Genomic DNA, 110,901 nt, shown 5'->3' with positions numbered 1-110,901 from the left:
GCGCCTTCGCCAAACAGCGCCGCCATGTGTTCTTTTGATAAATGAATGTGGCGATTCGATACCCCTACTGGAACCATCAATGGTGATCTCTCCTTTTTTGCTGGCTATGGTATGTTCTTTATATAACGTATCCATTTCCGGCAAAATTAAAGAGGCCGACCTCGCGTCAGCCCCTTGTTTTTGCCCCATATCCTAATTTTTTCAGCAGCGCAATCGCCTGCTCTTTTTCTGCCGCCGTCAGCGCCGAAACCGTTTCGTGAATTTTTTCCGCATGCTCGGGAAATACGCGTTCAATAAACCGCCGCCCCTCTTCTGTAATGGACGCGTACGTGACGCGCCGGTCCTTTTCGCAGGCGCGGCGGACGATCAATCCTTTGTTTTCCAGTTTGTCAATGACGTAGGTGATGCTCCCGCTCGCCAGCAAAATTTTTTCGCCAATTTGCTGGAGCGGCTGATCCCCTTTATGGTATAACAATTCTAACACGGCAAATTCGGTCGGATTGACCCCGAATGAGTGGATTGATTTGTTCACTTGGTCGCTTACGGCGCGGTAAGCCCGCGACAATACGATAAACAACTTTAGCGATTGCTCGAGTTCTTGCTCTTTTTGTTCCATGCCATCCAACCCTTTGCATTTAACCATTTCTTACTTGCATTATACTTGAACAGCAAACAGGCAGGCAACCGTTTTTGCCAGGCGCTGGTCCATTTTTCTCGCCAGCGGCCGTTCCTTTCGCTATGATAATTTTGTGATAGGGCAGCGCTTGGGCGATTGTCACATTTGTGGAAACGGCGCATATGAAAAAATAAAGGCTGATGAAGGGGGAATTGGATGAACGGGGTATTGACCGGCAGTGTGCTGTCCGCCTTATCGACCGGACTTGGCGCTGTGCCGATTTTGTTTATGGCCAAATCGCTCACCCACCGCTGGCGCGATGTGCTCCTCGCGTTTTCAGCCGGCATTATGATGGCGGCCTCGATGACAAGTCTTATTCCCGAGGCCCTGCGGTCCGGCGGTTTTGAGGCGCTCGCCATCGGATTGGCGGCGGGGGTGCTCGTGTTAACGTTGCTTGAGATGACCGTCCCCCATATCGACTTGGAGCATACGAAAAGCGGCTTGCAATTCGACGAAAAGGCGATGCTCATCATCGCCGCCATTGCGATGCACAATCTCCCCGAAGGGCTGTCAGTCGGGGTGAGCTACGCCTCAGACGGCGCTTCGCAAATCGGCAATTTGATCGCATTGGCCATCGGCTTGCAAAACGCGCCGGAAGGATTTTTGGTCGCCTTGTTTTTAGTCAATCAGCAGATTGGCCGCTTTAAAGCGTTTGTCATTGCCACGTTAACCGGCGCGGTCGAAATTGTGACGTCTTTGCTCGGCTTTTATTTAACCTCTCTCTTCCGCGGCCTCGTTCCATACGGGTTGGCGTTTGCCGCCGGGGCGATGCTGTTTATCATTTACAAAGAACTCATTCCCGAAAGTCATGGCGACGGCAACGAACGGATCTCGACGTACGCGTTTATTATCGGCATTTTGTTTATGATTTTGTTAACCGAATCGTTTTAGCGATCCCCCCTTCCGTCATCGAGACAGGCGCTCCTCTCCATACAGAACGAAACACCCCGCTGCCTTGCCTGGCAGCGGGGTGTTCTCATTATTGGACGGCCTCTTCTTTTTCTTCATACGGATGGGCGACCCAGCCGGACGGGTCGATGAACAGACGGACGGCTACGACTTGGCGGTCGTCCATGAGCGTAAAGTAGTGCGGATTCCCTTCCGGCACAGAAATGACATCGCCGGCTTCCAGCTCGACGTCAAAATAACCGGTTTCTTTGTCGCCTTTGATGATGAAAATGCCATGGCCGGCTGTAATGGCGCGCACTTCGTCTTCCGTATGGATGTGCACTTGTTCAAATTTTTTCAGCAGTTCATCCAAGTTCGGCGTCGCATCGGACAGAGCGACGATATCCCATGTTTTGTAGCCGCGGCGCGCCGCCAAATCTTCAATTTCATCTTTGAACGTCGCCAAAATTTCATTTTTCTCTTCATCCGTGAGTACGTATTTGTCACGCAAATGCTCCGGCAGTTTCGTGATGTCCCAATGTTCATACAACACCCCTTGACTGTTCAAAAACGCGCGCACATTGTCTTCTCCTTCAATCACTTGGCCCGTTTTTCTCACTTTGATGACGGCCATGTCAAAATCCCCCTTCTAAAAGATGTATATTAACCAACCGGCAGGCCGGCCCGTTGCAAAAGCAGCCGCTTCACCTGCCAGCTGAACAAAAACTCCCACGCTTCCAAATGTTTTTTCGCTTCAAACGCCGTTCGTCCCCAGACGGTAATGCCGTGGTTGTGGATCAACACGGCGCCCGCATCGCCATGAATATATGACGAAAACTGTTGAGCCAACGTCGGGATGTCGGCGTCATTGCCAATGATCGGAATGCGCACTTCGGCATTTTCTTCCCAAATGCCGAACGCCTTAATGATTTCTTGCCCGGAAAAGACCGCCTCTCCGTTGGCTGCGTACACATCGGAAATGATATTATTGTCGACCGTGTGAACATGCAAAACGCAACCGGCGTTTGTGCGATTGTAAATTTCCACATGCAGCAGCGTCTCCGCTGATGGCTTTAAATGTGTTTTCTCCGCTGGTCGGCCGGCGGCGTCAACGAGCAAGAAGTCCTCATCCGTTTGCTTCCGCTTATCCTTGCCGCTCGCTGTCACCAAAAACGTCAACGGGTCGTCCGTCACTTTGATCGACAAATTGCCGCTTGTTGCGAAAAACCAATCGCGGGCGGCGAGCTCGGCTTTCACTTCCGCAAGCTCGTTCCACTTTTTCACGACGATGCTCATACGATCACCTCCATTCGCTGCAACGCATCCATCACGTCAAAAAACGTCGCAAATGGCGCGTGCGGCAGGTCAAGCTCTTGACATTTTTCAAGCAGAAAATCGCGCGCCAGCACATAATCGGCTTGTCTTGCCACCGCCAAGTCGGTGATCGAATCGCCGATGACGACGTGATACCCGTCGGGGCGGGCGAGCCTGCGCAATAGCGACGGCTTGCAGCAGCCGCAGCCGTTTTGGCACTGGCTGTCGCATGCATGCGGCCATGTGATGCGGATCGTCTCACCGCTGAAGTCAGAGCCGTTGCAAAAAATGCGCTCCGGCTCAATCAGCCCTTCAAGCAGTGGGTAGACGAAAAAGTCGATGCCGCCGCTCACGATATAGAGCGGGATGCTTTGCTCTTTCGTCCACGCGACAAACTCACGGAACCCTTCGCGCAAACGGGCGGTGCTAAGCAAAAAGTCAACAATCTCCTCTTTCAGCGCCGACGGAAGAAGTGAAAACATTTTTCCGACGCCTTCCTGAACGGAGATGCGCTGGGCGAGAATGTCGTCCTTTAACGCCTCCCACTCCGGCGGGGCGAACTGTTTCATAATGGCGATAATGTTGTCGTTTTCCGTAATGGTGCCGTCAAAATCACAAAAGAGAACGAGCTGTTTCGTCATGCTTCCACCTCAATGGCGCCCCAGCGGTCGATCGCCTTTTGCAGCGCCTCGTTGTCTTTCGCCGCTTCACGGAGCGGACGGCCGGCCAGCGCCGCGTCGATGGCAGCGCGAAACGCCTTTCCGCCGCCGATCGCCCCGTCCGGGTGGCCGTGAATGCCGCCGCCGGCGTTGACGATGCTGTCACGGCCGAAATCGCGGACAAGAAGCGGCACCAAGCCCGGATGGATGCCGGCCGAGGGCACTGGAAACGCTCGGGCAAACGGCTCTTGTTCATCGGTCAGCGCTTGGGCGATGCCAAGCGCCTGCCCGCGCTCCAAAGCGACGCTGCCATACGGAGACGGGAACAACACAAAATCGGCGCCGGCAAGACGCAAAAGTTTTCCAAGCAAGAGCGACGGGGCGACGCCGTAAAACTCCGACGGCGTGATGGCGCCGCTGAACGCCGGGTGGGCCATAATCGGGACGGAAATCTCTTCATCTTCCCGCAGCCCTTGCAGGACGTCCAATCCATAGGCGAACACGTTGAACAACAGCACATCAGCACCAAGCTCGGCGGCTCGTCTCGCCTTCTCTTTCAGCTCAAACGTTTTGCCGGTCAAGTTGACGGCGTACAGCGTCCGCTTGCCTGTTTGTTCGTACACCTCTTCGAGCGCCGCTTTGCCTTCTGTAATGCGCTTCGCAAATGGCAGACGATCGCTGTCAAACAAAATTTCGTCATCTTTGACCAAGTCAACGCCGCCAAGCGCTTGCTTTTTCAACTCTGATGTCAAATACGCCAAATCGCGGCCGACGATGCCTTTGAAAATGCTCATCAACAGCGGGCGGTCGTACACTCCGACCTTTTCGCGAATGCCGGCGATGCCAAAGCGCGGTCCCGGGAACTTCCGTTTCCACTCCTCTGGAAGTTCCAAATCAAGCAGCCGCACTTCCCCGTCCAGCGACAGCTTGCCGAACGTCGTCACCAACAATGCTGGCAAATCGGCGCTGAAGTTCACCGTCGGATAGGCGATTTTGACGATCGCCCGCTTCAGCCGCTTGCCGAAGTACGCATTCGTCCGGTCGCTTTCCTCAAGCTCCTCGACCGCAACGACTTCCCCTTTATGCTTGCGGAGCTGGTCTTGCTCCAGCTGCGGCAAGTCGGTCCATGTGCCGACCGTCAAGCCGAGCGCGATCCCTTCGGCCTTTTTGCGAATGTCTTTCTCGTCATGAAGCAAATACGTCGCAATGACTGCACTCATCGTCCATCCCTCTTTCAATATATGGCGAAATAAAAAAGCCCCTTCCTAAGAAGAGGCGTCATTCAGTCATGGCGCTCTTCTTATCTCTCAGCGTTTCCGCTGCAAGAATTAGCACCGTGCTTAGCGTGCGCCAAGCCGGTTGCCGGGCTTCATTGGGCTCGTCCCTCCGCCTGCTCTTGATAAGAAAGCCTGCTCGTTTATGCACTTGTCAAACGATTGGCAAATTTACTTTGAATTATGACAGCCTTTGCCGCCGTTGTCAATCATTTTTTTCAAAACAGTTGCCCCGTCACCAGACAGTAGTTCATTGCCGCTCTATTTTTCAAAACAATCCGAGCCGCCCGATCCGCTCCGCCGCTTCGCGAAGCCGCGCTTCATCGGTCAACAAACCGACGCGCACATACCCTTCGCCGTGCTCGCCGAACCCAATGCCTGGGGCAACGGCGACGTGCGCCCGCTCAAGCAGCATGTCGGCAAACTCAGCGGATGATATGCCTTTTGGCAGCGGAAGCCAGGCGAAAAACGACCCGGATGGCGCCTGCACCTCCCAGCCGGCCTCGCAGAGCGCAGCGATGAACGCATTGCGGCGCGCCTCATACAATGCGACCAGCTCCGTGACACAATCTTGCGGACCAAGGAGCGCCGCGGCGGCCGCTTCCTGGATGGCGCCGAACAAGCTGACATACAAATGATCCTGCAAAAGCTCAAGCGCCCGAATGATCCGCTCGTTGCCGACGGCAAACGCCACACGCCAGCCGGCCATATTGTATGTTTTCGAAAACGTATAAATTTCGACGCCGACGTCTTTCGCCCCATCGACTTCCAGGAAGCTGACCGGTTTCCGGCCGTCAAAGCCGATCGCCCCATAAGCGAAATCGTGCACGACGGCAATGCCGTGCTTGGCGGCAAACGCCACCGTCTCCGCGAAAAATTCCTTTGTCGCCGTTGCGCCGGTCGGATTGTTCGGATAGTTTAAAAACATGAGCTTCGCTCGGTCGGCCACTGCCGCCGGAATGGCTTCATAGTCCGGCAAAAAACCGTTTTCCGCAACAAGCGGCATCATTTCCATCCGCGCGCGGGCAAGCGCGATCCCCGACCAATAGTCCGGATAGCCCGGGTCCGGGGCCAGCACCACATCGCCCGGGTTGACGAGGCAAAGCGGCAGCTCGACAAGCCCGGCCTTGCCGCCGAACAAAATGGCGACTTCGCGGTCTGGATCGATGTTCACCCCGTATTCACGCGCGTAAAACGCGGCGATGGCTTCTTTCAAAAAGAAGTAGCCTTGAAACGGCGAATATTTATGGTATTTCGGATTAGCCGCCGCCCGCTGCATCGCCTCAACGATATGCTTTGGCGTCGGCTGATCCGGGTTGCCTTGCCCTAAATTGATCACGTCGCATCCGGCCTTGATTTTCTCCCCGACTTTTGCGACAAGCGAGGCGAAAAATTGCTTTGGCAGCTGCTCAAGCAACTCGGAAAAAGGAATTTCCATCGTCATCGCCCACACCTTCTTAAAAAATTCTTGAAATTCTAGTGCAACATCATATATCGTAAAAAGCAAAATGTAAAGCAAAATTTTTTCGAGGTGAAAACTCATGACGATCCGCATCGCCTGCCTCCAGCTTGATATTGCGTTTGGCGACCCGAACGAAAACGAACGGCGCGCGGAAAGCGCCATTGAATCGGCCGTCAAGGACGGCGCGAATATCATCGTGCTGCCGGAATTATGGACGACCGGCTACGATTTGACGCGCCTAGATGAGATTGCCGACGAAGGCGCCGAACGGGCCAAAGCGTTCGCCTCCCGCCTAGCGCAAGCACACAGCATCCATCTCGTCGCCGGCTCGGTCGCTAAAAAAACAACAACCGGCGTGACGAACACGATGATCGTGGCCGACCGGAACGGTCAAATCGTCAGCGAATATAGCAAACTCCATCTGTTCCAATTGATGGATGAACATTTGTATTTGCAGCCGGGAAGCAGCTTAGGCTTGTTTTCGCTCGACGGGCTTTCATGCGCCGGGGTCATTTGCTATGACATCCGCTTTCCGGAGTGGATTCGCGCCCATGCTTTGGCTGGGGCGGAAGTGCTGTTTGTCGTCGCCGAATGGCCGCTTCCCCGCCTGCACCATTGGCGGACGCTCTTGATGGCGCGGGCGATTGAAAACCAATGCTACGTCGTCGCCTGCAACCGGGCTGGCCGCGACCCGAACAACGTCTTTGCCGGCCATTCGCTCGTCATCGACCCATGGGGCGAAGTGATCGCCGAGGCGGACGAGAAGCCGGGCATTCTCTCGGCCGACATCGATCCCGCGCTCGTTGCGGACGTCCGCGCGCGCATCCCGGTGTTTGCCGACCGCCGGCCGCACGACTATGAAACGGCAAAAAATTTTTTCAAAACGTATTGACAATCGATTGGCCGACCATGTATCATTCGAATCAAGCAACCAAACAATTGAGAACATCGTGAAAATTCCCGAAACTGAATACAAGAAATCGGTACTCTTATCAAGAGTTGGCTGAGGGAATTGGCCCAATGAAGCCCAGCAACCGACCGTAATACTATCGTGAGATAGGGCGCACGCCAAGGGCGGCGCCGGAAGCGTCATGCTTCCGCAGGGCACGGTGCTAAGTCCAACAGAAAGACCGATGTCTTTCTGAAAGATAAGAGGCGCGAAGAACGAATGAATCTTCAAGCCTCTTTCCGTATGCGAAAGAGGCTTTTTCATTTGCCGGAAACGCCGAGTTTTAGCGCGCGTCAGAACCGGCATTTGAAAACGAGCGAAATGAAAAAAGGGGGAACAAGGCAATGACCACTGTTCAAACATCGGTTTACGAACCGCTGACCGAACCGAAGGCGGTATCTCTCGCTGTCCGCCTCGGCTTATTCCGCGACGGGGCGCCTCTTTTGTGCCGCGAGATCGGCGACGGCAACTTGAACTTAGTGTTTCATATCGTCGACCAAGAAACAAAGCAAGGCGTCATCATCAAACAAGCGTTGCCGTACGCCAAAGTGGTCGGCGAAAGCTGGCCGCTTACGTTAAAGCGCGCCGTCATCGAAAGCAACGCGCTGCGCACGTTTGCGAGCTATGTGCCGCAATACGTGCCGAAAGTCTACTATTCTGACGAATCGCTCGCCATTACGGTGATGGAAGACTTATCCCGTTTGCAAATCGCCCGCAAAGGGCTGATCGAAGGGAAAACGTATCCGCTTTTGTCCCAGCATATCGGCGAGTTTGTCGCCAAAACGGCATTTTATACGTCTGACTTCGGCATGAACCAGCAAGAGAAAAAGAAATTGGCGCAAAGCTTCGTCAATCCGGAACTGTGCAAAATTACCGAAGACCTCGTCTTCACCGACCCGTTTTTTGACCACGAAACGAACAACTTTGAAGACGAATTGCGCCCAGACGTTGAAGCGCTTTGGCGCGATGACCGACTCCACCTAGAAGCAGCAAAGCTGAAGCGCAAGTTTTTAACCGAAGCCGATGTGCTCTTGCATGGCGATTTGCATACCGGCAGCATTTTCGTAAGCGCCGACGAAACGAAAGTGATCGACCCAGAATTCGCCTTTTACGGTCCGATCGGGTTTGACCTTGGCCAATTTTTCGCCAATTTGCTGTTAAATGCGTTGTCCCGCTCTGAATTAGAGCGCCAACCGCTCTTTGACCACATCGACCGGACATGGGACGTCTTTGCGTCCGTGTTCTCAAACCTTTGGCGCACCGAGAGCGTGGAAACGTACGCCGCGACGCCGGGCTTGCTCGAGGACGTGCTCCGGCACGCGTTCATCGATGCTGTCGGCTTTGCCGGCTGCGAAGTCATCCGCCGGACGATCGGCCTCGCCCATGTGGCGGACCTTGACGGCATCGAGCACAAAGATGAACGGCTTGTTGCCAAACGGCATGCGCTCCGCCTCGGCCGCCGCTTGATCATTGAGCGGGCTGAGCTGACAGGAACGGATGGCTTCCGCCGGCTGCTCGCCGAAACCAAGCAGTAATGCCATTCGATCCGGCCCGCCGGCGACGGGCCGGACAAACGAACAACGCCAAAAGAAAGGAAGACAGCAATGAGCACATTTGCCATCCCGCGCTCAGTCGAATGGCGCGAGACGCATGTGACGATTTTAAACCAACAAAAACTTCCAACAGTCACGGAATATATCGACTTGCACACCATTGAAGACGTATATGACGCGATCGCCACGCTGAAAGTGCGCGGCGCGCCGGCGATCGGCATCACTGCCGCCTATGGCTTGGCGCTCGCCGCTTCGAGCTATGACACCGAGTCGGTCGATGAATTCCGCCGTCGCTTGAAACGAGATCGTGACTACCTAGCCAGTGCCCGGCCGACTGCCGTCAACTTGTTTTGGGCGCTCGATCGGCTCGTCACCGCTGCGGCCGACGCCCTTTCCGTCAACGAGGCCAAAACGACGCTCGTCCACGAAGCGATTCGCATTCAAGTGGAAGATGAGGATGTGTGCCGCCGCATCGGCGAATACGCGTTGTCGCTCTTTCGTCCGGGCGATCGGGTGATGACGATCTGCAACGCCGGCTCGATCGCCACCGCCCGCTACGGAACGGCGCTCGCCCCGTTTTATTTGGCGAAAGAAAAAGGAATTGAACTATCCGTTTACGCTCTCGAGACGCGGCCGGTGTTGCAAGGGGCGCGCCTGACCGCTTGGGAACTGATACAAGCGGGCGTTGATGTGACGCTCATCACCGACAACATGGCAGCGCAAGCGATCAAGGCGAAAGGCATTGGCGCCATCATCGTCGGCGCCGACCGGATCGCGCAAAACGGCGATACGGCGAACAAAATCGGCACGTTCGGCCTGGCCTTGCTCGCGAAGTCGTTTGACATTCCGTTTTACGTCGCTGCGCCGTTGTCCACGATCGATTTGACGACGAAAACAGGTGCGGACATCCCGATCGAAGAGCGCCATCCGGATGAAGTGACCCACATCGCCGGCGTACGCATCGCCCCGGAAGGCGTCAACGTATACAATCCGGCGTTTGACGTAACGCCAAACGAACTCATTACCGCGATCATTACCGAAAAAGGCATCATTCGCGGCAATTACAACGCAACGCTGCCATCATTATTCACAAAGGAGGAGCAACATGAAACGATTTAAGGCCTTATCTTCCCTTTTTCTTCTTTTCTTTGCCGTGTTCTCCATCTTGACTGGCTGCACACACGAGCAAGATGCCGTGAGCTCCAAGCCAGCCAACGGAGCCAAGACCACGAACAACAAAACGGAAACGACATCCAGCCACTCGACGGCAACAAGCGACGAGCAAGCGGCCATTCCTGAAAAGTTGAAAAAGCCGGTGAAAATCGCCGCCATTATGCAACTGTCCATCGGCACGTTCTCATCGCAATACATCGCCGGCGTCAAAGAACAAGTGCAAAAATTCGGCGGCGAGGTGCAAATTTACAACGCCGACAACGATTTAACCAAAATGGCATCGTACGTTGAGACGGCCATTACGCAAAATGTTGACGCCATTTTGCTTGACCACGGCCGCGCCGATGCGCTCGAAGGCCCGGTGAAAAAAGCCGTCGCCAAAGGCATTCCAGTTGTGGCATTTGACAACGATTTGAACATTCCCGGCGTCACCGTCATCGACCAAGACGACTACAGCCTCGCCTGGAAAACATTAAAAACGCTCGCAGAAGACTTAAACGGGGAAGGCAACATCGTCACGATTTGGGTCGGCGGCTTTACCCCGATGGAACGCCGCCATATCATTTATGACGCGTTCAAAAAACGCTATCCGAACATTAAAGAAATTGCCAAGTTTGGCACGGCGAGCGCCAACACAGCTTTGGACACACAAACGCAAATGGAAGCGATTTTGAAAAAATACCCGAACAAAGGCGACATTGACGCTGTCTTCGCAACTTGGGACGAGTTCGCCAAAGGGGCGACGCGCGCCATCGAGCAAGCTGGGCGCACGGAAATTAAAGTGTACGGCATCGATTTGAGCGATGAAGACTTGCAAATGATCCAAAAACCAAACAGCCCATGGGTGGCGACAACGGCGACCGACCCAGCCGAAGTCGGCCGCGTCCAAGTGCGGTTCGCGTATCAAAAAATCGCCGGAGAAAAAACGCCGAACATTTACTCGCTTGAGCCGCATTTAGTGAAACGGTCCGATCTTCCGGACAAACAAGTGTCGATGAATGAGCTTTCGCAATACATCCCGGGCTGGGGGCAATCCAATGTCGCCATCTCGCCGTGGATGAAAACGTTGGAAGCCCAGGTGAACAAAAAATGAACGGGTTGTCAATGCGGGGCATGGAAAAATCGTTTGGCGCCGTGCGCGTGCTTGACGGCGTGGACTTCGACGTTCGTCCTGGCGAAGTCCACGCCCTTTTGGGCATGAACGGCGCCGGCAAAAGCACGCTCATGAACATTTTGGCCGGCGCCATTCCTCCCGACGCCGGCACGATCACGATCGATGGCGTCAACTGCACCTTTTCGTCGCCGCTTGACGCGAAACGAGCCGGCATCGGCTTCGTCGTCCAAGAGGTCGACACGGCGCTTTTCCCAGGATTGCCCGTTTACGAAAACTTGGCGGCTGATGAGCTCGCTGATGTGAAGAAACAGCCGATCCGCTCGCTGCGCCGGGAAAAAGAACGGGCCGCTGCTCTGCTTCGCCGCGTCGGCCTTGCCATTTCGCCGGCAAAGCTCGTGCGCGACTGCTCGCTCCATGAAAAACAGCTGATCGTGCTCGCCAAAGTGTTGTCATCGAATGCGCGCTACATCATTTTGGACGAACCGACCGCCGCCTTGAGCGAAGCCGAAACGAAGCGGCTGTTTGCCATCATCACGGAACTGAAACAGCAAGGCGTCGGCTTTATTTACATCTCTCATAAACTGAAAGAAGTGCAGGAAATCGCCGACCGGCTGACGATTTTGCGCGACGGCCGCGTCGTCTACCATGGTTCCGCCCTCGGTTTGCCGCTTGAAGACATCGTCCTTCATATGACCGGAACAAGGCGAGCCGCCGCCATGAAACAAACGCGCGCGCATGGAAGCGACATCGCCTTTGCCGTCCGTGGGATCACGATCGAAAAAACCGGCACGACGGTCGATCTTTACGCCCATCGCGGCGAAATCGTCGGCATCGCCGGCTTGGTTGGCGCCGGCAAAACGGAGCTCGCTGAAAGCCTCATCGCCCACCGGAAGACGTCTGGCGAATGGCAACTTGACGGCCGGCGCTATACATTTTCATCGCCGCATGAAGCGATTGCCGCCGGCCTTTGTCTTATTCCGGAAGAACGGCGCAAACAAGGGCTGTTCTTGCCCGAGTCAGTGAAAACGAACTTGACCGTCCGCCTTCTTTCCCGCCTGTCGCGCTGGCAATGGATCAGCCGGGCGAAAGAAGCGGCTGAAGCCGACGGGCTCGTCCGCTCGCTAGGTGTTCATCCGCCGTCAAGCACCACCGTCGTTCGCCACTTGAGCGGCGGCAACCAGCAGAAAGTCGTCATCGGCAAATGGCTGAACACAAACGCGCGTGTTTTTCTATTCGACGAGCCCACGAAAGGAATCGATGTCCACGCCAAACAAGAGGTGTTTTCCATCATCCGTGCTCTCGCCGATGAAGGAAAAACAGTACTATATTTTTCGAGTGAATTTCACGAGCTTCTTGAGGTGTGCGACACCATCTACATCATGGCTGACGGCCGGCTACTCACCCGCCTGCCGGCCGCTGAACTGACGTATGAACAGCTTGTTTACTATTGCAGCGGAGGTGAGATCCATGAGCCAGCCAGCCGTTTCCGCGCCGCCGTCGAAAAAAGCGGCGCCGTTCATTCTTGAATTTTTGTATAAACATGGCACACTGCTTGCCATTTTGGCTGTAATCGCCTATTTTGGCCTGACACAAGACCGGTTTTTCACCTATGAAAACTTCAGCGACATTTTGCGTTCCATTTCCATCGTCACCTTGGTGGCCATTGGCATTACATTTTCGCTCATCGTCGACGGCTTCGATTTGTCGGTCGGTTCGACAGTGAGCTTGGCGACGATTGCCAGTGCGGCGGCGCTTGTCTTGCATCGCCAAGAAATTTTCGTCACCTTGCTCGTGCCGCTGTTGCTCGGCGTCGCCGTCGGGCTGCTTAATTCGTTGTTGATCGTCAAATTCAAACTGCCCGATTTGCTCGCAACATTGGCGACGATGTACGCCATTAACGGCGTGCAGCTCACCTATACGAAAGGGTTTTCGATCTACAACGACATGCCGCTGCCTGATGGCGGCACGGCGCCGGGCAAATTCATTCCTTCCTTTTTATTTATCGGCCAGGGAGAGCTGTTCGGCGTACCGTTTTCTGTCTTGCTTATGCTGTTTGTCGTCATGGCCGCTCATCTGTTTTTAACGTACACGAAACCCGGCCGCCTCTTTTATTTGACCGGGGAAAACCGCGAGGCGGCAAGGCTCTCAGGCATCCCAGTCAACCGCTATCGGACATATGCATACGTCATCAGCGGGTTTTTTGCGGCCTTAGGCGGCATCGTCCTTGCCTCGCGCATCGGCACCGGGCAAGTGTCGGCCGGCGCCTCTCTTTTAATGGACAGCGTCGCCGCCGCCTACATCGGCTTTTCCGTCTTTGGCGCCGGCAAGCCGAACGTCATCGGCACATTGTTCGGCTCGATTTTAATGGGCGTGTTGCTGAACGGCTTGACGATGATGAACGTCCCGTATTACGCCCAAGACATTATAAAAGGCGCCATTTTAGTCGGCGCCCTCGCCTTGTCGCATTGGCAAAAAAAATAACGCCCGATCTCTGCCCCCGTGGATGGCAATCCTCGGGGGCAGACGCGTTTTTCATATAGATGCAACGAAGAAGTTTACCATATCCTTGACGGAAAAGCGGTTTGTCCATTTTCGACTGTCGAAGGCAAGCAACAGGCTTGCCCCGTCACGCCTTGGCGTGACGGAAGACCGAACAACCACCTGCTTCACAGACCCATATATGGGTCTTTAAGCGGCGTTGTTCGGTCGCCCGACAGTCGATCAAATACTTGATAAAAGCTATAAATGGTAAAGCTTCAAATTGCATCTATATAGACAAGCCATCAGCTTCTTTTTCCGCCTGCTCCATTGCAGCATCCGCATACAACGCCTTCCAAACTCTTTGCCTGTTCCACGAACGCAAGAGCGTCATCTACGTAAGCGGCGCTCAAGCTCCAACAGCTTCGCCTTCACATCGGTGCGGCTTCCGGCATAGCCAATGAGAGCGCCGTTTTTGCCGACAACACGGTGGCACGGAACGAGAATCGACAGTTCATTCGCCCGGTTTGCCTGGCCGACGGCGCGCACCGCTTTCGGGCGGCCGATTTGCGCGGCGATGTCAGCGTATGTCGCCGTCTCGCCGTATGGGATGCGGCAAAGCGCCGCCCACACCTCTTCTTGGAAGGCTGTTCCCTTCCACTTCAGCGGCAAGTCAAATGCTTGGCGTCGACCGTGGAAATACTCATCCAGCTGCCTAAGCGCGCGTTCAAGAAGCGGCGACTGGCTTTTGACAGCCGGATGTTCGCCGGCGAACGCGCGCCATTCTTCTGGAAACAGCTCGACTTTGACAATCGCGTCGCCGTCGGAGGCGATGTAAATGTCGCCGAGCAGCTCTGAGCGGTATACTGCATATTCAATCGTCATCGTCGTCCTCTCTTTCCATTCGTTCGATCGGCAGCGTGATATGGAACGTCGTGCCGACGCCGACTTCGCTTTCCACTTCAATTTTCCCTTGGTGCTCTTCTATGATTTTATAGCTGACCATCAAGCCGAGGCCGGTGCCGCGTTCTTTCGTCGTATAAAACGGCTCGCCAAGCTTTTTGATTTTATCTTTTGGAATGCCGCATCCTTGGTCGGTGATGGAGATGCGCACATAGCACCCGGCGCGGGTGATGCGCACCGTAATGTCCCCGCCTTTTGGCATCACTTCGATGGCGTTTTTCAAAATATTGATGAACACTTGCTTCAACTGATTCGGCTCGCAATACACCGGCGGCAGCCCGCGCTCGAAGTCGGCGATGATTTGCACGTTGTGCATCATCGCTTGGGCGCTGATCAAATCGATCGTGTCTTGCATAATTTTGCAGATATCATTTTGTTTGTACTGCACCGCCTGGGGCTTCGCCAGGACAAGAAACTCGGTGATGATCGACTCAATCCGTTTCAATTCCGACATAATGACATTAAAATACATCGAATAGTCGCCGTCAATGCTTCCTTGCAACAGCTGAATGAAACCCTTTAGCGCCGTCATCGGATTGCGGATTTCATGGGCGATGCCGGCGGCCAATTCCCCGACGACGTTGAGCGTATCCGACTTGCGCAGCTGCAGCTCCATCTCCTTGCGCTCGGTCACATCGCGCAGCATCATCATCCCGACGCCGGGAATCACTTCCTTTTTCAGTGAAAACTCAATAATTCTCCCTTTTCCCTCGTCGAAAAATTCGACCTCGCCGCTCGCTTCGCCGGTGCGTTGGCATTGTTGAAGCAGCTTATTGAGCTGGCGGCGCGCCCGCTCCGGAACGAGCTCGACCACCATTCGGCCAAGCAGCGCCTCCTTTTCGACGGAAAAAATGCCGCAGACAACCGGATTGGCGTCGATGATCCGATGCTTGGCATCCCAAAGCAAAATACCATCCATCGCATGATCGAAAATGCTCCGGAACTTTTGCTCGCTTTCGCGCAGCTCGCGCTCGATTTTCCGCCGCTCGCTCACATTGCGGAAAATCGTCAAGTGGTACCCGTCGATCGCTCCTTTTTTCATGGTGAACTCGAGCTGCTTATCCTCACCGTTCGGCATATGAAACGTCAGCTCGTCACGGATTTCCCCTTTGCGCCGGAACTCGCTGAAAATGCGTTTCACCTTTTCGTCCCCATAGTCGACAAAATCAAACAAATTGCGGCGCACAAGCAAATTCAAGGGCAGCTCAAACGTCCGGCTCGCCGCCGGATTGGCGTTCAATATGTAGCCAAAATCGTCCCAAATGAGGATCGCCTCATGCGCTTGTTCGAAAATAGCCCGGAACCGTTCTTCGCTTTTTTGCAACTTGATTTCCATATTTTTTCTTTCTGTCACATCGCGCATAATGGCCATGTAAAACCCGCTATAGACGTTGGAAGTCGCCGTCAGCTCAAACATTTTCACCGTTCCGTCCGGGCGGACAAGCGACAACTCGCCTTTGGCCGTTCCCTTTTCTTTCACTTCCGCGAGCAGCCGAGCGAACTCATTGGCGCATTCGCGGGCGACGAACTGCTGAAACGACAAATTGAGCAGTTTTCCTTTTTCCAAGTTCAAGCTCATCGAAAACGCCGGATTGACATCGATAAACCGCCCAAATTCATCGAAAATGACGATGCCGTCAACGGCGCGGTTGAATACGTCGCGAAACAAAAACTCATGAATGATGCGTTCGCGCTCAAGCGCCTTATGGGCTGAGATGTCGCGCATCATGACAAGGTCAAATTCGTCGAACACATCCTTTTTCATCGAAAATTCCACATGCTTCACTTTGCCGTCCGGCAGTTTGATGAGCAGTTCATCGCTGAACGAACCGAACTTTTGCAACATCGAGCGCTGAAACAGCAAAATATCGGGCGGCACAAGTTCGAGGAACGAAGAAAACGAATGGCCGATCAACGAAAACTTATCCATCTCAAACAGCTTGCACGCCGCTTCGTTCACATCGACAAATTCACCGTTTTTATTTAAAATCACGATCGCATCGAGCGACCGCTCAAAAATGATCGAATAACTGTTCAACCGCTCTTTTAACCGCCGATTTTCCTCTTCAAGCGACCGCACATCCGTCGATGCATTTTGTTCTTCCCGAGGAGAAAGGCTTTGGGCCATATCCATCTCTCCTTGTCTATTCAAACCATTCAACGAAATATATATTCGATGTGGAAAAATTTACTCCTCCCTTGATTTACGAAGATTTTTTAAAATTCTTTTCCACAATGTTCGACAAGTTTTTCTGCTTTTTCATTTGGCTAAACTGCATGATAGTCAACTCTCCCCCCTCGCTTAAAGCCAAATGAAAGCTTCCAATTGCATCTATAAATTATAGACAAAGGAGTTTTGCTGCTATATTATAGACAAAGGGGTTTTGTTGCGATGAACATCGTCTGTGCGACATTGAATGCCAAATACATTCATATGAATTTAGCCATCCGCTATTTAAAAGCATACGCTCAGCCCGAATTTGACGTCAAGCTTGTTGAGTATACGATCAAAGACCCGGTGCTGAACATTGTGACTGATTTGTACCAACGCCGTCCGGATGTCATCGGCTTCAGCTGCTACATTTGGAACATTGAAGAAACGATCAAAGTCGTCAAGCTGTTGAAAAAAGCAGCGCCGAATATTGTCATCGTCGCCGGCGGACCGGAAGTGTCGTACGATGTGCGTGAATGGATGGAGCGGGTGCCGGAATTGGATTTTATCGTCATCGGTGAAGGGGAAGAAACGTTTAAACAGCTGCTCTTTGCCTTAGAAGGCCGCAAAGAAGTGGCAGATGTCGCAGGGCTGGCGTTTCGCGATGGAAAGCGCATCGTCGTCAATCCGCAGCGAAACAAAATCCGCCTTGCTGATATGCCGTCGCCGTTTCGCTTTCCGGAAGACATCCCACATCTTCCGAACCGGATCATCTATGTGGAGACAAGCCGCGGCTGCCCGTTCAGTTGCCAATTTTGCCTGTCCTCGATTGAAGTAGGTGTCCGCTATTTTGACCGTGAAAAAATCAAGGATGATTTACGCTATTTAATGAAGCACGGAGCGCGGACGATCAAGTTCGTCGACCGGACGTTCAACATCAGCCGCAGCTATGCAATGGACATGTTTCGCTTTTTAATTGACGAACATGTACCGGGCACGGTATTTCAGTTTGAAATTACCGCCGACATTATGCGCCCGGAGGTCATCGAGTTTTTAAACAAGGAGGCGCCGCCCGGGCTGTTCCGCTTTGAAATCGGCGTCCAGTCGACAAACGACGAAGTGAACCGTCTCATTATGCGCAAGCAAAACTTCGCAAAACTTTCGCGAACGGTGACGATGATTAAAGAAGGCGGGAAAATCGCCCAGCATTTGGATTTGATCGCCGGTCTGCCCGAAGAAGACTACAACTCGTTCCGAAAGACGTTTAACGACGTGTTCGCCCTTCGCCCGGAAGAACTGCAGCTTGGCTTTTTGAAACTGCTGCGCGGCACTGGGTTGCGCCTGCGCGCCGAGGAGTACGGCTATGTGTATATGGACCATGCGCCATACGAAGTGCTCGCCAACAACGTCTTGTCGTTTGATGACGTCATCCGCATCAAGCAAGTGGAAGACGTGCTCGAAAAGTATTGGAACGCCCATCGAATGGACGAAACGATCGAGTACTTGGTGACCGATGTGTTCCCATCGCCGTTTGACTTTTTCCAGCAGTTTGGCACGTATTGGGATGAGCGCGGCTGGGCGCGCATTGGCCATCAGCTTGAGGATTTATTCCGCCGCCTGCATGAGTTTTTACGTACGTGTGCGCCAGATGCCCTGCCTGTCGCCGAATCGCTCATGAAATACGACTACTTGCGCAACCAAAAATACAAACCGCGCAAGCCGTGGTGGGAAGAAAAAACGGAGAAAACGACGCGCACGACCGTCTACCGCGCGCTGCTTGAGCGCCCCGAGGTGCTTGGGGAGGACTTTGCCGCCCTCGGGCTCGGGGAAAAGGAATTGTTTAAACATACGGTCGTTGAAATCGTGCCGGTCGATGTCGGCCGCTATATCGCCGCGAAGCAGCTCTCGTTTGCGCCAACGGCCATCGTCGCCTATTTCGACCCGTCGGGCACAGGAGCTACGGTCTTTTCTGCACCGCTTTCCACCCTGTTTGCGTCATCCGCATCGGCTTGAACGCCCAAGCGAAAAAAGAGCGCTGTTTCCAGCGCTCTTCTTTGTCCACCCACCAATCCAATCCCATCAAAACGGCGGCCTCACCGCGGCGGCTCTTTTTGTTTTGTCTCCTTCTCCTTTGCTTGCTTTTGCTCCTCGATCAGCCAAAACGGCTGATCACGAGCGAAATCGCCCCATTCAAACGCCATTTCTTCATTCGTTCGAGCGGGCCGCTCCTTATGCTCTTTACCCATCGCCGCCTCCTTGTCGCCCTTTTTTCGAATTGCGGTTCGCGCCGCGGATCATGTCCTCCTCGCCGGCATATTGTGCCGCAAATTCGGTATCCGGCAAACTTTCCGTTGGCGTTTTATTGTTGTTTTTCGCTGCGTCAAATTTCACTTTTCGCTTCATCATCGTTTCGTCTCCTCCTCATCAACCGTTTTCCGCTCATAAGCGACAAGCACAATTTCTTCTCCTGTTTCTTCACGCAGCCGCTGTTCGAGTTGCTGGAGCTGGCGAAGCGTCCCGTCATGAAGACGAGCGACTGGAAATGCGACGTTGGCCACACCCATCCTCCTTTCGCATTTTTTCTTATCATGCCTCGTTCAGGTGCGTTTTATCATAGTTCCGAAAGAAGACTCCCACTTCAAGCAAAGCGAAGCGGGAGTAGTTTACGCGTCTCCATAGCCGGTACATCCCCCGTCTGTCATCATCTGATCCAGAGGCTTTCGTTCGGCAAGAAAGAGGGAAATTGAAAACGCCCCACTGTCCCATATTTCCCTTCATGACAGCTTTTCTCTTTGAGCATGTTCTGGATGAATGAGCCAAACAGCCATGCTACCGGCGATCAGTGCTAGTGCGCTGAGCACCAAAAGAAGCCAACTTGCACCATTTTTCATCAGCCATGCGGCAAAACGATCGGAAACGCCCCGGCCGCCCCGAGCCCTTGCAACATGCGCCCGGCGATCATCCAGCCGTACGGGTCGCTCACCCGCCAAGCAGCCCATCCCGCCAGCCCCCCTCCCACCGCCGCCAGCAACAGGCTTGGAACGATGACCATTTTTCTCCCGATGCGGTCGCTTATATATCCGGCCAGCGGAATGAACAAAATCGCCACAACGGAATACATCGTGATCAGCAGGCTCGACTGCAGCGGCGTGATGTCGAGATGCCGTTCCATCGCCGGCAGCACCGGGATGAGCATCGAATTGCCCAGCGTCATGACAAGCGGAATCGAGGCAAGCGCAGCGACCGCCCACCCCCGACCAGCCTGCCTCCCTGCCGGTTTTGACAGCTGCACCGTCCATTCCATCGCTTCGGTCCCTTTCTTATGAAGTCGATATTTCCACTTATATGATGTGCGTTTTTTTCATGGATATGCCGCGCGAAAAAAAAGCTGCCACCAAAGGAGGACAACCCTCCGTTTGGCGAACAGCCCCTTCTTGTCATGACCGGAAAACCGTTGTACAAAACGTCCGTTATTTTCCGCCCGTGAACGAAATTCCTTTGATGAAGTAGCGGTTGAAAAAGACGTAAATGACCAACACCGGCAGCGTAAACACCATGGATGCCGCCATAATGTAGTTCCAATAGCTGATGTACTGTCCTTTGAAGCTATTGAGGCCAAGCGGCAACGTAAACAGCTGTCGATCGGACAAAATAATGAGTGGGCGCATGAAATCGTTCCACGAACCCATGAAGACGAAAATGGCCTGAGCCGCCAGAGCTGGACGAGCGAGCGGCAATGTCATGCCCAACAATTGCACTTTGTCAACTACCCCCACTTAGCTAACGCTTGAAGTGGGGGCTTGCNNTTTGGTCGTTGAAGTGGGAGTCTCCTGCGCGAAATAGGATGAAAAATTCCTCCTGTAATTCCCAACCATATCTCTTTGTTCGGTCGTCCATACTAATCATACCTCATCAAAAAACCATCAAGGAGGAATTTCATATGGCTCGTTCAAGCAACAAACTGCTTGTGCCAGGCATTGAACAAGCGTTGGAACAAATCAAATACGAAATCGCCCAAGAGTTTGGCGTACAGCTCGGGGCTGGCACGGTTTCGCGCGCCAACGGCTCCGTCGGCGGGGAAATTACAAAACGGCTCGTCGCCCAGGCGCAAAGCGAACTGGCCGGCCGGAGAACAGAATAAAGCCGAGCGCCATCACTCGGCTTTTTTTGTTTTGGAATTCATTGCTTCCGAAGGACGGCCGGGATGGGCCGGATGGCGCCGCTCTTTTTGGTCGTTGCCATCCGGCCGGCCGCCTGCCGCTTTTTTCTCTACATAATGACCGCCCGGCCGCGATGGTCTGGCGTTTCCATGTTTTTTCCCTTTCGGAGACATTTCCTTGTTTGACGGAGAGCTTTCCTTATTTAAACCGGAGTTTTTCCGCTCGTGCGGCATCTGTTTTTCTTTTTTCTGCTGTTTCGTCTTCTGTTCCCTATGCTTCTGTTTCACTTGCGCCGGCTGTTCCAGTTTTCTCCCTTTTGATGGTGATGCTTTCTTTTCACTCTTTCCGACTTGTCCGTTCCCTTTGTCCGGCTTGGTGGATGTAGACGAGGCCGGTTTCACCTTTTTCTCGATTTGCAATAATTTTCCGGTTGTCATCCCCCGTTTGACAGCTTGGTTGCGCACGGCCATCGTACTATTGGCCGTGGTAATGACAATCCGGTCATCCGCCACTGACCGCTGGATATCGGCGAGCGCGGCAGACAGCTTCCGCGCCGAAGAGGCGTCGCGCTCCCTCTCCACCGTCGTAATCAGCACTTCCCCGCCTTTCTTTAAATACCCCTTTTGTTCGCTTAGCGCAATGATTTGTTTCGCTACCGAAGAAAACGGTTGACGTTTCCAGGAAGGAAGCGCCGTCAGCACCTTCTTTCCTTCCTCATTGTAAGCCTTCAGTGTCAACACGCGCAGCTCCGCATCGACTCCCGCTTCCATGCTTGGGTTGATGTCGATCGACATGTAGGCGTACACCGCATTAGAAGGCCATTGAATCCAAGTCGCCAGAAGCACCGCGGCCGCCGTCAGAACGCTTATGAGCGCATATCGAAACGAACGGCGGCAAAACGGAAAAGGACGGCCAACCGCATTCGCTTTGACCTCTTCTCCAATCTCCCATTCTTTTTCTTTTTTCAATCGAAGAAATTCCCCTTCCGGCGTCAATACCGTGACGAACTCTTCATCCAACTCCAGCACAATTCCCTTTTTCACGATGAAAGCACCCCTTTTATATAGTCCTTTAGGTAAATGTAATCGCCTGCCAAAATAACCGCGATCGCAATAATGTATTTTCTATTTCTCTCAATCGTTTTGCGGCTGACGGATGCCATCGCTTCCAACTGCTTGATCGGCAGCTGTTTTTTTTGAAACAGCAAGTGGACCAAGTGTTCGTTCTCGACAAGCAGCTGGGCGACGCGAATGGCGTTTAGGCGGGCGTCTTTATGTTTTGGCGATTGTTCGACTAAATCGTGAAAATGAATGCCGAATTGTTTCAGCACTTGCTGGTAATGAAGAATTTCTTCCCGACGCTGTTCTTGTTCGATTTGCCTATAAAACTCCTCAACCGATAATTTCGCATCTACGTACGTTTGCGCCGCCTGCTCGCCGTTTTCTCCATCTTCGACATGCCATATGGCCTCTCGCATTCTCACCTCTTTTCGAATGTAATCGATGAGGCGCCGCTTAATGAGCAGCTCCGCAAACGACAGAAAGGAACCTCCTTTGTGCAACGCATATTTTTCAATCGCTTCGTTAAAAGCGATCAGTCCAATGCTCGCCTCATCATCTTCCTCATGAATGAACCTCTTGCATACACTTGAGACTGTTTTAACGATAAACGGCTTATATTGCCGGATGAGCTCATTGCGCAACGCTTCATTTCCCCGCTGAATTTCCACAACCGTCCGTTCAAGCGTTCTCTCTCTTCTTTTCAATAATGTCCCAAACACCCTTTTCACCCCGCTTATACAAAGCCGGACTGACGCTCGTTCTTTATATTATTCGCACATCGCAACCCAAATATGGCCGTCGCTCAAAGGGGATTTTTTCAAGTCGCTCAAGTGAACACAAGTCCCCAAAAAGGCTCAACGCCGCCTGCGCCGAGCACACGCCCTCCATCAGCAAAAATCATGTATTTCTGTGCTTGACGGTTTCAAAACATCTCACGCTTTCTTCTGTAAGGGAAAATCAGTAAATCAACATTTTTCAGACATGGTGACGCGCGAAAAAGCCTCACTTGTCAAGTACACTTTGTGGAGATGAACACTTCTAAATGAAAAAAGAGTGAAACGCGGTGTTGCCGAAAAATTTGACATAATGGAAAAAGGGGCTGTTTCCCCATTTGGGTCAGCCCCTTTTTCATTGTTTGGCCGTTCATCCGGCCTTTTCTTCCGTCCGTGCCATTTCATTCAGCTCACTATGCTTGCGGCCGTAGATAAAGTAAATCACTAAACCGATCAGTAGCCACGAGACAAAACCGATCCATGTCGTCGCCGGAAGCTGAAGAACGAGGTAGCCGCAGAATAAGACAGCCAAAATCGGGATGACTGGGACAAACGGAACGCGGAATGCCCGCTTTAAGTCCGGCTGCGTTTTACGCAGCACCAACACGCCGATCGAGACGGTGATAAAGGCAAAGAGCGTGCCGATGTTCGTCAGTTCCGCCAATTTGTTGAGCGGAATGATGCCGGCAAATACCGCTACAGCCGCTCCCGTCAGCCACGTATTGACATACGGCACTTGGCGCGTCGGGCTGATGCGAGCAAACACTTTCGGCAGCAAACCGTCGCGGCTGATGGCGTAGAAGAGACGCGTCTGCCCATACATCATCACAAGGAGCACGGTCGTAATGCCGGCGATCGCCCCGAGCGAAATAAAGCCCGCCACCCAGTCTTGGTGGATATAGTTTAACGCAAACGCCACTGGGTTTTTCACGTTGAGCTGCTCGTACGGAACGATGCCTGTCAATACGAGCGAAACCGCAATATACAACAATGTGCACACAAGCAACGAGACGATAATGCCAATTGGCATATCGCGCTGCGGATTGCGCACTTCTTCCGCCGCCGTCGACACCGCATCAAAGCCGATGTAAGCGAAAAACACCGTCGCCGCGCCGGTCGCTACGCCAGAGAAGCCATACGGCATAAACGGCGTCCAGTTCTCCGGTTTGACGTACCAAACACCGACCGCCAAAAAGAGCAGCACGACCGCCACTTTAATGGCAACGATCACCGCGTTAAAACGCGCCGATTTTTTGGCGCCTAAGTTCAACAAAAACGTAATGAACAGAATAATTAAAATCGCTGGCAAATCGATGAACGTCCCTTTCCCCGGATCATACGCGCTCGTGAGCGCCTTCGGCAGCTCGATGCCAAAACCGGCAAGCAACCCTTGGAAATAACCGGACCAACCGACAGCGACCGCCGACGAAGCAATCCCATATTCCAAAATCAAATCCCAGCCTAAAATCCAAGCGAATAATTCACCGAATGTCGCATAGCTATATGTGTATGCGCTCCCTGACACCGGCACCGTCGAGGCGAACTCGGCGTAGCAAAGCGCCGCAAACACACACGCCAACCCAGACAAAACGAACGAAAGAACGAGAGCCGGACCAGCATGTTCCGCCGCCGCCACCCCGGTCAAGACGAAAATGCCTGTCCCGATAATGGCGCCGATGCCGAGCATCGTCAAGTCGAATGCACCTAACTCTTTTCGCAGCGAAGCTCCTTTCGTCCCCGACTCCTTAAGCAACGATTGAATCGGTTTTTTACGAAACAAATTCATAGATGTCTCTCCTTGTCGTTTTTTGTAGAAAATTGTTGAATTTTGTTGTCGAATACAGTTGACATTCTACATGATCCTTGTTTTTTTGTAAAGTGCGAAAATAAGAAAAACAGCAAAAAAATTTTCTCCGTTTTGTGCGGTAAAGCAAAAAATAGTTTTTAAAAATAACAAAAAACATCAATTTACAAATTTTTCAGATAAATGTATAATGAATGTGTGACAAATTTGTGTCAGAAAGGGGGGCACATCCACCGTTTGCGGCAGAACAGTTCATAGTCCTTTTTGAAAACGCTTTAATGACAAGGAGGGATTACAATGGCAGTGAAAAAACAATCAAGGGCCGACCAGGGCGGCATCAACTATGATGCCATCGCTCAATCCGCTTCGTTCCGCGGGCTCATTCAGGCGAAGAAGCGCTTCATCATCCCAGCCACCGTCTTTTTCTTCGTCTTTTACTTCGCCCTTCCGGTGTTGACGTCGTATTCGAAAGCGCTCAACGCACCAGCGATTGGGCCGGTCAGCTGGGCGTGGCTGTTTGCCTTTGCGCAGTTTATTATGACATGGGCCTTATGCATCCTTTATTCGAAACGCGCAGCACAATTTGATGCCATCGTCGAGCAAGTGAAGCAAGAAGCAGCGGAAGGAGGAAACACGTAATGCACGGGCTCGCCTTTTTCCTCTTCCTCATTATCGTCGCCTTGACGCTTGTCATTACGTACTACGCCTCGAAACGGACGAAAACGACAAGCGAATTTTACACCGCGGACAGCAGCCTCACTGGCTGGCAAAACGGGCTCGCCATCGCAGGCGATTATATGTCCGCCGCATCCTTCTTAGGAATCGCTGGCATGATCGCGCTGACGGGATTTGACGGCTTCTTTTACAGCATCGGCTTCCTTGTCGCTTATCTTGTCGTCTTGTATATCGTCGCCGAACCGCTTCGCAACCTCGGCAAATACACGATGGCCGATATGATCGCCGCCCGTTTTGATGATAAGAAAGTGCGCGGCGTCGCGGCGTTAAATACGATCGCCATCTCGATCTTCTATATGATCGCCCAGCTCGTCGGCGCCGGCGGCCTCATCAAGCTTCTGTTGGGTCTAGACTACGTTTATTCTGTCTTGATCGTCGGCGTTTTGATGACGGTGTACGTCGTCTTCGGCGGCATGACGGCAACGAGTTGGGTGCAAATCGTCAAAGCCGTCTTATTGATGGTCGGTACGTTTATCATTTCCATCATCGTCTTTGCTAAATTCGATTTCAGCATCGCCAAAATGTTCCATGAAGTCAAAACCGCGACACCGCTTGGCGAGGCGTTTTTAAACCCCGGCAACAAGTTTAAAGATCCGCTCGATACGATTTCGCTGAACTTGGCCCTCGTGTTGGGGACGGCCGGGCTGCCGCACATTTTGATCCGCTTCTTTACGGTCAAAGACGCGCCGACTGCGCGCAAATCGGTCGTGTATGCGACATGGATCATTGGGCTTTTCTACGTCATGACGATCTTTTTAGGCTTTGGCGCCGCCGCGTTTGTCGGCTATGACAAAATCGTCGCCGCCAACCCGGCCGGCAATATGGCCGCCCCGCTGTTGGCGGAAGCGCTTGGCGGAGATTTCTTGTTCGCTTTCGTCTCTGCCGTCGCCTTTGCGACGATTTTGGCCGTTGTCGCCGGACTTGTGTTGTCAGCCGCCTCGGCGTTTGCCCATGACTTTTACAGCCATATTTTGCGGCGCGGCCAGGCGACGGAAAAAGAACAAATGCTCGCCGCCCGCTGGGCATCCGTCGGCGTCTCGGTGTTGTCGATTTTGTTAGCGCTGTTTGCACAAAAAATGAACGTCGCGTTCCTCGTATCGCTCGCATTTGCGGTCGCCGCCAGCGCCAACTTGCCGACGATCGTATTCACCATTTTCTGGCGCCGCTTTAACACGACTGGAGCGATTACGGGGATGCTTGTCGGCCTGATCAGCGCCTTGGTGCTCGTCTTCTTCAGCCCGAACGTCTGGTCGCCGCAGCCGGGCGCCGCCATTTTCGTCGGCGAACCGCTCTTTAAGCTCGCCAACCCGGGCATCATCTCGATTCCGCTCGGCTTTATCGGTGCGATCGTTGGCACGCTCGTCTCGTCGAAAAAATCGGATGAAAAGAAATATACGGAAATTGTCGTCAAAGCGAACACCGGAATCGGACGGGTATAACGCCACGAACAAAGAGCTGGCCCAAAGCGCCAACGCGTTTTAGGCCAGCTCCAAATTGCTATTATAACAGTTTGTACTAAAACCAGATTCATCAATTTTTTTGTACAACTCCAAGAAATGTTCCGCATCGCGAACTTCAATCGGTCTGATCATCATTTTTTCTTTCTCCCTTTTATCATCCTTTATGCCGTCGCCGTACGATGAAACACCTTCGCAAACTGCGTATACCGCTCCACTTGGCGGCGGTCGACGTCATAGCCGATGCCGGGAGCGTCCGGCACGCGGATCAAGCCGCCTTGCACCTCGACTTCCGGTGTGATAATATCCCGCTCCCAATAATGCGACGACGCGGCGGTGTCGCCGGGAAGCGCGAAGTTTTCCAACGTCGTGATCGCGATGTTGTGGGCGCGCCCGACCCCTGCTTCCAGCATCCCCCCGCACCAGACCGGAACGCCGCGCTCAGCGCAAAGATCGTGGATGCGCTTCGCCTCCCAAAGCCCGCCGACGCGCCCGATTTTGATGTTGATGATGCGGCAGCTGCCAAGGTCAAGCGCCTTGCGCGCATCGTCATAGGAACGAATGCTTTCGTCAAGACAAATCGGAGTATGCAGAAGCGGCTGCAGCCGGGCGTGATCGAGGAGATCGTCAGCGGCGAGCGGCTGCTCGATCATCAGCAGCCCGAATTCATCGAGCGCTTTCAACCGATCTGCATCGGCAAGCGTATACGCTGAATTGGCATCGGCCATAAGCGGCACGTCGGGAAACGCGCGCCGCACGTCGCGAATGACATCAACATCCCATCCCGGTTTGATCTTCACTTTGATCCGCCGGTACCCTTGCGCCACATACCGCTCAATCACCTGGAGCAGATCGGCAACCGTCGGCTGGATGCCGATGCTGACGCCGACTTCAATGTCCTTTTTCGTTCCCCCGAGAGCTTGACAAAGCGGGACGCCGAGCCGCTTGGCGTACAAATCCCATACCGCCCCTTCAATCGCCGCTTTCGCCATGTTGTTTTGGCGGATGGCAGAAAAGCGCTTTGCCAGCTCCTCCGGGTGATGAATCGGCTCAGCCAGCGCAAGCGGCACAAGGAAATCTTCGAGCATATGCCAGTTCGTTTTCACCGTTTCCTCGCTGTACCACGGGGCGGCAAACGCGACCGATTCGCCCCAGCCGGAAACGCCGTCGCGATCCACGACTTCCACTAAAATAAACTCTTTCCTTTGAAACGTCCCAAAGCTCGTCGTAAACGGCGCCTTCAACTTCATTTGCAAATGGCGCAATATGACGTACTCGATGTCGATCGTCATTCTTCTTCCCCTTTCTGCTGCCCTCGTTCACTCCGCCGCTTCCATATGTAATAAAGCACCCCTTCCTCCAGGCGGCGCCAAGCATCGAAGACAATCCATCCTTCCGCAAGCAGCCGCTGAAACAGAGCGCGCGTCGCCAGCCGCCACTCAAGCGCCAGCGCGAAATCCTGCTCTTTCAGCTGCGGAAAGTCAAGCGGGATGGCTGTCAACAGCAACGGCGCCGCTGTTCCATCGATGTCTCTCGGCACCGGCTGCAACAGACCGTCAGCCCTTTGCCCTGCCTCGAGCACCGTCAACCTTCTGGCCTTGAGAAGATCTGCTTCAACCAAATTCCGTTCCCCAGTCACTCGCTCATCAAGCCGCCATTCGACGATGAAGCGGTCAGACGGCAGTTGACCGTTCAACGCGTCACTCATTTCGCCGTAGCAGTTTTCCACATACTCGACGCCAAGGGCCCCAAGCTTCGCCAAGTTCAAATAGCCGTTGCGGCTTTGCAGCGGGTCATACGTCCAGCGGATGACTCGGTAGCCGCGCCGCCGCGCTTCTTCCGCCTGTTTCATTTTCAAGCGATAGCCGAGGCCACGATCACGAAACGATTCAGCAATCCCCATCATATGGGAACAAAGATACACTTCCCCATTTCGAACCCCAGGAAAGCTGTAGACAAAGCCGACAAGCTTCCCGTCCGCATACGCCCCGATGATAATGCCCCCGTTTTTCGCCGCCGTCAGCGTTTGATGGAGCGGAACCGGCGCCGTTTTCCAAATCTCCTCCTCAAGCCTGGCCATCTCTTTCAACTGTTCGATCGTCTCAATGATTTGCAGCGACAGAGGCACGCTCGTTCTCCCCCTGCGGCGCAAACGTCGCAAACGTGTTCATCACAACCCGCGCCAAAATTTCCACGCCGGAAAGCAAATCATCGCGCCGGAACGTCATGTTCGGATGATGGAGCCCTGGACGCAAGTCGCAGCCCAATCCGAGCATCGTTGTTTTCAGCTCCGGTTTTTGAAAGGAATAAAAATGGAAATCCTCTCCTCCCGACGTCACGACCGGCGGAACGCATTTTTCCGTCCCCAAAGTCGTGATAATCGCCTCCTCCATCAGCCGCACCGCATCTGAATCAGGATCAGCGGCGACGATGCGCGTCCGCTCAACAAGCTCAATATCAGCTCCGTAAATCGCAGCGACCCCGTTGATCACATGGCGCAGCCCCTCGACGAGCCGCTCCATCGCCTCGTTCGTTTGCGCCCGCAAATCAAGGGCAAATTCCGCGTAGTCCGGGATCGTGTTCGCATCTTTTTCACCGGCGTGAAACTTCGTCATTTTGATCGACGCCGGCACTTGCGGATCAATATGAATTTTGCCGAGCTCTTGCACAATGGCGCTGCCGACTTCAATGACATTGACGCCTAAATGCGGCCGCGCCGCGTGCGCCGCCACACCGCGGATCCGCCCTTCGATGCATTGCGCCGCCCCATGGATGATCGCCGGCGCCGCATATCCGCCTTTCACTTCTTGAATCGGCCGCAGGTGAACGCCGTATAAAAACGACACGCCGTCGACCGCTCCTTTTTCGATCAGCTTTAACGCCCCTGTTCCTTTCTCCTCAGCCGGCTGGAACAAAAACCGGAGCGTCCCCGGCGGCTCATAGCCGATGCGGCGAAGCAGCTTCGCCACCCCGAGCACGATCGTCATGTGGGCATCATGCCCGCACGCATGGTTCGGCTGCCAAACGCCGTTCACTTCTTGCCAAAGCGCATCCATATCGCTGCGCACCCCAACCGTAAACGGCCCGGCGCCGATTTCCGCCACCACACCCGGGCAATCGGCAAACGTCCGCACCCGATATCCTTCGCGCTCCAACTCTCGGCGGAGAAATTCAGTCGTTTGCCACTCTTCCCAGCTGATTTCTGGATGGCGGTGAAGGTGATCGAAAACCTCCCATAGCTCCGCTTTCATCTGCTCGATAATGTCTTTCATTCCGCTCTCCCCCGCTGTTTCAAAATCGATAGAAAAAACATCGTTATATTCATTATAATATTCAGACAAACAAATACAACGATAGGCAAATGATTGGAAAAAACAGACACGTGCCATTACGGGCGGCGCTTTACCAGCTGGTTGACGACCTCAGAAAAAATGAGCCCCATCGCAATCGCCCCGGAAATCATGAACGCTTTTGCCGCCAACGGAATCGCTGCATTGTAGTCGTTCATGACGACATGACGCATCGCTTCAAATGCCGTCCCACCTGGAACGAGCGGGAGAATGCCAGGAACAATAAAAATGGTTGCCGGCGCCCGATAGCGCCGAGCAAACGCATTGCTTAAAAAGGCGACGAAAAACGCGGCTATAAACGTCGCAATCACACTGTCTACGCTCGAACGTACAGCAAACGTATAGGCCGCCCATCCGCTCATCCCGACAAATCCGCTATGCGGCAACAGCCGCGGCGGAACATTAAAAATCATGCCAAACAACGTTGACGCCACAAAGCTAAGCAGCAACTGCATAACAATCATGACCTGTGCTCCCTATCATCGAATAGATAAAACAAAGGCGATGCCAGTGCCGATCGCAAACGCCGTCAAAAACGCCTCGGCCCCGCGCGACAATCCGGCGATGAGATGGCCGGCCATTAAGTCACGCACCGCGTTCGTAATGGCCAGCCCCGGCACGAGCGGCAACACCGAGCCGATGATCATGTTCCCGACGTCCCCGCCAAATCCGGCCTGCACCATTAACAATACGAGCCCCCCGGCGACAAAAGAAGCAAAAAATTCCGCGAAAAACCGGATTTTCACAAACCGATGCACCATCTCAAAACACCAAAATGCCACCCCTCCGGAAAAAAGCGATGGGAAAAAGTGAACCATCCCTCCAATCAATGACGCAAAACAAGCACTCGCTAACGCTGCGGCGGCGGTTTGCTGCCAAAGAGGGTAACCCATCGGGGCGCGCCCGATATCCTCGAGCTCCTTTCGCGCCTTTTCAAGCGTCAATTCACCGCGGCTGATGCGCCGGGAAATATCGTTCACGACCGCCACTTTCGCTAAATCAGTCGAACGCTCGGAAATGCGGATCAATCTGGTTGAGTCTGTCCCTTCAACAGAAAAAATAATGGCCGTTGGTGTGACATAACCATGGGAGCGCGGCATGCCAAACGAAGCAGCGATGCGCGTCATTGTATCTTCCACCCGATACGTCTCTCCGCCGCTTTCAAGCATCAATTTTCCCGCTAATAAACAAACCTCAACAATATCATCCACCCGCTCCGTCATAACCGGTTTGCTCCTTTCGTTTTCGCTCGGCATGGCATTGGCCATCCCGTTTTCCCCTGCCGGGCGCTCATCGCAAAAACAAACTCCCACCAAACAAATTGGCAGGAGCCGCCTCGGATATCGTCTTTGTCAAACTTGTTTCCATTATAGCAAACAAGCGGTTGACTGCCAAACCGTGAAGGAACTCTCACCGTTTCCCTTTCTTTCCTATTTTTCTGTTTCTTTCGCCTGATTTTTCGCTCCCACAGTCGAAAAATAGCGCACCGGCGGAAGACGAGACAGCGGTTCAACAAAATGAACAAACGAACACCAGCACAAAAATAGAAACGAACTCGTCCCCCACGCAAGCGATCAAGATAGAAACAAAAGGGAATATGTACCATAAAACTGCTGCCAGCGCCAAAGCAAACGGTCAAAAACACCAAGCGGCGGTTGCTGTGAACAAACAAACAGAGTCTCGTGTCTCGGTTTCCCATTCACAACAACTGAAGCAGGCAGCTGCACCGCAAGTGAAAGCCGACCATCCGGCAGGCCAAGGGAAACAGAACAAGCAAGAAAACAATAGAAAATGAGTTCCGAATGACATACTCCCGCCACCTGCGTATTATGAGTTCTTCATTTAAGATGAGAAAGGGGCTGACCCAAAAGGCTGTCTGACTTCAAGATAGACACGAAATATAGTGCGGAAGAAGCGGTCAATGCCGTATATAGAGAGACGAAAGGGGGTGTCCTGATCCTTTTGGGACACCCTCTTGGCGTTTGGCCATGTGCAACGCCGCTCCCTTTTCCCTGTTTCTTCAGTTGCCCGTTTTGCTTTCGACCGCTTCTCTCCTTTACGCTCACGTCGAATGATGGCGGTTCTCCCGCTCCGAGATGATTTTCGAAATACGGACAAACCCCAACATACAGAGAATCGTGATCCCCCAACCAATGCCTTCGCGAATGACAATCGCACGGTCAAACGCTTCGACGTCGTAGCGAACGATCAAGTACGCCTTAATCGCCGCCAACAGCCCGTCGCGCAAAGCAAAACCAACAGTGATCCATTGAAAAAGTGAAAAGACATCACGTTCCAAAAACCGTCTTTTCATGACCGAGCGCGGAGCCCCCTGCATTTCCACAAAATCAAGAGAAAAATAAAGCAACAACGGGCGCTTGACAACGACCGTCACCAAAAAAAAAGACAGACAAAACAATCGAGTACCAGACGTCATTCCATAACATCTGCAACGCAGAGCCAGCGAATATGTTCAACAGCGTACTAACGGCCAGATTAACAATCAAAAACGTGCCGAACCATTGCACTTTGCGAATACGCCAATAGCGATAAACGGTATAAACCGCTCCCGGCACGGTACAAATCAACATCGCCCCGTACTCCCCGACCGGGCTGCGCAATGCATGCCAGAGCATGATCGGAAACACCACATAGAATACGACATCAAACATGACCATCCGCTTCCCCACCACTTGTCTCCTCACTCCCCCTTTCTCTTTTCACATACGCCCTCATCATCCACCGAGTTCCGCGCCAATGACTCGCATCCTTTTAGCCTCAATCCAAGCCGACACCTCTCCCACCCCCGCTTCCTCTCCATCAGCGTGAACGGGGACGGGAGCGGCGGGGCGAATGTGCACGTTCCGCCCGGCAAACACGGAAACTTCTTTCATTCGCACATGCCCGCCCCAAAATACGGATGAACCTCCCCCACTTACGCCTGTAGGCGTCGAAGTGGGGGTTTCTTGTCGAAAACCAACCAAGAAGAAGCGAAACAACGTTTCTTGGTGTCCGCAACGCGCAACACCATCTTCTTGATTAGTTTTAGACAGGGAACTCAATCCCTAGTGGTCATAACGGCAGATATCTCCCGACATCTTGCCTCCCACCGTAAGCAACTATGGTGCGAACGGATTTCTCCTCCCATAGGGGCGGTCCGACCCATCTACTACTTCTCACTTACGTGATCCGTAGATACGTTGGCGGTTGAATGGAAATCGGGATCATTTTCCCGTATAAATATTTTGTTAAGATATTGCTTGCGCCGTGAATGTCGCGATGCTGCTCGTAACCGCAAGCACAACGATAATTGCGATTTTTCACTTTGTTTCGTTTTCCACAAACAGGGCATGTTTGTGACGTGTAAGATTCATCCACCTTTTCAATGGTAATGCCTTTGGCTTCTAATTTGTATTTCAAATAGTCATAGAGTTTGCCAAAACTCCAGTTGGACAATTTCTGATTCGTATTTTTATTTCGTTTCTTTTTGGTATTGCGCTGTACTCCTTCGACATCACCAACAACGACATGTTTGATTTGTTGCTCCAAACACCAGTCCACAAATTCTTTCGTCGTTTTATGCAAACAGTCTTTCAGTTGTGCTTCGCTTTTCGATAAAATATATTGCTTCGCACGGTTATATGTTTTCCATTTCCTTGATCCTTTTTTGCAGCGGGACATCAGTTTTTGCAGTTCTGCCAATTTTTTATTTCTCAATCGATGAATGGAACGCATTTTTCTTCCGGTGATGATGATGCTGCTTCCGTTTTCACTGACGGCACTGATGGCGTGAATCTCTCCTTGGTCAACAGCGGCGATGTTGGTTCCAGTAGAAGAAGATGCTTGTTTTCCGTCCTCATAAGACAAACAAAACTTGAGTCCTCGGTCATAGACGAGTTCGACTTCTTTGACTTCCCCTTCCGGAACATGGTGGAGTTTTATTTTTAATTTAGGAAGGCGCTTTCCATCCGGTCCTTTCGTGTTGCCGAGACTTAAGTAAAGGGTGTTTTTTTCTATCGAAAAAGCTTGATCGACCCATTTTGGGTTGAAGGTTTTCTTCATTTTGTAAGGGAAACGGATGTTTTTATCACTTTTTCTTGCTTCTTTGGCAGAATCCCTTGCTTGCAAAAATTTATGAGCGACGGCTTGGATGGTTTGACTGTGAATAGGGTATTTGCCTTTTAGCTCTTTTTGTAATTCGGTTTGGGTGATCCAATGATTCCCTAAACGATAATAATAACGGGCTAATTGCACACAATCATTCCAAATCACCCCACAAATCCGTCGGATGTGGAATAATTTCTCTATAGTTTCTTTGTTCGCAGAAAAGCTTGTTTTTACGGTTCGGTACATATTTTCACCTCCTTACTTACTAATATAAAGTATTTATTTTCGAAAATATATATTCTTTTTCATTGATTTACCCATTTTTTTCTTTTTTTTGATCAAAAGTAAAAAAAAGAACGCCGTGTATCCCCCACCTACGCTTCGCTTAGAGGTGGGGGACTTACGGCGTATGGGTTGTTAAAAACAGCGCAAGAATTTTCCAACGAGGCATCGGCCCTACGACCGTCACATGAAGCAAGCCGTCATCACCCCGGGCGGACGGGGCGATGCGCATACCTCCGCCGTAGTACGGATGATTGGACACAGTCGCCATCCAAGCTTGCTGAAATGAATAGTTTCGCCCGTCAATGCAAATGTCAAGATCGACGGGTCGATAGCGGAATAGCTCTATCACTAAATAAAGCATGTAAATAAGCGAGCCAAGCCCAACACGATTGAACCGCCCTTTCCATGCCGAACGGTTGGCCATGCGGGCGATATGGGCGTCAAAACCGCAGCCGACGCTGTTGGCAAACGCGCCGTCGGGCACGGCGCTGCTGGCAAAACGGCCGAGATCGAAAGACAAAACCCTGCCTAGCCGAACGTCACTCAACAGCCGTTGGAGCGCCTGTTTCGATGTTCGGGCAAGCCGGAAGCCGCGGACAAAGTCGTTTCCCGTTCCGGCCGGAATGCAGCCAATCGCAACGTGCGGAAACGAACCCGCTCCGTTCACCACTTCATGCACGGTCCCGTCGCCCCCGACCGCCGCGATCACCGTCGGCTCAGCGCTTTCCTCGCCAATTCGTCGGGCGATTTCCTTTCCTTCCCCCTTTCGGGTCGTCCAATATGCCTGGTAGGCGATTCCTTCCCGATCGAGCAGCGGTTGCAGCTGCTTCCAAATCGACACGGACCGGCCGTTTTTGGCGGCTGGATTGATCATGAAATAAAGGTTCATCCTCTCCCCCCATTCATAATCCCTTTTCTTACCTATTGGCGGTTTGTTTCATTTTTCCTCTCGGCGAAATAAGAAAAATCCGAACCCGCAAACCGGATTCGGATCCTCCGTCATTCCTCGCCAATAATTTTGACTTCTAATTCCAGATCGACCCCGAATTTTTCTTTCACTGTTTTGCGCACCATGTCGATCGTCGCGATGTAATCGGCAGCCGTCGCATTGTTTTTGTTAATAATGAATCCTGCATGCTTCGTCGACACTTCCGCACCGCCGAATCCTTTTCCCTGAAGGCCGCTGTCTTGAATGAGCTTGCCGGCGAAATAGCCCGGCGGCCGCTTAAACACGCTGCCGACCGACGGATACTCAAGCGGCTGTTTCGATTCGCGCTGAAATGTTAAATCATCCATTTTCGCCTTGATTTGTGCATAGTCGCCCGGCTGCAGGGAAAAGACGACTTCAAGCACAATATCATGCGTCCGGCTGATGATGCTTGTTCGATAACCGAGCTCCAGTTCCTCGTTTGTCAATGTTTTCAACTCGCCGGCGAGCGTCGCCACCTTGACATGGTCAAGCACATCTTTCACTTCCCCGCCGTACGCTCCGGCGTTCATCATAATCGCCCCGCCGACCGACCCCGGAATGCCGCAGGCGAACTCCAACCCGGTGAGATGTTGTTCGAGCGCGAACCGCGACACCGCTTTAATATCCGCCCCGCTTTGGGCGATCACGTTGTTTCCTTCACGCCAAATGCGGTTGAGATGCTTCAGCTGCATGACAATGCCGCGCAGCCCGCCGTCGCGGATGATGACGTTCGAACCGTTGCCGAGAAGGGTAAACGGCAGGCCGTACTCCTCTTTCAGCCGCAGCACCTCGATGACTTGCTCGTACGTTTCCGGCCAAACGAGAAAATCAGCCTTGCCGCCGATCCGCACTAATGTATGGTTTTTCATCGGCTCATCGCGCAGGACGTTTCTTTCCCCACAAATCTCTACGAGTCTTTGATAAATATGTTCCGCACGTTTCATCGTTCTGTCTCACCTTCTTCGCTCATTCCATGCCGCTTGGCGGCATTCATTCCACATCGTTTCCATTATCGCCGGAATCGCGCCGCATATCAAGTGGGCAATGTTCCTTATTCTGTTTTATTCCGGACCAGGAGAAAAGGTGACATTCGAAGTGACATTGAACAGGCGAAACAGCTCGGCAGCCCGATCGACTTTTCCGCCGCCGCCAACGCCGCCCAGCAGTGCACGCTGCTCGAGGACGATTTGATTTTCAATGGTTCAACTGAATTTGGTTTGTCATTCAAATCGAACAAAAAGGGAAAACGTTCACCGTGCAGCCAGCCCCCGGCGTTTCGCTTCTTGACGCCGCCCTAGGACAAGGTGTTCTGCTCGATCACAAATGCAAAAAAGGAACGTGTGGCCGTTGCATGGTCACCGTTCTGGCCGGCGCTCACCTTCTCGCTCCGAAAACGCGGCGCGAGCGCGAAAAAACGGATCAACCAGCCAAACGGCTTGCCTGCCAAGCACAAATCCAATAAGCCGAGCGCTATTTTAGCACGATCGGCTTATTTTTTCCCATGCAACCGCTCCCACCTACTTTCTCTCATTGCCTGACTCTTTACGCCATGGTATGATGGTGAGAAATACAAAAAACGGAGGGGATGCCTATGAGAACGGTCACCTTAACCGACGTCTTTGCCCATCCGATTGCGCAAAAATATTTAAAACGATCCGGCCTCGCCCACGCCATCACCGCGGCGTACCATGCCTACCACCTTGCCCTCCGCCACGGAGTGAACGTCGACTTGGCGACAAAAGCGGCACTGCTTCATGATATCGGCCATTACACATGGTACAAAAACGGCCGTTGGGACTACGAACAATACCGGCAAAACGACATCCATGCCATCAAAGGGGCCGAGCGCGCCCATAAGCTGCTGATCCGCCTTGGCGAACATCCGCAAAACGCTAAGGAAATTGCCCTGGCGATTTTGCTTCATACCGATTCCTACCTTCCAGAAGGAGAATGGAAACGAACGCCGCTTCAAGCCATCGTCAAATGGGCCGACGAAGCCGACGAGGAGCCCGGCGGCCGCCACCATTATCGAACGATCAGCGACGACTTAGCGTGGAAAAAAATCCGCCAGCTCGACGAACTCGTCAGCCGTCAGCACGGAAAAGAGCGGCTCGGGGATATTGTTTGACCGCTTGCCTTGATGTCGCCATTCCCCTTGAACAGACGCGAAACATCGCCACGAACAATGTATGCTCTGAACGGAAACAGCTCACCCTTTCATCAGGTGGGCTGCTCGCGCGCCAGCGACACAGAACGATACACACCATCGAATGCCCTCTTATATCCTCATCGTCCACTCACGCTTTAAGACTGCTTGGCACCATCTGTCCCGCCAAAACGCCCGCTGCCGTTCTTCCTAAAAAACGGAAAGCCTTGGAGCACCGTCGCAACGCACCGTTTTCCTGCACTTACCGCTCTCTTCTTCGTAAATGTTCAATTTAACATCTTTCCGAAAGAAGTCTCCCACTTCGAAGCGAAGTGAAAGTGGGAGATGAATGTCGGTTGGCGTCAGCCNNTTCTTGTGTGTGGCTTACCGTTCGGCGAACACACACAAGTCGCTCGAAGCCCCCATCTCTAAGCGAAGCGTAGGTGGTGGGTAGTTCACAAGGACGTTTTTTCTCATTATACCAAGGTAAGGCGCCCAAGCCTACCGTCCGACAACAAGCCGCAACATCTCTTTTCCTTTTCTCTTCCCCATTGTATAATGCAGCGAGAATCCCTCCGTTAATCATGTTTTCCGGTAAAAAACCGCGTTGGACGATGCCCCAACGCGGGTTTCCTTACAGCTCATCAAACCCATTATCCACTTGCACTTTCGTATATTGGCGCGGTTTTTGCTCGAAGAAGTCTGATTTGCCGAGGTCGACTTCTTCATACGCTTTAATCCAGCGGAGCGGGTTCGTCCGATAGCCGTCAAACGGGCGGTCAAAACCGAGCTGATGAGCGCGGACGTTGGCGTAAAACTTAATGTACGCTTCCAAATCAGCCAAGTCGATGCCATCGATGTCATTCCCGATGATTTCCCCGGCCCATTCGATTTCCAGCTCAGCCGCTTTCGTAAACGTTTCACGGACAAAATCGGAAAGCTCCGGCGTCCGATACTCCGGGTATTCGTTCAACACTTCTTTGAAAATTTTCGCAAACAAATCAACATGAATGTGCTCGTCGCGGTTGATGTAATTGATCATCGTGCTCGTCGCCACCATTTTTTGCTGGCGCGCGAGGTTGTAGAAAAAGGCGAACCCCGAGTAGAAAAACAATCCTTCTAAAATAACGTCAAAGACGATCGACCGCAGCAAGTTCTCCACATTCGGCTCTTCGGCAAACGCCTTGTAGCCGTTCGTCACAAAATCGTTCCGCTTGCGCAGCGTCGGTTCGTTTCGCCAAAAGTCGAACACTTCATCTTGCTTTGCTTTCGGCACAAGGCTCGAGAGCACGTACGAATACGAATGGTTGTGAATGACTTCCTGCTGGGCAAGCATGATCATCAAGGCATTGATGCTTGGATCGGTAATGTAATCCGCCACACGTCCCGCGTAATCGGTTTGAATGCTGTCAAGCAGCGCCAACAGGCCGATGATTTTCAAAAACGCCTCCTGTTCGCGGGCGGTCAGCTGCGGAAACTGCTTCACATCTTGGGCCATATTGATTTCAAACGGCGTCCAAAAATTGGCGAGCATTCGCTTATATTTCGCATATGCCCATGGGTAGGCGATATCGTCCCAGTTCAACACATTCGAGCAGCGGCCGTTGATAATGCCCGTCGAACGGTTCGGCGCCTCTGGATCCATAATCGGCCGTTTGACTAAGCGGATCGTCATGGTGTCGATTCCTTCCTTTCTCTTTCAAGTATCGTGATGCGCGACCAACCGCGGACGCCCCTCCCGCACAAGGAAGGGAAAGCCCGACCAAAGGCGTTTGTTGCGCCCCATGGTCAGCTCGCGCAAGAATCGCACTCGTCGATCGTCCCCGATGTCGAACGCACGTAATACGTCGTTTTCAGCCCCGACTTCCACGCCGTCAAATGCAAATCGAGCAGCTCTTTTGCCTTAATCGTGTTCACGACGTAGAAGTTAAAGGAGATGGCTTGGTCGATATGGCGCTGGCGGGCGGCGTTTTGCTTGATGCTCCAGCGCTGGTCGATATGGTACGCCGATTTGTAATACCATGTCGTCTGTTCGTTTAAATCCGGCACCGTAACGGGAATCTTATAATCTTTCTTTTCCTCGGCGTACACTTTTAAGAAAATCGGGTCAATGCTCGCTGTACTGCCGGCGATGATCGACGTCGAGGCGTTCGGCGCCACCGCCATCACATAGCCGTTTCGCATCCCATAGCGGGCCACGTCTTGCTTCAGCCGATCCCAATCCAATTCACCGTGGCTTTCGTAGCCGCGCCGCTCAAAATAAGCGCCCGTCTGCCAGTCCGACCCCGGAAACGCCGGGTAGCTCCCTTTCTCTTTGGCGAGCTCCATGCTCGCTTGAATCGCCAAATACGCGATCGTTTCATACAGCTCGTCGGCATAGCGGACCGCTTCCTCCGACTCCCAGCGAATACCTTTTAACGCCAAAAGATGATGCCAGCCAAAGGTTCCAAGCCCGACAGCGCGGTATTTTTCGTTCGTCAGGCCGGCCTGCAGCACCGGAATATTGTTTAAATCAATGACATTATCGAGCATCCGCATTTGAATCGGGATGAGCCGCGCTAAAACCCCATCGGTCACCGCCCGCGCCAAGTTGATCGACGATAAATTGCAGACGACAAAATCGCCTGGGATTTTCTCAATGATGATCATCCCGTCTTTCACATATTGCCGCTTCGTCACTGTCGGGCTTTGGTTTTGCGCGATTTCCGTGCAAAGGTTGCTGCAGTAGATCATCCCGAGATGGCGGTTCGGGTTTTGCCGGTTCACTTCATCGCGGTAAAACATAAACGGCGTCCCCGACTCGAGCTGGCTGCGCATAATGCTTTTCATCACGTCGATCGCCGGCACTTTTTCTTTCGACAGCCTTGGTTCGTTGACGCATCGCCAATATTTCTCGCGGAAACTCCCGCGCCCTTTTTCCTCATCATAAAAATCTTCCAAGCTAAACCCCATCACCTTCCGCACTTCATGCGGATCAAACAAGTACCAGTCGCCGCGCTGTTCGACTTGCTCCATGAACAAGTCCGGAATGCACACGCCGGTGAACAAATCATGCGTCCGCAGCCGTTCGTCGCCGTTGTTGAGCCGCGCATCGAGAAACGCAAAAATGTCTTTATGCCATACATCCAAATAGACGGAAATGGCCCCTTTGCGCTGCCCCAGCTGATCGACGCTCACCGCTGTATTGTTCAACTGCTTCATCCACGGGATGACGCCGGAGGAAACCCCTTTGAACCCTTTGATGTCGCTGCCGCGCGAACGGATTTTGCCTAAATAGACGCCGATGCCGCCGCCCGATTTCGACAAGTTGGCGATGTCGGTGTTGCTGTCATAAATTCCTTGCAAGCTGTCATCGACCGTATCGACAAAGCAGCTTGAGAGCTGGCCGTACGACTTCCCAGCGTTGGCAAGCGTCGGCGTCGCCACGGTCATGTATAAGTTGCTTAACGCCCAATACGCTTCCTTCACGAGCGCAAGCCGCTGCTTTTGCGGTTCATTCGCCATGAGCGTCATGGCAATGACCAAAAACCGCTCCTGCGGCAATTCATACAACCGCCGCTCATAATCGCGCGCCAAATACCGGTCCGCGAGCGTGCGCAGCCCAATGTACGTAAACAGCTTGTCCTTCTCCGGATCAAGAAACGCACCGATGGCGTCGACTTCTTCTTTCGTATAACGTTCAAGCAAGAACGGACTGTACACCCCTTGTTCCGTCAGCGCAACAAGCAGCGAGTAGAAATCGCCATACCGCTCGCGTTCATCGTACCCGCGCTGCCGCGCCGCTTCACGGTACAATTGCCGCAAATACAGCCGGGCGCACACAAACGTCCAGTCCGGCTCCTCTTCATCAATGTAAGAAAGTCCTTCCAAAATAGCCGTTTGGTGCAGCTGTTCTACCGTGACGGACTCCTTTCGGCTAAGAAGCTGCCAAACACGCTCGACGTATTCATCAAGCGACAGACGGCCGAATCCAGCGGCGGCTTGCCCAATCAGCGACGCAAACTCTTCACGTGAAAACGAAACCGGCTTCCCTTGGTCATCGAGGATGATCGTTTTCGTCAATACGGTCATTCGTTTCCCCACTCCTTCAATAAAAAATCCGCTCGGGCAGGCGAGCGGATGAAACGACAGACGGAAAAAAGGCATACGAAACCCTTTTTCTTTTCCCCTATCGTTTCATCTTCTCACACCCCGAAGAACATGAAACGTTCCAAGCAAGGCAGGTCTCCTGACTCGTGCATCGTCCTACTTTGGGGCCTTCCCAGCGGCGCGCCGAACGGCTCTTGCCGCCAGTGGCCATCCCATTTCGTCCGCACATACAGTTGCGGGGGCAGTTCCGGATTCACACCGGATTCCCTATTAAGTCCTGATGGACACCATTGCTTGGCAGAACGATATGTAGTTGTACAACAAGACTTCAAAACCAATATATAGTATTTAGCATCCTGATGGAACAAGCATATACCAAAACCGGGAAAATTGCAAGAGCGGGAGAAAGCAAATTTTCTCTTTCGCTTCGCCAAAGGCAAGGAAACTGTCCGCACCATCGAAAAAGGCGTTCTAGGTGTCGCCCTTAGAACGCCCTGTCGTTTCCCTGCTACGCCTCCAAAACAGACGCTGGCCGCTCCTCGCTTTGTGCGGATGAAGCAAAATCGTACTTCTTTTCCACATACACTTGATGCCAAACCATAAACGCCAACACCGTCCACAGCTTGCGGCTGTGGTCCGCCTTGTGGCGGGCATGTTCATCCAGCAGCCGATGGAGCACATCCTTATGGAACAGATGATCGGTTTCGCTTTCGTGGATGAGCTGTCTCGCCCAGTCATACATTTCGTTTTTCAGCCAGTGGCGAATCGGCACGGGGAACCCTAATTTTTTCCGGTTTAACACATGATCCGGCACGATGCCTTCGGCGGCTTTACGTAAAATATATTTCGTCGTACCGTTGGCTATCTTCATATCAGGGGCGATTTGCCTAGCAACCTCAAATACCTTTTTGTCTAAAAAGGGAACGCGCAGCTCAAGCGAATGGGCCATCGTCATTTTGTCCGCTTTGACTAAAATATCGCCCCTTAGCCATGTATGAAGATCAATATACTGCATCCGGTTGACGGGCGGGTCATGAAGCGTTTCGCGGTAAAACGGAGCCGTCACCGCCGTATATTCGCACCCTCCTCGGTACGTTTTGAGCAGCGCCGCTTTTTCCTTTTCGCTATAGATTTTGGCATTGCCGACATACCGCTCTTCAAGCGGCGTCGTGCCGCGCTCCAAAAAGCTTTTTCCTTTCATCCCGTCCGGAAGCAGCTTCGCGATCATCCGCAACACCGCTTTTACGATGTTTGGCATACGCACAAACAGCCGCAGCGACTCTGGTTCGCGGTAAATGTTGTAACCGCCGAACAGCTCGTCCGCCCCTTCGCCAGAAAGCACAACCGTGACATGCTTTCTCGCCTCACGAGCGACAAAATAAAGCGGCACCGCCGCAGGATCGGCAAGCGGATCGTCCATATGCCACATAATTTTCGGTAGCTCTTCCATATACTCCTGCGGTGAGATGACATAGCTAATGTTGTCTACCCCAAGCTTCTCTGCGGTTTCTTTTGCGACATCAATTTCGCTGAACCCTTCCCGCTCAAATCCGACGGAAAAGGTCTTCAGGTGCGGATGGAATTGTTTCGCGATGGCGACGATGAACGATGAATCAATGCCTCCCGACAAAAACGCACCGACCGGCACATCGCTGCGCATATGGACGCTGACCGAATCAAACAGCGCATCGCGGATTTGCTTGACAAGCTCCTCTTCCGATTGGCGAATGGGGTCGAAGGATGCCTTCCAATAACGATGAATCGTGAGCGGTTTTCCGACTTGTTTCTTGAGATAATGCCCCGGCTCCAGCTTGTAAATGCCGGCCGACATCGTCAGCGGCTCAGGGACATATTGGAATGTTAAATAATGCTGCAGGGAATCGCCGTTTAGCGACTCCTGTCCCAGAGCGAGCAAGATGCTTTTCTTTTCCGAAGCGAAAAACGTGCGGTCTCCTTGCTCCGCATAAAAAAACGGCTTAATGCCGAACGGATCGCGCGCCGCAAACACCGTTTTCTCTTGCTTGTCCCAAATGACAAACGCAAACATCCCGCGCAGTTTTTCGACCGCTTTTTCTTTTTCGGCGCTGTAAAGGGCGACAATCACCTCAGTATCCGAATGCGTCGCAAACGAATATCCTTTCGCCGCCAGCTCCTCCCGCAATTCAAGATAGTTGTAAATTTCCCCGTTAAAAATGATCCAATATCGATCGTTTTCATAAGACAGCGGCTGATGCCCCGCCTCCAGATCGATGATGCTCAGCCGCCGAAAGCCAAAACTCACGTATTCATCAAAAAAATACCCCTCATCGTCGGGGCCGCGATGGGTAATCAGGCGGTTCATCTCCATCAACGTTGTTTTCCATGTTTGCTCAATCGCTCTCGGGCGATCATGAATACAGCCAATAAAACCGCACATGGCGATGATTGTCCCTCCACTTTGCTAAGAAGAATCCAAAAACTAAACGAAAAACCTTTTTGTTTAAAACTAAAATTATGGATACAAAGATACTTTCGGCTCTTCACCACAAAGTGTACTTGACAAAGAAAGACGATTATGATAGAGAAAATCAAAACAGCATTTTTCCTTTTTATACCACACATCTCTTTGAGCAACATTGCTATCATGTTTGTCTTTAAAAGTCAAGTACATCTTTTGGTGATGAACCATACTTTCATTCTATCGTACACAACGTCAAGTTTCAAAAACAATCTGTTTCCATTTTTTCAGGAACACTGCTTGCAAGATTTTCAGTTCCTCATAATATTAACGATAAAGTATGGAGAAAGTGTGAATTTCACCATTTTTGCACATCGATCTGTTACGATAAAAACACACACGTGTTACAAAGGAGTTGAGAATGGCTTGTTAGCGCTTATCCTTTTTTTGACTTTTCTCATCGTTTCCCTTTGTTTTGTTCTCTTGAGAAGACCTCTGAACGGGAGGATGGATCAACTGTCGCTCGGATTGTATATTTCCTGTTTCTTGCTATTGGCCGCCTCATTATCCTATTATGCAAGTTCGGCCCAGACAGGCGATGCCATCAAAGCCTTCATACAGAACAGAAACAGCAGAGAAACCAATCCGTCCCCCAGCAATCAAGCAAAGGAGGCGAATCGATCAGCTGCCTCTTCAAAGAAACAAGCGCTAAGGACATCCGTCCTGATTGACGCCCCTCTTTTGTCTCAGCTTCCGGAACTGCCGAGGGGATGCGAAGTAACCAGCTTGGCCATGCTCTTGAATCATGCCGGCATTCGCGTCGATAAGATGACGTTGGCGAAACAAATCAAGAAAAACCCTACTCCGTATCAAGTGCGGAATGGCCAAGTGTTTTACGGCCACCCAAATGAAGGGTTTGTCGGCGATATGTATACGTTATCGAAGCCTGGATACGGCGTGTACCATAAGCCGATCAAGCAGTTGGCTGAGCGGTACTTGCCGAACCAAATCATCGACTTAACAGGGCAATCGTTTGAGAACATCTATACATACTTGGCCAAAGGCGCACCGGTTTGGGTGATCACCAACACCACCTTTCGTCCTCTTCCTCCCTCTGCCTTTCGGGAATGGCAAACCCCGCAAGGCCCGATCAAAATCACGTACCGGGAACACGCGGTGCTCATTACGGGATACGATGAGCAGTATATTTATTTCAATGATCCATTGACCGCTGTCAAAAACCAAAAAGCGCCGAAACAAGACTTTATCGACGCTTGGGTTCAAATGGGACGGCAGGCGATTACCTACCACCGTTAGACATCGGTGAATCCGAATCGCTTGCCTTTTTTGAATTTACCGCAACCGTGCCGGGAACGTATTGGTATCATTCCCATCAAAAAAGCGCCGAGCAAGTGGACAAAGGACTGTACGGAACATTAATCGTAGAACCGAAAAATGAAGAAAAAGTCGATCGAGATTACACGCTTGTATTCGATGAATGAAAAGTGCCCCGTCATCACTTCGGGGCACCTTCCGTATGTTATTTCACATCATATCCTTGCTCTTCAATCGCTTCTTTCAGTTTTTCTACGCTGACCTTTGTTTCATCATACTCCACATCGACAGTTCCTTCTTGCAAATGCACTTCTACACGGCTGACGCCATCCAACGCTTGAAGGGCATTGGTCACTGCCGCTTTGCAATGTCCGCATGTCATTCCTTGTACTTGTAATGTAATGGTCATCGTCCATTCCTCCTTGAATGTTTATAGTTTCACGCGTTTCAAACGAAGCGCGTTGGCGACAACCGACACAGAACTGAATGCCATCGCCGCTCCAGCGATCCATGGCTCCAATAATCCGAAAGCGGCGACCGGAATGCCAATCGTATTATAAAACAACGCCCAGAACAGATTTTGCCGAATGTTTTTCATCGTTTGGCGGCTCAACTCAATGGCTTTCGGGATATGGCGTAAATCGCCGCCGACCAAGGTCACGTCCGCGGTCTCGATGGCGACATCAGCTCCTGTGCCAATCGCCATCCCAATATCCGCTTTGGCCAGAGCTGGAGCGTCGTTAATCCCATCGCCGACCATCGCCACACGTTTTCCTTGCTTTTGCAATTCCTCGACGATGTTCGCTTTGTTTTCCGGGAGCACCTCGGCGTACACATGCTCAATGCCGACTTCATTGGCGATCGCTTCCGCTGTCCGTTGATTGTCCCCTGTTGCCATATAGACATCGATGCCCATTTGTTTTAATGTTTGAATGGCTTCTTTGGAGCTTTCTTTTACCGTATCCGCGACCGCAATGATGCCGGCAAGCTGTCCATCGATGGCAACGAGCATCACTGTTTTCCCTTGTTTTTCAAGCTCTACCATTTTATCTTCATGCACAGAAATCGCTACAGAGCGTTCCTTCATCAATTTTCGCGTCCCAATAAGGATGCTTTTTCCGTCAATGACAGCTTCAATTCCGTGGCCGGTAATGGCGGAGAAGTGCTCCAATGGCTTCATCGAAATCGCTTGTTTCTTCCCGTATTCAACAACCGCATGAGCCAGCGGATGCTCCGAAGCGCTCTCGGCGGAAACCGCATAATCGAGCATGTCCTCGCGGAAGGCCAGCACATCGGTGACTTCCGGTTTTCCTTTTGTCACGGTTCCTGTTTTATCGAGTAATACGGCATTGATTTGATGCGTTCTCTCTAGGTACTCACCTCCTTTAAAGAGAATTCCCTGTTCTGCCCCTTTGCCGGTGCCGACCATAATCGATGTCGGTGTGGCCAAACCGAGCGCACAAGGGCACGCGATGACAAGAACGGCGATGGCCGCCTCAAGCGCTTTCGCCAAATCACCCGGCGCAGCAAAGAAGTACCAGATCATAAATGCAACAACCGCAATTCCGACAACAATTGGTACGAAAATACCCGAAATGACATCCGCCATCCGCTGAATCGGAGCTTTCGAACCTTGTGCCTCTTCGACGATTTTAATGATATTGGCAAGTGCTGTATCTTTTCCTACTTTTTCTGCTCGAATGGTCAGCACCCCATTTGTATTCATGGTCGCTCCGATCACATAGTCGCCTTCCTTCTTATCAACCGGAATCGATTCACCGGTAATCATCGATTCGTCTACGGAAGAGGCGCCGGAGATGACTGTACCGTCCACCGGGATTTTTTCTCCTGGCTTGACAAGGATCGTATCGCCGATCACCACTTCCTCGAGCGGAACTTTTCTTTCTTCCCCATTACGGATGACAGTAGCTTCCTTTGCCTGCAGGCTGACTAGCTTCGAGATCGCTTCGGTTGTCCGCCCTTTCGCAAGAGCCTCAACGTATTTTCCGACAAGCACAAGCGTAATCAAGACGGCGCTTGTTTCAAAATACAACCTTGGCATATATTGAGGATTCCCAAGCGTCCGAAAAGCTTCGTACAAGCTGTAAACGTACGCAGCCGATGTTCCAAGCGCCACGAGGACGTCCATGTTCGCGCTCTTGTTTCGCAACGCCCGGTACGCCCCGACATAGAAAGGACCGCCGATGTAGAACTGAACAGGTGTAGCGAAAAGAAGCTGAAACCACGGATTCATCAAGAGCTGCGGCATCGGCAAGCCCATATCAAACGGCATATGAGCCAGCATCGTATAAAGCAGCGGCAACGATAAGATGATGGAAATGGCAAGTTGCCGTTGTTTTTGTTTCAACCGCTCTTCTTTCCGGCCAGCATCGTCTTGTTCTTCGTTTCGAATTTGCCCCTTATACCCAAGCTTTTTGATTTTCTCTAAAATGTCTTCGACAGATGCAACACCCTCCTTGTATTCGACCACCGCGCTGTTTGTCGCCAAGTTGACAGCAGCGCTTGTCACACCTTCCATCCGATTCAACCCTTTTTCAATCCGCGTCGCACAGGCCGCACATGTCATTCCTTCAATATCAAGCGTCACTTTTTCCGTCGCAACGCCATACCCCAAATTCTCAATTTTCGTTTCGATATCGGCGATCGTTTGCTTCGATGGATCGTATTGAATCGTGGCTTTTTCCATGGCCAAATTGACATGGGCTTTGACGCCTTCCATCTTATTCAATACTTTCTCAATCCGATTGGCGCACGCGGCGCATGTCATGCCGGTCACCTTCAGCGTCACGGTTTTCGGCTCCCCCATTTCCCGTTTCCCCCCTTACTTCGAAAATTGTTTCATCACATCCATCAATTCGCGAATCGATTCGTCTCCGCTCCCTTCACGGATCGCTTTCGCCACGCAATGGCTCACGTGGCGTTCAAGCAGCTGCAGCCCGACTTGGTTCAACGCCGCTCTGATCGCAGAAATTTGCACTAAAATATCGATGCAATACCGATTGTCCTCCACCATTTTTTGCACCCCGCGCACTTGCCCTTCAATGCGCTTCAAGCGCTTGATGATGCGTTCGATTTCCTGTTCCGTTCGTGGAACCATTTTTTTATCCACATGATGATCTTCATAATGGTTCATCAAACATCACCTCTTTTCATTACATTATACCGGTAATGGGTATAAAACGCAACATAAGCTCCTTAATACAAATCATGCCCACCATCATCAAGCCAATTGTTCAGCTGACTCGGACTCATTGCCTACCGAAAGAAAAAGCGAACGGTGCTCACCGTCCGCTTTGGGCAATCCATTGAACAAACCGTTCGATCACCTGATCCAACAATTGGATCGTTGCTGCGTCCGTCAATTGCCCCGATTCATCGAACTTTTGGTTCACAAAATTAATCAATACCTCGTTCCCGGCAGGCGGCAACACTTTCGCAGCCAGCCCCGGGCTTTGCAAGATTTGGCGCAAATGAAGCTGGGCTCGGATTGTTCCCATCATCCCTGTCGATACTCCGACAATCATCACGGATTTATTGACCAACACTTTGTCCACACGCGACAGCCAATCTAGCGCGTTTTTCAGCACGCCGGGAACGGACCAATTGTACTCCGGTGTCACGATCAAAACCCCGTCCGCATCCGCCACTTGCCGCTTGAATGCCGCCACGACTTCGGGCGGATCGAGTTCATCGTCTTGATTGTAATGCGGCAGAGCGCCGATATCGGCAATGTCCAATTGGAATTTGTCTTTGTACCGTTCTCGCATAAACTCCGCTAATTTCCGGTTATATGAGTCTTTTCGCAAGCTTCCGACAAGAGCCACAATGTTCATCATTTTCGTCCTCCTTCAAATGGGGTTGATGGTCAATTTCCCCCGCAGCGCAAGGCGAGCGCGCATTCCCTTACTATTTTGCCATTCGATTCCATCAGCTGCCTTTTGCTTCAAATTCCCCTTGCGGTCATTCCCATTATAACTCTTCCCCGTTCGTCGCGATGACGTTTTGATACCAATCAAACGACTTTTTCTTTCTCCGCTCGAGCGTGCCGCTGCCGTCATCGTGTTTATCGACGTAAATCAACCCGTACCGTTTTGAAAACTCGCCGGTCGAGGCGCTCACGAGGTCAATGCAGCCCCATACGAGATAGCCAATCAATTCGACGCCATCGGCGATCGCTTCACGCGCTGCTTCGATATGACGGCGCAAATAGTCAATGCGGTAATCGTCGTGAATCGAGCCGTCTTCTTCCACTTTGTCATGCGCCCCAAGCCCGTTTTCCACAATAAAAAGCGGTACGCGATACCGATCGTACAACCGGTTTAAAATGATGCGCAGCCCTATAGGGTCGATCTCCCAGCCCCAGTCGCTCGCTTTAAGGAACGGGTTTTTCACCCCATCAAATACGCTGCCGGGGATGAGCTCATCATCCATCTTGTCTTTTTTCTGGGTGACGGACATATAGTAGCTTAAACCGATATAGTCGACCGTATGCTTCTTGATCAGTTCCAAATCCCCGTCGCGAATATCGAGTTTCACCCCGCGCTCGTCGAACACGCGTTTCATAAAGGATGGATACTCGCCGCGCACTTGCACGTCGGCGCAAAAGAAATTCAACAGCCGCTCCTCTTCAAGTGCATGCATGACGTTTTCTGGATTGCAGTCGTACGGGTACACGGGGGCGGCGAGAATCATGCAGCCGATTTTTGCGTCCGGAATGATCTCGCGGCACGCCTTCACCGCCAGGCTGCTGGCGACAAATTGATGATGGAACGCTTGAAACAACTCTTGATATTTCGTCTCTTCGCTTTCCGGCACAAATCCCATGCTCATGAGCGGAAAATGGAGCGCACCGTTTATTTCGTTAAACGTCAGCCAATATTTCACTTTATCTTTATAACGCTGGAAAATCACCTTGGCGTAACGTTCAAACAACGTTACCAGTTCGCGGCTCCTCCAGCCACCGTATTCTTTGGCCAAATGGAGCGGCATTTCATAATGGGAAATCGTCACCACCGGCTCAATCCCGTATTTATGTAACTCATCGAACACCCGATCATAGAAGGCAAGCCCTTCTTCATTTGGCTCAAGCTCGGTGCCGTTCGGGAAGATGCGCGTCCAGGCGATCGATAGGCGGAACGCTTTAAATCCCATCTCAGCAAACAGGGCTATATCCTCTTTATACCGATGGTAAAAGTCGATCGCTTCATGGTTCGGGTATGTATACTTCTCTTTATCAATGGCAAACTTTAGTCCTTTCTCTTTCAGCAGCTGCTGTCGTATTTTCCCTCCCGGAAGCACATCGGCAATGCTTACCCCTTTGTTTCCTTCGCCAAATCCTCCTTCGATCTGGTTGGCCGCCGTCGCTCCTCCCCATAAAAAGTTGGTGGGAAACGCCTCGTTCGTTGTAACCACTAGTCAGTCCCTCCTGTGCAAGTATGCCTCCCCACTAGCTTACCACAAACGCCGCTCCGCCTACACCGACGAATGCTTCGTTCCGCTGTTTCTTCTCCCCCATAAAAAACCATCCTTACAACGGGTGGTTGACATCGGAAGAAACACGAATCGTTTGCCTTTTCGTCAACTCCACATCGACCGTTAACAGCTCTTTTTTCTCCCAACTGACGAAACGGTCTTCCCATAACACGTGGCAAGAGTGAGCATTCATTTCAAGCACGATTTCCCTCGCCCCATCACAGGCAAAAATGACGCAATCCCCGATGTGGAACATAACGATCACCCTAGCCGAAAGACGATCCCGTGACCGCCTCTCGGATACTCCCAACGAATATTTTCATACGGACAGCCGATGCGGCAGCTGCCGCATTCATGGCAGCCTTCATAACCGACATGCATCCGCGTTCCCTCCCATTTATACACCGCCGCCGGGCAGAAAATCGTGCAAATTTTATCCGGGCATTTCGTCAGGCAAATGTCGTGGTCAAGGACGTGAAGGTGGGACTTCGTATCGGCATTAAAGCGGATTAAATATTGTTTTTCCTCAATCGTTGGCAAATGACTCATTATTTCATCACCTCCCCATACCTTGAACACATCACGCGCCAATTTGAGTTTTTCTTTCACCGAGCCAAGATCGCGCCAAATCTTTTTCTGTTTTTCCCATTTCGATGTCCCATCGACCGTAAACATGTGGCTGGCCGCCCGGTTGAGCAGCGGAATGTAGCGTTCAAAATATTGCGGGAACGCATCAAAATGATGGGTTGCATCTTTATACTTCTTCAAGTCTTGGACAATAAAGCTCTCCATCAGTTTCAGTCGATAATGGTCAAGCATGCTCTCCGAGAAATCGTTGTACGTTTTTGCCATAATGATCGTTTCGGCTGCCAGGCGTCCGGAAGTCATCGCCATGTTCGATCCTTCGCGGTGAATGGCATTGACGAGCTGAGCGGCATCCCCAACGACAAGCACACCGTCCCCGACCACTTTCGGCATCGAGTGGTAGCCGCCTTCCGGGATCAAATGCGCCAAGTACTCGACCGGCTCGCTCCCTTGGAGATACGGCCGGATCATCGGATGGTTTTTGACATATTCGAGCAGCTCGTACGGTTTGATTTTATGTTTGATCAGCCCGGAAAGCAGCGTGCCGACGCCGATGCTTAAGGTGTCTTTATTGGTGTATAAAAATCCGGTTCCTAATATGCCTTTTGTTGCATCGCCGAGCAGCTCGATCGTGCATCCTTGCTCCGGATCAAGGTTGAAACGTTCTTCGATCACTTTTTTATCGAGCTTGACAATGTCCATCACTGCGAGCGCGACTTCATCCGGCCGCCATTCACGGTGAAACCCGAGCTGTTTCGCCAAAAGCGAGTTCACGCCGTCCGCCAGCACGACGACATCGGCATACACCTCGCCGTCCGGGCGGTCGGTGCGGACACCGACGACGCGGCCTTTTTCAACGATGCATTCGAGTGCCACCGTTTCACAAACGAGCAACGCCCCTTGTTCGACTGCTTTCTCGGCAAACCATTGGTCAAACTTCGCCCGCAAAACGGTAAAGTTGTTGTACGGCTCGCAAATGATCCTCGAATGCCATCAAAAGGTCAATGGGATCTATGGATACTACCGCGTGAAGGCATGGATCAAACGAAATTATGGGAAGACCGTGAATCATAAGCGAGTGTACCGACTGATGAAAGAGTTGGGGGTTCAGGCCAAAATCCGTCGAAAAAAGCCGAAGTATAAAGCGGGAAAGGAGAATATCGTAGCGTCGAACGTGTTAAACCGTGATTTTGCGGCCACTGCAGCCAACCAAAAATGGGTGACGGATATTACCTATGTGCCATTTCAAGGAACCTATTTGTATCTGTCTGCTATTAAAGATTTGTACAACAATGAAATCATTGCGTATCGCATCAGTCGTTCGAATGACTTAAAATTGGTGATCGAAACGGTCAAGGATGCCATCAAAAAACGGGATGCGCGAGGAGTCCTTCTCCATAGCGATCAAGGCTCCCAGTACACATCCCGCCAGTACCATCAACTGCTGAAGGCTCATCATATCATTCCTAACCCGTGGTGCTAGTTGAGCTTTAGCGCTCAACTATAACTGTGCAATTTAATTCTTCTGCTTCCGATACAAATGTTACAATTTTTGAAATGCAGTATGATTTAAATAATGAGAAGATCATATCAGTTTTTAAAATACATTATGATGGAACTTCAAAAGAGATAACTGATTATGAAACAGGCGAAACAGAAGTTATTACAGAGGATCAAGAATGTACAGATTGCTCTGTTTCAAACGAGGAATTTAATGAAATACAAGATACATTACAAAACATAGAAGAAGTTGCTGTTTTACAAAACGAAATAGATGCTATTTTAGATACACAAAGTAATACAAATAATGAGAATAATGCGGAGAATATCATCTTTAGAGCAAGCGCTATTTGCCCAAAAGGTACTTATCCAAGTCAAATATGCAAAAATGTTCCGGCGTTTAGTATTTCAAAATATCTTGCTTGTATGTTGGTGATTAAAAAGCACAGAACATGCAGAGCAGTAGCATCCTATGTAAAGAAAGAATGTATATTGGAGTGTATGCCTTATACTTAAAATAAATTTTAGCAAGGGAGTGTTTGAGTGAAGTTTTTTCACGATATTAATGAGGATAAAGAGTATTCCCTAAGCCTTATTTGCTACTCAATATTAAACATAATCACTCTAGGAAAGATAAGGTTTTTTCGTATGAAAGTAGCTGAACTGAAAAGAATTTTAGAGGAAACCAAAAGACTTCGTTAATCTTTAAGGAAGAAATAGCTCTCCTTTAAGCTTAAACAGATCTTGGGAGGGCTGTTTCTTCCTTTCTTTTTAACCGATTTGAAAAAGAAAGGCGCTTGTTCAATTAAAGCCAAACAAACCTTGACCTGATACGAATAATATTCGATGTCGTAGATGTCCCTAAACTTGGGTAAGCTAATCTAAACTAGGACTCTCCTCGTGTTTCGCTAGTCCCTCTTAGGTAGGCTCAAATTTGAGTACATCTTTTTTTCGACTGACAAAAATAAAAATACGATGCCGGCGTGCCTTTTTATGCGTCCGAAAATTCCAGAATTACTCCTTAAAAATAACATTGTTTTAACCCTTACCAAAAAAATGACCTCTAAAATTGGCGTATAACACGTTTTAAACAGCGGGGTAATGGATGGTTTTAATCCCCTTGATTAAAAACGCCTATATTAAAAACGCCTATACGGTCCTACTAAACGCCTTAAAATCGATGCGGTTGTTTTTTGGAGGACGACATCGTATTTTAAATGATTGACTGTAGTTGAGTAAATTTACTAACATAAATTTACAACCAAACAAAAAAGGAGACATGAACCCGACTCCTTGGTTAAAATAGATGTGCTAACCAACCATTCACAAGGAGGCTCATGTCTCATGAATAGATTAGCACATCATCAAGGAATCCACAAGTTTTTCATGGCGTTGGGGTTGGCGCTTTATTTCTCGAAACCGGTCATCAAGCATCTCGTTCATATTGTGGATGCCTTGACGACCAAGGGATTTTCGGGAACGTTGACCGATGTCCATCACTGGAGTTTTCATCCCAACCATCGAACAACGCTCAGCCATTTTTTCACGAAAAGCCCTTGGGATGAAGAGACGTTGCTTCGCAAACTCCAGCAATGGATCCTTCATCGCATCAAGCGAATCGCCAAACGGGAGAATCAACCCCTTTTTGTTTCGATTGATGATACCATTTGCCAAAAAACGAAGCCTTCGTCACGGGCCACGCACGCCATTCAAGGGTGTGATTGGCATTTCTCCCACAAAGATCATCAATCGGTCTGGGGGCATTCGCTCGTTTGGCTGATGGTACACACCATGACTCAGGCATTCCCGTTCGCGTTTCGTCTTTATGATAAGGCGGCGGGAACAAGCAAAGTCGACCTAGCGATGGAGATGCTTTCTTCGCTCAAGGTGAAGCCGGATCATCCGGTGTATGTGCTCATGGATTCATGGTATCCGTCCAAAGAGCTCATCGAAGCCTGCCTGAAAAAGGGATTCCATGTCATCGCGATGCTCAAGACGAACCGAATTCTCTACCCGAAAGGCATCGCCGTCCAAGCCAAGCAGTTCGCCCGCTATCTCGAACCGCGAGACACCCGCCTCGTCACGGTGGGGAACGAGCGCTATCGTGTCTACCGCTACGAAGGTGCGCTCAACGGTCTTGATGATGCGGTGGTGCTGCTTACTTGGAAGGCTGCTCAGCCGATGACACCCGAACATCTTCATTGCATCTTGAGCACCGATCGGGAGCTGAGTGACGAAGACATCTTGCGTTACTATGCCCAACGCTGGTCGATCGAATGCTTTTTCCGGCAGGCAAAAGACCAGCTGAAGCTTGATGGGTACCGTGTTCGCCACGTTCGGGCGGTCAAACGGTATTGGATCACCGTGTTGTTGGCTTGCGTGTACAGCATAGCCGAATCTCAACAAGACCTCTCCGCCGGACTGGAGCTTCTTCGATCGCGGAAAGGACACAGCCTAGTTGAGTTCATTTACAACGCGGCGAAGCAAGATATTCCCATTGATGTTGTCAAAAAACAACTCCATGTCGCCTAAGGGTTACCCTGTTTGTCTCTTTGTTAATGGAAAATATTGTAATGAAAATTACTCATCTACAGTAAAACATGATAAAATTTTTTTAGGATGATTGGTACATTAAAAAAAGTTAATATTGCTAGGTATGGTGAACTTGTAAAACTAACAATTTGTGGTAAACTAGCATCTATATTAAATTGACACCTATTATGAACAGACGGTATAATTAAACAAAAAAGAAAAATGGGATGTTTTATGGTTTCGAGTGCAGTATTATCTAAAAATTTTAATCAATTTTCAAAAATTTTGTACCATGGTACTACTTCAAAACATTTTGATTCGCTTCAAGAAGGAGTCAATATTGATCTTTGTCAAGAATATACCGATTTTGGAAAAGGTTTTTATTTGACATCCAATTTTATCCAAGCAAGTAAACATGCAGAGAAAAGAGCTAAGTTAGAAGGCGAAGAACCAATAGTGTTCGTATATGTGTTAGACATATCAAGGTTAAAAAAGGAATATAATGGATATATACTGCATAAGATGGATTTAGAATGGGCAAAATTCATATATAACAATCGCTCAAAAAAACAATGCTTTACTCACCGTTACGATTATGTATTTGGCGGCGTAGCTGACGGAAAAATTTTTGACCTTGTTAATTTGGTCGATAGTGGAGAGCTTGATATTGAATTGTTTTATGAAGAAATTGCTCAGTATGCAACATATGACCAGCTATCTATTCACAACCAAAACATTTTCACATATAATGTGATTACCCTTCAAAAGGTGGTGAAAGCATATGATCAACAACAAACGTACAATGACAAGAGAACAGTTAAGAAATAAATTGAATTATGAGCACGAGCACGGCTATCCTTCTTTTAGAAATGAAATTGCAAAGGTTCTACAAGATAAATACAATATGGATTTTTCAAAGGCAAAAGAAATAGTTTGGGATCCAAAAATTATAAATAAAATCACCGAAGATATTGAATGGGCTCAACATATGGGACCAAATTTTTGGGCAAAATATATTTATGAGGAATATGAAAGTGTTTTTCCCAAAAGAGTAAAAAATTTAGAACTACAGGTATCGAATTAAGCTTTTAGCAAGAGATTATGCTAAAAGCTTAATTCTTTTCTTTGTCACATATTACCAGAAACATCAAGCACCTATTTATTACTTTAAAAAATAATTTATGCATCTTTGGTAACAATACTTCCATAATGTTGTTTTTGGCAAGTAGAAAATGTATGAAATGGCAATTAAAAATGCATACATACACTTGCCAAATTCCATGGTTAACGTTGAGAGATTGAGTCTTTGTATCGGTGACTTTCACCATTGAAGATGATTAAATGAGAATGATGAATCAGCCGATCAATGACGGCCTCTGTTAAAATGGGATCGCCAAAGACATTATTCCATTGGCTAAAAGGTAAATTGGTTGTCACAATGATGCTTTTGGTTTCATAACACATGGAAATAACTTGAAATAATAACTCTGCCCCCTGTTTATGCAATGGAATATAGCCCAATTCATCAAGAATCAAGAGATCCAACTTTTCGATTTGATTGAGAAATTTACCAAGGTCACCTTTTTCATTGGCCTCCAATAAAGCATTGACAATGGAGGCGGCCGTATAGAACTTCACTCTTTTTCCTTGTTTTTTCATCAAATTGAGGGCGATGAGAGTGGAAAGGAATGTTTTACCGGTTCCCACTCCGCCATAGAAGATAAGGTTTTCCTGATTTTTCGTAAACTCACCTTCTAAAATATAATCTTTTGTGATGCCTGGGGCTAGTTGAATCTCCCGCCAATCATAAGGTTTATTTGGAATTTTCGGCAATGTCGCCTGTTTTAGTAGTAAATTTATCCTTCTCTCATCTCGATGCTGCACTTCTCGTTCAAACAGCTTCAGTAAAAATTCCTCATTTGTTTCCGCATGGATGGTATGGTAATTGGCTGGAATCCAGCTTAATTTTAGTCTTTTGGCATATTCCTTAATCATTTGTTCCATGATGCCACATCTCCTTGGGATTCGAATAGGCGGTCATAATGCCTTACTCCTCGGATGGCTTCCGGCATATCTGGAACGTGTTTTTTCGGTTGAATTGGCTCTCGTATACCTCTTCCATTGATTAATTGATAAAATACCTGTTTAATCGATTCTACTTTCGGATGACCATACTGGGAGGCAATCCTCAAAGCCTGTGTCGAAACTTCGAAATCATGTTCTTTTAGTAAAACAGCTAGTAGTTGTAATGCTTCCTTCTTTTCTTGAACGGTACAATTGGAAAAATAATTTTTCCATTCTTCCGGCATCTTTTCATAGAAATCCGTATATTTTAATGCATTTGGCCTTTTGGCCATTAACGTAAGATATGGTTGCCATTTCATTGATTTTTGTTTTGTGCCATATAAACGCTCGTGCTTGATAATCAGCTCATGCTCTTCTGTTAAAATGGCAATCTCATGATAAGAGATCTTTGCCAAAACCTTTTGTTTGGCAAAACGGGGAGACGTGGAATATAAATTGTTTTCTAAATGGATGAAACCGTACTTATCAGCCGTGACCTGCTCATATCGGACACATTCAAATTCTTTGGCTGGCAATTGAAGAAATAACGCTTGTTCTTCTTCAAATAATTCAGCGATGAGTCGCTCCTTCTCATAATGCGGACGATTCCAGTCCTTCTCACATTTCTCCCATAAAGATTCATTAAAACTTTCTAGTTGATAGATTGTTTGTTCAGGTAAAAAGAAATTGTTTCGAATATATTTCACCTTTGATTCGACATTCCCTTTTTCATTTCCGCTGGCTGGGTTGCAGAACTCGCATTCAAAGCCATAATGTAAAACGAATCGTTGAAATGTCTCTGTCAATTCTCTTTCTCCGTTTGGCAAGATCGTTTTTACTGCAGGGGAGAGATTATCAAAACGAATGACCCTTGGAACCCTTCCCATATAGTGAAAGATTCGTTTTAATCCTTCCAAGAAACATTCTTGATTTTGAGCTGGCATGACTTGCACATAGGCCGCATTACTGTAAGGGAATGAAACGACCAGGTAAGGAAAATCGACGTATTTCCCCTGATAGAGAAAAGGAGCTTCTCCAAAATCAACTTGAGCCGTTGCAGGTTTCGATTCTAAAGGTAACGCAGCTGGTTCACTTTGTTCGAGCAGTTCTTGTTTTCTTTTTGATACATAGAGCCGAACAGAACGATCTGAACCTGTAAATCCATATTCTTCTTTTAAGATTTCATACATTCGTTTCGCAGTTCTTCGATATTTTTTCTTCTTTGTCAAGTCCTCTTTAATCCATTGATCCAATATCGGTTTCACTGGATCCATCACTTTCGCTTTTCTCGTTTGTTTAACTTTTGAGGGATTGAAGTCTTCCATTTCCGCATACTTCTTCACTGTTCTTGGATCACGATTCATTCTTTTGGCAATATCGGAATAGGAACATCCTTTTTGGTTTGCTTCATATCTGATATAATGAATTTCAGCCACTGCTAACATCTCCTTGAATACCTCCCGTTGAACTGTTTTGTCCAACTAGGAGGGTAGTGTATTTGGGGAATGTTGGCAAGTGGTTTTTTGTTTTATAGGACCTGCATAAATTAATTGCCAAACGTTACATTTTTAGTTTGCCATAAACATCGACTAGCGAACTTTGAACATCAAACCTTAAGGAGTATTATTGAATTTATTTTGTTGTTCGATAAAATCATATCTTCCTTTGGGGGAAATTTTCCCTATCATCAAAAGTAATTCTAAAACTCTCTTTAATTAGAGGGTTTTCCCTTTCTATGTAACTACCCACTTCCTAATAGAGCTTCCTTTGAAGCCTAAGCTGCTTCGTTTCGATGGTGAAAAAACCTTAACAAACAGTGCCTGTTGCTGTTCTCCAAAAGCTATTACGAAAAAACAAAAAGCCGTAAACCCTTCAATAGGACTTACGGCTTTCTCCTATGATGATTCCGACTGGGCTCGAACCAGCGACCTCCACCCTGTCAAGGTGGCGCTCTCCCAGCTGAGCTACGGAATCATATTTTATTGTCCGCTATCGAACACATTTTTAATTATATAAACGGGCAAGTTGTTTGTCAACAACTTTTTTAAAAAAATCGCTGTTCATGATGAAAAAAGGAAAGGTGACTTCCTCCCAAAGGAATAATCCGTGTTGGAACGGTTCGACATCGTATTTTTTCTATATTCTGATTGTTCTATCAAACGAGAATTTGCTTACGAAGGCTGGCGGAATTGATGAAAAACGCCCGCCGCTTCCGGTGCCGCTCAAAATGAAACTGCAGCTGACGGTCTTGTTCAGCAGCACATTTCCTGTCTTATTGTTCAGCTTAGCGACGGAAATCAAATGGTCGCTCGCCGGACCGAGCGCATCCCATTGGTCGTATTGGCCCTGGGCAACCGTGATTTTGCTGTTTTCGATCGCATTTTCCGTTTTCTTGACTCGCTTGTTGGTCGATGAGATCCATGAGCCGGTCAGTGTGCTGTTAAGTCATATGAAACGGGCGGAAAACGAAACGTATAAACCCGTCGCCCACAATGTGTATACTGATGAATTTGCCGATTTGCTTCGCGGATTCAATCATATGATCGATGCTGTGCATCGCCGCGACCGAACGAACAAAGAACTGCTTAACAGTTTCATCACCGTCTTGACAGCGGCGCTTGACGCCCGCGATCCTTATACAGCTGGGCACTCGCTGCGCGTGGCCCGTTACGCACTCGCGATTGGGGAAAAGCTTTCCCTTCCGAATGAACAGCTTGATGCCTTGTATCGTTCCGCTCTACTGCATGACATCGGAAAGATCGGCGTTCCCGATGCCATTTTGCGTGAACTACCCACCACCTACGCTTCGCTTAGAGGTGGGGGCTTCAAGCGACTTGTGTGTGTTCGCTGAACGGTAAGCCACACACAAGAACCCTTTACGCTTCCCTTCGTTCCGAAGGTGTCCGTTCTAGCCATATTCTATCATATTCGTTGGCTAACGCCAACCGAAATTCATCTCCCACTTTCACTGGTGCTGGCGCACCTTCACGTTTAGAAGTAGGAGACTTCTTTCGGAGGGAAGTTAAAGTGGGAAAGCTAAGCGATGATGAATTTGCCCGGATCAAAAAACACCCCGCCCTTGGGGAGGCCATTTTGCGGGAAGTCAGGCCGATCGAACCGATCGAACCGCTTCTAGCCGGCATACGCTCCCATCACGAACGCATAGATGGAAAGGGATATCCAGATGGGTTGGCAGGTGATGACATTCCGTTGTTTGGCAAAATCATCGCCGTGGCCGATGCATTTGACGCCATGACTTCCGATCGCCCGTACCGAAAAGGCATGGATATTCGTCAAGCGGCGGACATCTTGAGAAAAGGAAAGGGAACGCAGTGGGACAGCGAACTCGTCGACCTCTTTTTGAAACACTTACAAGAGGAGAAGCTGTTGTCAACCTCAGCGGCATCTTGACCCGCCCGCCAAGCTGTGAAGGCTTGGCGGGCTGATGGCTATGGCGTTGAAACTGACGGCCGCTCCTGAACAAACGACAACGCCTGCTCAAAATCGGCGATCAAATCGTTGACATCCTCAATCCCGACGCTCAGCCGCAACAAGCCGTCGGTAATGCCGCGGCGGAGTCGCTCGTCTTTCGGCATGGCCGCATGCGACATTTTCGCCGGGTGCGATAAAATCGACTCGACCGCGCCAAGGCTGACGGCGAACACGGGCAAGCGGACGTTTCGGACGAACGTCCGGGCCGCTTCTTCATCGGCCAAGCGGAACGACAGCACGGCGCCAAACCCGTCCGCTTGATGGCGCTGGATGTCATGGCCTGGGTGGTGCGAAAGCCCCGGATAATACACTTCTTCGACCTTTGGGTGACAAGCCAAATATTGGGCGATGGCGGCCGCTGATTCAGATGACTGCTTCAGCCGGACGTGGAGCGTTTTTAATCCGCGCAGCACAAGCCACGCATCTTGGACGCCAAGGACAGCGCCAAATGCGTTTTGCAGTTTGTACAGCTCTTTTCCCAACTCTTCATCTTTCACCACGGCCAATCCGGCGACGACGTCGCTATGGCCGGCTAAAAATTTCGTGGCGCTGTGAAGGACAATATCGACGCCAAGGTCAAGCGGCCGCTGCAGCGCCGGCGTCATGAACGTATTATCCAAGAACGTCAAACAGCCGTGCGCTTTCGCCAGTTTGACGACGCCTTGAATATCGGTCACTTTTAACAATGGGTTGGACGGCGTTTCCATATAAATGACTTTCGTGTTCGGTCGGATGTTTTCGGCCACTGCGTTTAAATCGGTCATATCGACAAACGTATGCTCGATGCCAAAGCGGGTCAACACTTCCGTGATCATCCGGTACGTGCCGCCGTAGACGTCTTCAGTCACGAGGACGTGGTCGCCTCGGGACAAGAGCAAAAACGCCGTCGAAATGGCCGCCATGCCAGAAGCGAAGGCGAATCCGCGCACGCCGCCTTCTAACGCCGCGATCGTTTCCTCGAGCGCCTCGCGCGTCGGGTTGCCGGAGCGGCTGTAGTCGTATTTGCCGAATGAATCGAAATCGAACTGATGGAACGTGGAGGCATGCTGGATCGGCACGCTCACCGCTCCCGTGTGGCGATCGACTTTCCATTCATTATGGAGCAGTTTCGTTGAAAACGACCATTCCCGTTCCATCGCTTACACCTCTTTCATGTGTTTGAACGCTTGCGCCAAGTCGGCGATTAAATCATCCGCATGTTCGATGCCGACCGAGAAGCGGAGCAGTCGGTTGCAGACGCCGTTTTGGATGCGGATTTCCTCTGGAATGTCCGCATGCGTCTGCGTCGCCGGGTACGTGATGAAGCTTTCAACTCCGCCTAAGCTTTCCGCGAACGTAATGAGGCGCAAGCTTTTTAAAAACCCGTTCACCCACTTTTCATCGGCAATCCGGAATGACAGCATCCCTCCTCGCCCTGGGTACAGGACGTCAGTCACATCTTCATGTTCGCGCAAAAAGGCGCTGATGCGCTTGGCGTTTTCTTCATGTTGACGCATCCGGAGAGCCAACGTTTTCATCCCGCGAATCAACAGCCACGAATCAAACGGTGACAACACCGCGCCGATGGCGTTCTGGTACTCGGCCAAGCGTTGACAGAGATCCTCGCCCTTGGCGACGACAAGGCCAGCCAGCACATCGTTATGGCCGCCTAAATATTTCGTGGCGCTGTGGATGACAATATCGGCGCCTTGTTCGATCGGGCGTTGAAGCACCGGTGTATAAAACGTGTTGTCAACGATCAACAAAAGCCCATGCCGTTTGGCAAGCGCGGAGACAGCGGCAATATCCGTCTCCTGCATCAATGGGTTCGTCGGCGTTTCCAAAAAGATGGCTTTCGTTTTTTCGGTGATACACGCTTCCACCGCGGCAAGATCAGCAAAATCGACGTAATGAAAGCCGAGACCGTACTTGCGCCAGCCGCGCTCAAACAGGCGGTACGTGCCGCCGTAAAGGTCGGCCGATACGAGAAACTCGTCTCCGCTCTCAAACAAGGCGAGCACCGTCTGAATGGCGGCCATGCCGGAGCTGAACGCATAGCCTTGGTCGCCGCCTTCCAGTCTCGCGATCGCTTCTTCGACGATTTTGCGCGTTGGGTTGCCGGTGCGGATGTAGTCAAACCCGGTCGACTCTCCGAGGCCAGCATGGCGGTAGGCGGTCGAGAAATAGACGGGCGGGTTGACCGTCCCCGTCACCGTTTCGCTCCGATTGCCAATTTGCGCTAACAACGTCTCCAGTTTCTCCATCTCATCTCTCTCCTTCTGCTGAAAATTCCATCATGGATCAACGGCCGACCATTTGACGCCCAACGAAGCGCCGCTGTCTGTCGGGCAGCGGCCGAGGGCCTTGATCCTCGACGCCCCTCGGTTGAGGGAGCGGCCGCTTGAGTAAATAAAAAAAGTCTTCTAAGAAGAAGACTTTTCCATACGCACATGGTCATGCTTCTTCTTATCTGCCGAATTGAATGCTCAATTCGCTGGATTTAGCACCTGGCCGCCGGGCGGCTGGTTGCTGAAGCTTCATTGGGCCAGTTCCCTCCGCTTCTCTTGATAAGAATGAGACGCGTATTCAATTTTTCTAATTTTAATAAAAAATGTAGCGCATTCCCCCCGTTTTTGCAAGCCATTTTTTTGTGAATGGCACGATTCGGCAAATTCGCAAAAAATTCGAGCCCTTCGTTAACATCTTTTGGCGCAAATATGTTACAATAACAGATGAACTTACGCTTTCATGGAGGATGGTCATGGCGACAGCAACAGGAACGATGCGCGACTGCAAGTTGTACAGCGGAGAGCTGCAAGAAGAAATCGAACTGCTCGTCTACTTGCCAAGCAATTTTTCGCCGCTTTACAAATATTCTTTATTAATCGCGCAAGATGGCAAAGATTATTTTATGTATGGAAAAATGAAAACCGTCATCGAAACGCTGATGGCAGAAGGAACAATCGACGGGACGATCGTCGTCGGCATCCCGTATCGGAACGTCAACGACCGCTACGAGAAATACCACCCGGAAGGCCGAAAGCACGAAGCATACCTTCGTTTTTTAGCCCATGAACTCGTCCCGTTTTTGGACCGCGAACTGCCGACATACCAAATGGGCAAAGGCCGGGCGCTGATCGGCGATTCGCTCGGCGGAACGGTGTCGCTTCTAGCCGGGTTGTTGTATCCGCATACATTTGGGAAAATCGCCATGCAGTCCCCCTATATCGATGACTCGGTATTGGCGCGCATCCGCTCATTCCGCGATCCATCGCTCCTTTCGCTTTACCATTCTGTTGGCACAGAGGAAACAGCGGTGAAAACGACGGATGGCCATGTGCGCGATTTTATCACCCCGAATCGAATGGCGCGGGACTTGTTTATGGAAAAACGGTTTGCTTATACGTACCATGAGTTCGAAGGCGGCCATGCGTGGACGTATTGGCAGCCGGATGTACCCCGGGCCGTAGCCGCTGTTTTATCGTTATAGGACAAAACGGAGCAACTTCAAAGATGTCGAAGCCGCCGCATCCATTCCGTGCGTTTCCTGTGCATGGAAAAAGAACTGGTTCAAGGAGGGAAAACAAAATGAAGTACGGCATTGTGATCTTTCCGCCAAAACGGATTCAGGACTTCGCCAACTCGTACCGGAAACGGTACGACAGCCATTACGCCCTCATCCCGCCGCATATTACGCTGAAATACCCATTTGAAGCGGATGAGGAGCAAATAAAAAAAATGGCGAAAGAGTTGCGCCGCATTGCGGCGGAAACACCTCCCATTCCGATCAAAGTGACGAAATTCAGCTCGTTTTACCCGACAAGCAACATCATTTATTTGAAGGTGGAACCAAACGACGTGCTCGAGCGCCTTCATGAACAACTGCACAGCGGCTTGTTCGCCGGAAAGCCGGAGTTTGTGTTCGTGCCTCACATTACGATCGGCCGCGATTTGCCGGGCGCAGAATATGCGGACGTCTACAGCCAGCTGAAGCTGCAAGATGTGCACTTCGAGGAGACCGTCGACCGCTTCCATCTTCTCTATCAGCTGGAAAACGGCTCGTGGACCGTCTATGAAACGTTTATCGTCGGAGGAAAGGAAACGGTCTGAGATGAACATTGCGATTGGCACAACGCAAGATCGCGCTTTGTACGAAGACGCCTTGCGCGTCCGCCGGCTCGTATTCATTGAGGAGCAAAACGTGCCGGAAGACGAGGAAATCGACGCATTCGAGGACGACTCGTTCCACCTCGTCCTGTATGATGGCCAAACACCGGTCGGTGCTGGGCGACTCCGTTTCATTGACGAAGGCGTCGGCAAAATCGAGCGCATTTGCGTCCTGCCGTCCTACCGCGGCCGCGGCGCCGGACGGATGGTGATGGAAGCGATCGAACAGCTGGCGAAAACAAAAGGGGCGAAAACGGCGAAACTGAACGCCCAGACGCACGCAGAACCGTTTTACCAAAAGCTCGGCTATACGACCGTCTCCGGCGTCTTTATGGACGCCGGCATCCCACATGTCACGATGGTGAAATCGCTCGAATGATGGCCATAGAACAGCCTCGTCTACACTGATCCAAGGCTTGGGATCATCGAACATCGTTTCGCTCTCCTGAGCCAAGCAGAGCAAAAGGGAGCTGTGCGCACGCAAGCTCCCTTTTGCTTACTTTTTGTTGTTCAGCATATTGGCGATCGTATTGAAATCAATTTGCTTGCCGTTATGGACGATCGCCTTGACGATTTGATCCTCAAGTTCTTTTGGCACTTTCCGGTTGGCAATTTGCGCCACCCGCTTCACCACTTGGCGCACCGTTTTTTCATCGCTGAAATTGGCGTTTTGCAGCGAGTTGGCGAGCTCAAAAACGTCTTTCATATTGACACCTGTTTTCTTTTCGATGTTTTTAAAAAATTGCTGATCCATCGTTCCGCCTCCTTCTCCCTGCTATATCGTATGATGCTCCCGCCTCGGCGTGCATCAAATTAGGGAAAGAAAAATACGAGCCGCTCCGTGGCGCCGAAACGGCCCGTATCCCTTTCGCTTTTTCCGTTAGGCGACAAATGCCGCGCCGACAATAATCAACAAAATGAACAACACGACAATCAGCACAAAGCCACCGCCATAGCCACCGCCATAGCCACCGCCATAGCCACCGCCATAGCCGTAGCCGTAAGGATAACCATAACCGCAGAAGCCCATCATAATGTGCACCTCCTTCTCCGTTTACTGTATCGTATTCACCGGCTTAGCGGGGCGTATGGGCGCAAAGGCCATTTTGTCATCCAAATCGGCGGAACAGCTCGGCAAATTCCCGCTCCTTCTTCGCAAACCATTGCTCGATGTAGTCTAAGTTGCCTTGCACACTTTTTAAAAATCCATTGTTCAATTTTTCGATTTCTTGCAGCTGTTTGTTAAAGTCCTTTCCCCATTGTTCAAACAGGCGGATGAACGTTTCATGCCCTTCTTTGCGTGACGCCACCCAACCTTCGAGCGCCTTTTCCAGTTCTTTGCTCACACTTTCCCCCCTTTTCTTACTGTTGTATGCAAAAACGACTGCCCAAGGTGAAGGCGTCCCCGTTCTTTTTTTGCCTTGCCATATGGTAAAGTAAAGATGAACGGCAACATGAAAGGGAGGGAACGAATGTGAGACAGATTGAAACAGCTGAGCAATTCGAGGCGGCCATTTCCGGCGATAAGCCAGCGATTATGAAGTTTTACACAACTTGGTGTCCGGACTGCGTGCGCCTCAATATGTTCATCGATGACATCGTTCGCGACTATGGACAATATGATTGGTTTGAAATCGACCGTGACCGGTTTCCGGAACTTGGCGAGAAATACCAGGTACTTGGCATCCCGAGCCTGCTTGTCTTCCGCAACGGAAAAAAAATTGCTCATCTGCACAGCGCTGACGCCAAAACGCCGGAAGAGGTGCGCGCCTTTTTGCAGTCCCTGCCGGAGTAAGACGGGGCGGCATCCTTGCCTCGCCAGAGAAGAAGGGCAACAAAAAGAGGCTGTCCGAGAAGGAAGCTTTCCTTCTCGGACAGCCATGCGAATGAACAGACAGCTCCTTATGGATCGCCGATTGTGGAAACGGAAGCCGTCAATATTCAATTTCGTCGTAGTCTTTCGGCTGGCGCGTCAGCTGCGGGCTGTCAAACATCAATTCAATCGAAATTTCCTCATCGGTCGTCCGCGTCCGCTCGGAGCGGTCGTTTGGTTTCAATTGGACTTGAATTTCCTCATCCGTCGTTTTTATCCGTTTGTCTTCCATCGTCTTTTCCTCCTGTGTCATCAGTTTCGCAAGAGCGGTTCGACTTTTTGCACAAGCTCTGCCATTTTTGCGGCGTTTCGTTCATACAGCGCCTTCGCCTCTTCGGAATTCGTCTGCAACGCATACAGCTCCAGATCAGCCTGCACTTTTTTCATCGCGGCCAAGAGCAGCTTTTTCTCCTGTGGCTCGGCAATTTGGATCTTATCATCGTACAAATCGATCGTCAGCTGTCCGTATGAATCGACTTGGGCGAGAAACACATTTTCAATCGCCACTCCTTGTTTGTCAAGCTGTTCCTTCAGCCAGCCGCGGCCAAGCCCCATCGTAGCGAGCGGCTCATCCAAAATCATGCCGTCCATAATGACCGTTTGCGGCTCTTTTTCCCGCGGCGGGTTTGGGAACACATCTCCAACGGTGAGCGGCTGTTTTTCCCGCTTCAGCAACACGTTCAAGTCGCCGTTTGGCTCAAGCACCGCAAACTCGACGTCGGCGACGCGGAACACATCTTTTTTGCGCAGCTGTTCGAGCAGCTCGTCAACCGTATATTTCTCCCGTTTCAAATTTTCCTCTAAAATTTTGCCGTTTTTAATAAAAACCGTGGAATTGCCCTCGACAAAATCGCGAAATTTCTTGTTGCGCAGCGAGAGACGAGCGACAGCCACTGGAAACAGCGACCAAATCAAAATGCTGGTGATGCCTTCTTGCAACGAAATTCCTAAATCGACCGACATCGTTCCAGCGATATCGCCGACGGTAATGCCGACGATGTATTCAAAAAACGACAATTTTGATAATTGCTTTTTGCCGAGAATGCGGGTGATCACAAACAACCCGATTAAAATGCAAATCGAACGAATGGCGGTTTCTAACCATATAGGCATCGATCATGCTCCTTACTTTCCGTGGTATTGCGGCTCTTCGAACTCGAGCCGGCCGATCCGGTCTTTGATGTCCGCGATGATCTCCTCTGTCGCAAGCATCGCTTCATGAAACGTCCGCTGCGCCGTTTCATCCTGGGAAGTGAGCGCCAGCTGTTGCAGCCCAGCGTGAATGCCTTTTAAGCTCGCCAACGTTTGTTTCACCTGCGAAGCAACGGTCATGGAAGATCCCTCCTATCCTTTCGGGCGGAACAAGAGCGCCCCGATAAACCCAAAGACGATCGCCGCTGAGATGCCGGCGCTCGTCACTTCAAACATGCCGGTCAATACGCCGATAATGCCGTGTTTTTCCGCCTCTTGCATCGCGCCGTGAACGAGCGCGTTTCCAAAGCTCGTAATCGGAATCGTCGCCCCGGCGCCGGCAAAATCAATGAGTGGCTCATACAAACCGAATCCATCCAAAATCGCCCCGACGACGACGAGAATCGTCAACGTATGTGCAGGTGTCAGTTTAAACACATCCATCAAAATTTGCCCGATCACGCAAATCAGCCCGCCGACGACAAACGCCCAAAAAAACATAGCCAACACGCTACGCCTCACCTCCATACTCGATCGCCACCGCGTGGGCGATGCATGGAATCGTCTCGTTTTGCTGGAACGATAGCGGCGACAATAGCGCTCCTGTCGCGACTGCCAAAATGCGCTTCAGCTCGCCGCGCCGCATCCGTTTGATGAGATGCCCGTAAACGACGACAGCGGAACAAGCCGCCCCACTTGCGCCGGACAAAACCGGCTGCCCATCGCGGTAAATGAGCAGCCCGCAATCTTGGTAGCACTCTTCATCGATGTCAATGCCGTGCTGACGCAGCAAGTCAAGGGAGACTTGGCGTCCGATTCGCCCTAGATCGCCGGTGACGATCAAATCGTAATACGATGCATCGATTTGCATGTCGCGCAAATGCGCCTCAATCGTATCGACCGCCGCCGGCGCCATCGCTCCACCCATGTTGAACGGGTCGGCAAGCCCCATATCCACAACGCGGCCGATCGTCGCCGCGGTCACGCGCGGCCCGTCCCCTTTCGGGCTGACGATCGCCACGCCAGCTCCCGTTACTGTCCACTGCGCCGTCGGCGGCTTTTGCCCGCCGTATTCCGTCGGGTAACGAAACTGTTTTTCGACGGCAGCATTGTGGCTTGAGGCTCCGGTTAATATATAATCTGCCCCGCCGTAGTTGGTAATAAAAGCGCTTAGCGCCAGCCCTTCCATCGAAGTGGAACAGGCGCCAAAAACACCGAGATACGGCATGCCGAGCGTTCGGGCAGCAAAGCTTGTCGGGGTCATTTGGTTGATCAAGTCGCCGGCGATGAGAAATTGCACGTTTTCTTTCTCTAGGCCGGCTTTTTCCATCGCCTGAAACGCTGCTTCCTCCATGAGCACGCGGTGCGCCTTCTCGTACGACTCCTCTCCGAGCCATAAATCTTCGTGAAGAAGATCAAAGTCTTCCGCGAGGCGGCCGTTTGCCTCAAACGGCCCGCCGACCGCCGCTGTTGCGATGATTGCCGGCTTGTTCGCAAACACCCATGTGCGGTGCCCTTTCAGCATTACAATCCCCCCCACTGGGTCGCAATCGTTTTGACAAGGGCGATAACAAAGGCGGCAAACGTACCGAACAAGATGACCGATCCGGCGAGCTTGAACATGTTCGAGCCGACGCCTAACACAAATCCTTCCGTCCGGTGCTCAATCGCCGCCGAGATGACGGCGTTGCCAAACCCTGTCACCGGCACGGCGCTTCCCGCCCCAGCGAATTGGGCGATCCGGTCATAAACGCCAAGCCCAGTTAAAATCATCGACAAAAAGACCATCGTCGCCACCGTCGGATTGCCTGCCGTTTGCTCGGTAAAGTCAAAAAAATACATGTAAAAATAAGAGATCGCCTGTCCAATCACGCAAATGATTCCGCCAACGAGAAACGCGCAAACACAGTTGCGAACGATAGGGCGCTTCGTTTCCCGCTCTTTTTCGAATAAATGATATTCCTGCTGAACCGGGGTCAGCTTTTTCCGTTTTTCATTCGCCATAATGACACCTCTTATGTTTGCTCTTTGCTTAGCTTTTCAATGCGCCTGACTTCCCGATTGACTTTTCGTTCATCCCAGCGTCGATTGTCCATGTTAGCTTTTAATTCCTTCGTCTTCCAAAAAATTTTCAAATCGCTCGAGGAAACAACGTCATAGCCAGGAAACAGGTCGCGCAGTTTTTGGTCAATGTCTTTCTCAATTTGTTTTCGACTCCACCGCTTCATATGGGGAATTTGATAAGCAATGAGCAACCGATCCCCGCTGTTGACCGCCACCACGTCCCGAACATCGTCGCGCCCGCGCAAATAGCTGGCCGCCCGCTCGGCCGGACCTTGGTTCAGCTCCGCATGTTTCGCCGTCCCGGACGTTTGGGTTCTCAGCAGGTTTGCCCCTTGCAGCGATTGCTTTTGTTCCGTTTCTTCTTTGGCGCAGCCGCCGACCGCGATCATCGCAACGACGGCCGCCAACCACCATTTTTTCATCTTCATCAACCCATTCGTTTTTATGTATTTCCGCCAAGTCGGGAAAGGTTGGCGTGCTGTGCCAACCTTTCCGCCTAAACCATCCCATTCGCTTCTGCGAAGGTTATTGTTGTTTATATTGTGGCTCTTCGTTTTGAATTTCTTGCATGCGCGAGTTCACCAAATCAATGACCGCCTGCGTTTGTTGGGCAGCTTGTTGGTAAAGCTGTTTCGCGGCTTGGTTTTCGGTTTGCAAAGCAAACGTTTCGAAGCTCGCTTGAGCCGATTTTAACCCCGCCAATGTTTGTTTCACTTGTGTTGCAACCGTCATGATTCATGTCCTCCTTATATGGTGTAAGATTGGTGGTGACAATGTTTAGAATGGTTTTTCGCCGCCAAATTATAATTGTCATTTTCTGCAAAACGTTCTGCCGCCTTTCCAGCCTTTCCGGGCACGAAAAGGGCGCCTTCTGCAGGCGCCCATGCGGTTTACGACTTGTTATCAACTTTATCGGAATAACCGCGGCCAAGCGACGGGTTGTTTAAAATGCCGGCCATCACCAAAATGCTTAAGAAGGCATGGTACAGTTGTTCATATTTGCCAAGATCAATGTCGACGCCGAATGTCTCAAGCGCAATCACGGCAAACGATCCGATTGCCAGCCAAAGCCCGTAATTTTTAAAACGCTCCACCGTTTGCGTCCCCCATTTGCTTTATGGCTAGATCCACGAGAACGGTCTCCGTTCTCCTTCGTTTCGATCATGGCCTCCTTCACCATGTTCTTCCTTATCCCGGTCCCGCACATCTTCAACGGCTTCCATTTCCGTATCATCGCGGTACGGGAACAACCACGGATCGCGGATGCGGCCGCGCGGCATAATGACGATGTCATCGGCATGAATGATCAATTTATCGACATGAATCACTTTCGCTTTTTTCCGATCCGACATGCCCTTCCCCCCTTCCTTTCGCCTAGTTGCACTGTTAGACTATGCAAGGAGGCGAAGCGAAGTATAGGCATCTCTCACAGATTTCCGTTATTTCTTCTTGATGACGGCTGGCCGACCGCATCCGCATCCGCTCGGACGCCGCACAGGCTGCGTTGTCGAAGAAAGCACCCTTGTCACCGGTTTCGACGGAGTTGGCTTCTTCATTTCTCATCCCTCCATCCCGAAAAAGTGTAGCCCTCGCCGATCAACCAATTTATGTTCAAGTCCATTTCCGTACGATTCGTCTCTAATCGAAACGGCATAAAAACAAACAATGTCTAACGGCGAGAGAAAAAGCGAGCGGCTACTGCTATTGTATGGCTTGGCGAGCCAAGGGTGCCTCTCATTTTTCGTTTCGCTCCGGGTGTGGCATGATGGCATTTTCTTGCCTCAGTGTGCGGAAAAACCAGCTGTCCGGCCGTTCGTCCTCATCTGCCTTGCCCGTTTTTTCGCTCCATGGCGATTGCAGCAGCTGGCGGCGGAGCTCGTCATTTTCCTTCTCCAGCTGTTTGAGCTGCTCGTAGCGCTTGGCGCTTTGGTAAGCCAGCTCCTTTAACACAATGTTTTCGGCTTCCACCTCTTTCAGACGGCGCTCCAGTTCCGCCATTCGCTCAGCAAGCCGCTGTTCACCCGTGCTCCTTCTCTTTTCGTTCATCGCCCCATGTTTATTTTTCATCATTCGACATCTCCCCCTTTGATTCATCGCTGGCTGCGCCCACCAACCAAAAATCCGCATCTGTCCCAACACATTTACCTAATCCGTTCCATAGTATACAGTAGTCCCAAACCACCAAGCGTTGGGGAACAACTGAACGATAGGAGGAACGAAGAAAAATGAGTCATCATCACCGTCGCGATACAGAAAGAGTATGCATCAGAACGCGCAAAATTTACGACTGGGTGACGCGCCAAGTCGATGTGCCATTGCGCAGCTTCAGCGGCGAGGATTTGGAAGCACTTTTCCCGCTGGATCACTGCCGGCGGGAAGGAACGATTTGCGACTTTTTGGGAGCGCAACATACAAACCCGCAACACTTGACGATCCGCTGCTTCCTGACAGACGCCGACGGAAACCCGATCGACTCGGTCGTTGACCAGGACGCATTGATTTGCCAGGAAATTACGCAGCCAAACGGCCGGCAGTCCGTAAACGTCACCCTTCCTTCTGGGGAAACGGTGACGCTGCAAAAAGTCAAAGCGCTCATCAAAGGGCATGTCGTCGTGCAAATTGTCAGCCCAGCCGGCACGGTCATTTTCCAATCGAAACCAATTCCGTTCGCTACAGCACAAACGTTCATCTTGTGCGCCCCAGAAGGCACGCAGCTCAACTGCCATATTTCGTTCTTCGAATGCGACACGAGCCTAGTCTGCACAGACAACTTTGCACAACTTGATGTTTCCATCACCTTATGCCTTGAAGTCCAAGTGGAAGCTGATGTCAAAATCGAAGTCGAAGCTCGTTTCTGCCAACCGCGCGAAGAATTGGCCGAAGCCGTGCTTTGCCCGACAACCAAATTCCCGCCGCAATGCCCGGACGTATTCCCGGCCATGTAGCGTCCTGCACCGTTCAGGCTGTTGTTCCAACAACAGCCTTTTTTATATGGCATGCACCCGCAATGGATACATAAGATGAGAATGGAAGGGGTGGAAACCGTATGAAAAACAAAAACGACCAACATCTCCGTCTGCAGCAGCAAATCATCCACTACCGGTCAGAAGCAGCCTCATGCCGGCAACAAGTGCAGCAACTGGAGGCCGAGTTGGCCAAGGAAAAAATGCGCAGCGCCTATTTGAAAGAGAAGCTGCGTGAAGCAGAAACAACCAACGTTGAAACGTACAAGAAAAAAATCGCCGCCTTGGAACGCCAGCTTCTGTTGTGTGAAATTGCACTGGAAGAAACGCGATATAACACCTCAAAAGAGACACAGACACCAGCGTTTGAACGAGCTGCTGCCGTGTCAGCGTTGTTTCACTATTCTGTCGTCGTTCCGACGCATCTTGATGAGGAGGAGCTGACCATCATCGGCGATTTCATCATTCGCAATCACGGAACAGCGCCGCTTCACCATTTGATTGTCTGTCTCCGCCTTTCGCCTCCAAAAACGGCGGTGCTCAGCGGGAAAATTGTTTTGCCAAACAGCGGACGGGCCGAGCAGGAAACGCTGATCTCCAATAGCGCGGAAAGCTGGATGTTCACCCACGAAAACTGGCGGGAAAAAGTGCGGCAAAGCGGGGAATACTGGCTTGCCCCGCTTTATGACGCCCCGCTTGAACCAAGCGAGGAGCGGCGCTTTTCCCAGTTCGAAATCACTGTTCCCCCGTCCAGCAATGCCCGCTCATTGACGGTTGATGGATTCGTGTATTGCGCAGAACTGCCAAAGGGCGTTCCTGCCGCCAACCATATTGCCATTCAATGGTGACCCGCTCGTTTTCCGCCTTCATGCCGACCAGCGGCGCACCTGCTGTTTGGGCCGGCCGTTTTGAGCCGGCTCCGCTATTTCCTATTTCAAACAATAGCAGTTGGACGTTTCCTTCCATCAACGTCATCCCGACAAGCTGCGCGGCTGTTTTTGCATCACCGGCTGACGACGGCTTGACGACTTCCATCCACACCGCCGGCCATTCCTTCAGCGAACGTTGCCCAACCAGCATCACCGGTTCGCTGTCCATTTTTTGACCAAAACGACGCCCGCCGGCATCCCTCATTGGCTGTGTCATGACCTCAATAGCCGCCTTTCTCCTTACGACAACCATTTACTAACGATCGTCTCCATGATCGCCGCCCCGCCGGCAATCGCTAGAAGCATAATGAGCGGCTCAAAAACATTCGGCCAAAGCATTAGGCCAATATAACAAAACGCCGCACACCAGATCCCCGTGCACCAGTAGCAGCTCAGCAGTTCGCCAAACCAGCGACGCAGCCCGCCTCCCTTGAAAGAAAGAAACACTTGTTTGCTTCCGTCCGGAAGCTCCTGCTCCGTCCATTCGTGAAAGGGACGGCGAATCCAGGCGGTGATCGCGTCATATACGATGAGCCGTGTCAGGCGAAAGCTGGCTAAACAAAGAAGGACAAATGAAAACGGATCGTCCATGCTCCCCTCCCCTTTCCATGATTATGACCGCAAAAAACCGATTGCCTTCTGTCGTTCCCATTTGGCAGCTAGCGAATTCTCTTTGGTACAGACGTTTACCCAAACGCTCTCCTACGCCAATCATATGATGGAGTATAGGTTTTTAACACAAGAGACTAGAAAGGAGGCGACGCGATGTACCATGTCTTTTTCAACCGACGCCCAACCCGCCCCCGCCTTCCCCGTGCTCTTTACGAACAGCTGGCCGCGCTTCCACTCAACACTGAGGTTAACGTGCACACCACCAACGAGACGCATTACAATGCGCTTTTTCTCGGCTTCGAGCCGCGGACGAACAGCGTCTCGCTATTGGTTGACCGCTTTTATAAAGAGGGGGGGCGCTCGCTTACGATCGATGCTGCCACGATCACCTCAATCGATCTCCCTGCCTCCATGAGGCCAGCTCCATCCGCCGACACAGATGAAGAGGAAGAATAGCTAGAAAAGAAGGCACAGCCGGCTGACGCCAACCAGCGCGGTCGGCGCTTATTTTTTTGGCGGCGCCGTTTTCTCATTGACTAGTGCGCTTGTCTATACATTCGCTTCTCGTATTACATACACTTTTACTAATCGACAATAGATGCTAGGAGGAACTGATCTTGGCTTCGAAACGATCTCGCTTGTTGTTTGACATTTTAAGCAGTTACGACCTGACTGGAACTGAAGTCGATATCATGAAGGAACTGAAAAACGACAAAGTATGGCTTGTGCGAAACAAAAAAACGAGGGAACGGTACGTGCTGAAACGGCTGAGCGAAGACAAAACGAATTTTCCGATTTTGCTTCATTCAAAGCTGTACCAAGAAGGATTTCATGTCCCAAAAATCTTCCAAACGAAAACAGACCAATATTACATCCACCGAAAAGGCCATTACTACTATTTGATGGACTACATCGTCCCAAGCGGAACGAAGCCCTCTTTCCAACAACGGATCGAAGGGCTCGCCCGCTTTCATGCTCACAGTCTGTTTGCCGATTGGATCGGCCCCTGCCCTTCATCGTTTCCGGAGCCAAAAGACGTGCTGAGCGCACATCGGCAAAAAGCAGCACAGTTAGAGGAGCAGGCAAAGGCCATCGATCATGGTGACACTCTTTCTCATATAATGGAACAGATGGCTGGAATCGCGAATCAAAGTTATGCATGGCTTGAAAAAAGCAATCTAGCTGATTTTTGCCGCACAGCGAAAGAACGAAAGGCCATTTGCCACGGGGATTACAACAGCAACAACCTTTTATTGGCGGAAAACCACGAAGTCATGATGATTGACTTTGACCGCGCCTACTATGGCCTCCCGCTTGATGATTTTCGCTTTCTGCTTGTTTCATTGATGAAAAACCCGAAAAACGATGCGGTAAAACGAACGAAGCTGCTATTTGACCTTTATTTCTCCATTTGCCCGCTGTACGCTCCGTACAAGAGCGTCTATGTCGCTGATGCTATGTTTCCTCACGTGTTTTACAGCGAAGCGGTCGGCCGTGAAAAACAAAAGCAAGCGTTGCACAGCCCATCGTCCTTGGACTTGCTCACCCGCCTCGCCGAACAGGAAACAAAAAAATTCGCATTCTTGTCCGATTTTTTCAAAAGCGAGGGATAGAGAAAAATGAAACAAACGATCGCCCACTTTCTTCATGAAAAAATGAAAATCAATCAACGTTTTATTTACAACCAAATGGTTCATTTAAAAAAATACCGCCCGATCATGATCGGGTCATTCGCTGATGACGGCATCCATCCGTTTCCTCTCATCAACTATTACCGCCTCAACGACATCGACGATTTCGGCCGCTTCGCCAAAGAACAAAATATTGTCGCCATTCACGCTCACCATGGAAAGCATGCCGTCGAAATTCTTCCGCTTTGCATCGCCCATCGCATTCCGCTTGTCGTCAGCATCCGCGGCCGCGATGGATCGGCGAAGCATCAAAGTTTGCGGCGCAATCAAAAACGGTACCATTTGCTCAAACAGCATGGGGCGCTCTTTCTTCCTGTCTGCCGCTACCTTGCCAATGAACTGATCACGCTAGGCTTTCCGCCGAAAAAAATTCAAGTTCTCTACGGCGGCATCGAGCTCGATTTATTTCCGTACCGGGAACGGACGATTCCTGCAAACGGAGACATCATCATTCTCTCGATCGGCCGGCTCGTCGAGAAAAAAGGGTTTTTAACGCTCGTGCGCGCCTTTTGGCGCGTGCATGCAGTTCATCCGCGCTGCCGCCTCCGCATCATCGGCAGCGGCAAAGAGGAAGAAAACATCCGCCGGCTTGTCAGCGAGCTGAAGCTCGATCCGTTTGTCGACCTGCTGGGTGCCATGGATGCCGCTTCAATCGCCCGCGAAATGGAACGCGCCCATCTATTTTGCTTGGCGAGCGAGACCGCTTCTGATGGAGACATCGAAGGCATCCCCAACGTGTTGAAAGAGGCGATGGCAAGCGGGCTGCCGGTCGTCTCAACGAATCACGCCGGCATCCCCGAATTGATCGAACACAAACGCACCGGCTATCTCGCACCAGAAAGAGACGATCTTGAGCTAGCGAACGGCATTCGGTTTTTTCTGGAACATCCGGAACGAATTCCATCCTTCACGAAAAAAGCGCGCAAAGTGATTGAACAGCGGTTTGATATCACGAAACAAATCAAGGTGCAGGAGCGGCTGTATGATGAATTCATCAAAAAAACCAGGTAACTGTCACCTGGTTTTTTTTGATGCTCAATTCTTCCCCTTTCCTTTCCAAACAGTAGAAAGGTTGTCCGACGAAAATAGGCCGCACCATTTCCAGCGTTTTAGGCGCTTGCCATGTAGCAAACCACACTTGTCCGTTAATACGCTATAAAAGCCGGAGATTTCACGAAGGAGGCCTATTAGCATGAACATCTGCATCATTGGCGCTGGCTACGTCGGACTAACCACCGCTGCCGTCCTTGCTGAACTTGGGCATGAAGTGCATTGCATTGATCATGATGAACGGAAAATCCGCCTGCTCAATAACGGGGAAGTTCCGTTTTATGAGCCAGGGCTCGAAGAATTGATTGCCAAAAATGATAATTATTTGACGTTCAGCGGCCGCTGGGATGATATCAAACGGGCGGCCGTCGTTGTCATTTGTGTCGGCACCCCGCCGCGGCCCGACGGCGGCACCGACTTGCGCTATATTGAAGCGGTGCTCGACCGCTTGGCAACAACGATCAAATCGTACAAAACGATCGTCACGAAAAGCACCGTCCCTCCGGGGACGAATGAATGGATGCGTGCCGAGCTCATCCGCAAAGGAGTGAAACCGCAGTTGTTCCGCATCGTATCCAACCCAGAGTTTTTGCGGGAAGGGTCGGCTGTCTACGATATGTTTCACCCAGACAAAATCGTCGTCGGACTCGAACCGGATGATGACCAATCGCTTGCCGTCATGCAGGCGGTGTATGCCGGCATCAATGCCCCTTACCTCACAACAAGCCTGACCGGCGCGGAACTGATCAAATACGCCGCCAACGCGTTTTTGGCGACCAAAATTTCCTTTATTAACGAAATGGCGCGCATCTGTGACGCGTTTGCCGTCGATGTCAATGACATCGCCCGCGGGATCGGCCTCGACCCGCGCATCGGCCCGCATTTTTTGCGGGCCGGCCTCGGCTATGGAGGATCTTGCTTTCCAAAAGATATCAAAGCGCTCGAACATGCGGCGCGCTCGCGCCAAGTGGAGCCGCATTTGCTGAAGGCGGTGCAGACCATCAACGCCACCCAGCTTGACGTTTGCTTCCAAAAACTCAATGAGCAACTTGCCCCATTGACGGACAAAAAGATCGCCGTGCTTGGCATCTCCTTCAAGCCGAATACAGACGATACGCGTTTTTCCCCCGCTGAAGCGCTCATCCGCCGATTGAGTGAAAACGGCTGTACGGTTGCCGCCTACGACCCGAAGGCAACGCTCTCGGAGCCGCTCACCCGCGTCACACAAGTCCAGTCGGTGCACGAAGCGATCCAAGGGGCGGATGGCTTGGTCATCGCCACCGATTGGGACGAATTCCGCACGCTTGACTGGGGGCAAGTGAAAGCGGCGATGAATGGGACGCTCGTGTTTGACGGTCGAAACTGTTTGGATCGCCATGCAGTCGAACAAAGCGGTTTGCGCTACATGGGGGTGGGGCGCCCGTGAACATTCTCGTCACCGGTGCGGCCGGATTTATCGGCTCCCATTTATGCGAAAAACTGCTGGAAAACGACGAGCATCATGTGATTGGCGTCGACGGCTTTCTCGGACCGACGCCGTCGCCGCTAAAAGCGAAGAACATTGCCCATTTGCAGTCTCATCCACGGTTTACCTTTCTTGAGCTGGATTTGTTGACAGCCGATTTGCCGTCCTTGCTGCAAAACGTCGAAGCGGTCTACCACTTAGCCGGCATGCCCGGTGTGCGAACGAGCTGGGGGACGGAGTTTGCCGCCTATGCTGCACACAACATTTCCACTACCCAGCGGTTGCTTGAGGCATGCAAAGACCGGCCACTCAAACGGTTCATCTACGCTTCGACCTCATCCGTCTACGGCGAGCGGAGCGGCCCGTTGTCGGAAACGCTTGAACCGGCCCCGCTCTCCCCATATGGCATTACGAAGCTCACCGGCGAACATTTATGCCGCGTCTATTTTCGCGAGTTCGCCGTACCGATCGTCATTTTGCGCTATTTCACCGTCTATGGCCCGCGCCAGCGCCCGGACATGTCGTTTCACCGCTTCATCCGCCAGCTGCTCGCTGGACAACCGCTCACCGTGTTCGGCGACGGAACACAATCGCGCGATTTCACCTATATTTCTGACTGCGTTGATGGAACGATCGCCGCGCTCGAGTGGGATGGCGTCATTGGAGAAACGATCAATATCGGCGGAAAAGAACGAGCATCGGTCAATGAGGTGATCCGTCTGCTGGAAACGCTGACGGGAAAACAAGCGATCATTCAGTATACCCCCTCCGCCCGCGGAGAGCCGAAACAAACGTGGGCCGACTTGGCAAAAGCGGAGCGGCTGCTCGGGTACAAGCCGGTTGTAACGCTTGAGGGCGGCCTACAAAAAGAGATCGAATACATCCGTTCGCTGTATGAGGGTGAGCATTTATGAAAATCGCCTATGTCTGCACGGAAAAGCTGCCCGCCCCGGCAGTGCGGGGCGGGGCCATTCAAATGATGATCGATGGGATTGCTCCATTGATCGCCCGACGCCACGAACTGACGATTTTTTCAATCGCTGATCCGCTTTTGCCGCCTGAAGAGACAGACGGAGACATCCGCTACATCCGTTTTCCAAAAGCCACGTATGAAACGGATGTGGCACGTGCGTTGGCCGCGCACAAATTCGATGTCGTCCACGTCTTCAATCGTCCTATTCCGCTCATCGATTACCAAGCGGCGGCTCCGCAAAGCGCCTTTGTGCTAAGCCTGCATAACGACATGTTTTCCCCGCTGAAAATTACAGCAGAACAGGCGAAGCGGGCGCTAGACGCCTGCACCTTGCTGACCGCCGTCAGTGAATACATCAAACGGACGGTGACAAACCGTTACCCAATCGATCCTCAGAAAGTAAAAGTCGTTTATTCCGGAGTCGATGCTTCCCAATACATCCCCGTCTGGACGGAAGAAGGCAGGCGCATCCGCCAAGCGGAACGCGAAGCGTACGGACTCACCGATAAAAAAGTCGTTCTCTTTCTCGGCCGACTCAGCAAAACAAAAGGACCGCATTTGCTGATTCAATGCCTGCCATCCCTTTTGATCCGCCATCCCGAGGCAGCGCTTGTCATCGTCGGCGGAAAATGGTTCGGCGACACCGGCCGAAGCGAATACATCGACTGGCTTCATGAGCTCGCGGCGCCGATGGCCGATCGCGTTCTGTTTACGAATTACGTTCCGCACAGTCATATCCCCAAACTGCTCTTAATGGCCGATGTGTTTGTATGCAGCTCGCAATGGCACGAGCCGCTCGCCCGCGTTCATTACGAAGCGATGGCCGCCGGCATTCCGGTCGTGACAACCAACCGCGGCGGCAACACCGAAATCGTCCGCCACGGCGAAACCGGCTTTGTCATCGATGACTACCAAAACCCGCACGCTTTTTTTGAAGCGATTGATTACATGCTTGTGAACAAACATGAAGCGGAAACCATGGCGAAAAAGGCAAGAACGCTCGTTGAACAGCAATTTCAATTCCACCATGTGGCCAAGCGGTTTGAAACGGTTTATATCGAAGCATGTTCCTCTCTTTCCCCAAACCAATAAGGGCTGTCTAAGAGAAATGTTTTCGGGACAGCCTTTTTCTCTTTCTCCGATGAAATCAACCATGCCGCTCCTTGTGCATCTATCCCCACTCGTCACACTTTCGCCGCCCCCCAGTTCGTCAAACTGCAGAGGCTTCGGGAAATATCCTCTATTTAATGAGCTTACCCAGTCCAATTTCGTTCTCCATACATATCCTAGTAGCAATCACACATATTTCACTTCGTCCATTCCCAAATACCTGACAGGAGGGATAGCATGAAAGACATCGTTATTGAACCATGGCTCGTCGATGAAACGACCCATGAATTTTTTATCCCTGAGTATATCATCCAGCTGGCAGAGGAAGTGCTGAAAAACTACGATTTATCCGTTCAAAACATGCAAATCGTTACGACAAAACCGGACAAGGGAGGAGCGATTTGGAAGCTCGAAACGAAATCAGGCCCGAAAAGTTTGAAGCTGCTGCACCGGAGGCCGACAAGGAGCCTATTCAGCCTAGGAGCACAAGAATATTTAGTGGAAGTGCGCAAGGCAAGAGTGCCGCCAATTGTAAAAACAAAGGATGGAAAAAGTTATGTCGAGGCAGGAGGAAAACTATGGTTTGTGGCGGAATGGATTGAACCGTTGACGCCAGTTGCAAAGGATTTGGAAGGAGCAAGAAAGCTTTGTTATGCCCTTGGTGAATTCCATCGGCTAAGCAAAGGGTATGTCCCCCCAAAACAGGCGGAAATGGCTTCGCGGCTGCACAAATGGCCAAAAAACTATGAAAAAATGATTACGAAAATGAGCTGGTTTCGGAACATTGCCAAATACTACCCTGAAATGCCGGCAAGCCCACCATTATTAGAGGTAGTTGACCGATTTGAAGAACAGGCGCGAAAAGGCATGGAACGATTCCTGCAATCCAGCTATGTTGAATTCGTCAAGCAAGGAACGGCTCATTGGGGGTTGGTTCACCAAGACTACGGTTGGTCCAACGGCCAAATGGGCGCGGACGGAATGTGGATTATTGATCTCGACGGAGTTGCCTTTGACCTTCCGATTCGTGATTTACGAAAACTCATTAGCGGCACAATGGCGGATTTATACAAATGGGATGCAACATGGGTGCGGGAAATGATTCTAGCGTACCACGAAGCAAATCCAATCACACCTGAATTATACGAGCTTTTGATGATTGACTTGGCCATGCCAAACGAATTTTATAAAAATATGAAAGAAGTCGTCTATGAACCGGAAATTTTTCTCAATGAACAAACAGCACAGTTAATTCAAACGATTGTCGAAACCGACCAGTCAAAGTGGCCTGTATTGGCAGAAATCGAAAATGACTGGAAAGGAGTGGGATAAATATGAGGATTTTGATGGTTTGCACAGAAAAACTCCCCGTTCCCCCTGTGCTCGGCGGGGCGATCCAAACGTATATTGCCGGCATTCTCCCACATGTAAGCCGCTTCCATGATATCACCATTTTGGGCATCAGCGATTCATCGCTACCCGAAGAGGAAACGATCAACGGGGTTCATTACGTGCGCGTACCGGGCAAAGTATTTGAAATATACCGGGAAAACGTTGTTCGTTATGTGGAAGCGAACGAGTTCGATCTCATCCATATCTTTAACCGCCCCCGCCTTGTTCTGCCCATCCGGCAGGCAGCGCCCGACGCCAAAATGACGTTAAGTATGCACAATGATATGTTTCAACCGGAAAAAATCGATCCAGAAGAAGCAACGGCGGCCATCGCAGAAGTGGCCTACATCGTAACAGTGAGCGATTATATTGGCAATGTCATCCGCAGTCTATATCCGCAGGCATCGCCAAAATTGCGCACGATTTATTCTGGAGTAGACAGCGAACGATTTTTGCCGGGAAATCATCCAAAAATGCAGAAAATACGCAACGACATTCGGCGGGCGCATGGGTTGGAAAACAAAACGGTCATTTTGTTCGCCGGAAGGCTGTCTCGCAATAAAGGGGTCGATAAACTCATTCTAGCATTGCCGGAGCTGGCAAAAAAATTTAAAAACTTAGCCCTGGTGATTGTCGGGAGCAACTGGTTTAGCGAAAATGACATTACTGATTATGTCGCATATGTAAGAGCACTGGCGAAACGAATGCCTGTCCCCGTTGTCACGACAGGCTTTGTCCCACCGAATGAAATCCAAAATTGGTTTGCGGCGGCTGATTTGTTTGTATGCACCTCGCAATGGCAGGAACCGTTGGCGCGCGTCCACTATGAGGCCATGGCAGCAGGCCTTCCGATCGTAACGACCGCGAGAGGCGGCAATCCGGAAGTCATTTTCGCCAATGAAAACGGCCTTATCGTAGAAAATCCGGAGGACCCAAGTGATTTTGCCAACAAGATTGCCCAAATATTATCGGATCAATCATTGATGAGAAGAATGGGAGAAAAAGGCCGGCAGCTTGCGATTTCGATCTATCATTGGGAGCGAGTCGCTTCCGAGTTATTGGAAGTTTGGGAGCAGGCGGAGAAAACAGAACAAGCTGTAGTGAGTGAAGAACAAGCAGCCGGCATGACAATAGAACCGCTGAAAGAAGATGCAACAGAACAACGGAACCGGCCAACCCCTAAAGCGGATGCAAAAGAAAAAGTCCACTCGAAAAAGAACGCGGCAGCGTCATCCGACAAAACGAAAAAGGGAAAAACCAAAAAAGAGCGTGCCATATCAATGGAAGACCATCAACAAACAGCCAAACAAAAAGAAGCTGCGGCAGAGCGAACTGAACTCGCGAAAAGCGCCCCAGCTCCTAAACAGCCCCAAACCGGCCGCCACATAAAACCTTTTACCATTGCAAGCGGCAACCAACAAACGCTGGACGCGTCGCCTAAAACGCATTTGAACCGCAAATTGGCTCAAGCGAAACATGACACCAAACATTTTACGATTGCAAGCTCACACTAACACGAATCGAAAATCGCCAACGAAGAAAATGACGGACATCCAAAATAAAAATGAGAATACACTCCCACAGCAAATGAAGGAAACAAACCCTCATCATCCTTTCCTGGCGCCGCAACGCATTCAGGCAAAGATGCGTTTCAACGCAAGGAAATGCGTTACTGCACAAACCCGATCATCGTCACCGCGAGAAGCTGCGCGCGCCCGATGACCGTTTCGTTTCCCTGTTCATCGGCGATCGTCAACTCGGTCGCCGTGCACTTCTTTAATATGCCTTCATAGCTCTTATCCTTCATGACAAATTGGCATTTCAGCGGCGGCAAATGGCCGGGCAGCTCCGCCAAAAAGGCCAGCCGCTCGTCGAGCGCCATCGCTTGGAATTCTTTTTTGGCAAAAAATTCAGTCGGTTCCTCCTCGCCGCCTCGTTCATCGTTGGAATTTCCTTCCTCTTCCTGTTGCGTTCGGCTAGTCCACATAAACGTTTCTTGCATATGCGCCGCCGCCCGCATCGCTTTTGGCTGCACAATGTAAAGCAACGGCTCCGTCTCCACAACGTTTTGTTTCCGCACGTCGATCCCCCTTTTCCATGCTTGCCTTACCTTATATATGTATGCCCGTGATCTCAATAATTGCCCAAGTCAAGCAAAAAACAGCCGCTCCATCAACAGGAACGGCTGCTCGCACGTTTTTAATATCCTAAAATGTGGTATCCCGAGTCGACGTGAATAATTTCCCCGGTGATGCCGCGCGACAAGTCGCTGAACAAAAACAGCGCCGCATCGCCGACTTCTTCTTGGGTCGTCGTCCGGCGGAGCGGAGCGCGTTCTTCGATTTGCTTTAAAATCGAGTTGAAATCGCTCACCCCTTTGGCCGACAGTGTGCGAATCGGTCCAGCGGAAATGGCATTGACGCGGATGCCGTATTTGCCTAAATCGTTCGCCAAATATTTCACGCTCGCATCAAGCGACGCTTTCGCCACACCCATAATGTTGTAGTTTTGCACGACGCGCTCGCCGCCTAAGTACGTGAGGGTGACGATGCTGCCGCCTTCCGTCATCAGCTCTTTCGCCTCGCGCGCAACCGCGGTGAGCGAATATGCGCTGATATTGTGGGCGAGCAAAAAGCCTTCGCGGCTTACGTTCATATACTCACCGCTCAAGTCTTCTTTATTGGCATAGGCGATGCAATGAGCGACGCCATGGATGACGCCGACTTGTTGTTTGATTTGCGCGAAACATTGAACGATGTCTTCATCTTTTGCCACATCGCATGGCAGCAGAAGCGAACGTTCGTCCCCAAGCGTATCCACAAGCGCCCGCACCTCTTTTTCAAACCGCTCTCCGGCATACGTAAACACCAACCGAGCGCCGGCAGCGTGAAGCGAACGAGCGATGCCCCAGGCGATGCTTCGTTTGTTCGCCACCCCCATCACGACATATGTACGTCCTTCCAACGATAAGACCATTCGTTCATCCTCCCAATTATCATTTATTCTTAGCACCAGGTGTTAATTCTATTATAGGCGATGCGGCGGCCGATGTAAATGCACGCTTCCCTTTTGCCTTCCGATTCCTTCATGCTGGCGGCGGTTTTTCCCACTTTGCAAAACCGGCGCGATTCGCTAATATGGTATATGGCACATTTGAATGGAGAGGATCGTTCCATGGATCATGATCGTTTTTCCAAATCGAAGCTTGATTACCATATGCTGTTCCTTTTATTCTTGATGGCGGTCGTCAGCGCCATCGCCATCCATAGCGCAGAACCGATGCTGCCGGAGAAACTGCAAAACGTCAACTTCGCTTCGAAACAGCTGCAATGGTACGCCATCGGCGCTGTCGTGATCGCCTTGACGATGATCATTGACTATGATCGGCTGTTTCAAATCGCTTGGTATTTGTATGGATTCGGGATGTTGCTGTTGCTTGGGCTGGAATTGAACGTCCCAGGATCCGTAACCATTAAGGGGGCGACGAGCTGGTATCATCTACCTGGAGGCAACTTTCAACCATCCGAGCTGATGAAAATTTTTATGATCATCGTCCTAAGTCGCATCATCGTCAACCATCGGGAAAAATATCCCGAACCGACGATCAGCGATGATTTTAAATTGCTTGGCAAAATCGCTTTGACCGTCTTGCCGCCGCTTATTTTGCTCGCCAAGCAGCCGGACATGGGCATGTCGATGGTGTTTATGGCCATCACCGCCACCTTGGTGCTCGTTTCCGGCATCCGCTGGCGCATCATTTTCGGCATTGTCTTTTCCGGTGTAACAATGGTGGCAGTCGTTGTGTTCATTTTCTTTTATTTTCCTGATTTCTTCCATAAGTACATTATTAAAGAAGATTACCAGTTGAACCGGTTTTACGGCTGGCTGGCTCCATATGAATATTCCAACGAACAAGGCTTCCAGCTCATCCGTTCGCTCATGGCCATTGGGTCAGGGGAACTGTATGGGAAAGGATTGGGCAACTTACAAGTCTATTTGCCAGAGGCGCACACAGACTTTGTGTTTGGCGTCATCTCCGAACAGTTCGGATTTGTCGGCTCAAGCATCGTCGTGTCTCTCTTTTTCCTGCTCATTTATCGCATGATCCATATTGCCTTGGAGAGCAACGATTTATACGGCAGCTATTTATGTGCCGGCGTCGCGGGCATGATTACGTTCCAAGTGTTCCAAAACATTGGCATGACGATTGGACTTTTGCCGATCACGGGGTTGCCGCTTCCGTTCATCAGCTATGGAGGAAGCTCGCTGGCGACTTATATGCTGGCGATCGGCCTCGTCTTAAACGTTCATTCGCGAACGCGGAAGTTTATGTTCTCGAGCGATGAATAAAGCCGCTTGCTGCGTCCGCAGGCGGCTTTCTTTTGGCCTTCATCCCGGCCCAAGGCCCCTTCTTTGTTCCGCTCCCCGCCGCGGCCACTGCTTTTTGAACAGCGCCTTCGATGGGTAGGGCAAGGCTGCCTCATCTTTTCTTTTCCCTGTCGAACGGACATACTGGTAGTATAACGATTCGGGCTAGAAAGGAGCTCATCCTATGCAGGTGGACATCATCGGCGACATTCATGGCTGCTTCCGCGAATTCGCCGCATTGACGGAAACACTCGGCTACCATTGGGACGAAGGGGTGCCAATTCATCCCGACGGACGAAAGCTCGGCTTCGTCGGCGATTTGACCGACCGCGGTCCTGAATCGCTGAACATGATCGAGATCGTCTGCGCCCTTGTTGAGCGAAATTTGGCTTACTACGTGCCAGGCAACCATTGCAATAAGCTGTACCGCTTTTTTTTAGGACGAAACGTGCAAATCGCCCACGGGCTTGAGACGACGGTCGCGGAATATCGCGCCTTGCCTCCAAGCGAACAAGAGATGATCCGCCGCAAGTTCATCCGCCTGTATGAACAGGCGCCGCTGTATGCGGTGCTCGATGAGGGGCGCCTTGTCATCGCCCACGCCGGCATCCGTCACGACTATATCGGGCGGACGGACAAAAAAGTCAAGACGTTCGTCCTGTATGGGGACATCACCGGCGAAACGAACCCGGACGGGACGCCGGTGCGCCGCGACTGGGCGAAACGGTATCACGGCAGCGCATGGGTTGTATACGGCCACACGCCGGTCGAAAAACCGCGGTTTGTCGGGCGGACGGTCAACATCGACACCGGCTGCGTATTCGGCGGTGCGCTGACCGCCTTGCGCTATCCGGAAATGGAAACGGTATCCGTTCCTTCCTCGATGCCGTTCGTCCCGGAAAAATTCCGCACGTTCTCCTAATCAGCGCACCGTCTGCGCGTTGCCTCGAGGAGGAGTTCCATATCGTCAGGAAGCGGGGCGGAACATGTATACCAGCGCCCGGCAAACGGGTGAAAAAACGACAGCTGCCGGCTATGAAGCGCCTGGCGGCCGATCATCTCCCGGCTCCCGCCGTACAGTTCATCGCCGGCGAGCGGGTGGCCGAGATAAGCCAAATGAACGCGGATTTGGTGCGTGCGCCCCGTCTCCAGCCGGAGCGAAACGTATGTATAGCCATAAAGCCGCTCAAGTACACGAAAATGAGTGACAGCCGACTTCCCGTCTTCCCGCACTTCGCGGGCAATGATGCTGTCGCTTTGGCGGCCGATGGGGGCGTCAATCGTCCCTTCATCCTCGACGATGACGCCATGGCAAATGGCCTCATACGTGCGCACAACGTGCCCTTTTTGCTGCAATGCCGACAACAAATGATGAACGTGGCGGTGCTTGGCGACGAGCACGAGCCCGGACGTGTCGCGGTCAAGCCGGGTGACGATATGGACGGTCGAGTCGAGCTGCTGCTTTCGATAATGGTGAAGCAAGCCATTGGCGAGCGTCCCGCCCGGGTGGTGGCGCGACGGAATCGTCGCCAATCCCGCTGGTTTGTTGACAACAAGGACGTAATCGTCTTCATACAGAATGTCAAGCGGCATCGCTTCTGCGTCCATCCAATCGCTTGTCCGCTCCGGCGGAAAGACAACCGACAGCGTCTCGCCGGCGCGCAGCACATGGCGGACGGTGACGGGCCGACCGTCAACCAACAGCGCCCCGCCATGGAATTTAATATCGGTAAGCGCCGTCCGCGAAATGCCGTTCTCTTGCAAAAACTGGCGCAGCAGCTTTCCGTCGTGCTGTTCATCGATGGAAAAGGTCATGGTAAACGGCGGCAATGTTCGTCACCTTTCTGATCAAAAATCTCCGTCTTGCTCATCGTGTTCCATCCACTTTTCTTTGGCGCCGCGAAAACGGAATCGGCATCCGCGCCAAAAGACCATCACCTCGCCGCAAACAGGAAGCGTTGCCTAACCAAGGAGGCGTGCTTTCCCTCAGTCGGCGATAAACGAGTCGCGCACCCGCCGCCAAAACGGAAACGGCCGAAAGCGGGCGAAACGCACCTTTTCATCGGCCACCCGGCATTGAATCGACTTCACTTCTTTATGCAACAGTGACAAATGGTCGATCGTAATTTGAAAATCGACGTGGTTGACCGGCTTGAGTAAACACGTATGGTGCGCCGGCAGCACGAGCGGCGAACCGATTGTCCGAAACACGCGGTTGTTGATCGACGCCATCTCGGTCACTTGAATCGCCTCAAGCGAAGGATGCAAAATCGCGCCACCGAGCGCTTTATTGTAAGCCGTGCTGCCGGTCGGCGTCGAAATGCACAACCCGTCGCCGCGGAACCGCTCAAACAAGTCGCCGCGAATCTCGACATCCATCACGAGCGTCCCGCTGACGCACTTGACTGTGCATTCATTGAGCGCTAAATACTTTGCCTCGCTTCCGCCGTTGAGATAGCGGATCGTCACCTCAAGGAGCGGGTATTCGACCACTTGGTACGGCGTCTTGGCGATGGCGATGACGAGCTTTTCGAGTTCCTCCGGCACCCAGTCTGCGTAAAAGCCGAGATGGCCAGTATGGACTCCGACAAACGCCGTCTTGTCCAACCGATGGCAATAGCGATGGAACGCATACAACAGCGTTCCATCACCGCCAACCGAAATGACGAGATCAGGTTCCTCTTCATCGTAACGCAAGTCAAAGTCAAGCAAATACGTTTTCATTTTTTGCGCCAGAGCGTTTGATATGTCGTCGCCTTTGGACGTGATGGCGAACACGAGCGGCGCGTCCGTCCGTTTCATTGCCCTTCTCCTTTTGCTTCTTGTTTTCGAGAAAAAGCAGCCTGCGCTTCTTGAATTTCAAAGCGGATTTTCGACATCTCCTCATCGAGGCGATAGGCCGCCTCCGCGGCGCGCTGCAACCGAACTTTGATATCTTCGGGGAAACGCCCGCTGTACTTATAGTTCAACGAATGCTCAATCGTCGCCCAAAAGTTCATCGCCAACGTTCGAATTTGAATCTCCGCCAAGATGTTTTTTTCACCGCGGATCGTCTGCACTGGATAGCGGATGACGACATGGTACGAGCGGTAGCCGCTCTCTTTTTTTTGCGTGATGTAATCGCGTTCTTCGACAATCGTAAAATCGTTGCGCTGGCGCAATAGCTCGACGACGGTCTTAATGTCATCGACAAACTGGCACATGATGCGCAGCCCCGCAATATCTTGCATCTCTTCCTCGAGACGGTCGAGCGGGATGTTTTTCTTTTGCGCCTTATCCAAAATGCTGGCAACTGGCTTCACCCGTCCGGTGACAAACTCAATCGGCGAGTGCGCTTCAATCATCTCGAATTGGGCGCGAATGCCCCTTAGCTTCACTTTCATCTCCTCAACCGCCTGCTTATACGGGGCTAAAAACAAATCCCAATGGTTGACCATCGTACCACCTGCCTACATGTTTTCGATCTCCCGCGGCTTACGTCTCTTGCTGCTCGATGGAACCGCTCATCTGTCGAATTCACCGGGCCGCTCCCGATCCTAACGCGCCGGAAAGGGAACCCCCCGGCTTATGGCTCAAAAAACACGTCTTGCACCGCCTGTTCAAGCGCCTCGCCATAGTTGGCGTTGCCGCGAATATTTTCAAGCAAATAAGACAGTTCATCGTGAAACTGTTCAAGCTCAAGCGTCCTCTCTCCACATCGAAGCCAGACCGGCTCCTTGGCGTCAAGCGCCGCCTTTAGCTCAGGCCACCACGGCTTCGGAATCATGACATATAGAAAGCGGTTATCGGTTTCCAAAATGTACGCAAACGCCAACGCATCCGAGTCGACAAGCATATGGCGTTTCGGCGTTACGCGGGCAAGCGGAACCGGAGCATCATTGACATACAGCCAAAGCCGGCCGCCTTCCCGCTCCGCCCGCTCGACGATCCATTTTTCGTTCATGTTTTCTCTCCTTCCGCATCAACCATCCGCCCTTTATTTTACCATATTCACCCTATACAGGCGAAATAATTGATATTCGCCGGAAAACAGCTGATAATAGAGGGAGACGACTATCCTGTCTGAAGGGGATTCACGATGCATCAAGAAATCGAAATCGAATTAAAAAACTTGTTAACAGCAGCGGAGTTTGCTGCCGTCCGCGCCGCCTTCCGCCTTGATGATGGCGCTTTCTTCCGCCAGGAAAACCATTACTTTGACACCCCGTCATTCGCCCTGAAAGAACGAGCGGCAGCGCTGCGCATCCGAGCGAAAGAGGGACGCCTGACCTTGACGCTGAAACAAACGCGGGCGGACGGGACCATTTTGGAAATCCATGAGCCGCTTTCGCTGTCTGAAGCGGAAGCGTTGCTTGCTGGTATAGCGGCGCCGCGCGGGGCGATCGCCGATTTGCTTGCAGAACTGGGCATCAACCCACACGAGGTGCGCTGCTTTGGCTCCCTTGTCACCGACCGAGCCGAATGGCCGCATGAAGGCGGCACGCTATGCCTTGACCATAACTGTTACTTGCAAAGCGAAGATTACGAACTTGAATATGAAGTGGATCACGTGGAAGCGGGTGAAAAGCGGTTTTTGCGCCTGCTTGAGGCGCTCGGCATCCCGCGCCGCCCGGCGCCAAACAAAATCGCCCGCTTTTACGCCCGCATGAAAGAAATGGAGGAAAGACGATGACCGTTTCGCCATTAAAGCTGCTCATCGAATGGCAGGCGCTCAATGCGTTCTCACCCGGACGCTCCAGCCTGTTGCCATCGCCGGTGCCATCCTTGTTTTCAAGCTTGCTTGCCGAATCTCTCAGCCGCGGTGAGGAATCTTCTGCCGAGGCGCCTCAAGCTGCCCTAAGCGGTCAGCCCCCGGCGCCCGCCGGCCATCGCAGCGCCCCGCTCGAACATGAAGCGGGTGCTGCAACCAACTCATCTTCTTCCATCGATGCTTTCATCGCGGCGGCAGCGGAAAAATACGATGTTGACCCGCAGCTCATCCGCGCCGTCATTCGCCATGAGTCAAATTTCCGTCCCGATGCGAAAAGCCCGGCTGGAGCGCTTGGACTCATGCAGCTCATGCCAAGCACGGCAAAAATGCTCGGCGTCCACAACCCGCTTGATCCGGCGCAAAACATCGACGGCGGCGTAAAATATTTGCGCCAGCTCCTTGACCGGTACAGCGGCAATATCACTCTCGCCTTAGCCGCCTACAACGCCGGGCCCGGGCACGTCGACCGCTATGGGGGCTTGCCCCCATTTGCCGAAACGCGGGCGTATGTCGAACGCGTGTTGAAAAGCTACCGCACATAAACGAGCGGTGCTCGAGTCACTTTGTTTGAGATCCATGCGTGCTGTTGATAAAATAGCAATCAAACGACAACGAATGATTTTCAAACAAAAGGAGCATCCGCGATGGGTGAACAATGGCAAACTCTTTATGAGGCGATCGGCGGAGAGGAGACGGTTGCGAAACTTGTCGAAGCATTTTACCGTCGCGTGGCCGCGCATCCGGACTTGCGGCCCATTTTCCCTGACGATTTGACGGAAACCGCCCGCAAGCAAAAACAGTTTTTAACACAATATTTAGGCGGCCCCCCTCTTTACACGGCAGAGCATGGACACCCCATGCTGAGGGCGCGCCATCTCCGCTTTGAAATCACGCCGAAGCGGGCGGAAGCGTGGCTTGCCTGCATGCGGGCAGCCATGGAGGAAATCGGCTTGTCCGGGCCGGCGCGCGAACAGTTTTATCACCGGCTCGTACTCACCGCCCATCATATGGTCAATACCCCAGATCATCTGGACAGAAAGGAGCATACCCTTGAGTGAGAAGTTTGCTGGGAAGACGACATCAACTTGCTACCCTTCCCAGCCGCTAGGCAACACGAACAAACCGCTCGAGCTGTATTTGTTTATCGATCCTTTATGCCCGGAATGCTGGGGGCTTGAACCAGTCATCAAAAAACTGACGATCGAATACGGCCGTTTTTTTACCTTAAGGCACATATTGAGCGGAACATGGGCGACATGGAACGCGCGCAAAGGAACGAAGCCGGAGGCAATGGCGAAAGCGTGGGAGTGGGCGGCGAACCGCACCGGCATGTCATGCGACGGCAGCGTTTGGCTCGAAAACCCGATTTCGAGCCCGTTCGCCCCATCGCTCGCCATTAAAGCGGCGGAAATGCAAGGAAAGCGGGCTGGCCTTCGCTTTTTGCGCAAGCTGCAAGAACAGCTCTTTCTCGAAAAACAAAATGTCGCCGATTTGTCGGTGCTCGCCGAATGCGCCGTCAAAGCGGGCTTGGATGTCGATGAATTTTTGCGCGACATGCACTCGCCGGGAGCGGCGAAAGCGTTCCAATGCGATTTAAAAATCACATCGGAAATGGACGTCGACGAAATTCCGACGCTTGTGTTGTTTAATGAAAACATTGAAGACGAAGGCATTAAAATTTCCGGATGCTATCCGTACGACATCTACGTCGAATTGATCGCTGAAATGCTCGGCTTCCATCCTGAACCGTCCTCTCCTCCTCCGCTGGAATCATTTTTAAGCCATTTTAAATTCGTCGCCACAAAGGAAGTTGCCGTTGTGTACAACTGGACGATCCAAGAAGCGGAAACGGAAATGAAAAAGTTGCAGCTAAAGCAAAAAGTGGAGCGGGTGCCCGTCAAACACGGAACATTTTGGCGCTATATCGATGATTCCCGTCCCTAAAAGCAGGGATGGGCGCAAGAAAAAGCCCGGCTGACGCCGGGCTTTTTCTTGTTGCCAAGACAACAAAGGGGATGGGAGAAATTGTTCACGGTCAAACAAAGGGGTATCAGGTTTTGTCTTCCGTTCACGTTTTTATCTTACCAAACGTCCAACCAAATTGGCAACCCGTTTGCTCGTTTGTTCACATTATTGTCATAATTCGCCCTGCGTCATGATCAGGCAGACAAACAGCATATAATCAACTAGGCTCTTCACCAAAAGTTGTACTTGATTTTTTCTGAACATACCCTATTTACGCTTGTGAGGGAAAATCAACAAATCAGTGATTTTTGCACATCTTTGTGCAGGAAACCGTATTGCTTGTCAAGTACATGTTGTGGTGAAGAGCCATCAACTAAAGCAAATGGGAAGAGGTGGCCATCGCCATGAAGCAGCGCATCGTCTTATCCCTTTGGGCGGCGGCATCCGCTGCCGCCTTTATTCTGAATTTGTTGGGCCTTATGCAGCTCCTTCCGCTTTGGGCGACCATGCCGCTTTTGTTTCTCTCCTTGCTTGGGTTGGTGGCGACATGGAACCGCCGCCATCAGTTTCGTGGATTTCCGTCCAAACGAATGCGGCTGTAGCGCCGCATTCGTTTCATTTCTCAAGCAGCCGCTCCATCTCATCAAGCTTCTCCGCAAACACTTGGCACGCTTGGCGGATCGGCTCGGCGCTCGTCATGTCGACGCCGGCTTTTTTCAATACTTCAATCGGGTAATCAGAACTGCCGGCTTTTAAAAAGTCGATGTACCGTCTCACCGCCGGTTCGCCTTCTTCCAAAATTTGTTTGCTAAGTGCAGTCGCCGCGCTGAAGCCGGTTGCGTATTGGTACACGTAGTAGTTGTAATAAAAATGCGGAATGCGCGCCCACTCGAGGCCGATTTCTTTGTCCACGACAATATCATCGCCAAAATACGTTTTATTTAAGTCGTAATAAAGGGACGTCAACGTCTCGGCCGTCAATGCCTCGCCTTGTTGCGCCTTCAAATGGATCAAATGCTCAAACTCCGCGAACATCGTCTGGCGAAAAACCGTGCCGCGGAACCCCTCAAGATAATGGTTGAGCAAATAGAGCCGCTTTTTCTCATCATCGATCGTTCTCAGCAAATAGTCGTTCAACAGCGCCTCATTGCACGTCGACGCCACTTCGGCGACGAAAATTGAATAATGCGCATACGGATACGGCTGCGTTTTGCGCGTATAGTAGCTGTGCACCGAATGGCCAAATTCATGCACAAGTGTAAACAAATTGTTCACATTGTCCTGCCAGTTGAGCAAAATGTACGGATGGGTGCCGTACGCTCCCGACGAATAGGCGCCACTTCGCTTTCCTTTGTTTTCGCGCACATCGACCCAACGGTTGTCAAGCCCCTCTTTTACGATCGCCACATATTCCTCGCCAAGCGGCGCGAGCCCTTCAAGCATATATTGCTTCGCTTCCTCGTACGTCACTTCCATTTTCACTTCTTGCACAAGCGGCGTGTACAAGTCGTACATATGCAGCTCATCAAGCCCAAGCACTCGTTTGCGCAGCCGCACATACCGGTGCAGCAATGGCAAATGTTCATGAATCGTAGCAATTAAGTTGTCATAGACGCTCTCCGGAATGTTGTTCGCATCCAACGCCGCTTCCCGCGCCGAACGGTAGCGGCGGATGCGGGCGAAAAAGTTGTCTTTTTTCACCGTGCCGGCAAGCGTATTGGCGAACGTATTTTGAAACTTCTCATACGTATGGTATACGGCGTAAAACGCATCGCGGCGGACGCGGCGGTCCGTGCTTTCTAAAAAGCGGATGAACCGGCCGTGCGTGACTTCGACTTCCTCGCCGTTTTCATCGATGATCGTCGGAAACGTCAAATCAGCGTTGTTCAACGCGCTGAACGTGTCGGATGTCGCCTGCATCACCTCGGCTGCCTGCGCCAAGATCGCCTCCTCTTCCGCCGACAGCACGTGCGGGCGCTGGCGCGTAATTTCGTCTAACGCGTGCGCATACAAGCGAAGCGGCTCGTATTGTTCCAAAAACGAGCGCAGCACCGCTTCATCGATCGCCAAAATTTCCGGCACGATAAACGCCATCGCGCTCGATGCTTCGCTGTACAAGCTTTTCGCCCGGGCGTCGAGCCCTTGGTAAAACGAGTTGGTCGTATCTTGATCATAGCGCATATGGGCGTATGTATACAGCTTGCCGAGGCGCATCGATACGTCATCTTGGCATTGCAATGCTTCATACAGCACTTCCGGCGATTCGCCAAGCCGCCCTTTGTATTCGCCAAGCTTTGGAATCATTGCCTTCACTTGTTTGAATTCTTCTTCCCAGGCGTCATCGGTGGGAAAAATGTCCTCAAGCCGCCACGTTTCTTCCACCGGAATCTCGCTTCGCAGCGGCAGCGACTTTTTCGCTTTCTTTTCCTCCACCGTCATCATTCCTCCTTATACAAATAATCGATACACGAATTATTATTCACCATTCCGTTCATCTTTTCCTGTTTTCTGCTCATTTTTTCCACTCTCCCGAACTCAAGTGTTGACCAATAGCAGCTAAGCGCCGACGTTTGGTGAATTTGCTCAAGAAGCGCAGCATCTTGATGAATCATCTGATCGACGGTCGACGGAAACGACAGCGGCTTCACCAAATGAAGCTGGTCGCCCTCTTCGCGGCGGAGATAGCCGAGCAGGCTCAACCAATGCAAATACTCGCCGACGGCCTCACGATACGTATCCCGGCCGACAAGCGGCAGCCGGCGCGGAACGAGGCGGCCGGTGCGGATTTTGTCGTCGAGCCACTGAAATAAAGATACTGCCGTTGCCGGCCGTCCGGTCTTTCCAAGAAGAAACAAAAGGACATACGTTTGCCAAATGAACGGCGCCGTCTCCCATAAATACCCGCGCGGCACTGGCCAGCCAGCTTCGGTCGGAAACAGTGACGGAACGATGCCCGCCTGGTAAAAATCAGCACAAATGCGGCGCACGGTTTGGTTCGGATAAAGCGGAAACGTCCGCCGCCATTGTTTTTTTCGTTCGAGCCATCGTTCCCAAAACGTGGGTGAAAGCGGCAGCGGGCAGGGGGCCATCCAATCGGGGAACGAAAACGACGAAAGCGGAATCGAATCGACCGCAGCGAACGTTCGCTGCACCGATAGCGGCAACGGGCGAAAAAGGCGGATGAAGCGTTTCGTCTCTGGACTGTAGTACCATATATGTGGAACGACTGAATGTGGAGCGCGATGGGCAAACAACCATTGAAACCGGGAGAGCTGCACTTCCCCTGAATATTTTGGCGAACGCCGCAAATGATGGGCTCCTAACACCCACAAGGGGCGGATGCCAAGGAGACGGTAGCCGTCATTGCGTTCGCGAAACAGCGATTCATCGATCGTGGAACATTGGTATTCGAGGGCATAAAGGTGTGGGCCATGGCGGAACAATATGTCAGGACGCTGCTTGATGGCGGGCAAATACGGCTCGAGCTTCGCCTCCATGCCTTGGCGAATGAGCCACGCGAACAAGTCTCGCTTCCCAGTTAAGTGACGCTCCGACTCCGGTTCGTGCTCGACCGGGCAGGCCGCCCCTTTTCGATGGGCGAAATGCGGCAAACGGTAGCGGCCCGACCGGAGCACCACTTCTTGACGGCACGCGGGACAAAAAAACGGTTCCTGTCGTTTCAGGCGCATCAGCCCCTCTCGTTCCCATCTTTCCGCCCCGGCAAGCGAAACCGTCCTGCCATCAGCTGAGAGAGCGACAAACAACATGATCACTTCCTTTCCAGTAAAAAATAGTTGTCTGTGAGCGGGAACAGCTGGAATTGTTCTCTGCTGCCCCCTTCACCGTCCGGTTCTTCCCTTTTATTCGTTGACCATCGCCGGTTTTCCTGCCCAAAGCCAAACTGCGCCGAAAAAAGTCCGCCGATTCGGCGGACTGGCGTTTACAAGCGGTTGGTTACAACAGAGGCGACAACAGCCGGGAGACCGATTCCGCGATGCGCACCCGGAACGGGCGCTGTTGAAACTGTTCGTAGTCGATCATGGAAGCGTGGCGAAAATCTTCCAAAAAGTCGCGGACGAGTTTATGAATGCTGTCGGTATAATACAAAAAGGCGTTCACTTCAAAATTTAAATGGAAACTGCGCATATCCATGTTCGCCGTGCCGATCGAGGCGAGCTCGCCATCGACGACGATGACTTTGCTGTGTAAAAACCCTTTCTCATACTCGTAAATTTTCACCCCAGCCTCGAGCAGCTCGGGAAAATACGAGCGCGAAGCGTAAAAGACAATTTTTTTATCCGGACGCTTTGGCGCCAGCAGGCGAACATCGATGCCGCTTAACGCCGCCACTTTGAGCGCCGTCAAAATGTCTTCATCCGGCACAAAGTACGGCGAGGCAACCCAAATCGACCGTTTGGCCGACGTAATCATGGCAAAATACAGCTGTTTGATCACTTCCCACTTTTGGTCCGGACCGCCGGCAATGAGCTGCACCCCGCCTTGCCCTTCCTCGACGATGAGCGGCGGCGACAAATAGTCCGGCGTCAACAAGCGTTCTCCCGTCATGTAATACCAATCTTGCAAAAAAATGAGCTGGAGCGTCCGGACGGCTTCACCGCGGATCAATAAGTGCGTATCGCGCCAAAATCCGAAATATTTGTTTTTTCCTAAATACTCATCTCCGATGTTCAGCCCGCCGACAAAGCCGACGCCTCCATCGATGACAATGATCTTTCGGTGATTGCGGAAATTGATTTGGTTGCTTAAAAACGGGAGGCGCACTGGTGAAAACGGGATCATCTCGACTCCAGCCGCGCGCAGCTCCTCGATATAGGCGTTTGACAACTTCCAACTTCCAACGGCGTCGTACAAAAAACGGACGCGCACCCCTTGGCGCGCCTTTTCCATCAAGACGCGCTTCAACTGTTGGCCGATTTCATCATGACGGACGATATAATATTCTAAATGAATATGGTGTTCCGCTTTTTCCAGTTCAGCAAAAATAGAAGAAAATGTCTCCTCTCCGTTCGTCAACACTGCCGTCTGCGAGGCGAGTGAAACCGGATGCTGGCCGATGCGATAAGCAAGGCGCAAAAGCGGACGCTGATGGGGCGCCATCGGCAGCCGCTCGACGGCAATCGGCGACGGCTCTTGAAACTTGAGCAGCACCGCCTCATCAAAATCGGCTTTCTTTTTATAGCGCCGTTGTTGCCAATAGTTGCGTCCGAACAATAAATAAAACAAAAAGCCGACAATCGGAAAGCTCCCCAGCACCGCCAGCCAAGCGATCGTCTGCGCCGGCTTTCGATTCTCAAGAGAAATGACCAGCGCAATAAAGATGACGGAACAAGACATCAATACGCTGAAAAGACCAAGCAGCTTCCCTTCCCAAAACCCGTTCGTCAATGCCAGCAACGCGCCGACAATGACGACGAGAATCGCCACTCTCGATGTGTTTCGCAACAAAACCCCTCCACCCGGCTCTTCATGATGGCCGTTTTTCTTCCGCTAACGTAGAAAACGCCGATTTCTGGCGGCGAAATCGGCGGAATGGAAACATTATGAGGCTGGAAAATACGTTTTGATCGTTTCGAGTGCATTGTCGCCCATAATTTCAGTCCCGTATTCTTCAAGTCGATAAATCGTCAGCTGGGAATCGCTTCCGTATTCCAACAGAAGGCTGAGCATATTGTCCACTTCCTGCTCGGTGTAGCGCTCGTCAAACTCCACGAACAAGTAATAGCGGCCTTCAAATTGGAACAGGCGGTTCGACAATCGAGAGAAGTCAGCGCGATGGGCCAAGGAAATGACATCCTCGATATCTTGGAACGAAAGGGTGAATTGAAGGACATCTTGCTCTTCTCTCTCCTCGGCGTCCCCGTTTTGACCAAAGTGGAAATGGTGGCCGAACAGCGATTCCACCTTTTCATCAGCTGACAGCGAAAACTCGCGCCATTTCTCTTCTGGAAGCGGCAGCTCGAGCTTGCTTCCGTCTTTGGACAACTGCGCTTTCGTCACGACGACTTCAAGCCCTTTTTCGAGCGCCTGCACTTGGATCCAAAGCGGACCATCGAGCGAAAAATCGCTTTCCCCATGAACTTCATCCATCATTTCCCAAAATAATTCTTCGCTTCGTTCCCGATTGTACCAAATTTCCTCGCGGTCAAAGCCGCGCTCCTCTATATCAACATAGGAAATGTAGAACTTCACCGTATGTTCATTGATGCGTTCGATTTCCATTTCTCAACTCTCCCTTCTAAAACAAAGAAATAAAAAAGGAAGGGATTGTGCCCCTGAAACTATTTAAATCAAAACTTATGATCTTGTACTTTTATTTTATGATAAAAAGCGAAAGAAGGGAAATAAAAAAACGCATTTTTAAAAATTGGTTATGAAACCGGCCATGCCCTACTATAATGATGATGAACACGGACGGAATGAGGGACGCCTATGGTGGATGAATACATCGTTTCCATCTTGCTGATTATCGGCATTGATGTCATTCTTGGCGGGGACAATGCGGTTGTCATTGCGCTAGCAAGCCGCAACTTGCCGGAACAAAAGCGGAATGTGGCCATCATTGTCGGCACCGCGCTGGCGATCGCTGTTCGCATTGTCTTGACGGTGGCCGTCGTTTGGCTGTTGACGATTCCGTTCTTGCAGCTCGCTGGAGGCGTCGTCCTCTTTTGGATCGCCTTGAAACTGATCGGGCAAAAAGACGAAAAACCGACTATGATCAAAGCCGAACCGTCGCTTTGGAAAGCCATCCAGACGATCGTCGCCGCCGATGTCGCCATGGGTCTTGACAACGTCATCGCCATCGCTGGAGCGGCTCAAGGCCATATCGGACTTGTTGTGTTCGGTTTTCTCTGTTCCGTTCCTATCATCATTTTAGGCAGCAAAATCATCCTTTATGCCATGGAACGGTTCCCGATTCTCATTTATGCCGGCGGCGCCCTCTTGGCGTACACCGCTGGAAAGATGATCGCTGCCGAAGAGCGGTTGCGCCCGTTTTACCCCCCGAATGGGGAGGCGCTGTTTCCAATGGCGGCGGCCGTTCTTGCCGTTTTGCTCGGCTTGGCGGCCCACCGCCGGTCGCGCGCCGCATAAAGCAAATGATAAAAAACTTCTACATGGCAGACCATGTAGAAGTTTTTTTATTACCCGTTCACCAGCCGCTGCGCTTCACGAAGCTGATACGCCCGCACTTTGCGCGGCAGAAAGCGGCGGATTTCATCTTCGTTGTAGCCGACTTGAAGCCGCTTTTCATCAATGATGATCGGCCGGCGCAAAATGCCTGGGTTTTTTTGAATGAGTTCGTACAAATCTTGCAGCGGCAGAGCTTCCAAGTTAATGTTCAGCTTCTGGAATACTTTCGAACGGGTGGAAATGATCTCATCCGTCCCCGTTTCCGTCATCCGCAAAATCTCTTTAATCTCCTCGACCGTGAGCGGCTCGGAGAAAATATTGCGCTCGACATAAGGAATATTGTGCTTCTCGAGCCACGCCTTCGCCTTCCGGCATGACGTGCAGCTCGGTGATGTGTATAGCTTGACCACTTCGATCACTCCTTTTGACAAGGAATCCCTTGCTTCCCTCGTCCGTCAGACGACAGACGTGCACCGCTATGCCGGTTTGACGTCTGACAGCATAGCGACACGGCCTGGACGCCAGTCTGGCGATCAGCCGCTTTGCCAATCGTTTGCAAATTGAAATGACTTTAACATGATATATTATACAATACATCGGCCAAGAAAGATATAGTTTTTCGATGATAAATGCAATTTTCTTTCTTTCCTCTTCCAAAGTGAAGGCAAATCCTCTACAATCAAAGTAGAAAAGGAAAAGGGAGGAAGAACCGATGGCCGGCTATTTCATCGACTTTGCCATTGCTTCGGCATTGATCGTCGTCCTCACCGCATTGATGGGGAACATCAGCAACACGATCGGAGAGCGGATGTTCGGCCGAAACAAAAGTGGAAAGCATGTCGAGGCCTCTCGCCGCATCCAACAAGGATGGAAAGTCGTCGGAGGAAAAAAATAACGCGCCAAGACAGGCGCATAGGTGGGCGCCGCCTCTTTCACCGTTCGCATCATGCGGCGATGAAGGAGCGGCGCTTTTTTCGATTTGGCTAGGCATACATCGCCCGATACCGCTTATACTCTTCCTCCGAACAAAGCACAAAATGGCCAGGCGTAATTTCACGGAATTCAAGTTCCTCTCCATCTTTGTAGCCATGTTGCGCCGGATCGTAAACGATCCGCTTGCGCGTCCGCTCCGTTTCCGGATCAGGAAGCGGAATGGCCGACAAGAGCGCCTTCGTGTATGGGTGGATCGGATTGCGGTACAGCTCTTCCGCGTCGGCAAGCTCGACCATTTTCCCGAAATACATGACGCCGATCCGGTCGCTGATGTATTTGACCATCGACAAGTCATGGGCAATAAACAAGTACGTCAATCCTTTTTCACGCTGCAGCCGCTTCAGCAAGTTGACGACTTGCGCCTGAATGGAAACGTCAAGCGCCGAAATCGGCTCATCGGCGATGATGAATTCCGGTTCGACGGCGAGCGCCCGGGCGATGCCGATCCGCTGGCGTTGCCCGCCCGAAAACTCATGCGGGTAGCGGCTGGCATGCTCGCGGTTCAACCCGACCGTCTCAAGCAGCTCATAGACGCGCTGCATCCGCTCCTCTTTCGTTTTCGCCAATCCGTGGATGTCAATGCCCTCAGCGATAATGTCGGCGACCGTCATCCGCGGATTGAGCGACGCATACGGATCTTGGAAAATCATTTGCATTTTTCGGTTTAACTCTTTCAGCTCTTTTTTTGATTTTTTGCCGTGTACGTTAACGCCGTTAAACAGTACTTCTCCGTCTGTCGCCTCATACAGCCGAATGATCGTCCGCCCCGTTGTCGACTTGCCGCAGCCCGACTCGCCGACAAGGCCGAACGTTTCCCCTTTATAAATGTCAAACGTGACGCCGTCGACCGCTTTCACCACCTCGCCGCGGCCGGCCGGGAAGTATTGTTTTAAGTTTTTCACTTCAAGCAGCTTTTGCTTAGCCACGCGGCTTCCCTCCTTTCCGGGCGACGATGTCAGCAAACCGTTTCATCCGCTCGCGCACGATCGCCGGCGGTTCCACTTTCGGCGCCATCTCATGCAACAGCCATGTCGCCGCATAGTGCGTATCAGACACTTGGAACATCGGCGGCTCGAGCTCGTAGTCAATTTTGAGCGCATACGGATTGCGCGGCGCAAACGCATCGCCTTTTGGCGGATTTAACAAATCCGGCGGCGAACCCGGGATCGAATACAGCTCCGTATCTTTATGATCAAGGCTCGGCATCGAGGCCAGCAATCCCCACGTGTACGGATGTTTCGGATTGTAAAAAATTTCATCCACCGTGCCGATCTCCACGATTTTCCCGGCATACATCACGGCCACTCGGTCGGCCATGTTGGCGACAACCCCTAAATCATGGGTGATGAAAATAATCGACATGCCGAGCTTTTTCTGAATGTCTTTCATCAACTCCAAAATTTGCGCCTGAATCGTCACATCCAGCGCTGTCGTCGGTTCATCGGCGATCAAAATTTTCGGATTGCACGCCAAGGCGATGGCGATGACAACACGCTGGCGCATCCCGCCGGAAAATTGGTGCGGGTATTGCTTCATGCGCAGCTCGGCGTTTTTAATGCCGACCAGCTGCAATAGTTCAATCGCCCGTTTGCGCGCTTCATCTTTCGACAGCTTTTGATGCTTTAAAATCGCTTCCATAATTTGTTTCCCAATCGTCATCGTCGGATTGAGCGACGTCATCGGATCTTGGAAAATCATTGAAATTTCCGCACCGCGGATCGATTGCATTTCTTTCTCCGACAGCTTGGTCAAGTCTTTTCCTTCAAATAAAATTTCCCCTTGCTTAATCCGGCTCGGCGGTGTCGGCAACAGGCGCATCAACGCTTTTGAAGTCACTGATTTCCCAGACCCTGACTCGCCGACGATCGCCAGCGTTTCTCCCTTATACAAGTCGAACGTGACGCCGCGAACCGCCTGCACTTCACCGGCGTGGATGTCAAAGGAAATATGCAAATCGTTCACCTGCAAAATTTTCTCCATCGGTTTCACCCCTTCCGTCGGTTATTTGCGCATTTTCGGGTCAAGTGCATCGCGGATTCCGTCTGCCACCAAGTTGAAGCTTAAAATGAGCAAGCTGATGACAACGGCCGGAATAATCATTAAATGCGGATATGTTTGGATCGATTTGTATCCGTCATTGACAAGCGAGCCAAGCGACGCTTCCGGCGGACGGATGCCAAGGCCGATAAAGCTCAAAAACGCTTCGGTAAAGATGGCCGATGGAATCGTGAACATCGTCGTAATAATGATCGGGCCGATGACGTTCGGGATCAAATGTTTGAAAATGAGCCGTGATGTCGGCGCTCCGAGCGTCCTTGCCGCCAGCACGTATTCCATGTTCTTTAATTTCAACACTTGTCCGCGCACGATCCGCGCCATCGTCGTCCAACCGGTAATGACCATCGCCAACGTGATGGAAATGATTCCAGGCTCAAAAATCAAAATGAACAAAATGACCATAATTAAATACGGGATGCCGTTTAAAATTTCGATGATCCGCTGCATCACATTGTCGACGCGGCCGCCATAGTAGCCGGAAATGCCGCCGTACGCAATCCCGATCAATAAGTCGATCAACGCCGCCAGCAAACCAATGTAAAGGGAGATGCGCGTGCCATACCACGTCCTCACCCACAAGTCGCGTCCTAAGTCATCCGTGCCAAACCAATAGTACTCTTTCACGCCGCGCTGTTTATACACATCAACGCCGTTCGCATCCCGGCCGTCAAACGGAAGCCAATGAATATGTTCAAGCACCGGGATTTTCGGCGGAAGTTTCGCATGCCGCAAGTTTTGATCTTTATACGTCCGGTCGCTCGCCATCGGGGCGATGATCGCCATGAGCGCTAAGATGATAATCATCACGAGCCCGACGATCGCTGCCTTGTTTTCCCGAAGGCGAAGCCAAGCATCCTGCCAAAACGTCAAGCTCGGACGATTGATTTTTTCCTGCTCACCAACGTTCGGCGGGGCGGGCTGAAACCATTCCGGTGACAGTTGTTCGTATTGTTGTTTCGCCATCATTTTTTCCCTCCCGCTAACCGGATGCGTGGGTCGACAACCCCGTACAACACATCAACGATGAATACTGCCAAAATCAACAAGGCGGAATAAAACAACGTCGTTCCCATAATAACCGGGTAATCGTTCAGTTCAATCGAACGGACAAACTGCTCCCCAAGACCAGGGACAGCAAACAGTTTCTCAATGACAAGCGTTCCCGTCATTAAATTGACGGTCATCGGTCCTAAAATGGTAATGACGGGGATAAGCGAGTTGCGGATGGCGTGCTTGATGATAACCCCCGCCTGGCTGATCCCTTTCGCCCGAGCCGTCAAAATGTAGTCAGAGCTTAACACTTCCAGCATTTCTGTGCGCATAAAACGGGCGATGCTAGCGATGACCCCGACAGACAGCGCCAATGTCGGGAGAATCGTATATTTGAAGCCTTCCCAAAAAGCGACCGGAAGCCATTGCAGTTTCACAGCGATAAAATATTGCAAAACCCCCCCTAACACAAACGACGGAATCGAGGCGCCCAACACCGCAATGACCGTAGCAGTGTAATCTTCCCAATGATTATGTCGAATCGCCGCGACAATTCCGAGAATCAACCCGACGATCGTCCCAAACACAATCGCCTGAAACCCGAGCTGGGCCGACGGGCCGATTCGATCGCTGATGAGCTCTGTCACGGGGCGGTTGTCATATTGGAACGATACCCCCAAGTCTCCTTTCAGCAAATTCCCTAAATATTGAATGTATTGAACCGGCACGGGCTTATCCAATCCGTACTCTTTTAAAATAAGCGCCTTCTGTTCCGGCGTTAATTTCTCTTGGTTCTGAAGCGGCGAACCAGGCAACAGCTTCATTAAAAAGAACGTCAACGTCGCAATGATAAACAACGTGATGATCATATAAACGAACCGCTGAAGCGTATACCGCGCCATGACCGCACCTCCTCTGCTTTTCTTATAATCTTCGTTGTTTTTCGACATTTTTCGCCTTGGCAGGCAAAAGGAGAGTATATGCCCTCGCATATACTCTCCTCGGCATGCTGTAGAAAACAGATTACTCAATATATGCCCATTTGTAGCTGTAATCGCCGCCAAACGGGTGCGAAACGATATCTTTGACATACTCGCGTTGCAAGTAGGCGACACCGCGCTGATAGAGCGGGGCAATCGGCATTTCTTCAAAGACGATCTTTTCTGCTTTCAGCATCGCATCCCAACGGGCTTGCAAATCGCCAAGCAACGTTGTTTTCGCGTCTTTAATCAATTTGTCGTATTCAGCGTTCGACCAACCCGTTTGGTTGTGCGGGTTAGTTGTCGTCCACAAGTCAAGGAACGTCATCGGGTCTTGATAGTCCGGACCCCAGCCGGAGAACGACAGGTCGTATTGCATTTTGCTTTCAAGCTCGAGCTTTTGTGCGAACGGTTGTTGTTTAATGTTGACCGTCAAGCCCGGCAAGTTTTGTTCAAGCTGCGCTTTCACATACTCGCCGATTTTCTTCGCGCTGTCGCTGTCATAGTTCAGCAGTTCAAGCGTAAATTTGTCTTTGCCCAGCTCTTTTTTCGCTTGCTCCCACAGTTTTTTCGCTTCATCCGGATTGTAATTGACCAAATCGCCATTCACATCGCGGAAGTCTTTGCCATCCGGACCGGTGACGAAGTCTTTCGGAACGGTGAACTTCGCCGGAATCGAACCGTTGTTCAAGAGCGTATCGACCATCGCTTGCGTGTCGATGGCCATCGCGATCGCTTTGCGGGCGTTGACGTTGTTCAACGGTTCTTTTTTCGTGTTCATGCGCAGCCAGTAGAGGGATGGATCCAATTCCGTTTTGAAGTTTTTATCATTTTTATACTTATCAACAAATTCGGCCGTCAAACCGACGCGGTCGGCCTGTTTCGTTTCATACAAGTTGACCGCTGCCGCCGTGTCTTTCACAACTTTGACGTTGATTTTTTCAAGCTTAACTGTATCTTTGTCCCAGTAATTCGGGTTTTTCTCATATGTCCAGCCTTGTTCATGCTTCCATTCGCTTAAGACGAACGGGCCGTTGTAAAGCGTCGTATTAGCTTCGAGACCGTATTTGTCGCCTTGCGCTTTCACGAATTTCTCGTTTTGCGGCATGAACGTGCCGAATACCGTCAGGCTGATGAAATACGGAATCGGGTTTTTCAGCTCGACTTGGAGCGTGTAGTCGTCAAGCGCTTTGACGCCCAGCTGGTCAACTGGCAGTTTGCCGGTGTTGACTTCTTCCGCGTTTTTGATGTCGTACATAATGTACGCATACTCCGCTTTCGTTTTCGGGTCAAGCACCCGTTTCCAAGCAAACACGAAGTCGTGCGCCGTCACCGGGTCGCCGTTCGACCATTTGGCGTCTTTGCGAAGCTTGAACGTGTACGTTTTGCCGTCTTGGCTCACTTCATAGCTTTCCGCGATCCCCGGCACCGGTTTGTTGTCTTTCCCTAAACGGTACAGCCCTTCCATAACGTTGTTCAACACGATAAACGATACTTGGTCGGTGGCGAGCGCCGAGTCAAGCGACGGGATTTCCGAAGAATCAAGCAAGTTCAGCACCTGCTCCTTTTTCTCCGCCGGCTTTTCGCCTCCCTGGCCGCCTTGAGCGTTGTTGTCCTTGCCCCCGCCGCAAGCCGCGAGGAACGTTGACAGCGCGAGAAGCAGGACGAGGAAGAAAGAAAATCGCTTCTTCACTAAAAAACCCCCCTTAAAAATTTATGTAGCGTATTACAAATCTTCTGAACCATTAGTTTTCAGAAGATTGTACTTACATGTTTTATTATATCCTGTATTAGTATACCTGAAAAGAATTTTTTTATTTTGCTAAATAAAAAATTTCTAATTACTTAAAACAGACAGGAAGATCGGCTTGTATTTACATCTGCATTTTACCGACTTTTGACGCTGTTGTAAATAAAAAATTTCTGTCAATATATTAGAAAACGCTTACAACATAGGTTTTTCGCCCCTCATCCCTATTGTAAAGCAAATTGTTCCTCTGTTTCCAAGATGAATACAAATTTTCTGATATAACGTTGTTAATAACATTGACAATCCTTCCTCTTACATATGTTAAAATAAAAACAACGAATTGGAAAGGCGGGAGAGACAAAATGAAACGGATCGCCGTTCGAACAGGGTGGATGGTGGCCGCTATGCTGGCGGCCAGTGCGCTTATCGTTTTCTGGCAAGGGGCATGGACGGCGGTTGCCTTTATTAACACCGCCTTTTTGCTCTCTCTTGTGCCGCTTTCGGCTGGCGGGCTTTTGTTTGTTTATGAACGCGGGTTTTTCAGCGGATTCGCATACGGGTTTCGCCGATTGCGCAGAAGCAGCGCGAGGGTGGAGCGGTATCTTGAGGAAGCGGCAGCAGAACATGAATCGGATGAGCTGCTCGGTCCGCGGCGTTTCGCCATCACGTATCCGCTTCTCTTTTCTGGTCTGCTTCTGTTTCTGGCGATGATTGCCGCCGGATATGCCGTGCAATAAGGTTGCAACAGCTGAATGTTTTTCGTATAATATAAGGCAAATCTCGAATAAACCGAGCGATGAGAAAGAAAAGTACATATGGCGATGCCTTCAGAGAGCTTGTGGACGGTGCGAACAAGCGGCTAGCCATATGGAATGGGCTTTCGAGCTTCCCGCCGAACCGGCGACGCAGTAGGCGGGGACGTTCCCCGCGTTACAGGGGGCCATGCGCTAAGCATGGGTTGAGCGATTGCGCTTGTCGGCGCAATAAGTAGGGTGGCACCGCGGTCCTACCGTCCCTATCAGAGGGATGGCGGGGCCTTTTTTATTTTTTGCTTGAGGGAGTGAAGATCGATGAAAACCATTTTTTCCGGCATTCAGCCAAGCGGCGTCATCACCCTTGGCAACTACATCGGGGCGCTGCGGCAGTTTGTCGAGCTGCAGCATGAATACAACTGCTATTTTTGCATCGTTGACCAACACGCCATTACCGTTCCGCAAGACCCACACGAACTGCGGCAAAACATCCGCCGCCTCGCCGCTTTGTATTTAGCAGTCGGCATCGACCCGACGCAAGCGACGTTGTTCATCCAGTCAGAAGTGCCGGCGCACGCTCAAGCCGCTTGGATGCTGCAGTGCATCGTTTATATCGGCGAACTTGAGCGGATGACGCAATTTAAAGAAAAATCGGCCGGCAAAGAGGCGGTCAGCGCCGGACTGCTCACGTACCCGCCGCTGATGGCCGCTGACATTTTGCTTTATAACACCGACATCGTCCCGGTCGGCGATGATCAAAAGCAGCATATCGAATTGACGCGGGATCTGGCCGAGCGCTTCAACAAACGGTATGGCGAGCTGTTCACGATCCCTGAGGCGCGCATTCCGAAAGTCGGCGCCCGCATCATGTCACTTGTCGACCCGACGAAAAAAATGAGCAAATCCGACCCCAACCCGAAAGCGTACATCACACTGCTTGACGATGCGAAAACGATCGAGAAGAAGATCAAAAGCGCGGTCACTGACTCGGAAGGAACGATTCGCTACGACAAAGAAGCGAAGCCAGGCATTTCGAACTTGCTCAATATTTATTCGACGCTATCCGGTCAATCGATCGAGGAGTTGGAGCGGCAATACGAAGGAAAAGGATACGGCGTCTTCAAAGCCGACCTCGCTCAAGTCGTCATTGAAACGCTTCGACCGATTCAAGAGCGGTATCACCATTGGATGGAAAGCGAGGAGCTTGACCGCGTGTTGGATGAAGGGGCGGAAAAAGCAAATCGGGTTGCATCGGAAATGGTGCGCAAAATGGAGCAAGCCATGGGGCTCGGGCGGCGGCGGTAAATAGCCGCATCGAGCGAAGCCATACAAAAACGGGCAGGCGCCTATCGCCTTGGCCCGTTTTTTAATTGACTTTTGGTTCTTGCTCCATTTCCCACAGTTTTTCGAAAAATGGCTGCCCTTTGATCAAGTTTTCGCACAGCTGCTCATGCCGTTCGGACCACCCGTATTTCGTCTCGTTATACAATTGTTCCCACGCTTCATCAAAAGACATTTTTTGAATAGCGGCGTATTTTTCCGGCGCCCATTCCGTATACCAATAGCGCATCTGGGCCGTATTTTTTGTCGAATAAAGCTGGTCAAGCGCCATAAACAACAGCTGTTTCAACTGCCGCTCTTTGCGCGTGAGTCCGCACATCAGTTCCGGAGCCGGCGATAAAATATGGTATTCTTTTTCATACCTCGGCAGCGGATAGTCCCGTTCCTCCGCTTCGGCCGCCATTTCGTAGACGAGTTGTTCCTGACGCGGAATGAGACGGCTTTTGCGAATCGGGATTTGATAACCGATTGTATCAACAGCCAAAACGCCGGCGCCGTCCGTGACAACGAAACAATAGTCCAGCTGGATGCGTTCATGGTTTTTGCGGACATACGCCTTCTGATGCACATCGTCCAGCATCGGTTTTGGAAGCTCGGACAAGCTGTTTTCAATGTAATGAAACAGGGCCGGAGATACTTTTAACAATGGCACTTGGTCAAGCAGCTCGATTTGATCGTCCTTGCGCCATTCATGGAAATGGCAGACGTTGTATCCGTTCTCTTCGCCTTCAAACCAGTTGACCCAAATGTCGTGCAGATAAAGCATGCGAGACCCCTCACTTCCAGACGTGTTTGTCCATCAGTATAGGCAGAGGGACAGAATTTTATTCCATTTCGTCCTCTTTTCCCCTCTAGGAGCTGCGGCTTGGAAACGTCAAGCTCCCCCACATCAAAAGAAGGCCAATAGGGAATAAATAACATTCCACCCTTGTCGAAATATAAGACAAGTATTCGTGAAAACCGCGCTCTGGGGTGATGATGTTTAAATAAGCGATCACCATCATGCCGCCGACGACCGAAAAACCAAAGCCGACCAAATAAAAAAACAGGCGGACCACCGGGCTTTCCCTTCTTTCTTGTCCACGTCCTTGTTCTACATATATGTCGGCGTCATGGACAACATGCCTGTTTGCGCCCGATGTCCCTAAGATTCTTGTGATAACCGGACAGCGGCGTCCGCCATGCGGTTTCGAGCTAAGACGCTCCCTGTTTGTCTGAAAAGCCCGCCAACTCCGCGATGTCTTTCGTTTCCATCGTCATCAATTGGGTGAGCGAATATCCTCTTTCCAGGCAGCGACGGACGATGGCATACCCAA

Annotated in this window: 120 protein-coding genes, 1 tRNA gene, 6 pseudogenes, 4 riboswitches and 1 other annotated feature (2 of these 132 only partly in view); of the genes and pseudogenes, 48 read left to right on the top strand and 79 right to left on the bottom strand. The window is 51.2% G+C overall.

What is annotated here, in order from left to right; translation table 11 throughout:
- Positions 1–77, bottom strand: partial view of a phosphate propanoyltransferase gene (locus tag ETR37_RS02195; protein WP_033006192.1) — the start only. Its footprint begins 490 nt before the window's first position; only the first 77 of its 567 coding nucleotides appear in the window; the start codon lies at positions 75–77; its stop codon lies beyond the left edge, outside the window.
- Between the two features lie 89 nt (positions 78–166).
- On the bottom strand, positions 167–616 hold the full coding sequence (locus tag ETR37_RS02190; RefSeq protein ID WP_014195273.1) for a MarR family winged helix-turn-helix transcriptional regulator: 450 nt from the start codon (positions 614–616) through the stop codon (positions 167–169).
- A 216-nt stretch (positions 617–832) separates the two neighbouring features.
- Here ETR37_RS02190 and ETR37_RS02185 point away from each other — a divergent pair, with 216 nt between their 5' ends.
- On the top strand, positions 833–1,567 hold the full coding sequence (locus tag ETR37_RS02185; protein ID WP_015374254.1) for a ZIP family metal transporter: 735 nt from the start codon (positions 833–835) through the stop codon (positions 1,565–1,567).
- Positions 1,568–1,655: 88 nt separating this feature from the next.
- Here the strand turns inward: ETR37_RS02185 and ETR37_RS02180 are convergent, their stop codons facing one another.
- The 5 genes from ETR37_RS02180 to ETR37_RS02160 form a co-directional block, all read right to left on the bottom strand.
- Complete coding sequence (locus ETR37_RS02180; RefSeq protein WP_015374253.1) at positions 1,656–2,198, bottom strand: 1,2-dihydroxy-3-keto-5-methylthiopentene dioxygenase; 543 nt, start codon at positions 2,196–2,198, stop codon at positions 1,656–1,658.
- A 29-nt stretch (positions 2,199–2,227) separates the two neighbouring features.
- On the bottom strand, positions 2,228–2,860 hold the full coding sequence (locus tag ETR37_RS02175; RefSeq protein WP_129446837.1) for a methylthioribulose 1-phosphate dehydratase: 633 nt from the start codon (positions 2,858–2,860) through the stop codon (positions 2,228–2,230).
- Positions 2,857–3,519, bottom strand: a complete 663-nt coding sequence (gene mtnX, locus ETR37_RS02170) for a 2-hydroxy-3-keto-5-methylthiopentenyl-1-phosphate phosphatase (protein ID WP_020755950.1) — start codon at positions 3,517–3,519, stop codon at positions 2,857–2,859. The genes ETR37_RS02175 and mtnX overlap by 4 nt, the downstream gene beginning before the upstream one ends.
- Entirely contained in the window at positions 3,516–4,757 is a 1,242-nt protein-coding gene (gene mtnW / locus ETR37_RS02165; RefSeq protein WP_033006186.1) for a 2,3-diketo-5-methylthiopentyl-1-phosphate enolase, read from the bottom strand. The genes mtnX and mtnW overlap by 4 nt, the downstream gene beginning before the upstream one ends.
- A gap of 77 nt (positions 4,758–4,834) precedes the next feature.
- A riboswitch (SAM riboswitch) is annotated at positions 4,835–4,943 on the bottom strand.
- 136 nt (positions 4,944–5,079) lie between these two features.
- A complete protein-coding gene (locus tag ETR37_RS02160; RefSeq protein WP_033006194.1) occupies positions 5,080–6,255 on the bottom strand; it encodes a pyridoxal phosphate-dependent aminotransferase in 1,176 nt (391 codons plus the stop codon).
- Between the two features lie 97 nt (positions 6,256–6,352).
- Here ETR37_RS02160 and ETR37_RS02155 point away from each other — a divergent pair, with 97 nt between their 5' ends.
- From ETR37_RS02155 to ETR37_RS02130, 6 genes are all read left to right on the top strand, one after another.
- Positions 6,353–7,165 (top strand): carbon-nitrogen family hydrolase, encoded by an 813-nt coding sequence (locus ETR37_RS02155; RefSeq protein WP_129446836.1) that lies wholly within the window; start codon positions 6,353–6,355, stop codon positions 7,163–7,165.
- Between the two features lie 94 nt (positions 7,166–7,259).
- Positions 7,260–7,428: riboswitch (SAM riboswitch) on the top strand.
- A 138-nt stretch (positions 7,429–7,566) separates the two neighbouring features.
- On the top strand, positions 7,567–8,757 hold the full coding sequence (gene mtnK, locus ETR37_RS02150) for an S-methyl-5-thioribose kinase (protein ID WP_060788073.1): 1,191 nt from the start codon (positions 7,567–7,569) through the stop codon (positions 8,755–8,757).
- A gap of 69 nt (positions 8,758–8,826) precedes the next feature.
- Positions 8,827–9,894, top strand: a complete 1,068-nt coding sequence (gene mtnA / locus ETR37_RS02145) for an S-methyl-5-thioribose-1-phosphate isomerase (RefSeq protein ID WP_020755941.1) — start codon at positions 8,827–8,829, stop codon at positions 9,892–9,894.
- Complete coding sequence (locus tag ETR37_RS02140) at positions 9,881–11,041, top strand: sugar ABC transporter substrate-binding protein (protein ID WP_081212720.1); 1,161 nt, start codon at positions 9,881–9,883, stop codon at positions 11,039–11,041. Before mtnA ends, ETR37_RS02140 begins: the two co-directional genes overlap by 14 nt.
- The gene (locus ETR37_RS02135; RefSeq protein ID WP_020755939.1) at positions 11,038–12,588 is read left to right on the top strand and encodes a sugar ABC transporter ATP-binding protein; all 1,551 of its coding nucleotides are present in this window, start codon (positions 11,038–11,040) and stop codon (positions 12,586–12,588) included. The genes ETR37_RS02140 and ETR37_RS02135 overlap by 4 nt, the downstream gene beginning before the upstream one ends.
- Positions 12,530–13,543, top strand: a complete 1,014-nt coding sequence (locus ETR37_RS02130; protein WP_081133134.1) for an ABC transporter permease — start codon at positions 12,530–12,532, stop codon at positions 13,541–13,543. Before ETR37_RS02135 ends, ETR37_RS02130 begins: the two co-directional genes overlap by 59 nt.
- A gap of 387 nt (positions 13,544–13,930) precedes the next feature.
- Here the strand turns inward: ETR37_RS02130 and ETR37_RS02125 are convergent, their stop codons facing one another.
- Positions 13,931–14,425 (bottom strand): methylated-DNA--[protein]-cysteine S-methyltransferase, encoded by a 495-nt coding sequence (locus ETR37_RS02125; protein ID WP_129446835.1) that lies wholly within the window; start codon positions 14,423–14,425, stop codon positions 13,931–13,933.
- Complete coding sequence (locus tag ETR37_RS02120; RefSeq protein WP_081133135.1) at positions 14,415–16,631, bottom strand: PAS domain-containing sensor histidine kinase; 2,217 nt, start codon at positions 16,629–16,631, stop codon at positions 14,415–14,417. Before ETR37_RS02120 ends, ETR37_RS02125 begins: the two co-directional genes overlap by 11 nt.
- A gap of 264 nt (positions 16,632–16,895) precedes the next feature.
- On the opposite strand from ETR37_RS02120, the gene ETR37_RS02115 reads away from it, so the two are divergent.
- Positions 16,896–18,668 carry a B12-binding domain-containing radical SAM protein gene (locus tag ETR37_RS02115; RefSeq protein WP_129446834.1) on the top strand — a complete coding sequence of 591 codons (1,773 nt, stop codon included), beginning with the start codon at positions 16,896–16,898 and terminating at the stop codon, positions 18,666–18,668.
- An 80-nt stretch (positions 18,669–18,748) separates the two neighbouring features.
- Here ETR37_RS02115 and ETR37_RS19045 read toward each other — a convergent pair whose 3' ends face one another.
- The 5 genes and pseudogenes from ETR37_RS19045 to ETR37_RS02100 all read right to left on the bottom strand — a co-directional run.
- Positions 18,749–18,901 (bottom strand): hypothetical protein, encoded by a 153-nt coding sequence (locus tag ETR37_RS19045; RefSeq protein WP_013145978.1) that lies wholly within the window; start codon positions 18,899–18,901, stop codon positions 18,749–18,751.
- Positions 18,894–19,061 carry a hypothetical protein gene (locus ETR37_RS19040; protein ID WP_011230441.1) on the bottom strand — a complete coding sequence of 56 codons (168 nt, stop codon included), beginning with the start codon at positions 19,059–19,061 and terminating at the stop codon, positions 18,894–18,896. The genes ETR37_RS19045 and ETR37_RS19040 overlap by 8 nt, the downstream gene beginning before the upstream one ends.
- A complete protein-coding gene (locus tag ETR37_RS19035; protein WP_013523245.1) occupies positions 19,058–19,213 on the bottom strand; it encodes a hypothetical protein in 156 nt (51 codons plus the stop codon). Before ETR37_RS19035 ends, ETR37_RS19040 begins: the two co-directional genes overlap by 4 nt.
- Before the next feature lie 341 nt (positions 19,214–19,554).
- A pseudogene (locus ETR37_RS02105) lies at positions 19,555–19,959 on the bottom strand (MFS transporter); the annotation flags it as partial.
- 166 nt (positions 19,960–20,125) lie between these two features.
- Positions 20,126–20,398 (bottom strand): annotated as a pseudogene (locus ETR37_RS02100) (carbohydrate ABC transporter permease); the annotation flags it as partial.
- A 197-nt stretch (positions 20,399–20,595) separates the two neighbouring features.
- Here ETR37_RS02100 and ETR37_RS02095 point away from each other — a divergent pair.
- Positions 20,596–20,796 (top strand): alpha/beta-type small acid-soluble spore protein, encoded by a 201-nt coding sequence (locus tag ETR37_RS02095; RefSeq protein ID WP_015374238.1) that lies wholly within the window; start codon positions 20,596–20,598, stop codon positions 20,794–20,796.
- A gap of 12 nt (positions 20,797–20,808) precedes the next feature.
- Here ETR37_RS02095 and ETR37_RS02090 read toward each other — a convergent pair whose 3' ends face one another.
- From ETR37_RS02090 to bcaP, 3 genes are all read right to left on the bottom strand, one after another.
- Positions 20,809–21,858: an anti-sigma factor domain-containing protein gene (locus tag ETR37_RS02090; protein ID WP_060788079.1), complete on the bottom strand. Its 1,050-nt coding sequence runs from the start codon at positions 21,856–21,858 to the stop codon at positions 20,809–20,811.
- Positions 21,855–22,595 carry an RNA polymerase sigma factor SigI gene (gene sigI, locus ETR37_RS02085; RefSeq protein WP_033006201.1) on the bottom strand — a complete coding sequence of 247 codons (741 nt, stop codon included), beginning with the start codon at positions 22,593–22,595 and terminating at the stop codon, positions 21,855–21,857. Before sigI ends, ETR37_RS02090 begins: the two co-directional genes overlap by 4 nt.
- A 424-nt stretch (positions 22,596–23,019) precedes the next feature.
- Positions 23,020–24,435 carry a branched-chain amino acid transporter BcaP gene (gene bcaP / locus ETR37_RS02080; protein ID WP_060788996.1) on the bottom strand — a complete coding sequence of 472 codons (1,416 nt, stop codon included), beginning with the start codon at positions 24,433–24,435 and terminating at the stop codon, positions 23,020–23,022.
- A gap of 315 nt (positions 24,436–24,750) precedes the next feature.
- On the opposite strand from bcaP, the gene ETR37_RS02075 reads away from it, so the two are divergent.
- Positions 24,751–25,092, top strand: a complete 342-nt coding sequence (locus tag ETR37_RS02075; protein WP_020755959.1) for a DUF485 domain-containing protein — start codon at positions 24,751–24,753, stop codon at positions 25,090–25,092.
- Positions 25,092–26,627, top strand: a complete 1,536-nt coding sequence (locus ETR37_RS02070) for a solute symporter family protein (protein ID WP_129446833.1) — start codon at positions 25,092–25,094, stop codon at positions 26,625–26,627. Before ETR37_RS02075 ends, ETR37_RS02070 begins: the two co-directional genes overlap by 1 nt.
- Before the next feature lie 182 nt (positions 26,628–26,809).
- On the opposite strand, the gene menC is transcribed toward ETR37_RS02070, so the two are convergent.
- From menC to murB, 11 genes are all read right to left on the bottom strand, one after another.
- On the bottom strand, positions 26,810–27,937 hold the full coding sequence (gene menC / locus ETR37_RS02060) for an o-succinylbenzoate synthase (RefSeq protein ID WP_020754480.1): 1,128 nt from the start codon (positions 27,935–27,937) through the stop codon (positions 26,810–26,812).
- Positions 27,934–28,773 carry a GNAT family N-acetyltransferase gene (locus tag ETR37_RS02055; RefSeq protein WP_033005148.1) on the bottom strand — a complete coding sequence of 280 codons (840 nt, stop codon included), beginning with the start codon at positions 28,771–28,773 and terminating at the stop codon, positions 27,934–27,936. The genes menC and ETR37_RS02055 overlap by 4 nt, the downstream gene beginning before the upstream one ends.
- Positions 28,748–29,917 carry a M20 peptidase aminoacylase family protein gene (locus tag ETR37_RS02050; protein WP_033005154.1) on the bottom strand — a complete coding sequence of 390 codons (1,170 nt, stop codon included), beginning with the start codon at positions 29,915–29,917 and terminating at the stop codon, positions 28,748–28,750. Before ETR37_RS02050 ends, ETR37_RS02055 begins: the two co-directional genes overlap by 26 nt.
- Before the next feature lie 116 nt (positions 29,918–30,033).
- Positions 30,034–30,459: a threonine/serine exporter family protein gene (locus tag ETR37_RS02045; protein ID WP_020754483.1), complete on the bottom strand. Its 426-nt coding sequence runs from the start codon at positions 30,457–30,459 to the stop codon at positions 30,034–30,036.
- Between the two features lie 15 nt (positions 30,460–30,474).
- On the bottom strand, positions 30,475–31,218 hold the full coding sequence (locus tag ETR37_RS02040; protein WP_033005157.1) for a threonine/serine exporter family protein: 744 nt from the start codon (positions 31,216–31,218) through the stop codon (positions 30,475–30,477).
- 839 nt (positions 31,219–32,057) lie between these two features.
- A complete protein-coding gene (locus tag ETR37_RS19705; RefSeq protein WP_223810892.1) occupies positions 32,058–32,309 on the bottom strand; it encodes a hypothetical protein in 252 nt (83 codons plus the stop codon).
- 34 nt (positions 32,310–32,343) lie between these two features.
- On the bottom strand, positions 32,344–32,685 hold the full coding sequence (locus ETR37_RS19700; protein WP_223810891.1) for a VC0807 family protein: 342 nt from the start codon (positions 32,683–32,685) through the stop codon (positions 32,344–32,346).
- 45 nt (positions 32,686–32,730) lie between these two features.
- The gene (locus ETR37_RS19975) at positions 32,731–32,979 is read right to left on the bottom strand and encodes a hypothetical protein (RefSeq protein WP_223810931.1); all 249 of its coding nucleotides are present in this window, start codon (positions 32,977–32,979) and stop codon (positions 32,731–32,733) included.
- 196 nt (positions 32,980–33,175) lie between these two features.
- Positions 33,176–34,348 carry an RNA-guided endonuclease InsQ/TnpB family protein gene (locus ETR37_RS02025; RefSeq protein ID WP_020754490.1) on the bottom strand — a complete coding sequence of 391 codons (1,173 nt, stop codon included), beginning with the start codon at positions 34,346–34,348 and terminating at the stop codon, positions 33,176–33,178.
- A 154-nt stretch (positions 34,349–34,502) separates the two neighbouring features.
- Positions 34,503–35,276 carry a diacylglycerol/lipid kinase family protein gene (locus ETR37_RS02020; RefSeq protein ID WP_240673866.1) on the bottom strand — a complete coding sequence of 258 codons (774 nt, stop codon included), beginning with the start codon at positions 35,274–35,276 and terminating at the stop codon, positions 34,503–34,505.
- A gap of 110 nt (positions 35,277–35,386) precedes the next feature.
- Positions 35,387–36,301, bottom strand: a complete 915-nt coding sequence (murB, locus tag ETR37_RS02015; RefSeq protein ID WP_015374224.1) for a UDP-N-acetylmuramate dehydrogenase — start codon at positions 36,299–36,301, stop codon at positions 35,387–35,389.
- A gap of 153 nt (positions 36,302–36,454) precedes the next feature.
- Here murB and ETR37_RS02010 point away from each other — a divergent pair.
- The 3 genes and pseudogenes from ETR37_RS02010 to ETR37_RS02000 all read left to right on the top strand — a co-directional run.
- A pseudogene (locus ETR37_RS02010) lies at positions 36,455–36,604 on the top strand (encapsulin); the annotation flags it as partial.
- 8 nt (positions 36,605–36,612) lie between these two features.
- On the top strand, positions 36,613–36,819 hold the full coding sequence (locus ETR37_RS02005; protein WP_020754493.1) for a 2Fe-2S iron-sulfur cluster-binding protein: 207 nt from the start codon (positions 36,613–36,615) through the stop codon (positions 36,817–36,819).
- Positions 36,820–36,948: 129 nt separating this feature from the next.
- Positions 36,949–37,485: an HD domain-containing protein gene (locus ETR37_RS02000; RefSeq protein WP_013146000.1), complete on the top strand. Its 537-nt coding sequence runs from the start codon at positions 36,949–36,951 to the stop codon at positions 37,483–37,485.
- Positions 37,486–38,137: 652 nt separating this feature from the next.
- Here the strand turns inward: ETR37_RS02000 and ETR37_RS01990 are convergent.
- The 3 genes from ETR37_RS01990 to asnB form a co-directional block, all read right to left on the bottom strand.
- Positions 38,138–39,178, bottom strand: a complete 1,041-nt coding sequence (locus ETR37_RS01990) for a ribonucleotide-diphosphate reductase subunit beta (protein WP_081133315.1) — start codon at positions 39,176–39,178, stop codon at positions 38,138–38,140.
- A 113-nt stretch (positions 39,179–39,291) separates the two neighbouring features.
- Positions 39,292–41,649 carry a ribonucleoside-diphosphate reductase subunit alpha gene (locus tag ETR37_RS01985; protein ID WP_129446832.1) on the bottom strand — a complete coding sequence of 786 codons (2,358 nt, stop codon included), beginning with the start codon at positions 41,647–41,649 and terminating at the stop codon, positions 39,292–39,294.
- A gap of 55 nt (positions 41,650–41,704) precedes the next feature.
- Positions 41,705–41,900: riboswitch (cobalamin riboswitch) on the bottom strand.
- Between the two features lie 200 nt (positions 41,901–42,100).
- Entirely contained in the window at positions 42,101–44,008 is a 1,908-nt protein-coding gene (gene asnB / locus ETR37_RS01980; protein WP_060788692.1) for an asparagine synthase (glutamine-hydrolyzing), read from the bottom strand.
- A 447-nt stretch (positions 44,009–44,455) separates the two neighbouring features.
- On the opposite strand from asnB, the gene ETR37_RS01975 reads away from it, so the two are divergent.
- Both ETR37_RS01975 and ETR37_RS01970 read left to right on the top strand, forming a co-directional pair.
- Positions 44,456–45,346 carry a C39 family peptidase gene (locus ETR37_RS01975; RefSeq protein ID WP_033006881.1) on the top strand — a complete coding sequence of 297 codons (891 nt, stop codon included), beginning with the start codon at positions 44,456–44,458 and terminating at the stop codon, positions 45,344–45,346.
- 29 nt (positions 45,347–45,375) lie between these two features.
- A pseudogene (locus ETR37_RS01970) lies at positions 45,376–45,528 on the top strand (multicopper oxidase domain-containing protein); the annotation flags it as partial.
- Positions 45,529–45,569: 41 nt separating this feature from the next.
- Here ETR37_RS01970 and copZ read toward each other — a convergent pair.
- The 8 genes and pseudogenes from copZ to ETR37_RS01935 form a co-directional block, all read right to left on the bottom strand.
- The gene (gene copZ / locus ETR37_RS01965) at positions 45,570–45,773 is read right to left on the bottom strand and encodes a copper chaperone CopZ (RefSeq protein WP_011230404.1); all 204 of its coding nucleotides are present in this window, start codon (positions 45,771–45,773) and stop codon (positions 45,570–45,572) included.
- Positions 45,774–45,794: 21 nt separating this feature from the next.
- Positions 45,795–48,191 carry a heavy metal translocating P-type ATPase gene (locus ETR37_RS01960; RefSeq protein WP_129446831.1) on the bottom strand — a complete coding sequence of 799 codons (2,397 nt, stop codon included), beginning with the start codon at positions 48,189–48,191 and terminating at the stop codon, positions 45,795–45,797.
- Between the two features lie 15 nt (positions 48,192–48,206).
- Complete coding sequence (locus tag ETR37_RS01955; RefSeq protein WP_013523213.1) at positions 48,207–48,518, bottom strand: metal-sensing transcriptional repressor; 312 nt, start codon at positions 48,516–48,518, stop codon at positions 48,207–48,209.
- A gap of 148 nt (positions 48,519–48,666) precedes the next feature.
- Positions 48,667–49,218 carry an NADPH-dependent FMN reductase gene (locus ETR37_RS01950; RefSeq protein ID WP_164977973.1) on the bottom strand — a complete coding sequence of 184 codons (552 nt, stop codon included), beginning with the start codon at positions 49,216–49,218 and terminating at the stop codon, positions 48,667–48,669.
- A 136-nt stretch (positions 49,219–49,354) separates the two neighbouring features.
- Complete coding sequence (locus tag ETR37_RS01945) at positions 49,355–50,797, bottom strand: glycoside hydrolase family 1 protein (protein ID WP_020756879.1); 1,443 nt, start codon at positions 50,795–50,797, stop codon at positions 49,355–49,357.
- A 115-nt stretch (positions 50,798–50,912) separates the two neighbouring features.
- Complete coding sequence (locus ETR37_RS01940; protein WP_033006882.1) at positions 50,913–51,113, bottom strand: hypothetical protein; 201 nt, start codon at positions 51,111–51,113, stop codon at positions 50,913–50,915.
- Positions 51,114–51,118: 5 nt separating this feature from the next.
- A complete protein-coding gene (locus ETR37_RS19350; protein ID WP_165754979.1) occupies positions 51,119–51,406 on the bottom strand; it encodes a ferredoxin family protein in 288 nt (95 codons plus the stop codon).
- A gap of 15 nt (positions 51,407–51,421) precedes the next feature.
- A pseudogene (locus ETR37_RS01935) lies at positions 51,422–52,414 on the bottom strand (FAD-dependent oxidoreductase); the annotation flags it as partial.
- Here ETR37_RS01935 and ETR37_RS01930 point away from each other — a divergent pair.
- The 5 genes from ETR37_RS01930 to ETR37_RS01910 all read left to right on the top strand — a co-directional run bounded on the left by ETR37_RS01930 (position 52,302) and on the right by ETR37_RS01910 (position 56,558).
- Entirely contained in the window at positions 52,302–52,925 is a 624-nt protein-coding gene (locus ETR37_RS01930; protein WP_081133252.1) for an IS3 family transposase, read from the top strand. The pseudogene ETR37_RS01935 and the gene ETR37_RS01930 sit on opposite strands and share 113 nt — an antisense overlap.
- Before the next feature lie 26 nt (positions 52,926–52,951).
- Positions 52,952–53,458, top strand: a complete 507-nt coding sequence (locus ETR37_RS01925; RefSeq protein ID WP_200861017.1) for a hypothetical protein — start codon at positions 52,952–52,954, stop codon at positions 53,456–53,458.
- Positions 53,459–54,286: 828 nt separating this feature from the next.
- Positions 54,287–55,474 (top strand): IS701 family transposase, encoded by a 1,188-nt coding sequence (locus tag ETR37_RS01920; protein WP_081133251.1) that lies wholly within the window; start codon positions 54,287–54,289, stop codon positions 55,472–55,474.
- A 234-nt stretch (positions 55,475–55,708) separates the two neighbouring features.
- On the top strand, positions 55,709–56,302 hold the full coding sequence (locus tag ETR37_RS01915) for a DUF3990 domain-containing protein (RefSeq protein ID WP_033006532.1): 594 nt from the start codon (positions 55,709–55,711) through the stop codon (positions 56,300–56,302).
- A complete protein-coding gene (locus ETR37_RS01910) occupies positions 56,256–56,558 on the top strand; it encodes a hypothetical protein (RefSeq protein ID WP_128570091.1) in 303 nt (100 codons plus the stop codon). Before ETR37_RS01915 ends, ETR37_RS01910 begins: the two co-directional genes overlap by 47 nt.
- Before the next feature lie 200 nt (positions 56,559–56,758).
- On the opposite strand, the gene istB is transcribed toward ETR37_RS01910, so the two are convergent.
- The 3 genes from istB to ETR37_RS01895 form a co-directional block, all read right to left on the bottom strand.
- Positions 56,759–57,478 (bottom strand): IS21-like element helper ATPase IstB, encoded by a 720-nt coding sequence (gene istB, locus ETR37_RS01905; RefSeq protein WP_013399917.1) that lies wholly within the window; start codon positions 57,476–57,478, stop codon positions 56,759–56,761.
- Positions 57,466–58,983 (bottom strand): IS21 family transposase, encoded by a 1,518-nt coding sequence (gene istA / locus ETR37_RS01900; protein ID WP_013401401.1) that lies wholly within the window; start codon positions 58,981–58,983, stop codon positions 57,466–57,468. The genes istB and istA overlap by 13 nt, the downstream gene beginning before the upstream one ends.
- A gap of 456 nt (positions 58,984–59,439) precedes the next feature.
- Positions 59,440–59,512: transfer RNA gene (locus ETR37_RS01895), tRNA-Val, on the bottom strand.
- Positions 59,513–59,705: 193 nt separating this feature from the next.
- On the opposite strand from ETR37_RS01895, the gene ETR37_RS01890 reads away from it, so the two are divergent.
- Positions 59,706–60,389, top strand: coding sequence for an HD-GYP domain-containing protein (locus tag ETR37_RS01890; protein ID WP_240673865.1), 684 nt, complete (start codon positions 59,706–59,708; stop codon positions 60,387–60,389).
- Positions 60,390–60,559: 170 nt separating this feature from the next.
- Positions 60,560–60,949: pseudogene (locus ETR37_RS01880) on the top strand (HD-GYP domain-containing protein); the annotation flags it as partial.
- A 38-nt stretch (positions 60,950–60,987) separates the two neighbouring features.
- Here ETR37_RS01880 and metC read toward each other — a convergent pair.
- On the bottom strand, positions 60,988–62,166 hold the full coding sequence (metC, locus tag ETR37_RS01875) for a cystathionine beta-lyase (protein WP_020754313.1): 1,179 nt from the start codon (positions 62,164–62,166) through the stop codon (positions 60,988–60,990).
- A 3-nt stretch (positions 62,167–62,169) separates the two neighbouring features.
- Positions 62,170–63,273: a methionine biosynthesis PLP-dependent protein gene (locus ETR37_RS01870; protein ID WP_129446828.1), complete on the bottom strand. Its 1,104-nt coding sequence runs from the start codon at positions 63,271–63,273 to the stop codon at positions 62,170–62,172.
- Positions 63,274–63,472: 199 nt separating this feature from the next.
- A riboswitch (SAM riboswitch) is annotated at positions 63,473–63,583 on the bottom strand.
- A 187-nt stretch (positions 63,584–63,770) separates the two neighbouring features.
- On the opposite strand from ETR37_RS01870, the gene ETR37_RS01865 reads away from it, so the two are divergent.
- From ETR37_RS01865 to ETR37_RS01855, 3 genes are all read left to right on the top strand, one after another.
- Entirely contained in the window at positions 63,771–64,499 is a 729-nt protein-coding gene (locus ETR37_RS01865) for an alpha/beta hydrolase (RefSeq protein ID WP_081132956.1), read from the top strand.
- Between the two features lie 98 nt (positions 64,500–64,597).
- Positions 64,598–65,119, top strand: a complete 522-nt coding sequence (locus ETR37_RS01860; RefSeq protein WP_011230365.1) for a YjcG family protein — start codon at positions 64,598–64,600, stop codon at positions 65,117–65,119.
- A gap of 1 nt (position 65,120) precedes the next feature.
- Complete coding sequence (locus ETR37_RS01855) at positions 65,121–65,555, top strand: GNAT family N-acetyltransferase (protein ID WP_011230364.1); 435 nt, start codon at positions 65,121–65,123, stop codon at positions 65,553–65,555.
- Between the two features lie 117 nt (positions 65,556–65,672).
- On the opposite strand, the gene spoVIF is transcribed toward ETR37_RS01855, so the two are convergent.
- From spoVIF to ETR37_RS01840, 3 genes are all read right to left on the bottom strand, one after another.
- Positions 65,673–65,930 carry a sporulation-specific transcription regulator SpoVIF gene (gene spoVIF, locus ETR37_RS01850; RefSeq protein ID WP_011230363.1) on the bottom strand — a complete coding sequence of 86 codons (258 nt, stop codon included), beginning with the start codon at positions 65,928–65,930 and terminating at the stop codon, positions 65,673–65,675.
- 126 nt (positions 65,931–66,056) lie between these two features.
- Positions 66,057–66,209, bottom strand: a complete 153-nt coding sequence (locus ETR37_RS01845; RefSeq protein ID WP_080986155.1) for a YjcZ family sporulation protein — start codon at positions 66,207–66,209, stop codon at positions 66,057–66,059.
- 76 nt (positions 66,210–66,285) lie between these two features.
- Entirely contained in the window at positions 66,286–66,522 is a 237-nt protein-coding gene (locus ETR37_RS01840; RefSeq protein WP_011230361.1) for a hypothetical protein, read from the bottom strand.
- A gap of 128 nt (positions 66,523–66,650) precedes the next feature.
- Between ETR37_RS01840 and ETR37_RS01835 the strand changes: the two genes are divergently transcribed.
- The gene (locus ETR37_RS01835) at positions 66,651–66,971 is read left to right on the top strand and encodes a thioredoxin family protein (protein WP_063192230.1); all 321 of its coding nucleotides are present in this window, start codon (positions 66,651–66,653) and stop codon (positions 66,969–66,971) included.
- Between the two features lie 139 nt (positions 66,972–67,110).
- On the opposite strand, the gene ETR37_RS19030 is transcribed toward ETR37_RS01835, so the two are convergent.
- The 11 genes from ETR37_RS19030 to ETR37_RS01785 all read right to left on the bottom strand — a co-directional run bounded on the left by ETR37_RS19030 (position 67,111) and on the right by ETR37_RS01785 (position 72,374).
- Positions 67,111–67,281: a hypothetical protein gene (locus ETR37_RS19030; protein WP_011230359.1), complete on the bottom strand. Its 171-nt coding sequence runs from the start codon at positions 67,279–67,281 to the stop codon at positions 67,111–67,113.
- A gap of 20 nt (positions 67,282–67,301) precedes the next feature.
- Positions 67,302–68,162, bottom strand: coding sequence for a DUF421 domain-containing protein (locus ETR37_RS01830; protein ID WP_013523193.1), 861 nt, complete (start codon positions 68,160–68,162; stop codon positions 67,302–67,304).
- A 12-nt stretch (positions 68,163–68,174) separates the two neighbouring features.
- Positions 68,175–68,381: a DUF1657 domain-containing protein gene (locus tag ETR37_RS01825; protein ID WP_011230357.1), complete on the bottom strand. Its 207-nt coding sequence runs from the start codon at positions 68,379–68,381 to the stop codon at positions 68,175–68,177.
- A 12-nt stretch (positions 68,382–68,393) separates the two neighbouring features.
- Positions 68,394–68,750, bottom strand: coding sequence for a stage V sporulation protein AE (spoVAE, locus tag ETR37_RS01820; protein ID WP_013146042.1), 357 nt, complete (start codon positions 68,748–68,750; stop codon positions 68,394–68,396).
- Position 68,751: 1 nt separating this feature from the next.
- On the bottom strand, positions 68,752–69,765 hold the full coding sequence (gene spoVAD, locus ETR37_RS01815; protein ID WP_015374181.1) for a stage V sporulation protein AD: 1,014 nt from the start codon (positions 69,763–69,765) through the stop codon (positions 68,752–68,754).
- The gene (gene spoVAC / locus ETR37_RS01810; protein ID WP_011230354.1) at positions 69,765–70,244 is read right to left on the bottom strand and encodes a stage V sporulation protein AC; all 480 of its coding nucleotides are present in this window, start codon (positions 70,242–70,244) and stop codon (positions 69,765–69,767) included. The genes spoVAD and spoVAC overlap by 1 nt, the downstream gene beginning before the upstream one ends.
- Positions 70,245–70,255: 11 nt before the next feature.
- Positions 70,256–70,732, bottom strand: a complete 477-nt coding sequence (locus ETR37_RS01805; RefSeq protein ID WP_033005017.1) for a YhcN/YlaJ family sporulation lipoprotein — start codon at positions 70,730–70,732, stop codon at positions 70,256–70,258.
- A 97-nt stretch (positions 70,733–70,829) separates the two neighbouring features.
- Positions 70,830–71,036: a DUF1657 domain-containing protein gene (locus ETR37_RS01800; protein ID WP_011230352.1), complete on the bottom strand. Its 207-nt coding sequence runs from the start codon at positions 71,034–71,036 to the stop codon at positions 70,830–70,832.
- Positions 71,037–71,194: 158 nt separating this feature from the next.
- A complete protein-coding gene (locus ETR37_RS01795) occupies positions 71,195–71,398 on the bottom strand; it encodes a hypothetical protein (RefSeq protein ID WP_013523190.1) in 204 nt (67 codons plus the stop codon).
- 27 nt (positions 71,399–71,425) lie between these two features.
- Positions 71,426–71,656 (bottom strand): hypothetical protein, encoded by a 231-nt coding sequence (locus ETR37_RS01790; RefSeq protein ID WP_129446827.1) that lies wholly within the window; start codon positions 71,654–71,656, stop codon positions 71,426–71,428.
- A gap of 382 nt (positions 71,657–72,038) precedes the next feature.
- Positions 72,039–72,374, bottom strand: coding sequence for a spore coat protein regulator YlbO (locus tag ETR37_RS01785; RefSeq protein ID WP_033005012.1), 336 nt, complete (start codon positions 72,372–72,374; stop codon positions 72,039–72,041).
- A 155-nt stretch (positions 72,375–72,529) separates the two neighbouring features.
- Between ETR37_RS01785 and ETR37_RS01780 the strand changes: the two genes are divergently transcribed.
- Both ETR37_RS01780 and ETR37_RS01775 read left to right on the top strand, forming a co-directional pair.
- Positions 72,530–73,249, top strand: coding sequence for a BMQ_0737 family morphogenetic spore coat protein (locus ETR37_RS01780; protein ID WP_020754297.1), 720 nt, complete (start codon positions 72,530–72,532; stop codon positions 73,247–73,249).
- A gap of 101 nt (positions 73,250–73,350) precedes the next feature.
- Positions 73,351–74,115, top strand: a complete 765-nt coding sequence (locus tag ETR37_RS01775; protein ID WP_020754296.1) for a hypothetical protein — start codon at positions 73,351–73,353, stop codon at positions 74,113–74,115.
- On the opposite strand, the gene ETR37_RS01770 is transcribed toward ETR37_RS01775, so the two are convergent.
- A complete protein-coding gene (locus ETR37_RS01770) occupies positions 74,003–74,413 on the bottom strand; it encodes a hypothetical protein (protein WP_081212798.1) in 411 nt (136 codons plus the stop codon). The genes ETR37_RS01775 and ETR37_RS01770 overlap by 113 nt on opposite strands.
- Before the next feature lie 23 nt (positions 74,414–74,436).
- Positions 74,437–74,787, bottom strand: coding sequence for a DUF1360 domain-containing protein (locus tag ETR37_RS01765; protein ID WP_011230345.1), 351 nt, complete (start codon positions 74,785–74,787; stop codon positions 74,437–74,439).
- Between the two features lie 174 nt (positions 74,788–74,961).
- On the opposite strand from ETR37_RS01765, the gene ETR37_RS01760 reads away from it, so the two are divergent.
- From ETR37_RS01760 to ETR37_RS01725, 8 genes are all read left to right on the top strand, one after another.
- Entirely contained in the window at positions 74,962–75,264 is a 303-nt protein-coding gene (locus ETR37_RS01760) for a hypothetical protein (RefSeq protein WP_011230344.1), read from the top strand.
- Between the two features lie 161 nt (positions 75,265–75,425).
- Positions 75,426–76,421, top strand: coding sequence for an aminoglycoside phosphotransferase family protein (locus tag ETR37_RS01755; protein ID WP_129446826.1), 996 nt, complete (start codon positions 75,426–75,428; stop codon positions 76,419–76,421).
- A gap of 6 nt (positions 76,422–76,427) precedes the next feature.
- Positions 76,428–77,510, top strand: coding sequence for a glycosyltransferase (locus ETR37_RS01750; protein ID WP_020753820.1), 1,083 nt, complete (start codon positions 76,428–76,430; stop codon positions 77,508–77,510).
- 181 nt (positions 77,511–77,691) lie between these two features.
- Complete coding sequence (locus tag ETR37_RS01745; RefSeq protein ID WP_011230341.1) at positions 77,692–78,975, top strand: UDP-glucose dehydrogenase family protein; 1,284 nt, start codon at positions 77,692–77,694, stop codon at positions 78,973–78,975.
- A complete protein-coding gene (locus ETR37_RS01740) occupies positions 78,972–79,928 on the top strand; it encodes an NAD-dependent epimerase/dehydratase family protein (RefSeq protein WP_020753824.1) in 957 nt (318 codons plus the stop codon). The genes ETR37_RS01745 and ETR37_RS01740 overlap by 4 nt, the downstream gene beginning before the upstream one ends.
- A complete protein-coding gene (locus ETR37_RS01735) occupies positions 79,925–81,079 on the top strand; it encodes a glycosyltransferase family 4 protein (RefSeq protein ID WP_020753825.1) in 1,155 nt (384 codons plus the stop codon). Before ETR37_RS01740 ends, ETR37_RS01735 begins: the two co-directional genes overlap by 4 nt.
- A 255-nt stretch (positions 81,080–81,334) precedes the next feature.
- A complete protein-coding gene (locus ETR37_RS01730; RefSeq protein ID WP_020753826.1) occupies positions 81,335–82,429 on the top strand; it encodes a CotS family spore coat protein in 1,095 nt (364 codons plus the stop codon).
- Between the two features lie 2 nt (positions 82,430–82,431).
- Positions 82,432–84,003, top strand: coding sequence for a glycosyltransferase family 4 protein (locus ETR37_RS01725; protein ID WP_020753827.1), 1,572 nt, complete (start codon positions 82,432–82,434; stop codon positions 84,001–84,003).
- Positions 84,004–84,158: 155 nt separating this feature from the next.
- Here the strand turns inward: ETR37_RS01725 and ETR37_RS01720 are convergent, their stop codons facing one another.
- Complete coding sequence (locus tag ETR37_RS01720) at positions 84,159–84,569, bottom strand: CotO family spore coat protein (protein ID WP_011230336.1); 411 nt, start codon at positions 84,567–84,569, stop codon at positions 84,159–84,161.
- 119 nt (positions 84,570–84,688) lie between these two features.
- Positions 84,689–85,465 (bottom strand): enoyl-ACP reductase FabI, encoded by a 777-nt coding sequence (fabI, locus tag ETR37_RS01715; protein ID WP_015374168.1) that lies wholly within the window; start codon positions 85,463–85,465, stop codon positions 84,689–84,691.
- Between the two features lie 198 nt (positions 85,466–85,663).
- Here fabI and ETR37_RS01710 point away from each other — a divergent pair, with 198 nt between their 5' ends.
- Together ETR37_RS01710 and prpE are read left to right on the top strand one after the other, a co-directional pair.
- Complete coding sequence (locus ETR37_RS01710; RefSeq protein WP_033004719.1) at positions 85,664–86,839, top strand: FtsW/RodA/SpoVE family cell cycle protein; 1,176 nt, start codon at positions 85,664–85,666, stop codon at positions 86,837–86,839.
- 202 nt (positions 86,840–87,041) lie between these two features.
- Positions 87,042–87,779 carry a bis(5'-nucleosyl)-tetraphosphatase PrpE gene (gene prpE / locus ETR37_RS01705; RefSeq protein ID WP_015374167.1) on the top strand — a complete coding sequence of 246 codons (738 nt, stop codon included), beginning with the start codon at positions 87,042–87,044 and terminating at the stop codon, positions 87,777–87,779.
- Here prpE and ETR37_RS01700 read toward each other — a convergent pair.
- The 4 genes from ETR37_RS01700 to ETR37_RS01685 form a co-directional block, all read right to left on the bottom strand.
- Positions 87,776–88,687 carry an RluA family pseudouridine synthase gene (locus ETR37_RS01700; RefSeq protein ID WP_015374166.1) on the bottom strand — a complete coding sequence of 304 codons (912 nt, stop codon included), beginning with the start codon at positions 88,685–88,687 and terminating at the stop codon, positions 87,776–87,778. The two genes, prpE and ETR37_RS01700, sit on opposite strands and share 4 nt — an antisense overlap.
- A 156-nt stretch (positions 88,688–88,843) precedes the next feature.
- A complete protein-coding gene (locus ETR37_RS01695; RefSeq protein ID WP_011230331.1) occupies positions 88,844–89,659 on the bottom strand; it encodes an NAD kinase in 816 nt (271 codons plus the stop codon).
- Entirely contained in the window at positions 89,656–90,294 is a 639-nt protein-coding gene (gene yjbM, locus ETR37_RS01690; RefSeq protein ID WP_081132971.1) for a GTP diphosphokinase, read from the bottom strand. Before yjbM ends, ETR37_RS01695 begins: the two co-directional genes overlap by 4 nt.
- A gap of 128 nt (positions 90,295–90,422) precedes the next feature.
- Positions 90,423–90,800, bottom strand: coding sequence for a UPF0738 family protein (locus ETR37_RS01685; RefSeq protein WP_060788649.1), 378 nt, complete (start codon positions 90,798–90,800; stop codon positions 90,423–90,425).
- Positions 90,801–90,935: 135 nt separating this feature from the next.
- Here ETR37_RS01685 and ETR37_RS01680 point away from each other — a divergent pair, with 135 nt between their 5' ends.
- From ETR37_RS01680 to ETR37_RS01660, 5 genes are all read left to right on the top strand, one after another.
- On the top strand, positions 90,936–91,529 hold the full coding sequence (locus ETR37_RS01680) for a CYTH domain-containing protein (protein ID WP_011230328.1): 594 nt from the start codon (positions 90,936–90,938) through the stop codon (positions 91,527–91,529).
- A complete protein-coding gene (locus tag ETR37_RS01675; protein ID WP_129446825.1) occupies positions 91,526–92,149 on the top strand; it encodes a lytic transglycosylase domain-containing protein in 624 nt (207 codons plus the stop codon). Before ETR37_RS01680 ends, ETR37_RS01675 begins: the two co-directional genes overlap by 4 nt.
- 102 nt (positions 92,150–92,251) lie before the next feature.
- Complete coding sequence (locus tag ETR37_RS01670) at positions 92,252–92,665, top strand: globin domain-containing protein (protein WP_015374163.1); 414 nt, start codon at positions 92,252–92,254, stop codon at positions 92,663–92,665.
- Positions 92,658–93,551 carry a ClpXP adapter protein SpxH gene (gene spxH / locus ETR37_RS01665; RefSeq protein WP_015374162.1) on the top strand — a complete coding sequence of 298 codons (894 nt, stop codon included), beginning with the start codon at positions 92,658–92,660 and terminating at the stop codon, positions 93,549–93,551. Before ETR37_RS01670 ends, spxH begins: the two co-directional genes overlap by 8 nt.
- A 425-nt stretch (positions 93,552–93,976) precedes the next feature.
- Positions 93,977–94,174, top strand: coding sequence for a hypothetical protein (locus tag ETR37_RS01660; protein WP_015374161.1), 198 nt, complete (start codon positions 93,977–93,979; stop codon positions 94,172–94,174).
- Between the two features lie 13 nt (positions 94,175–94,187).
- On the opposite strand, the gene pepF is transcribed toward ETR37_RS01660, so the two are convergent.
- The 4 genes from pepF to mecA all read right to left on the bottom strand — a co-directional run bounded on the left by pepF (position 94,188) and on the right by mecA (position 99,812).
- Positions 94,188–96,011 (bottom strand): oligoendopeptidase F, encoded by a 1,824-nt coding sequence (gene pepF / locus ETR37_RS01655; RefSeq protein WP_013523174.1) that lies wholly within the window; start codon positions 96,009–96,011, stop codon positions 94,188–94,190.
- Positions 96,011–97,339, bottom strand: a complete 1,329-nt coding sequence (locus ETR37_RS01650) for a competence protein CoiA (protein WP_129446824.1) — start codon at positions 97,337–97,339, stop codon at positions 96,011–96,013. Before ETR37_RS01650 ends, pepF begins: the two co-directional genes overlap by 1 nt.
- 187 nt (positions 97,340–97,526) lie before the next feature.
- On the bottom strand, positions 97,527–99,035 hold the full coding sequence (gene cls / locus ETR37_RS01645; protein ID WP_011230321.1) for a cardiolipin synthase: 1,509 nt from the start codon (positions 99,033–99,035) through the stop codon (positions 97,527–97,529).
- Between the two features lie 96 nt (positions 99,036–99,131).
- A complete protein-coding gene (gene mecA / locus ETR37_RS01640) occupies positions 99,132–99,812 on the bottom strand; it encodes an adaptor protein MecA (RefSeq protein ID WP_020753707.1) in 681 nt (226 codons plus the stop codon).
- Between the two features lie 210 nt (positions 99,813–100,022).
- Here mecA and ETR37_RS01635 point away from each other — a divergent pair, with 210 nt between their 5' ends.
- A complete protein-coding gene (locus tag ETR37_RS01635) occupies positions 100,023–100,682 on the top strand; it encodes a TerC family protein (RefSeq protein ID WP_014195176.1) in 660 nt (219 codons plus the stop codon).
- A 50-nt stretch (positions 100,683–100,732) separates the two neighbouring features.
- Here the strand turns inward: ETR37_RS01635 and spxA are convergent, their stop codons facing one another.
- A complete protein-coding gene (gene spxA, locus ETR37_RS01630) occupies positions 100,733–101,131 on the bottom strand; it encodes a transcriptional regulator SpxA (RefSeq protein WP_011230318.1) in 399 nt (132 codons plus the stop codon).
- Between the two features lie 302 nt (positions 101,132–101,433).
- Here spxA and ETR37_RS01625 point away from each other — a divergent pair, with 302 nt between their 5' ends.
- A complete protein-coding gene (locus ETR37_RS01625) occupies positions 101,434–101,616 on the top strand; it encodes a hypothetical protein (protein WP_011230317.1) in 183 nt (60 codons plus the stop codon).
- 88 nt (positions 101,617–101,704) lie between these two features.
- On the opposite strand, the gene ETR37_RS01620 is transcribed toward ETR37_RS01625, so the two are convergent.
- From ETR37_RS01620 to ETR37_RS01600, 5 genes are all read right to left on the bottom strand, one after another.
- Positions 101,705–102,640, bottom strand: a complete 936-nt coding sequence (locus ETR37_RS01620; RefSeq protein ID WP_015374156.1) for an ABC transporter ATP-binding protein — start codon at positions 102,638–102,640, stop codon at positions 101,705–101,707.
- Positions 102,633–103,694, bottom strand: coding sequence for an ABC transporter ATP-binding protein (locus ETR37_RS01615; RefSeq protein WP_014195173.1), 1,062 nt, complete (start codon positions 103,692–103,694; stop codon positions 102,633–102,635). The genes ETR37_RS01620 and ETR37_RS01615 overlap by 8 nt, the downstream gene beginning before the upstream one ends.
- Before the next feature lie 21 nt (positions 103,695–103,715).
- Positions 103,716–104,738 (bottom strand): oligopeptide ABC transporter permease, encoded by a 1,023-nt coding sequence (gene opp3C / locus ETR37_RS01610; protein WP_044743398.1) that lies wholly within the window; start codon positions 104,736–104,738, stop codon positions 103,716–103,718.
- A complete protein-coding gene (opp3b, locus tag ETR37_RS01605) occupies positions 104,735–105,664 on the bottom strand; it encodes an oligopeptide ABC transporter permease (RefSeq protein ID WP_129446823.1) in 930 nt (309 codons plus the stop codon). The genes opp3C and opp3b overlap by 4 nt, the downstream gene beginning before the upstream one ends.
- A 121-nt stretch (positions 105,665–105,785) precedes the next feature.
- Positions 105,786–107,435 carry a peptide ABC transporter substrate-binding protein gene (locus tag ETR37_RS01600; RefSeq protein ID WP_129446822.1) on the bottom strand — a complete coding sequence of 550 codons (1,650 nt, stop codon included), beginning with the start codon at positions 107,433–107,435 and terminating at the stop codon, positions 105,786–105,788.
- Positions 107,436–107,854: 419 nt separating this feature from the next.
- On the opposite strand from ETR37_RS01600, the gene ETR37_RS01595 reads away from it, so the two are divergent.
- Together ETR37_RS01595 and trpS are read left to right on the top strand one after the other, a co-directional pair.
- Positions 107,855–108,229: a DUF3899 domain-containing protein gene (locus tag ETR37_RS01595; RefSeq protein ID WP_129446821.1), complete on the top strand. Its 375-nt coding sequence runs from the start codon at positions 107,855–107,857 to the stop codon at positions 108,227–108,229.
- Positions 108,230–108,279: 50 nt separating this feature from the next.
- Positions 108,280–108,512 (top strand) — a binding site (T-box leader).
- Between the two features lie 50 nt (positions 108,513–108,562).
- Positions 108,563–109,549 (top strand): tryptophan--tRNA ligase, encoded by a 987-nt coding sequence (gene trpS / locus ETR37_RS01590; RefSeq protein ID WP_015374152.1) that lies wholly within the window; start codon positions 108,563–108,565, stop codon positions 109,547–109,549.
- A 61-nt stretch (positions 109,550–109,610) separates the two neighbouring features.
- On the opposite strand, the gene ETR37_RS01585 is transcribed toward trpS, so the two are convergent.
- From ETR37_RS01585 to ETR37_RS01575, 3 genes are all read right to left on the bottom strand, one after another.
- Positions 109,611–110,351: a YjbA family protein gene (locus tag ETR37_RS01585; protein WP_129446820.1), complete on the bottom strand. Its 741-nt coding sequence runs from the start codon at positions 110,349–110,351 to the stop codon at positions 109,611–109,613.
- A gap of 85 nt (positions 110,352–110,436) precedes the next feature.
- Entirely contained in the window at positions 110,437–110,643 is a 207-nt protein-coding gene (locus tag ETR37_RS01580; protein ID WP_015374150.1) for a YuzI family membrane protein, read from the bottom strand.
- A 136-nt stretch (positions 110,644–110,779) separates the two neighbouring features.
- Positions 110,780–110,901, bottom strand: the 3' portion of a protein-coding gene (locus ETR37_RS01575) for a DUF2268 domain-containing putative Zn-dependent protease (RefSeq protein WP_129446819.1). It continues 679 nt past the right edge of the window; only the last 122 of its 801 coding nucleotides appear in the window; its start codon lies beyond the right edge, outside the window; its stop codon occupies positions 110,780–110,782.

Source organism: Geobacillus sp. PK12 (assembly GCF_004123125.1).
Lineage (GTDB): Bacteria > Bacillota > Bacilli > Bacillales > Anoxybacillaceae > Geobacillus > Geobacillus zalihae.
Note: the sequence above shows the minus strand (reverse complement) of the source record. Positions and strands in the feature narration are given on the sequence as shown.

What these genes read in the sequence shown, in the direction of transcription:
- bcaP (WP_060788996.1), bottom strand. Translation starts at nt 24,435, where the DNA reads ATGAATTTGTTTCGTAAAAAACCGATTCAATCGTTGCTTAAGGAGTCG.
- opp3b (WP_129446823.1), bottom strand. Translation starts at nt 105,664, where the DNA reads ATGGCGCGGTATACGCTTCAGCGGTTCGTTTATATGATCATCACGTTG.
- ETR37_RS02175 (WP_129446837.1), bottom strand. Translation starts at nt 2,860, where the DNA reads ATGAGCATCGTCGTGAAAAAGTGGAACGAGCTTGCGGAAGTGAAAGCC.
- ETR37_RS19040 (WP_011230441.1), bottom strand. Translation starts at nt 19,061, where the DNA reads ATGATGAAGCGAAAAGTGAAATTTGACGCAGCGAAAAACAACAATAAA.
- ETR37_RS02140 (WP_081212720.1), top strand. Translation starts at nt 9,881, where the DNA reads ATGAAACGATTTAAGGCCTTATCTTCCCTTTTTCTTCTTTTCTTTGCC.
- prpE (WP_015374167.1), top strand. Translation starts at nt 87,042, where the DNA reads ATGCAGGTGGACATCATCGGCGACATTCATGGCTGCTTCCGCGAATTC.
- ETR37_RS01800 (WP_011230352.1), bottom strand. Translation starts at nt 71,036, where the DNA reads ATGACGGTTGCAACACAAGTGAAACAAACATTGGCGGGGTTAAAATCG.
- spoVAC (WP_011230354.1), bottom strand. Translation starts at nt 70,244, where the DNA reads ATGGCGAATGAAAAACGGAAAAAGCTGACCCCGGTTCAGCAGGAATAT.
- ETR37_RS01675 (WP_129446825.1), top strand. Translation starts at nt 91,526, where the DNA reads ATGACCGTTTCGCCATTAAAGCTGCTCATCGAATGGCAGGCGCTCAAT.
- ETR37_RS01865 (WP_081132956.1), top strand. Translation starts at nt 63,771, where the DNA reads ATGGCGACAGCAACAGGAACGATGCGCGACTGCAAGTTGTACAGCGGA.
- ETR37_RS19030 (WP_011230359.1), bottom strand. Translation starts at nt 67,281, where the DNA reads ATGGAAGACAAACGGATAAAAACGACGGATGAGGAAATTCAAGTCCAA.
- ETR37_RS02120 (WP_081133135.1), bottom strand. Translation starts at nt 16,631, where the DNA reads ATGGCCCAAAGCCTTTCTCCTCGGGAAGAACAAAATGCATCGACGGAT.
- metC (WP_020754313.1), bottom strand. Translation starts at nt 62,166, where the DNA reads ATGGAACGGGAATGGTCGTTTTCAACGAAACTGCTCCATAATGAATGG.
- ETR37_RS01745 (WP_011230341.1), top strand. Translation starts at nt 77,692, where the DNA reads ATGAACATCTGCATCATTGGCGCTGGCTACGTCGGACTAACCACCGCT.
- spoVIF (WP_011230363.1), bottom strand. Translation starts at nt 65,930, where the DNA reads ATGGATCAGCAATTTTTTAAAAACATCGAAAAGAAAACAGGTGTCAAT.
- ETR37_RS02115 (WP_129446834.1), top strand. Translation starts at nt 16,896, where the DNA reads ATGAACATCGTCTGTGCGACATTGAATGCCAAATACATTCATATGAAT.
- ETR37_RS01915 (WP_033006532.1), top strand. Translation starts at nt 55,709, where the DNA reads ATGGTTTCGAGTGCAGTATTATCTAAAAATTTTAATCAATTTTCAAAA.
- ETR37_RS01940 (WP_033006882.1), bottom strand. Translation starts at nt 51,113, where the DNA reads ATGTTCCACATCGGGGATTGCGTCATTTTTGCCTGTGATGGGGCGAGG.
- ETR37_RS02155 (WP_129446836.1), top strand. Translation starts at nt 6,353, where the DNA reads ATGACGATCCGCATCGCCTGCCTCCAGCTTGATATTGCGTTTGGCGAC.
- ETR37_RS01585 (WP_129446820.1), bottom strand. Translation starts at nt 110,351, where the DNA reads ATGCTTTATCTGCACGACATTTGGGTCAACTGGTTTGAAGGCGAAGAG.
- ETR37_RS02125 (WP_129446835.1), bottom strand. Translation starts at nt 14,425, where the DNA reads ATGACGATTGAATATGCAGTATACCGCTCAGAGCTGCTCGGCGACATT.
- ETR37_RS19705 (WP_223810892.1), bottom strand. Translation starts at nt 32,309, where the DNA reads ATGAAAAGACGGTTTTTGGAACGTGATGTCTTTTCACTTTTTCAATGG.
- ETR37_RS01660 (WP_015374161.1), top strand. Translation starts at nt 93,977, where the DNA reads ATGAAGCAGCGCATCGTCTTATCCCTTTGGGCGGCGGCATCCGCTGCC.
- mtnK (WP_060788073.1), top strand. Translation starts at nt 7,567, where the DNA reads ATGACCACTGTTCAAACATCGGTTTACGAACCGCTGACCGAACCGAAG.
- ETR37_RS01790 (WP_129446827.1), bottom strand. Translation starts at nt 71,656, where the DNA reads ATGTCGGATCGGAAAAAAGCGAAAGTGATTCATGTCGATAAATTGATC.
- ETR37_RS01615 (WP_014195173.1), bottom strand. Translation starts at nt 103,694, where the DNA reads ATGGAGAAAATTTTGCAGGTGAACGATTTGCATATTTCCTTTGACATC.
- ETR37_RS01990 (WP_081133315.1), bottom strand. Translation starts at nt 39,178, where the DNA reads ATGACGATCCGCTTAGTCAAACGGCCGATTATGGATCCAGAGGCGCCG.
- spoVAD (WP_015374181.1), bottom strand. Translation starts at nt 69,765, where the DNA reads ATGCTGAAAGGGCACCGCACATGGGTGTTTGCGAACAAGCCGGCAATC.
- ETR37_RS01595 (WP_129446821.1), top strand. Translation starts at nt 107,855, where the DNA reads ATGAAACGGATCGCCGTTCGAACAGGGTGGATGGTGGCCGCTATGCTG.
- ETR37_RS01635 (WP_014195176.1), top strand. Translation starts at nt 100,023, where the DNA reads ATGGTGGATGAATACATCGTTTCCATCTTGCTGATTATCGGCATTGAT.
- yjbM (WP_081132971.1), bottom strand. Translation starts at nt 90,294, where the DNA reads ATGGTCAACCATTGGGATTTGTTTTTAGCCCCGTATAAGCAGGCGGTT.
- mecA (WP_020753707.1), bottom strand. Translation starts at nt 99,812, where the DNA reads ATGGAAATCGAACGCATCAATGAACATACGGTGAAGTTCTACATTTCC.
- opp3C (WP_044743398.1), bottom strand. Translation starts at nt 104,738, where the DNA reads ATGATGGCGAAACAACAATACGAACAACTGTCACCGGAATGGTTTCAG.
- ETR37_RS19350 (WP_165754979.1), bottom strand. Translation starts at nt 51,406, where the DNA reads ATGAGTCATTTGCCAACGATTGAGGAAAAACAATATTTAATCCGCTTT.
- ETR37_RS01985 (WP_129446832.1), bottom strand. Translation starts at nt 41,649, where the DNA reads ATGCCTTTTTTCCGTCTGTCGTTTCATCCGCTCGCCTGCCCGAGCGGA.
- mtnW (WP_033006186.1), bottom strand. Translation starts at nt 4,757, where the DNA reads ATGAGTGCAGTCATTGCGACGTATTTGCTTCATGACGAGAAAGACATT.
- ETR37_RS02130 (WP_081133134.1), top strand. Translation starts at nt 12,530, where the DNA reads ATGAGCCAGCCAGCCGTTTCCGCGCCGCCGTCGAAAAAAGCGGCGCCG.
- ETR37_RS01750 (WP_020753820.1), top strand. Translation starts at nt 76,428, where the DNA reads ATGAAACAAACGATCGCCCACTTTCTTCATGAAAAAATGAAAATCAAT.
- ETR37_RS01685 (WP_060788649.1), bottom strand. Translation starts at nt 90,800, where the DNA reads ATGAACGAAAAATGGATCGTCGAGCGGGCGGAGCGGGAAGGCGGCCGG.
- ETR37_RS02160 (WP_033006194.1), bottom strand. Translation starts at nt 6,255, where the DNA reads ATGACGATGGAAATTCCTTTTTCCGAGTTGCTTGAGCAGCTGCCAAAG.
- istB (WP_013399917.1), bottom strand. Translation starts at nt 57,478, where the DNA reads ATGGAACAAATGATTAAGGAATATGCCAAAAGACTAAAATTAAGCTGG.
- ETR37_RS01950 (WP_164977973.1), bottom strand. Translation starts at nt 49,218, where the DNA reads ATGAACATTGTGGCTCTTGTCGGAAGCTTGCGAAAAGACTCATATAAC.
- ETR37_RS01625 (WP_011230317.1), top strand. Translation starts at nt 101,434, where the DNA reads ATGGCCGGCTATTTCATCGACTTTGCCATTGCTTCGGCATTGATCGTC.
- ETR37_RS01805 (WP_033005017.1), bottom strand. Translation starts at nt 70,732, where the DNA reads ATGAAGATGAAAAAATGGTGGTTGGCGGCCGTCGTTGCGATGATCGCG.
- ETR37_RS01670 (WP_015374163.1), top strand. Translation starts at nt 92,252, where the DNA reads ATGGGTGAACAATGGCAAACTCTTTATGAGGCGATCGGCGGAGAGGAG.
- ETR37_RS01730 (WP_020753826.1), top strand. Translation starts at nt 81,335, where the DNA reads ATGAAAGACATCGTTATTGAACCATGGCTCGTCGATGAAACGACCCAT.
- ETR37_RS01870 (WP_129446828.1), bottom strand. Translation starts at nt 63,273, where the DNA reads ATGGAGAAACTGGAGACGTTGTTAGCGCAAATTGGCAATCGGAGCGAA.
- ETR37_RS02070 (WP_129446833.1), top strand. Translation starts at nt 25,092, where the DNA reads ATGCACGGGCTCGCCTTTTTCCTCTTCCTCATTATCGTCGCCTTGACG.
- mtnA (WP_020755941.1), top strand. Translation starts at nt 8,827, where the DNA reads ATGAGCACATTTGCCATCCCGCGCTCAGTCGAATGGCGCGAGACGCAT.
- ETR37_RS01775 (WP_020754296.1), top strand. Translation starts at nt 73,351, where the DNA reads ATGAAAAACAAAAACGACCAACATCTCCGTCTGCAGCAGCAAATCATC.
- ETR37_RS19045 (WP_013145978.1), bottom strand. Translation starts at nt 18,901, where the DNA reads ATGGGTAAAGAGCATAAGGAGCGGCCCGCTCGAACGAATGAAGAAATG.
- ETR37_RS02000 (WP_013146000.1), top strand. Translation starts at nt 36,949, where the DNA reads ATGAGAACGGTCACCTTAACCGACGTCTTTGCCCATCCGATTGCGCAA.
- ETR37_RS01785 (WP_033005012.1), bottom strand. Translation starts at nt 72,374, where the DNA reads ATGATGAAAAATAAACATGGGGCGATGAACGAAAAGAGAAGGAGCACG.
- ETR37_RS01845 (WP_080986155.1), bottom strand. Translation starts at nt 66,209, where the DNA reads ATGATGGGCTTCTGCGGTTATGGTTATCCTTACGGCTACGGCTATGGC.
- trpS (WP_015374152.1), top strand. Translation starts at nt 108,563, where the DNA reads ATGAAAACCATTTTTTCCGGCATTCAGCCAAGCGGCGTCATCACCCTT.
- ETR37_RS02020 (WP_240673866.1), bottom strand. Translation starts at nt 35,276, where the DNA reads ATGAACCTTTATTTCATGATCAATCCAGCCGCCAAAAACGGCCGGTCC.
- ETR37_RS01830 (WP_013523193.1), bottom strand. Translation starts at nt 68,162, where the DNA reads ATGCCTATATGGTTAGAAACCGCCATTCGTTCGATTTGCATTTTAATC.
- istA (WP_013401401.1), bottom strand. Translation starts at nt 58,983, where the DNA reads ATGTTAGCAGTGGCTGAAATTCATTATATCAGATATGAAGCAAACCAA.
- ETR37_RS01710 (WP_033004719.1), top strand. Translation starts at nt 85,664, where the DNA reads ATGGATCATGATCGTTTTTCCAAATCGAAGCTTGATTACCATATGCTG.
- ETR37_RS01825 (WP_011230357.1), bottom strand. Translation starts at nt 68,381, where the DNA reads ATGACCGTTGCTTCGCAGGTGAAACAAACGTTGGCGAGCTTAAAAGGC.
- ETR37_RS02180 (WP_015374253.1), bottom strand. Translation starts at nt 2,198, where the DNA reads ATGGCCGTCATCAAAGTGAGAAAAACGGGCCAAGTGATTGAAGGAGAA.
- ETR37_RS02050 (WP_033005154.1), bottom strand. Translation starts at nt 29,917, where the DNA reads ATGAAAGACATTATCGAGCAGATGAAAGCGGAGCTATGGGAGGTTTTC.
- mtnX (WP_020755950.1), bottom strand. Translation starts at nt 3,519, where the DNA reads ATGACGAAACAGCTCGTTCTCTTTTGTGATTTTGACGGCACCATTACG.
- ETR37_RS02185 (WP_015374254.1), top strand. Translation starts at nt 833, where the DNA reads ATGAACGGGGTATTGACCGGCAGTGTGCTGTCCGCCTTATCGACCGGA.
- fabI (WP_015374168.1), bottom strand. Translation starts at nt 85,465, where the DNA reads ATGGTCTTATCGTTGGAAGGACGTACATATGTCGTGATGGGGGTGGCG.
- ETR37_RS02045 (WP_020754483.1), bottom strand. Translation starts at nt 30,459, where the DNA reads ATGATTGTTATGCAGTTGCTGCTTAGCTTTGTGGCGTCAACGTTGTTT.
- ETR37_RS01960 (WP_129446831.1), bottom strand. Translation starts at nt 48,191, where the DNA reads ATGGGGGAGCCGAAAACCGTGACGCTGAAGGTGACCGGCATGACATGC.
- ETR37_RS01695 (WP_011230331.1), bottom strand. Translation starts at nt 89,659, where the DNA reads ATGAAACGGACGGACGCGCCGCTCGTGTTCGCCATCACGTCCAAAGGC.
- ETR37_RS02095 (WP_015374238.1), top strand. Translation starts at nt 20,596, where the DNA reads ATGGCTCGTTCAAGCAACAAACTGCTTGTGCCAGGCATTGAACAAGCG.
- ETR37_RS02190 (WP_014195273.1), bottom strand. Translation starts at nt 616, where the DNA reads ATGGAACAAAAAGAGCAAGAACTCGAGCAATCGCTAAAGTTGTTTATC.
- ETR37_RS01765 (WP_011230345.1), bottom strand. Translation starts at nt 74,787, where the DNA reads ATGGACGATCCGTTTTCATTTGTCCTTCTTTGTTTAGCCAGCTTTCGC.
- ETR37_RS01780 (WP_020754297.1), top strand. Translation starts at nt 72,530, where the DNA reads ATGAGTCATCATCACCGTCGCGATACAGAAAGAGTATGCATCAGAACG.
- asnB (WP_060788692.1), bottom strand. Translation starts at nt 44,008, where the DNA reads ATGTGCGGTTTTATTGGCTGTATTCATGATCGCCCGAGAGCGATTGAG.
- ETR37_RS01930 (WP_081133252.1), top strand. Translation starts at nt 52,302, where the DNA reads ATGCATTCGAGTGCCACCGTTTCACAAACGAGCAACGCCCCTTGTTCG.
- ETR37_RS01650 (WP_129446824.1), bottom strand. Translation starts at nt 97,339, where the DNA reads ATGTTGTTTGTCGCTCTCTCAGCTGATGGCAGGACGGTTTCGCTTGCC.
- ETR37_RS01770 (WP_081212798.1), bottom strand. Translation starts at nt 74,413, where the DNA reads ATGACACAGCCAATGAGGGATGCCGGCGGGCGTCGTTTTGGTCAAAAA.
- ETR37_RS01860 (WP_011230365.1), top strand. Translation starts at nt 64,598, where the DNA reads ATGAAGTACGGCATTGTGATCTTTCCGCCAAAACGGATTCAGGACTTC.
- ETR37_RS02025 (WP_020754490.1), bottom strand. Translation starts at nt 34,348, where the DNA reads ATGTACCGAACCGTAAAAACAAGCTTTTCTGCGAACAAAGAAACTATA.
- ETR37_RS01680 (WP_011230328.1), top strand. Translation starts at nt 90,936, where the DNA reads ATGCATCAAGAAATCGAAATCGAATTAAAAAACTTGTTAACAGCAGCG.
- ETR37_RS02075 (WP_020755959.1), top strand. Translation starts at nt 24,751, where the DNA reads ATGGCAGTGAAAAAACAATCAAGGGCCGACCAGGGCGGCATCAACTAT.
- murB (WP_015374224.1), bottom strand. Translation starts at nt 36,301, where the DNA reads ATGAAACGTGCGGAACATATTTATCAAAGACTCGTAGAGATTTGTGGG.
- ETR37_RS01725 (WP_020753827.1), top strand. Translation starts at nt 82,432, where the DNA reads ATGAGGATTTTGATGGTTTGCACAGAAAAACTCCCCGTTCCCCCTGTG.
- ETR37_RS01920 (WP_081133251.1), top strand. Translation starts at nt 54,287, where the DNA reads ATGAATAGATTAGCACATCATCAAGGAATCCACAAGTTTTTCATGGCG.
- ETR37_RS01760 (WP_011230344.1), top strand. Translation starts at nt 74,962, where the DNA reads ATGTACCATGTCTTTTTCAACCGACGCCCAACCCGCCCCCGCCTTCCC.
- pepF (WP_013523174.1), bottom strand. Translation starts at nt 96,011, where the DNA reads ATGACGGTGGAGGAAAAGAAAGCGAAAAAGTCGCTGCCGCTGCGAAGC.
- copZ (WP_011230404.1), bottom strand. Translation starts at nt 45,773, where the DNA reads ATGACCATTACATTACAAGTACAAGGAATGACATGCGGACATTGCAAA.
- ETR37_RS01855 (WP_011230364.1), top strand. Translation starts at nt 65,121, where the DNA reads ATGAACATTGCGATTGGCACAACGCAAGATCGCGCTTTGTACGAAGAC.
- ETR37_RS01735 (WP_020753825.1), top strand. Translation starts at nt 79,925, where the DNA reads ATGAAAATCGCCTATGTCTGCACGGAAAAGCTGCCCGCCCCGGCAGTG.
- ETR37_RS02040 (WP_033005157.1), bottom strand. Translation starts at nt 31,218, where the DNA reads ATGACGGAGCGGGTGGATGATATTGTTGAGGTTTGTTTATTAGCGGGA.
- ETR37_RS01910 (WP_128570091.1), top strand. Translation starts at nt 56,256, where the DNA reads ATGATCAACAACAAACGTACAATGACAAGAGAACAGTTAAGAAATAAA.
- ETR37_RS01955 (WP_013523213.1), bottom strand. Translation starts at nt 48,518, where the DNA reads ATGAACCATTATGAAGATCATCATGTGGATAAAAAAATGGTTCCACGA.
- menC (WP_020754480.1), bottom strand. Translation starts at nt 27,937, where the DNA reads ATGACGATCGACATCGAGTACGTCATATTGCGCCATTTGCAAATGAAG.
- ETR37_RS02135 (WP_020755939.1), top strand. Translation starts at nt 11,038, where the DNA reads ATGAACGGGTTGTCAATGCGGGGCATGGAAAAATCGTTTGGCGCCGTG.